Annotated in this window: 98 protein-coding genes, 1 pseudogene and 2 riboswitches (1 of these 101 cut by a window edge); of the genes and pseudogenes, 56 read left to right on the top strand and 43 right to left on the bottom strand. The window is 69.8% G+C overall.

The window, feature by feature from the left end; genetic code table 11:
• Positions 1-164: 164 nt before the first annotated feature.
• From AB0D12_RS01010 to AB0D12_RS00995, 4 genes are all read right to left on the bottom strand, one after another.
• Positions 165-788 (bottom strand): GntR family transcriptional regulator, encoded by a 624-nt coding sequence (locus AB0D12_RS01010; protein ID WP_327323118.1) that lies wholly within the window; start codon positions 786-788, stop codon positions 165-167.
• A gap of 169 nt (positions 789-957) precedes the next feature.
• Entirely contained in the window at positions 958-2730 is a 1773-nt protein-coding gene (sucB, locus tag AB0D12_RS01005) for a 2-oxoglutarate dehydrogenase, E2 component, dihydrolipoamide succinyltransferase (protein ID WP_362675602.1), read from the bottom strand.
• A gap of 53 nt (positions 2731-2783) precedes the next feature.
• Positions 2784-4172, bottom strand: a complete 1389-nt coding sequence (gene lpdA, locus AB0D12_RS01000) for a dihydrolipoyl dehydrogenase (RefSeq protein WP_362675599.1) — start codon at positions 4170-4172, stop codon at positions 2784-2786.
• A gap of 284 nt (positions 4173-4456) precedes the next feature.
• Positions 4457-5995, bottom strand: coding sequence for a leucyl aminopeptidase (locus tag AB0D12_RS00995; protein WP_362675596.1), 1539 nt, complete (start codon positions 5993-5995; stop codon positions 4457-4459).
• A gap of 277 nt (positions 5996-6272) precedes the next feature.
• On the opposite strand from AB0D12_RS00995, the gene AB0D12_RS00990 reads away from it, so the two are divergent.
• From AB0D12_RS00990 to AB0D12_RS00970, 5 genes are read left to right on the top strand one after another with little or no spacing between them, the layout of a single operon-like run.
• A complete protein-coding gene (locus tag AB0D12_RS00990; protein ID WP_362675593.1) occupies positions 6273-8333 on the top strand; it encodes a hypothetical protein in 2061 nt (686 codons plus the stop codon).
• 36 nt (positions 8334-8369) lie between these two features.
• Positions 8370-9845, top strand: coding sequence for a GT4 family glycosyltransferase PelF (gene pelF / locus AB0D12_RS00985; protein ID WP_362675590.1), 1476 nt, complete (start codon positions 8370-8372; stop codon positions 9843-9845).
• Complete coding sequence (locus AB0D12_RS00980) at positions 9842-11353, top strand: hypothetical protein (protein WP_362675587.1); 1512 nt, start codon at positions 9842-9844, stop codon at positions 11351-11353. Before pelF ends, AB0D12_RS00980 begins: the two co-directional genes overlap by 4 nt.
• Before the next feature lie 11 nt (positions 11354-11364).
• Positions 11365-11997 (top strand): spherulation-specific family 4 protein, encoded by a 633-nt coding sequence (locus tag AB0D12_RS00975; protein ID WP_362675584.1) that lies wholly within the window; start codon positions 11365-11367, stop codon positions 11995-11997.
• Positions 11994-12800: an endo alpha-1,4 polygalactosaminidase gene (locus AB0D12_RS00970; protein ID WP_362675581.1), complete on the top strand. Its 807-nt coding sequence runs from the start codon at positions 11994-11996 to the stop codon at positions 12798-12800. The genes AB0D12_RS00975 and AB0D12_RS00970 overlap by 4 nt, the downstream gene beginning before the upstream one ends.
• Here the strand turns inward: AB0D12_RS00970 and AB0D12_RS00965 are convergent.
• On the bottom strand, positions 12797-14008 hold the full coding sequence (locus tag AB0D12_RS00965; protein WP_362675578.1) for a hypothetical protein: 1212 nt from the start codon (positions 14006-14008) through the stop codon (positions 12797-12799). The genes AB0D12_RS00970 and AB0D12_RS00965 overlap by 4 nt on opposite strands.
• A gap of 61 nt (positions 14009-14069) precedes the next feature.
• Entirely contained in the window at positions 14070-14834 is a 765-nt protein-coding gene (locus tag AB0D12_RS00960; protein WP_362675576.1) for an adenosylcobinamide-GDP ribazoletransferase, read from the bottom strand.
• A gap of 118 nt (positions 14835-14952) precedes the next feature.
• On the opposite strand from AB0D12_RS00960, the gene AB0D12_RS00955 reads away from it, so the two are divergent.
• Complete coding sequence (locus AB0D12_RS00955) at positions 14953-15708, top strand: hypothetical protein (protein WP_362675573.1); 756 nt, start codon at positions 14953-14955, stop codon at positions 15706-15708.
• On the opposite strand, the gene AB0D12_RS00950 is transcribed toward AB0D12_RS00955, so the two are convergent.
• From AB0D12_RS00950 to AB0D12_RS00935, 4 genes are all read right to left on the bottom strand, one after another.
• A complete protein-coding gene (locus AB0D12_RS00950) occupies positions 15657-16358 on the bottom strand; it encodes a hypothetical protein (protein ID WP_362676357.1) in 702 nt (233 codons plus the stop codon). The two genes, AB0D12_RS00955 and AB0D12_RS00950, sit on opposite strands and share 52 nt — an antisense overlap.
• 5 nt (positions 16359-16363) lie before the next feature.
• Positions 16364-18139, bottom strand: coding sequence for a phosphatidylglycerol lysyltransferase domain-containing protein (locus AB0D12_RS00945; protein WP_362675570.1), 1776 nt, complete (start codon positions 18137-18139; stop codon positions 16364-16366).
• Positions 18140-18219: 80 nt separating this feature from the next.
• A complete protein-coding gene (cobT, locus tag AB0D12_RS00940) occupies positions 18220-19281 on the bottom strand; it encodes a nicotinate-nucleotide--dimethylbenzimidazole phosphoribosyltransferase (protein ID WP_362676355.1) in 1062 nt (353 codons plus the stop codon).
• A gap of 293 nt (positions 19282-19574) precedes the next feature.
• The gene (locus AB0D12_RS00935; protein ID WP_362675567.1) at positions 19575-20774 is read right to left on the bottom strand and encodes a bifunctional adenosylcobinamide kinase/adenosylcobinamide-phosphate guanylyltransferase; all 1200 of its coding nucleotides are present in this window, start codon (positions 20772-20774) and stop codon (positions 19575-19577) included.
• A 91-nt stretch (positions 20775-20865) separates the two neighbouring features.
• Here AB0D12_RS00935 and AB0D12_RS00930 point away from each other — a divergent pair, with 91 nt between their 5' ends.
• Entirely contained in the window at positions 20866-21075 is a 210-nt protein-coding gene (locus tag AB0D12_RS00930) for a hypothetical protein (protein WP_326649434.1), read from the top strand.
• 646 nt (positions 21076-21721) lie between these two features.
• On the opposite strand, the gene AB0D12_RS00925 is transcribed toward AB0D12_RS00930, so the two are convergent.
• Both AB0D12_RS00925 and AB0D12_RS00920 read right to left on the bottom strand, forming a co-directional pair.
• The gene (locus AB0D12_RS00925) at positions 21722-22405 is read right to left on the bottom strand and encodes a methyltransferase domain-containing protein (protein ID WP_362676353.1); all 684 of its coding nucleotides are present in this window, start codon (positions 22403-22405) and stop codon (positions 21722-21724) included.
• Between the two features lie 110 nt (positions 22406-22515).
• Positions 22516-23115, bottom strand: a complete 600-nt coding sequence (locus AB0D12_RS00920; RefSeq protein ID WP_362675564.1) for a DUF3043 domain-containing protein — start codon at positions 23113-23115, stop codon at positions 22516-22518.
• 305 nt (positions 23116-23420) lie between these two features.
• Here AB0D12_RS00920 and AB0D12_RS00915 point away from each other — a divergent pair, with 305 nt between their 5' ends.
• From AB0D12_RS00915 to AB0D12_RS00895, 5 genes are all read left to right on the top strand, one after another.
• Positions 23421-24206 carry a PspA/IM30 family protein gene (locus tag AB0D12_RS00915; protein ID WP_327323103.1) on the top strand — a complete coding sequence of 262 codons (786 nt, stop codon included), beginning with the start codon at positions 23421-23423 and terminating at the stop codon, positions 24204-24206.
• A gap of 9 nt (positions 24207-24215) precedes the next feature.
• Positions 24216-24494 carry a hypothetical protein gene (locus tag AB0D12_RS00910; RefSeq protein ID WP_362675561.1) on the top strand — a complete coding sequence of 93 codons (279 nt, stop codon included), beginning with the start codon at positions 24216-24218 and terminating at the stop codon, positions 24492-24494.
• A gap of 122 nt (positions 24495-24616) precedes the next feature.
• Positions 24617-25837 carry a sensor histidine kinase gene (locus AB0D12_RS00905; RefSeq protein WP_362675558.1) on the top strand — a complete coding sequence of 407 codons (1221 nt, stop codon included), beginning with the start codon at positions 24617-24619 and terminating at the stop codon, positions 25835-25837.
• On the top strand, positions 25834-26520 hold the full coding sequence (locus AB0D12_RS00900) for a response regulator transcription factor (RefSeq protein WP_362675555.1): 687 nt from the start codon (positions 25834-25836) through the stop codon (positions 26518-26520). Before AB0D12_RS00905 ends, AB0D12_RS00900 begins: the two co-directional genes overlap by 4 nt.
• A 157-nt stretch (positions 26521-26677) precedes the next feature.
• Positions 26678-29809, top strand: a complete 3132-nt coding sequence (locus AB0D12_RS00895) for an efflux RND transporter permease subunit (protein ID WP_362675552.1) — start codon at positions 26678-26680, stop codon at positions 29807-29809.
• Between the two features lie 74 nt (positions 29810-29883).
• On the opposite strand, the gene nadA is transcribed toward AB0D12_RS00895, so the two are convergent.
• Entirely contained in the window at positions 29884-31074 is a 1191-nt protein-coding gene (gene nadA / locus AB0D12_RS00890) for a quinolinate synthase NadA (RefSeq protein WP_362675549.1), read from the bottom strand.
• A gap of 245 nt (positions 31075-31319) precedes the next feature.
• Between nadA and AB0D12_RS00885 the strand changes: the two genes are divergently transcribed.
• Positions 31320-31676 carry an iron-sulfur cluster assembly accessory protein gene (locus tag AB0D12_RS00885; RefSeq protein WP_030933606.1) on the top strand — a complete coding sequence of 119 codons (357 nt, stop codon included), beginning with the start codon at positions 31320-31322 and terminating at the stop codon, positions 31674-31676.
• 129 nt (positions 31677-31805) lie between these two features.
• Here the strand turns inward: AB0D12_RS00885 and AB0D12_RS00880 are convergent, their stop codons facing one another.
• A complete protein-coding gene (locus tag AB0D12_RS00880; RefSeq protein ID WP_362675546.1) occupies positions 31806-33281 on the bottom strand; it encodes a hypothetical protein in 1476 nt (491 codons plus the stop codon).
• 128 nt (positions 33282-33409) lie between these two features.
• Entirely contained in the window at positions 33410-33616 is a 207-nt protein-coding gene (locus AB0D12_RS00875) for a hypothetical protein (protein WP_362675543.1), read from the bottom strand.
• 130 nt (positions 33617-33746) lie between these two features.
• On the opposite strand from AB0D12_RS00875, the gene AB0D12_RS00870 reads away from it, so the two are divergent.
• Positions 33747-34721, top strand: coding sequence for a carbohydrate kinase family protein (locus AB0D12_RS00870; protein ID WP_362675540.1), 975 nt, complete (start codon positions 33747-33749; stop codon positions 34719-34721).
• Between the two features lie 20 nt (positions 34722-34741).
• Here AB0D12_RS00870 and AB0D12_RS00865 read toward each other — a convergent pair whose 3' ends face one another.
• Complete coding sequence (locus AB0D12_RS00865) at positions 34742-36124, bottom strand: aminotransferase class V-fold PLP-dependent enzyme (protein ID WP_362675537.1); 1383 nt, start codon at positions 36122-36124, stop codon at positions 34742-34744.
• Between the two features lie 249 nt (positions 36125-36373).
• Between AB0D12_RS00865 and coxB the strand changes: the two genes are divergently transcribed.
• The 4 genes from coxB (at position 36374) to AB0D12_RS00845 (ending at position 40846) form a co-directional block, all read left to right on the top strand.
• The gene (gene coxB, locus AB0D12_RS00860) at positions 36374-37330 is read left to right on the top strand and encodes a cytochrome c oxidase subunit II (RefSeq protein ID WP_362675535.1); all 957 of its coding nucleotides are present in this window, start codon (positions 36374-36376) and stop codon (positions 37328-37330) included.
• Positions 37327-39078: a cytochrome c oxidase subunit I gene (gene ctaD / locus AB0D12_RS00855; protein WP_362675532.1), complete on the top strand. Its 1752-nt coding sequence runs from the start codon at positions 37327-37329 to the stop codon at positions 39076-39078. Before coxB ends, ctaD begins: the two co-directional genes overlap by 4 nt.
• Positions 39075-39473: a cytochrome c oxidase subunit 4 gene (locus AB0D12_RS00850; RefSeq protein ID WP_362675529.1), complete on the top strand. Its 399-nt coding sequence runs from the start codon at positions 39075-39077 to the stop codon at positions 39471-39473. The genes ctaD and AB0D12_RS00850 overlap by 4 nt, the downstream gene beginning before the upstream one ends.
• 119 nt (positions 39474-39592) lie before the next feature.
• Positions 39593-40846 (top strand): Ig-like domain-containing protein, encoded by a 1254-nt coding sequence (locus AB0D12_RS00845; RefSeq protein ID WP_362675526.1) that lies wholly within the window; start codon positions 39593-39595, stop codon positions 40844-40846.
• Between the two features lie 12 nt (positions 40847-40858).
• On the opposite strand, the gene AB0D12_RS00840 is transcribed toward AB0D12_RS00845, so the two are convergent.
• Positions 40859-41260: a hypothetical protein gene (locus tag AB0D12_RS00840; RefSeq protein WP_327323088.1), complete on the bottom strand. Its 402-nt coding sequence runs from the start codon at positions 41258-41260 to the stop codon at positions 40859-40861.
• 170 nt (positions 41261-41430) lie between these two features.
• Here AB0D12_RS00840 and AB0D12_RS00835 point away from each other — a divergent pair, with 170 nt between their 5' ends.
• From AB0D12_RS00835 to AB0D12_RS00810, 6 genes are all read left to right on the top strand, one after another.
• Entirely contained in the window at positions 41431-42051 is a 621-nt protein-coding gene (locus AB0D12_RS00835; protein WP_362675523.1) for a heme-copper oxidase subunit III, read from the top strand.
• 77 nt (positions 42052-42128) lie between these two features.
• On the top strand, positions 42129-42938 hold the full coding sequence (locus tag AB0D12_RS00830) for a c-type cytochrome (protein ID WP_362675520.1): 810 nt from the start codon (positions 42129-42131) through the stop codon (positions 42936-42938).
• Positions 42935-43987 (top strand): Rieske 2Fe-2S domain-containing protein, encoded by a 1053-nt coding sequence (locus AB0D12_RS00825; protein ID WP_362675517.1) that lies wholly within the window; start codon positions 42935-42937, stop codon positions 43985-43987. Before AB0D12_RS00830 ends, AB0D12_RS00825 begins: the two co-directional genes overlap by 4 nt.
• Entirely contained in the window at positions 43984-45612 is a 1629-nt protein-coding gene (locus AB0D12_RS00820) for a cytochrome bc complex cytochrome b subunit (RefSeq protein WP_362675514.1), read from the top strand. The genes AB0D12_RS00825 and AB0D12_RS00820 overlap by 4 nt, the downstream gene beginning before the upstream one ends.
• Positions 45613-45742: 130 nt before the next feature.
• Positions 45743-46807: an anthranilate phosphoribosyltransferase gene (gene trpD, locus AB0D12_RS00815; RefSeq protein ID WP_362675511.1), complete on the top strand. Its 1065-nt coding sequence runs from the start codon at positions 45743-45745 to the stop codon at positions 46805-46807.
• 108 nt (positions 46808-46915) lie between these two features.
• Positions 46916-47033, top strand: a riboswitch (SAM riboswitch).
• A 207-nt stretch (positions 47034-47240) separates the two neighbouring features.
• A complete protein-coding gene (locus tag AB0D12_RS00810; protein WP_362675508.1) occupies positions 47241-48656 on the top strand; it encodes an aminotransferase class V-fold PLP-dependent enzyme in 1416 nt (471 codons plus the stop codon).
• Between the two features lie 90 nt (positions 48657-48746).
• Here the strand turns inward: AB0D12_RS00810 and AB0D12_RS00805 are convergent, their stop codons facing one another.
• Together AB0D12_RS00805 and AB0D12_RS00800 are read right to left on the bottom strand one after the other, a co-directional pair.
• Positions 48747-49028 carry an Lrp/AsnC ligand binding domain-containing protein gene (locus AB0D12_RS00805; protein WP_327323081.1) on the bottom strand — a complete coding sequence of 94 codons (282 nt, stop codon included), beginning with the start codon at positions 49026-49028 and terminating at the stop codon, positions 48747-48749.
• Positions 49025-49750, bottom strand: a complete 726-nt coding sequence (locus AB0D12_RS00800; RefSeq protein WP_362675505.1) for a rhomboid family intramembrane serine protease — start codon at positions 49748-49750, stop codon at positions 49025-49027. Before AB0D12_RS00800 ends, AB0D12_RS00805 begins: the two co-directional genes overlap by 4 nt.
• 150 nt (positions 49751-49900) lie before the next feature.
• Between AB0D12_RS00800 and AB0D12_RS00795 the strand changes: the two genes are divergently transcribed.
• From AB0D12_RS00795 to AB0D12_RS00775, 5 genes are all read left to right on the top strand, one after another.
• Positions 49901-50143 (top strand): hypothetical protein, encoded by a 243-nt coding sequence (locus tag AB0D12_RS00795; protein WP_327323079.1) that lies wholly within the window; start codon positions 49901-49903, stop codon positions 50141-50143.
• A gap of 35 nt (positions 50144-50178) precedes the next feature.
• On the top strand, positions 50179-51540 hold the full coding sequence (locus tag AB0D12_RS00790) for an NYN domain-containing protein (RefSeq protein ID WP_362675502.1): 1362 nt from the start codon (positions 50179-50181) through the stop codon (positions 51538-51540).
• 323 nt (positions 51541-51863) lie between these two features.
• A complete protein-coding gene (locus AB0D12_RS00785) occupies positions 51864-52889 on the top strand; it encodes an NlpC/P60 family protein (RefSeq protein WP_362675499.1) in 1026 nt (341 codons plus the stop codon).
• Between the two features lie 210 nt (positions 52890-53099).
• Positions 53100-54128, top strand: coding sequence for an NlpC/P60 family protein (locus tag AB0D12_RS00780; RefSeq protein WP_362675497.1), 1029 nt, complete (start codon positions 53100-53102; stop codon positions 54126-54128).
• Between the two features lie 67 nt (positions 54129-54195).
• Positions 54196-55395 carry a hypothetical protein gene (locus AB0D12_RS00775; RefSeq protein WP_362675495.1) on the top strand — a complete coding sequence of 400 codons (1200 nt, stop codon included), beginning with the start codon at positions 54196-54198 and terminating at the stop codon, positions 55393-55395.
• On the opposite strand, the gene AB0D12_RS00770 is transcribed toward AB0D12_RS00775, so the two are convergent.
• Positions 55349-56611, bottom strand: coding sequence for a glycosyltransferase 87 family protein (locus AB0D12_RS00770; RefSeq protein ID WP_362675493.1), 1263 nt, complete (start codon positions 56609-56611; stop codon positions 55349-55351). The genes AB0D12_RS00775 and AB0D12_RS00770 overlap by 47 nt on opposite strands.
• 100 nt (positions 56612-56711) lie before the next feature.
• Between AB0D12_RS00770 and AB0D12_RS00765 the strand changes: the two genes are divergently transcribed.
• Positions 56712-57854, top strand: a complete 1143-nt coding sequence (locus tag AB0D12_RS00765) for a glycosyltransferase family 4 protein (RefSeq protein ID WP_362675491.1) — start codon at positions 56712-56714, stop codon at positions 57852-57854.
• A 272-nt stretch (positions 57855-58126) separates the two neighbouring features.
• Entirely contained in the window at positions 58127-59746 is a 1620-nt protein-coding gene (locus AB0D12_RS00760) for a GMC oxidoreductase (RefSeq protein ID WP_362675489.1), read from the top strand.
• Positions 59747-59788: 42 nt separating this feature from the next.
• On the opposite strand, the gene AB0D12_RS00755 is transcribed toward AB0D12_RS00760, so the two are convergent.
• Positions 59789-61585: an AMP-dependent synthetase/ligase gene (locus AB0D12_RS00755; RefSeq protein ID WP_362675487.1), complete on the bottom strand. Its 1797-nt coding sequence runs from the start codon at positions 61583-61585 to the stop codon at positions 59789-59791.
• A gap of 290 nt (positions 61586-61875) precedes the next feature.
• Here AB0D12_RS00755 and AB0D12_RS00750 point away from each other — a divergent pair, with 290 nt between their 5' ends.
• The 6 genes from AB0D12_RS00750 (at position 61876) to AB0D12_RS00725 (ending at position 66868) form a co-directional block, all read left to right on the top strand.
• Complete coding sequence (locus AB0D12_RS00750; RefSeq protein WP_362676351.1) at positions 61876-62643, top strand: metallophosphoesterase; 768 nt, start codon at positions 61876-61878, stop codon at positions 62641-62643.
• A 91-nt stretch (positions 62644-62734) separates the two neighbouring features.
• Positions 62735-63184, top strand: a complete 450-nt coding sequence (locus AB0D12_RS00745) for an SRPBCC family protein (protein ID WP_362675485.1) — start codon at positions 62735-62737, stop codon at positions 63182-63184.
• The gene (locus AB0D12_RS00740; RefSeq protein WP_362675483.1) at positions 63184-64449 is read left to right on the top strand and encodes an ArsA-related P-loop ATPase; all 1266 of its coding nucleotides are present in this window, start codon (positions 63184-63186) and stop codon (positions 64447-64449) included. Before AB0D12_RS00745 ends, AB0D12_RS00740 begins: the two co-directional genes overlap by 1 nt.
• 74 nt (positions 64450-64523) lie before the next feature.
• Positions 64524-64964, top strand: a complete 441-nt coding sequence (locus tag AB0D12_RS00735; RefSeq protein WP_362675481.1) for a DUF5304 domain-containing protein — start codon at positions 64524-64526, stop codon at positions 64962-64964.
• 66 nt (positions 64965-65030) lie between these two features.
• On the top strand, positions 65031-65972 hold the full coding sequence (locus AB0D12_RS00730; protein ID WP_362675479.1) for an ROK family glucokinase: 942 nt from the start codon (positions 65031-65033) through the stop codon (positions 65970-65972).
• Positions 65973-66100: 128 nt separating this feature from the next.
• A complete protein-coding gene (locus tag AB0D12_RS00725; RefSeq protein WP_362675477.1) occupies positions 66101-66868 on the top strand; it encodes an endonuclease/exonuclease/phosphatase family protein in 768 nt (255 codons plus the stop codon).
• Positions 66869-66939: 71 nt separating this feature from the next.
• Here the strand turns inward: AB0D12_RS00725 and AB0D12_RS00720 are convergent, their stop codons facing one another.
• Together AB0D12_RS00720 and AB0D12_RS00715 are read right to left on the bottom strand one after the other, a co-directional pair.
• On the bottom strand, positions 66940-67518 hold the full coding sequence (locus AB0D12_RS00720) for a hypothetical protein (RefSeq protein WP_362675475.1): 579 nt from the start codon (positions 67516-67518) through the stop codon (positions 66940-66942).
• Positions 67511-68290 carry an alpha/beta fold hydrolase gene (locus tag AB0D12_RS00715; RefSeq protein ID WP_362675473.1) on the bottom strand — a complete coding sequence of 260 codons (780 nt, stop codon included), beginning with the start codon at positions 68288-68290 and terminating at the stop codon, positions 67511-67513. The genes AB0D12_RS00720 and AB0D12_RS00715 overlap by 8 nt, the downstream gene beginning before the upstream one ends.
• A gap of 216 nt (positions 68291-68506) precedes the next feature.
• Between AB0D12_RS00715 and AB0D12_RS00710 the strand changes: the two genes are divergently transcribed.
• The 4 genes from AB0D12_RS00710 to AB0D12_RS00695 all read left to right on the top strand — a co-directional run bounded on the left by AB0D12_RS00710 (position 68507) and on the right by AB0D12_RS00695 (position 72390).
• The gene (locus tag AB0D12_RS00710) at positions 68507-69268 is read left to right on the top strand and encodes a lysophospholipid acyltransferase family protein (protein ID WP_362675471.1); all 762 of its coding nucleotides are present in this window, start codon (positions 68507-68509) and stop codon (positions 69266-69268) included.
• Positions 69269-69297: 29 nt separating this feature from the next.
• Complete coding sequence (locus tag AB0D12_RS00705; RefSeq protein WP_362675469.1) at positions 69298-70509, top strand: DUF5931 domain-containing protein; 1212 nt, start codon at positions 69298-69300, stop codon at positions 70507-70509.
• Positions 70506-71216: a response regulator transcription factor gene (locus AB0D12_RS00700; protein WP_362675467.1), complete on the top strand. Its 711-nt coding sequence runs from the start codon at positions 70506-70508 to the stop codon at positions 71214-71216. The genes AB0D12_RS00705 and AB0D12_RS00700 overlap by 4 nt, the downstream gene beginning before the upstream one ends.
• A gap of 145 nt (positions 71217-71361) precedes the next feature.
• Entirely contained in the window at positions 71362-72390 is a 1029-nt protein-coding gene (locus tag AB0D12_RS00695) for a 6-phosphofructokinase (protein ID WP_362675465.1), read from the top strand.
• Between the two features lie 174 nt (positions 72391-72564).
• On the opposite strand, the gene AB0D12_RS00690 is transcribed toward AB0D12_RS00695, so the two are convergent.
• Both AB0D12_RS00690 and AB0D12_RS00685 read right to left on the bottom strand, forming a co-directional pair.
• Complete coding sequence (locus AB0D12_RS00690; protein ID WP_362675463.1) at positions 72565-74505, bottom strand: anthranilate synthase family protein; 1941 nt, start codon at positions 74503-74505, stop codon at positions 72565-72567.
• A gap of 103 nt (positions 74506-74608) precedes the next feature.
• Entirely contained in the window at positions 74609-74665 is a 57-nt protein-coding gene (locus tag AB0D12_RS00685; RefSeq protein ID WP_362676349.1) for a trp operon leader peptide, read from the bottom strand.
• Positions 74666-74839: 174 nt separating this feature from the next.
• Here AB0D12_RS00685 and AB0D12_RS00680 point away from each other — a divergent pair, with 174 nt between their 5' ends.
• Complete coding sequence (locus AB0D12_RS00680) at positions 74840-76192, top strand: class II 3-deoxy-7-phosphoheptulonate synthase (protein ID WP_362675461.1); 1353 nt, start codon at positions 74840-74842, stop codon at positions 76190-76192.
• Between the two features lie 144 nt (positions 76193-76336).
• Positions 76337-76585, top strand: coding sequence for a (2Fe-2S)-binding protein (locus AB0D12_RS00675; RefSeq protein WP_362675459.1), 249 nt, complete (start codon positions 76337-76339; stop codon positions 76583-76585).
• Positions 76586-76599: 14 nt separating this feature from the next.
• Here AB0D12_RS00675 and bfr read toward each other — a convergent pair whose 3' ends face one another.
• A complete protein-coding gene (bfr, locus tag AB0D12_RS00670; protein ID WP_327323056.1) occupies positions 76600-77079 on the bottom strand; it encodes a bacterioferritin in 480 nt (159 codons plus the stop codon).
• Positions 77080-77238: 159 nt separating this feature from the next.
• Here bfr and AB0D12_RS00665 point away from each other — a divergent pair, with 159 nt between their 5' ends.
• Positions 77239-77871: a sulfite oxidase-like oxidoreductase gene (locus tag AB0D12_RS00665; protein WP_362675457.1), complete on the top strand. Its 633-nt coding sequence runs from the start codon at positions 77239-77241 to the stop codon at positions 77869-77871.
• A 13-nt stretch (positions 77872-77884) separates the two neighbouring features.
• Here the strand turns inward: AB0D12_RS00665 and AB0D12_RS00660 are convergent, their stop codons facing one another.
• The 6 genes from AB0D12_RS00660 to thiO form a co-directional block, all read right to left on the bottom strand.
• Positions 77885-78307, bottom strand: coding sequence for a DUF4396 domain-containing protein (locus AB0D12_RS00660; RefSeq protein ID WP_362676347.1), 423 nt, complete (start codon positions 78305-78307; stop codon positions 77885-77887).
• A 213-nt stretch (positions 78308-78520) separates the two neighbouring features.
• A complete protein-coding gene (locus AB0D12_RS00655) occupies positions 78521-79369 on the bottom strand; it encodes a deoxyribonuclease IV (RefSeq protein WP_362675455.1) in 849 nt (282 codons plus the stop codon).
• Positions 79370-79374: 5 nt separating this feature from the next.
• Positions 79375-81339 carry a Stk1 family PASTA domain-containing Ser/Thr kinase gene (pknB, locus tag AB0D12_RS00650; protein ID WP_362675453.1) on the bottom strand — a complete coding sequence of 655 codons (1965 nt, stop codon included), beginning with the start codon at positions 81337-81339 and terminating at the stop codon, positions 79375-79377.
• Between the two features lie 239 nt (positions 81340-81578).
• A complete protein-coding gene (locus tag AB0D12_RS00645) occupies positions 81579-82373 on the bottom strand; it encodes a thiazole synthase (protein WP_362675452.1) in 795 nt (264 codons plus the stop codon).
• A gap of 6 nt (positions 82374-82379) precedes the next feature.
• Positions 82380-82604: a sulfur carrier protein ThiS gene (thiS, locus tag AB0D12_RS00640; RefSeq protein WP_362675450.1), complete on the bottom strand. Its 225-nt coding sequence runs from the start codon at positions 82602-82604 to the stop codon at positions 82380-82382.
• Positions 82601-83758 (bottom strand): glycine oxidase ThiO, encoded by a 1158-nt coding sequence (thiO, locus tag AB0D12_RS00635; protein WP_362675448.1) that lies wholly within the window; start codon positions 83756-83758, stop codon positions 82601-82603. The genes thiS and thiO overlap by 4 nt, the downstream gene beginning before the upstream one ends.
• Positions 83756-83868, bottom strand: a riboswitch (TPP riboswitch). (Overlaps the previous gene by 3 nt.)
• Positions 83869-83919: 51 nt before the next feature.
• Between thiO and AB0D12_RS00630 the strand changes: the two genes are divergently transcribed.
• The 6 genes from AB0D12_RS00630 to AB0D12_RS00605 all read left to right on the top strand — a co-directional run bounded on the left by AB0D12_RS00630 (position 83920) and on the right by AB0D12_RS00605 (position 88599).
• Complete coding sequence (locus AB0D12_RS00630; RefSeq protein ID WP_362675446.1) at positions 83920-84261, top strand: hypothetical protein; 342 nt, start codon at positions 83920-83922, stop codon at positions 84259-84261.
• A gap of 28 nt (positions 84262-84289) precedes the next feature.
• The gene (locus AB0D12_RS00625; RefSeq protein ID WP_362675444.1) at positions 84290-85525 is read left to right on the top strand and encodes an FAD-dependent oxidoreductase; all 1236 of its coding nucleotides are present in this window, start codon (positions 84290-84292) and stop codon (positions 85523-85525) included.
• A 43-nt stretch (positions 85526-85568) separates the two neighbouring features.
• A complete protein-coding gene (locus AB0D12_RS00620) occupies positions 85569-85934 on the top strand; it encodes an Rv2175c family DNA-binding protein (protein ID WP_327323046.1) in 366 nt (121 codons plus the stop codon).
• An 86-nt stretch (positions 85935-86020) separates the two neighbouring features.
• The gene (thiE, locus tag AB0D12_RS00615) at positions 86021-86683 is read left to right on the top strand and encodes a thiamine phosphate synthase (protein ID WP_362675442.1); all 663 of its coding nucleotides are present in this window, start codon (positions 86021-86023) and stop codon (positions 86681-86683) included.
• Between the two features lie 89 nt (positions 86684-86772).
• Positions 86773-87690, top strand: coding sequence for a methylenetetrahydrofolate reductase [NAD(P)H] (metF, locus tag AB0D12_RS00610; protein ID WP_362675441.1), 918 nt, complete (start codon positions 86773-86775; stop codon positions 87688-87690).
• Between the two features lie 51 nt (positions 87691-87741).
• Positions 87742-88599, top strand: coding sequence for a hypothetical protein (locus AB0D12_RS00605; RefSeq protein ID WP_362675439.1), 858 nt, complete (start codon positions 87742-87744; stop codon positions 88597-88599).
• 15 nt (positions 88600-88614) lie between these two features.
• Here the strand turns inward: AB0D12_RS00605 and AB0D12_RS00600 are convergent, their stop codons facing one another.
• The 7 genes from AB0D12_RS00600 to AB0D12_RS00570 all read right to left on the bottom strand — a co-directional run bounded on the left by AB0D12_RS00600 (position 88615) and on the right by AB0D12_RS00570 (position 96631).
• Complete coding sequence (locus AB0D12_RS00600) at positions 88615-90102, bottom strand: NAD(P)/FAD-dependent oxidoreductase (RefSeq protein ID WP_362675437.1); 1488 nt, start codon at positions 90100-90102, stop codon at positions 88615-88617.
• 61 nt (positions 90103-90163) lie between these two features.
• Positions 90164-90781 (bottom strand): DUF4126 domain-containing protein, encoded by a 618-nt coding sequence (locus AB0D12_RS00595; protein WP_362675435.1) that lies wholly within the window; start codon positions 90779-90781, stop codon positions 90164-90166.
• A 364-nt stretch (positions 90782-91145) separates the two neighbouring features.
• On the bottom strand, positions 91146-91754 hold the full coding sequence (locus tag AB0D12_RS00590) for a TetR/AcrR family transcriptional regulator (protein ID WP_362675433.1): 609 nt from the start codon (positions 91752-91754) through the stop codon (positions 91146-91148).
• A gap of 29 nt (positions 91755-91783) precedes the next feature.
• Entirely contained in the window at positions 91784-93871 is a 2088-nt protein-coding gene (locus AB0D12_RS00585; RefSeq protein WP_362675431.1) for a YhgE/Pip domain-containing protein, read from the bottom strand.
• Positions 93843-94712: an ATP-binding cassette domain-containing protein gene (locus tag AB0D12_RS00580; RefSeq protein WP_362675429.1), complete on the bottom strand. Its 870-nt coding sequence runs from the start codon at positions 94710-94712 to the stop codon at positions 93843-93845. Before AB0D12_RS00580 ends, AB0D12_RS00585 begins: the two co-directional genes overlap by 29 nt.
• Positions 94713-94789: 77 nt before the next feature.
• The gene (locus AB0D12_RS00575) at positions 94790-95749 is read right to left on the bottom strand and encodes an MASE1 domain-containing protein (RefSeq protein ID WP_362675427.1); all 960 of its coding nucleotides are present in this window, start codon (positions 95747-95749) and stop codon (positions 94790-94792) included.
• A gap of 36 nt (positions 95750-95785) precedes the next feature.
• The gene (locus AB0D12_RS00570; RefSeq protein ID WP_362675425.1) at positions 95786-96631 is read right to left on the bottom strand and encodes a PP2C family protein-serine/threonine phosphatase; all 846 of its coding nucleotides are present in this window, start codon (positions 96629-96631) and stop codon (positions 95786-95788) included.
• 162 nt (positions 96632-96793) lie between these two features.
• Here AB0D12_RS00570 and AB0D12_RS00565 point away from each other — a divergent pair, with 162 nt between their 5' ends.
• The 3 genes from AB0D12_RS00565 (at position 96794) to AB0D12_RS00555 (ending at position 98890) form a co-directional block, all read left to right on the top strand.
• Positions 96794-97333 (top strand): SAV_6107 family HEPN domain-containing protein, encoded by a 540-nt coding sequence (locus AB0D12_RS00565; protein ID WP_362675423.1) that lies wholly within the window; start codon positions 96794-96796, stop codon positions 97331-97333.
• 146 nt (positions 97334-97479) lie between these two features.
• Positions 97480-98238 carry a methyltransferase gene (locus AB0D12_RS00560; protein WP_362675421.1) on the top strand — a complete coding sequence of 253 codons (759 nt, stop codon included), beginning with the start codon at positions 97480-97482 and terminating at the stop codon, positions 98236-98238.
• 250 nt (positions 98239-98488) lie between these two features.
• Complete coding sequence (locus AB0D12_RS00555) at positions 98489-98890, top strand: DUF3040 domain-containing protein (RefSeq protein ID WP_327323033.1); 402 nt, start codon at positions 98489-98491, stop codon at positions 98888-98890.
• Between the two features lie 150 nt (positions 98891-99040).
• Here the strand turns inward: AB0D12_RS00555 and AB0D12_RS00550 are convergent, their stop codons facing one another.
• From AB0D12_RS00550 to AB0D12_RS00535, 4 genes are all read right to left on the bottom strand, one after another.
• Positions 99041-101464, bottom strand: coding sequence for a DUF3488 and transglutaminase-like domain-containing protein (locus AB0D12_RS00550; protein WP_362675419.1), 2424 nt, complete (start codon positions 101462-101464; stop codon positions 99041-99043).
• A complete protein-coding gene (locus AB0D12_RS00545) occupies positions 101461-102816 on the bottom strand; it encodes a DUF58 domain-containing protein (protein WP_362675417.1) in 1356 nt (451 codons plus the stop codon). The genes AB0D12_RS00550 and AB0D12_RS00545 overlap by 4 nt, the downstream gene beginning before the upstream one ends.
• Positions 102816-103862 carry a MoxR family ATPase gene (locus AB0D12_RS00540; RefSeq protein ID WP_362675415.1) on the bottom strand — a complete coding sequence of 349 codons (1047 nt, stop codon included), beginning with the start codon at positions 103860-103862 and terminating at the stop codon, positions 102816-102818. Before AB0D12_RS00540 ends, AB0D12_RS00545 begins: the two co-directional genes overlap by 1 nt.
• Before the next feature lie 201 nt (positions 103863-104063).
• Complete coding sequence (locus tag AB0D12_RS00535; RefSeq protein WP_362675413.1) at positions 104064-104606, bottom strand: carbonic anhydrase; 543 nt, start codon at positions 104604-104606, stop codon at positions 104064-104066.
• A gap of 339 nt (positions 104607-104945) precedes the next feature.
• On the opposite strand from AB0D12_RS00535, the gene rsmH reads away from it, so the two are divergent.
• The 3 genes and pseudogenes from rsmH to AB0D12_RS00520 all read left to right on the top strand — a co-directional run.
• Positions 104946-105899 (top strand): 16S rRNA (cytosine(1402)-N(4))-methyltransferase RsmH, encoded by a 954-nt coding sequence (gene rsmH / locus AB0D12_RS00530; protein ID WP_362675411.1) that lies wholly within the window; start codon positions 104946-104948, stop codon positions 105897-105899.
• A gap of 50 nt (positions 105900-105949) precedes the next feature.
• Positions 105950-106243, top strand: a pseudogene (locus tag AB0D12_RS00525) (septum formation initiator family protein); the annotation flags it as partial.
• A gap of 469 nt (positions 106244-106712) precedes the next feature.
• Positions 106713-107853: the 5' portion of a penicillin-binding protein 2 gene (locus AB0D12_RS00520; protein ID WP_362675409.1), read on the top strand. It continues 794 nt past the right edge of the window; 1141 of the gene's 1935 nt are visible here — the first part of the coding sequence; it begins with the start codon at positions 106713-106715; its stop codon lies off the right edge, out of view.

Below are 107853 nucleotides of genomic sequence, written 5' to 3'. Positions count from 1 at the left end.
CGCGTCCCGGCTCGGCACGTGGGATGCCCGAGCCTCGGGTTGGGTGCACTCGAGTCCCGGCCGGCGCGAGTCGCAGCCCGGCCGCGGGTGAAGCCGAGTTCCGGGTCAGGTGCGGGAGCTGGAGCCGGGTCCCGTGGGGCGGGAGTTCGCAGCCGGGTCGCGGGTCAGGCGCGGGGGGCGCAGCCCAGGACGTGGGCCTTCACCAGCGGGCCGATCTCCGGGTCCTGGCGCCGGAACGCCTCGACCAGAGCCTGGTGCTCCTCGGCGTACGACTTCTGCACCGTGCCGAGCCAGCGGATCGAGAGCGCCGTGAACACCTCGATGCCGAGCCCCTCCCAGGTGTGCAGCAGCACGCTGTTCCCGGCGGCCCGCACCAGCTCCCGGTGGAAGCCGACCGTGTGCCGCACCTGTGCGGCCGAGTCTCCGGCCAGGTCCGCCTCGTACAGCGCCGCCACATGCGGCTCCAGCGCGGAACAGTCCTGGGCCAGCCGCGCGGCCGCCAGTTCGGCGGCGATCTGCTCGAGACCGGCCCGCACCGGATAGCTCTCCTCGAGATCGGCGGCGGTGAGATTCCGCACGCGTACGCCCTTGTTGGGCGCGGACTCGATCAGCCGCAGACTCTCCAGCTCGCGCAGAGCCTCGCGCACCGGCGTCTGGGAGACCTCCAGCTCGGTCGCGATCCGCCGCTCGACGATCCGCTCGCCGGGCTTCCAGCGGCCGCTGACGATCCCCTCCACGATGTGCTCGCGGATCTGTTCGCGCAGCGAGTGGATGACGGGCGGGGTCATGAGGGCTCCTCCGGGGCGACGGGCACCCCTGACAATACGGCGACCGGTCTCGGCAGGCTGCCCAAGGGTGCGCCGGAGCAGGCCTGATGAGTCCGGTGAGTCCTGGTGAGCACGGCAGTGCCCCGCCCGGAGTGTTCCGGGCGGGGCACTGTCGTACTGCTGGTGAGCCTTACAGGCCGAGCTCGACCTCGAACTCGCCCGCCTCCAGGATCGCCTTGACGGCCGTCAGGTAGCGGGCCGCGTCGGCACCGTCCACCAGACGGTGGTCGTAGGAGAGAGCCAGGTACGTCATGTCGCGGATGCCGATGACGGTGCCCTCGGCGGTCTCGATGACCGCCGGGCGCTTGACGGTGGCGCCGATGCCCAGGATGGCGACCTGGTTCGGCGGCACGATGACCGTGTCGAACAGCGCACCGCGCGAACCGGTGTTGCTGATGGTGAAGGTCGCACCGGAGAGCTCGTCCGGGGTGATCTTGTTGCTGCGGACCTTGCCCGCCAGCTCCGCGGTCTTCTTGGAGATACCGGCGAGGTTGAGGTCACCGGCACCCTTGATGACCGGCGTCATCAGACCCTTTTCGGAGTCCACCGCGATACCGATGTTCTCGGTGTCGAAGTAGGTGATGGTGCCCTCGTCCTCGTTGATCCGGGCGTTGACGACCGGGTAGGCCTTGAGCGCCTGGGCCGCGGCCTTCACGAAGAACGGCATCGGGGAGAGCTTGACGCCCTCGCGGGCGGCGAACGCGTCCTTTGCCTGGTTGCGCAGCTTCATCAGCTTGGTGATGTCGACCTCGACGACCGAGGTCAGCTGGGCCTGCGAGTGCAGCGCCTTCATCATGTTGTCGCCGATGACCTTGCGCATGCGGGTCATCTTGACCGTCTGACCGCGCAGCGGCGACGTCTCGAGGGCCGGGGCCTTCGAGACGGCGGCCGGAGCGGCGGCGGCCGGGGCCGGGGTGGCGGCCTTGGCGGCCTCCGCGGCGGCGATGACGTCCTGCTTGCGGATACGGCCACCGACGCCGGTGCCCTTGACCGCGGACAGGTCCACGCCGTTCTCGGCGGCGAGCTTACGGACCAGGGGGGTCACGTAGGCGCCGTCGTCACCGGCGGGGGCGGCCGGAGCCACCGGAGCCGGAGCGACGGGGGCCGGGGCGGGAGCGGCAGCCGGAGCCGGAGCCGGAGCGACCGGAGCGGGCGCCGGAGCAGCAGGCGCGGCCGGAGCCGGAGCCGGGGCCGCGGGAGCAGGCGCGGCCGGAGCCGGGGCCGGAGCGGCGGCGGGGGCCGGGGCAGCCGGAGCGGGCGCGGCGGCAGGCGCGGCACCCGGGGCGCCGATCACTGCCAGCTTGGCGCCGACCTCGGCGGTCTCGTCCTCGGCCACCACGATCTCCAGCAGCACACCGGAGGCCGGGGCCGGGATCTCGGTGTCGACCTTGTCCGTGGAGACCTCGAGCAGCGGTTCGTCGGCCTCGACGGACTCGCCGACCTCCTTGAGCCAGCGGGTGACGGTGCCCTCCGTGACGCTCTCGCCGAGCGCGGGAAGGACGACGTCGGTACCGGTGGCGCCGCCCGCGGGGGCGGAGGCCGGAGCGGGCTCGGCGGCCGGAGCCGGAGCCGCGGGGGCCTCCGCGACCGGGGCCGGAGCGGCGGGGGCCGGGGCCGCCACGGTCTCGGCAGCAGCCGGGGCCGGGGCGGCAGCGGGCGCGCCCGAGCCGTCGTCGATGATGGCCAGCTCGGCGCCGACCTCAACAGTCTCGTCCTCGGCGACCTTGATGGACGCGAGGATGCCGGCAGCCGGGGCGGGGATCTCGGTGTCGACCTTGTCGGTCGACACCTCGAGCAGCGGTTCGTCGGCCTCGACGCGCTCTCCCTCGGCCTTCAGCCAGCGGGTGACAGTGCCCTCGGTGACGCTCTCGCCGAGCGCCGGAAGGGTTACGGAAACCGCCATGGTTTCAGTTGCTCCTTACGAATGTGCGGAAGTGGTCGTCGCGCCCGGAACTACTAGTCGTGGGAGTGCAGGGGCTTGCCGGCCAGGGCCAGGTGGGCCTCGCCGAGCGCCTCGCTCTGCGTCGGGTGCGCGTGGATGAGCTGCGCGACCTCGGCCGGCAGAGCCTCCCAGTTGTAGATCAGCTGAGCCTCGCCGACCTGCTCGCCCATACGGTCACCGACCATGTGGACGCCTACCACGGCACCGTCCTTGACCTGGACGAGCTTGATCTCGCCCGCGGTCTTGAGGATCTTGCTCTTGCCGTTGCCCGCGAGGTTGTACTTCAGAGCGACGACCTTGTCGGCGCCGTAGATCTCCTTGGCCTTGGCCTCGGTGATACCGACGGAGGCGACCTCCGGGTGGCAATACGTCACCCGCGGCACACCGTCGTAGTCGATCGGAACGGTCTTCAGACCGGCGAGCCGCTCTGCGACCAGGATGCCCTCGGCGAAGCCGACGTGCGCGAGCTGGAGCGTCGGGACGAGGTCGCCGACCGCCGAGATCGTCGGCACGTTGGTCTGCATGTACTCGTCGACCAGGACATAGCCGCGGTCCATCGCGACGCCCTGCTCCTCGTAACCGAGACCGGCGGAGACCGGGCCGCGGCCGACGGCGACGAGCAGCAACTCGGCGTCGAAGGTCTTGCCGTCGGCGAGGGTGACGCGGATGCCGTCCTGGGTGTACTCGGCCTTCTCGAAGAAGGTGCCCAGGTTGAACTTGATGCCGCGCTTGCGGAACGCGCGCTCAAGAAGCTTGGAGCTGCTCTCGTCCTCGACCGGCACGAGGTGCTTCAGACCCTCGATGACGGTCACGTCGGTGCCGAAGGACTTCCACGCGGAGGCGAACTCGACGCCGATGACGCCGCCGCCCAGCACGATCGCGGACTGCGGGACGCGGTCCAGCACCAGCGCGTGGTCCGAGGAGATGATGCGGTTTCCGTCGATCTCCAGACCGGGCAGCGACTTCGGTACGGAGCCGGTGGCGAGGAGGACATGGCGGCCCTGCACACGCTGGCCGTTGACGTCGACGGAGGTGGGGGAGGACAGGCGGCCCTCGCCCTCGATGTAGGTGACCTTGCGGGAGGCGATCAGACCCTGGAGACCCTTGTACAGGCCCGAGATCACCTCGTCCTTGTACTTGTGGACGGCCTTGATGTCGATGCCCTCGAAGGTGGCCTTGACACCGAACTGGTCGGCCTCACGTGCCTGGTCGGCGATCTCGCCGGCGTGCAGCAGTGCCTTCGTCGGGATGCATCCGTTGTGCAGGCAGGTGCCGCCGACCTTGCCCTTCTCGATCAGGGCGACGTCCAGGCCCAGCTGAGCTCCACGCAGCGCCGCAGCGTAACCGCCGCTACCACCGCCGAGGATCACTAGGTCGAAAACGGTGCTGGCGTCGTTCGCCACGTCACGTCCTCCATGCATGTGCGCCGTTCGCCGGTCGTCGACGACCGGGCGGCGGCTGGTGTTCGGCCGCTGTTTTTTCGGCCCTGTGGTGGGGGCCCTGTCCTGCCGAGAACCCATCTTCGCACTTGTTGACGGAAGGCGGGACGCGGGGCCCGGGTCTGAGACGGACGAACGACCGCCCCAAAGGGTTACTGTCCCGTACGAATGTACGGATTTCGTTGAAAGCCAAGGGGACAAACAACGACGGCCCCGGGCGTATGCCCGGGGCCGTCAAAGGCCCGTCCTCAGCCCAGGTCGCCGGCGGCGGTGCGCTCGGCGAGCTTGACCAGGGTGCGGATGGCGGAGCCGGTGCCGCCCTTGGGGGTGTAGCCGTACGGCGCACCCTCGTGGAAGGCCGGGCCCGCGATGTCCAGGTGTGCCCAGGTGATGCCCTCGCCCACGAACTCCTGCAGGAACAGACCGGCCACCAGGCCGCCGCCCATCCGCTCGCCCATGTTGGCGATGTCGGCGGTCGGGGAGTCCATGCCCTTGCGCAGCTCGCTGGGGAGCGGCATCGGCCAGGACTGCTCGCCGACCTCCTCCGCGATCTCGTGGATCGAGGTACGGAACGCGTCGTCGTTCGACATGATGCCGAAGGTGCGGTTGCCCAGCGCCATCACCATCGCGCCGGTGAGCGTCGCCACATCGACGATCGCGTCCGGGTTCTCCTCGGACGCCTTGGTGAGCGCGTCGCCCAGCACCAGGCGGCCCTCGGCGTCGGTGTTGAGCACCTCGACCGTCTTGCCGCTGTACATGCGAAGTACGTCACCCGGGCGGGTGGCCGAACCGGACGGCATGTTCTCGGCGAGCGCCAGCCAGCCGGTGACATTGACCGCGAGGCCCAGCCGGGCGGCCGCGACGACGGCGGCGAAGACGGCGGCCGCGCCGCTCATGTCGCACTTCATCGTCTCGTTGTGGCCGGCCGGCTTCAGGGAGATGCCGCCCGAGTCGTAGGTGATGCCCTTGCCCACCAGCGCCAGGTTCTTGGCCGCCTTGGAGTGGGTGTAGGAGAGCTTCACCAGACGCGGCGGGTTCTGCGAACCCTGGCCGACGCCGAGGATGCCGCCGAAGCCGCCCTTGGCCAGCGCCTTCTCGTCGAAGACCTGCACCTTGATGCCGTGCTCCTTGCCGGCGGCGGTGGCCACGGCGGCGAAGGACTCGGGGTAGAGGTCGTTCGGCGGGGTGTTGACCAGGTCGCGGGCGCGGTTGATCTCTTCGGTCAGCGCGATCGCGCGCTCGGCCGCGGCCTTGTACGCCTTGTCGCGCGGCTTCGCGCCGAGCAGGGCGATCTCGGCGAGCGGCAGCTTCGCGCCATTGCCGTTCCTCGAGTTCTTCGCGTCCTTCTCGCCGCCCTGGTACGCGGTGAAGGCGTAGGCGCCGAGCAGAGCGCCCTCCGCGATGGCCTCCGCGTCCTCGGCCGCCTCGACCGGCAGGGCGAAGGCGGCCTTCTTCGAACCGGTCAGTGCACGGGCCGCGGCACCCGCGGCACGGCGCAGCGTCTCGGCGTCGTACGTCTCGTCCTTCTCCGGGACCGGGCCGAGCCCGACCGCGAGGACGACCGGGGTCTTCAGGCCGGACGGCGCGGGGACCTTGGTCACTTCGCCCTCGGCACCGGTGGCGCCGAGGGTCTCCAGGACGGAGGCGAGCTTTCCGTTGAACGCCTTGTCCACGGCCTCGGCGCCCGGCGCGACGACCGGCCCCTTGGCGCCCTTCGCGACGCCGACGACGAGGGCGTCCGCGCGCAGCGTCGCCGCTCCGGCAGTGCTGAGAGTGAGAGCAGTCACGGTGGTGAAATCTCGCTTCCGTTAAGTTCCAGGGCCGTAGAAGGGGATGGATCGACATCCCACGCCGGACAAGAGCCTACGCGCGGTCACATGTTTCGCTCACGGCGGCGGCAGTTCACTCGTACGTGGCGTCTCTTCCACGTTTTCCGCAAACTCTGGCGAGACCTCAGTCACACTCACGTCGTTCAGGCAAGGGAGCGAGGGGCTTCTTTGCATCATCTCCACAGGTCCTCCGCATTCTTTCTGTGTGCCGAGGGATCGTGCGAGGGGGGAAGTCATGGGGTTCCACAGACTGCGCGCGGGCAGATCGGCCGCGGTGGCGCTGGCCGCCGGAGTGCTGGCGACGGCCGTACCGTCGTCGGTCGCGGTCGCGGCCGCTGCCGCGGCGCCGGCGCCGCGCATCGATCTGACGGTACTTGTCGTGGACGACGGAGGCGGCGCGGTCGGGGCGATCGTCTCGGAGCTGAAGGACACCGGGGTGCCGTACCGGACGGTGCGCCTCGACGATCCGGGGCGTCCTGTCGTCAACGCCGCGTTCCTCAGCGACACCGTGAGCGGTCGGCCGCGCGCCAAGTACCAGGGCATCGTGGTCCCCGACGAGGACCCGTTCGGCGCGGACCAGGCCGCCGGAGCCGCCGAGAACGCCGCGCTCTTCGCGTACGAGCAGACCTTCGGCATCCGCCAGGTCGACGCCTACACCTGGTCCCATCCGGGCGTCGGCCTCGAGTACGTCGACAACGGCGGCTACGCGGGTGTGCTCGACGGCGCGCAGAGCGCGGTCACCGCCGCCGGGCGTACAGGTCCCTTCGGCTATCTCGACGGGCCGGTCCAGTTCGAGGACAACTCCGCGCTGGTCGCCGAGAGTTACGGCTTCGCGGGCAAGCCGAGAGCAGGTTTCACCAGCTATCTCGACACCCCGGTCGGCGACGCCGGCACCCGCGGCAGCCTGGTCGGCGAGTACACCCACGACGGACGCAGCGAGCTGGTCGTCACGTTCGCCTACAACCAGTACCAGCGGCAGTTCCGGGTACTGGCCCGCGGCATCGTCGAATGGCTCACCCAGGGCATCCACCTCGGCCAGAGCCGCAGTTACTTCGCCGTACACGTCGACGACGTTTTCGCGCCCGACGCCCGCTGGGACAAGGACCGCAACTGCACGCCCGGCGACATCGACTGCGGCGACGGGGGCGAGGAGACCACCACCGACATCCGGATGACCGCCGCCGACGCGCAGTACGCCAGGCAGTGGCAGCAGACCAGCGGCTTCACTCTCGACATGGTCTACAACGCGGGCGCCGGCGAGGAGTGGAAGACCGAGCACGGCGGCACCGACGCGCTCGCCGCACAGCTGCTGGCCGACCGCGCGCAGTACCGCTGGGTCAACCACACCTACACCCACCTCTTCCTCGGCTGTGTCCAGAACGTCTCGGTCGTGCCGTGGCAGTGCGCCAAGGACACCGCCGGCAACACCAGGTGGACGAGCCGCGCCGACATCTCCGGGCAGATCCGCGACAACTACAACTGGGCCGTCGGCAAGGGCGTCCCGACCGACCGCACCGAGCTGGTCACCGGCGAGCACTCCGGTCTGAAGACCCTGCCGCAGCAGCCCGAGGACAATCCGAACCTCGCCGGCGCGCTGGCCGACAACGGCGTGAAGTGGGTTGCCAGCGACAACTCCCGCGAGCCGCAGCAGCGGAAGGCCGGAGCGGCGCTGACCGTGCCGCGCCACCCGATGAACGTGTACTACAACGTCGGCACCGCCGCCGAGATGGCCGACGAGTACAACTGGCTCTACACCGCCGAGGACGACGGCGGCAGCGGCATCTGCGAGTCCAACCCCGCATCCACCTGCCTGGCCGAGCCGATCGACACCGCCACCGGCTACGGGTCGTACATCGTGCCGCAGGAGGCCCGCACCGCGCTCAGCCATGTCGTCGCCAACGACCCCCGCCCGCACTACGTCCACCAGTCCAACCTCGCCGAGGAGCGCATCCTCTACCCGGTGCTCGACAAGGTGCTGGCCGACTACCGCGCCCTGTTCGCCGACAGCACCCCGCTCGTCAACCCGCGCCAGCGCGACATCGGTACGGAACTTCAGCGCCGCGCTGCCTGGAACAAGGCGCTCGCTGACGGCAAGGTGACCGCGTACCGCATCGGCACCACCGTCACCGTCCAGGCGCCCTCGGGAGTGACCGCACCGGTCACCGCGCCCGAAGGCACCCGTAAGCAACTGTTCCTGGGCACCGCCGTGTTCGGGACTCCGTACGCGGGAGCCCGCTCGACCTGGACCTCGCCCGAGCTGCTCCAGTCGGCGGTCACGCTCAAGCTCCCGGCCTGAGCGCCGCCGACCGTCATCGCAGTCCAGGGGGACACCATGCTGAGCCGCGGGCGTCATGTCACCATGCTCACCGAGGGCACCTATCCACATGTCCACGGTGGTGTGTCGACCTGGTGCGACCAGCTCGTCCGCGGCATGCCGGAGGTCGACTTCAATGTGGTCGCCCTCACCGGCACCGGCCGTGAGCCGGTCACCTGGGAGCTGCCGTCCAACGTCTACCGGCACTCGGCCTTCCCGCTCTGGGGGCCGGTGCCGGGGCGGCGGCGGCCCCTCCTCGGGCGGAAGCGGCGCCGCTTCACCGACATCTACGAACGCTTTCTGCTGTCGGTACTCGACCCGTCGGCGGGCTGCGACTTCGGCGAGGGGCTCTACGAACTGGCGCTGATGGCCCGCGCGGGACAGCTGTCGGCGGCACTGCGCTCGGAGTCCGTACTGCGTTCGCTGATGTGGATCTGGACCATGCCGCATCTGGAGATATCCGCGTCCCGGCCGACCGTGCACGACGCGCTGGCCGCCACCGACCTGCTGGAGCACGCGCTGCGGCCGCTGGCGGTACGGATACCGGACGACTCGATCGCGCACGCCGTCAGTGCGGGGCTCGCCACGCTGCCCGCGCTGGCCGCCCAGCGCTTCGAGGGCGTGCCGTTCCTGCTCACCGAGCACGGCATCTATCTGCGCGAGCGCTACCTCGGCTACCGCGCCGAGGCGCAGCGCGCCCCGGTCAAGGCGCTGATGCTGGGCTTCTACCGGGAGCTCAACTCGCTGGGCTACCGGCGCGCCGATCTGATCACGCCCTGCAATCAGTACAACCGGCGGTGGGAGGAGCGGGGTGGGGCGCCCGCGGACCGTATCCGCACCGTCTACAACGGCGTCGACCCGCACGCCTTCCCGCAGGCAGGCCCGGAACCGGCCGTGCCGACGATCTCCTGGGCCGGACGGATCGACCCGATCAAGGACCTGGAGACGCTGATCCGCGCCTACGCCATGGTCCGTGCCGAACTGCCCGAGGTGCGGCTGCGGTTGTTCGGCGGGGTGCCCGCGGGCGGCGAGGCGTACCGGACGCGGCTGGAGAAACTCGCCGCGGAACGGGGCGTCGTGGACGGCATCAGCTGGGAGGGGCGAGTCAGCGATGTGTCGCGCGCCTATGCCTCGGGGAGTGTGGTGCTGCTCTCCAGTATCAGCGAAGGCTTCCCGTTCTCATTGATCGAGGCGATGTCGTGCGGCCGCGCCACGGTCTCCACGGACGTGGGCGGAGTACGGGAAGCGGTCGGCGACACAGGGCTTGTGGTGCCGCCGCGCGAGCCCGCTCTGATGGCGGAGGCGACGGTGGGGCTGCTGCGGGACCCGGAACGGCGGGCAGATCTGGGCGGGCGGGCGCGACAGCGGGTCGTGGACCAGTTCACGCTGCGCCGCTCCGTGGACGGTTTCCGGGGTATCTACCTCGAGCTGGCGGGCCGGCCCGAGGCTGAGGACACGGACGTCTGGCCGGCCACCGAGTGGGCGGCCGGGTGAGCGGGCCGCTCTGGCAGGGGCCCGGGCAGGAGGTCGACACGCTGCCGCTGCTGCCCCGGCAGCGGGGCGGCCGTGCCGCCGATCCGCTGGACGAACTCGCGGTCCGTCTCGAGGAAGTGGTCGCGGCGGCCGTCCATCCGGACGAGATCGCCGCGATCCTCGAGTCGGACGGTATGACGGACGACCACATCCGCCTCACGTACGGCCGCGAGGACTCCTTCACGCTCGCCGAAGAGCTGTACGCCCGGATCCCGCGCCGCCACCCCGAGCCGCCGGGCCCGCCCGCCGACCCCTGGCATGTGGGTCTGCTCGGCTGTCTGCTGCGCGGCCTCGTCTTCGCGCTGCCCGGCCTTGCCTATGTGCTGGGAGCGCCGCTGCTGCGGGGCGCGGGGCTGGCCCCGCTGCTCGCGGGCGCGCTGACGGGCTGGGTGTGGAACCAGGCGCTCTCGCACCGCGCCTATTCCTGGCTGGGCCTGGGCGACCGCGAGGCGGCCACCCGCGCACTGCTGAGGGGCGCTCCGGCGGGCGCGCTGCTGGGCTCGGCGACGGCGGCGGCCGCGGCGACGGTGTCATCAGGTCCCGGCCAGTGGCCCGCGGCGGCGTTCGCGTCGGCCCAGGCGCTCTATCTGTCGGCAGCGACGGTCCTGCTGGTCCTCGGCCGCGAACGGGCGCTGCTCTGCGCGCTGTTACCGATGACGGCGGGTGCGGTGCTGGCAATCCCGTACGACCTCGTGGTGCCGCTGCGGGCGGGCCTGCTGGTGGCTTCGCCGGCGGTGGCGGTGTGCCTGGCGGCGGGCACGCTGGTGCCGGGCATCCCGGGTCTGCGGAAGCGCCTTGTCGGGGCTCCGCCCCGAACCCCTCTCCTCAATCGCCGGAAGGGTTTGTTCTCCGGCCGCCCGAGCCGGGACACGCGGGCCGCTCCGCGCGTTGCCGCCTCCCTCCCGTACGGGCTCTTCGGGCTCGGAACCGGCGTCCTCGTCCTCTACACCGCCCTCGGTGACGTCCTCGCCGGCGGCCCCGGCGCGGTCGTCTCCGCGCCCTCCGCCGTCGCGCTGACGCTCAGCATGGGGCCCGCCGAATGGCTGCTGCACCGCTTCCGCAGCGGGAGCCTCGCCGGGCTGCGCGCGAGCACCACGTCACGCGCCTTCAGGCGCGCCGCCGCCGCCGTACTCGCCGAATGCCTCGCCGGATATCTCACGGTCCTGTTCGTCCTCGCCAACGCAGGGACGCTGCTGTGGCCCGACGCCCCCGCGCTCGGCGGCGTGCGCCTCGCCACCCTGCTGCTCATCGGCACCGTGTTGTGGACCGGATTGCTGCTTCAGTCGTTCGGCGCAGTGCTCAGCGCGGCCGCGGTGTGCGCGGCGGCGGCCCTCGCGCAGACCCTGGCTCTGCTCACCGGCACGGGCAGCCCGCGGCTCGTCGGTCTCGGTGCCGCGGCCGTGGCGGCCGGGCTGCTGGCCGGGCTGGTCTGTGTTCTGCTGGGCCGTGCGACCGCCCACCGCGTTTGAGGAACGGTTCCGTGAAGACACTGCTGGTGCCGTACTACGAGCATCCCGCCGAGCAGCCCGAAGCCTGGGACGCGCTCGTCGCCGCCGCGTCCCGGCTCCACGGTGTGGTGCTCAACCCCGCCAGCGGCCCCGGCCCGGCCCCCGACCCGGACTTCGCGGCGGTCGCGGAGCGGCTGCGCGGGGCCGGGGTCCGGGTCCTCGGCTACGTCGACACCGACTACGCACGCCGCCCGCACGCCGCCGTCGTACGGGATCTGCTGCGCCACCGCGACTGGTACGGCGCCGACGGTGCCTTCCTCGACCAGGTGTCCGCGGACCCCGACGCGCTGCCCCACTACCGCCGCCTCGCGGTCGTCGCCCGCGCGGCAGGCGCCCGCACGCTCGTCCTCAACCACGGTGTCCACCCCGACCCGGCCTACGCAGAACTCGCCGAGCTGCTGGTCACGTTCGAGGGGCCCTGGGACACCTATCGCAGCCTGGTCGTCCCGCTCTGGACGGCCGCCCACCCGCCGGAGCGGTTCTGCCATCTGGTGTACGCGGCCCCGCCCGAAGCCCGCGCCACTGCTGCCGTCCACTGCCTCGTCCCGGGAGCCGGGGCACACCCCTGGGGCACCCTCCCGTACGCCCTGGAACCGGCCCGATGAGACGGGCACCCCTGCTGCTCGCGCTGCTCCTGCTCGTACTGGCGGGCTGCACGACCCGGCCGGAACCGACCGATCCGAAGCCGACCGGTCCGAAGCCGACCGCCGGGCGCTGGCAGCCGCAGCCGGGACTGGCCTGGCAGTGGCAGCTCAGCGGCCGGCTCGACCCGACCGTGGACGTACCGGTGTACGACATCGACGGCTTCGAGAACCCGAAGTCCGCCGTCGCCGATCTGCACCACCGCGGCCGCAAGTTGATCTGCTATATCTCCACCGGCGCCTGGGAGGACTTCCGCCCGGACGCCGCGAAGTTCCCCAAGGGGGTCCTCGGCCGGGGCAACGGCTGGGACGGCGAGCGTTGGCTCGACATCCGGCGTACGGATGTCCTCGGACCGCTCATGGCGAAGCGCATGGACATGTGCCGGGACAAGGGCTTCCAAGCCGTCGAGCCCGACAACATGGACGGCTACGCCAACCGCACCGGCTTCCCTCTCACCGCCGCCGACCAGCTCCGCTACAACCGCCTGATCGCCCGCCTCGCCCACGACCGGGGCCTGGCCGTCGGACTCAAGAACGACCTCGACCAGATTCCGCAGCTGGTGGGGGACTTCGACTTCGCGGTCAACGAGCAGTGTGCGCAGTACGACGAGTGCGAGGCGCTGACGCCGTTCATCCACGCGGGCAAGGCGGTCTTTCATGTCGAGTACGAGCTGTTGACCAGCGACTTCTGTCCCCAGTCCCGGCGGCTGAAGCTCAGCTCGATGCTGAAGAAGTACGACCTGGGGGTGTGGCGCCGAGCCTGCTAGCGACGCGAGACCACGTAGCAGGTGGCCACAGGATCCTCATCGCTCGCCTCGACCGGCCAGATCCAGGTGTATTGGCCCGGGACCACCGCCTCGTCGGTCCAGCGCGAGGGAGCCCGGTCGTGAGCTCTGCGACATCCGTCCTCCGCCCGGCGCTCGGCCGCCGCTCTCCCCGGAAAGCCGCCGTCTGCGAGTCGGCTCTGGCCGAAGATCCGTCCGTCGTGCGGAGCGGTGCAGGCAACCCGTACCAGCAGTCCGATTCTGTGTGTGCCGGTGTTGAAGTCGATGCAGTCTCCGGGGTTCGTCTTGGTGCTGTCCAGTACGGACTTCGTCGCGTCCAGGACCGCATCGGAAGCAGCCGGCATGGCCGGCCGCGCCGACCCGTGCGCGGCGAGTGTGAGCTCGGAGCGGATGCCTGTCACCGTGGAGAGCGCCCTCTCCTTGTCCTTGTTCACGAGTGCTGAGAGGTCGGCCGCCGCCCGGGTGATCCGGCCACGGGAATCCACGGTCAGCGTCATCACCACCGGGGCTTTGGCCGCGTCTGCCCCCCTGGGGTGGGCAAGTTCTCCTCTGACGTCCAACGGGAAGAGGAGGCCCCAGGCCGCGTCGAGCCCGAACTCCGTGCGGTAACTCCGGCCGCCGCCGGGCGTGTTCTGCTGCGCCGTGGCCCGTGCGAGGATCGGGACCTCCAGCAGGGTGCCGCCCAGGGCGGCTTCCGAACCGCGCAGGCTCGTGATCGAGTCGAAGCCGATCGCGGAAGAGCCGACGGTCGGGTACCGCAGCCAGTACGTCGCTGATCCGGACCGGTAGCGGACGGCCTGCGGGTCGATGGCGACCTTCGCGCTCGAGTCGCCGAACCCCTGCCCCCCGACGGCTCCGAGCATCACCTCTTTGGTCTTGTCCGGGAACGCCTTGGGGACCAGCCAGGTGCGCGACCCCTCGCCCCGTTTGCCCGCGAAGTCGAGGCGGCCCGTGATGGTCAGGACCGCGTCTCCCTGCTTCGAGGTGAACGTCACCTTCTGGGTGAAACTCGCGCTGCCCGCCTTCTGGGTCTGCTGCAGCGCCGCGTGCGGCTGAGCGCCGAGCGGCTTCGAGAACACCGGGTGCGGGGGCGGCTCCGGCTTCTTGTCCGGGGTCCCGCCCGAGCAGGCGGTGAGGAGGAGCAGGGGCGCGGCAGTGGCTGCGACGATGGTGAGGCGGCGTCTTATCACGACGGTTCGACCGGTGAAGATCGCCTACGGTTGCCCACCCGGAGATCACGAAAAGGTGAATCTAGCCCAGGGCCAGCGCGATCAGCGCAGCCGTCGCCGCGGTCTCCGCCAGCGCGCCGAAGACATCCCCGGTCACCCCGCCGAAGCGGCGTACGCAGTGGCGCAGTAGGAGGTGCGCCACTGCGAGTCCGGCCGCCACCGCCAGTGCGTGATGCACTGCGCCGTACGCGCCGAAGAGCGCACCCGCCGCCGCGCAGACCGCGGTGACCACGGCGGCCACGGCCAGTCCGATGCGTACCGGAACGACTTCCGCGACCGCCGCGCCGAGGCCTTCCGGGCGGGCCGCCGGGACGCCCGTGCGGGATGCGAGGGTGAGGGCGAGGCGGGCGGCGACCCCGGAGACCACCGCCGCGACCGCGCCGTGCGCCCAGCCCTGCCCGTACAGCTCGGTCAGCGCCGCGACCTGGGCGAGCAGCACGAACAGCAGGGTGATGACCCCGAACGGCCCGATGTCCGACTGCTTCATGATCCGCAGTGCCTCATCGGCCGGCTTGCCGCTGCCGAGTCCGTCGGCGGTGTCCGCGAGACCGTCCAGATGGAGGCCGCGGGTGAGGGCGGCGGGGACGGCGGCCGTGGCCACCGCGGCGAGCAGCGGGCCCGAGCCCAGCAGCATCAGCACCCCGCCGAGTGCCGCTGCCAACAGGCCGACGACCAGTCCGGCCAGCGGCGCGCAGAGCATCCCGGCGCGTGCCGCCGCACGGTCCCAGCGGGTGACGCGGACCGGGAGCACGGTCAGCGTGCCGAAGGCGAAACGTATGCCGTCCATGGAGTCCTTGGGCCGGGGTCCGATGGTTGTCCACCGGGTGAGCGCAGTGTCGCGCGAAGGGTAGCCCGGCCGGACTGACGGTAAATTGCGCATTACGTGCGAATCGGGAGCGGGTGGCATGGGTCACTGGTTTTACCGGAACATCGTGGAGCCGGGGAAGCTCCCGATGCTGCTCGCGCTGGTCTCCTTCATGCTCACCTTTCTGGTGACGCGCACGGTCACCCGGCTGATCAGGGCGGGCCGGGGGCCGTTCAAGAACATCACGCCAGGCGGCATGCACATCCACCATGTGGTCCCCGGCGTCATCCTGATCGTCATCGGCGGCTTCGGGGCGGTCGGCAACGGCCGGGAGGGTCCCGCCGCTGCGGTCTGCGCGATCGTCTTCGGGATCGGCGCGGGCCTCGTACTCGACGAGTTCGCGCTCATCCTGCATCTCGACGACGTCTACTGGACCGAGCAGGGCCGGCAGAGCACGGAGGTCGTGGTGATCGCCTCGGCCCTGGCGCTTCTGGTACTCGGCGGCTTCTCGCCGCTCGGCGTGGACCAGCTCACCCCCGACGAACGCCAGGACCGCGCCTCGCTGATCCTGACGCTGGTGTTCAACTTCCTCTTCGTGCTCATCGCGCTTTTCAAGGGCAAGCTGCGGATGGCGCTCCTCGGCACGCTGATCCCGTTCGTGGCGCTCTTCGGTGCGGTACGGCTGGCCCGGCCCGGCTCGCCCTGGGCCCGCCGCTTCTACCGCAACCGGCCCAAGGCGCGCGCCAGGGCCGGGCTGCGCTCCTTCCACCACGACCGCCGCTGGGACCGGCCACGCCGCAAACTTCAGGATCTGATCGGCGGGGCGCCCGATCGGCTACCGGTACGCAAACGCTGACGCCTGAGCCGCCACCGGCGGCGCAGCGCCGAGAGCCCGCACACCGCCAGTACCGCCGCGATCGCCGCCAGATGCTCCTTGCCCGCGAGATTGTTCTTGAAGAGCACCTCGCCGACCATCAACACGGTCACCAGTGCCGCCGTGCACCAGGCCCGGTAGCGCCAGCAGACGAAGACCGCGAGGCCGACGACCGCCGCCGACGGGCCGGTGTCGACGACCACGGCGTCCGACGCGGGCAGCCCGAAGAGGCTCTCAGGGTCGAGTGAGACACCGATCCGTGCGTACGTCGTGCCGGCCAGCGTCGACACATACGCGATCACCAGCGTCCGCCACCGGCCCAGACAGATCTCCGCGATCCCGAAGACCAGCAGGACCTGCGCCAGCGCACCCCACACCGGCAGATCCAGCGCCGGGACGAACAGCGACAGCGGGGTACGCAGCAGCGCCACCCAGAGCGGGTCCTCGGCCTTCACGAAGCCCAGGTTGCGCACGAGGCCGAAGCCCCAGGACTGGTTCTGCACCAGCTGGAAGAGTGCCGTGAGGCAGACCGCTCCGAGCGTCATCGGGATCGCCCGCCACTTCTTGGTGACGAGTGCCCTCCGCAGGGTCGCGTACAGAGGCCCCCACTCACGGCGCGCGAACGCGATCACCGTCTTCAACGCTTGGACTCCAGGTGCCTGCGGTGCAGCCACTTGGGCAGGCCCGGCGCCTCGAGGAAGCCCTCGGCGCGGCCCGCCGCCAGGCCGATGCGCAGCAGGTCGGCGCTCTTTTCGAAGAGCATGAAACGTGGCTCCCAGATAGGTCGGTACTTGGCGTTGGCGCGGTACAGCGACTCGATCTGCCACCAGCGGGAGAAGAAGCTGAGGAGTGAGCGCCACAGTCTCAGCACCGGACCGGCGCCGAGCTTCGAGCCACGTTCGAAGACCGATCTGAACATCGCGAAGTTCAATGACACCTGCGTGATCCCGATCTCCTTCGCGCGCTGCAGGAGCTCGATGACCATGAATTCCATCAGGCCGTTCTCGGAGTCCCGGTCACGCCGCATCAGATCGAGCGAGAGCCCCTTGGGGCCCCACGGCGCAAAGCTCAGCACCGCCCGCAACTCGCCCTGGCCGTCCGTGCATTCGAGCATCACGCAGCGGCCGTCCCCGGGATCACCGAGCCGTCCCAGCGCCATCGAGAAGCCGCGTTCGGTGGCCCCGTCGCGCCAGTCGTCGGCGCGACCGACCAGTACGGCCATCTCCTCGGGCGGGATGTCCTCGTGGCGGCGGATCCGTACCTCGTAACCGGCGCGCCCGACCCGGTTGTAGGCCTGGCGCACGGTCCGCATCGCGCGGCCGTCGAGAGTGAAGTCGTCGGTCTCCACGATCGCCTCGTCGCCGAGCTCCAGGGCGTCCAGGCCGTGCCGCGCGTAGATCGTCCCGGCCTCCTCGCTCGCGCCCATCACCGCCGGGATCCAGCCGTGTTCACGCGCCTCGGCCAGCCAGGGGTCGATCGCGCCGGGCCAGGCCTCCGGGTCGCCGATCGGGTCGCCCGAGGCGAGCGAGACGCCGCCCACCACGCGGTAGACGACGGCGGCCTTCCCGGTCGGTGACCAGACGACGCTCTTCTCGCGGCGCAGTGAGAAGTAGCCGAGCGAGTCCCGGTCGCCGTGGCGCTGCAGCAGGACGCGCAGCCGCTCCTCGTCGTCCTCGGTGAGTGCGTCGACGGCCCGGCGGGAGCGGAAGGCCGCGTACAGCACTGCGAACAGCAGCAGTGTCGACAGCACGTTGATGGTGACATTGACCCAGCCGGGCGTGCTGATGCCGGCGAGGCGGGAGTCGTCCGGGGCGAGCGAGATAAGCCGCAGCAGGCCGTAGTACCAGCGCTGCAGAAAGGTGGACTGACCGGCCGCGGTATTGGTGACGGTGACGAGTGCCGCGGCGAGCAGCGAGGTGACCAGCAGCCCGCCGACCGCGACGGCCGCGGCCAGCCTGGGGTTGGAGCGGTCGCCCTTCGCGTAGAACTCCCGTCGGCCGAGCGCCAGCGCGAGTACGAAGGCGGCGGTCAGGACGAGCGAGATCCAGTTCTGCGCATGTTCGCGGACCTCGGGGTCGACGCCGATCGCGAGGACGAAGAGCAGCAGGAAGAGTCCGGCCAGTACGAAATTGAGGATCCAGGCGGCGCGCTTGCGGCGGCGCATGGTGATCGCCAGGAAGAGCGTGAAGGCTCCGGAGGCGAAGCCCGCGGTGAGCAGATACGGCGTGAAGTAGTCATCGACGTTGTGCCGCCGGAGGTCCTGGAGGAGGGAGACCCACACAGCACTCAGAAGGTTGATGAACGCCACGGCACGCAGATACCAGACGGCGAACGCCGCACTGCGCCGCGAACGGACGGCGCTTCGGCTCGTACTACGGCTCGCCTCTTCGCTGGACAAGCGGACCTCTCCCATGAAACGCGATGATATGGGGCATCGCGCATCAAGGTGGGCGAGAGTGCGGCCGCCCATCATGGCGCGGCCGCACCGACGCGTCAGTCCGTGTCGCTCTCCACCGACTCCGTACGCTCCGGCAGTTCGGCCGCGAGCACGGCCGAAGCCTGCACGAGGGGGAGTGCGAGCAATGCCCCGGTTGCTTCGCCCACAGTGACGCCATGGTCGAGCAGGGGGTTGAGCGCCATCCGGTCCAGCGCCTTCGTCTGTGCGGGTTCGCCGCTCACCTGACCCGCGAGCCACCAGTCCGGCGCCCGGAATGCCGCCCGCTGGCCGACCAGCGCACAGGCCGCCGAGACCACTCCATCGAGGATCACCGGCATGCGTCGTACGGCACTCTGCAGCAGGAATCCGGTTGTCGCGGCCAGATCCGCCCCGCCCACCGTCGCCAGCAGCTCCAGCTGATCGCCGAGCACCGGCCGGGCGCGCCGCAACGCGTCCCGGATCGCCGCGCACTTGCGCATCCAGGCCAGATCGTCGATGCCTGCGCCGCCGCGGCCGGTGACCACGGAGGCGTCCGTGCCGCACAGCGCGGCGATCAGCGTGGCGGCGGGCGTGGTGCCGCCGACACTCAGATCGCCGAGGACGACCAGATCGGTGCCGGAGTCGGCCTCCTCGTCGGCGATCGCCATACCGAGGCGTACGGCCTGCTCGGCCTCCTCGATCGTCATCGCGTCCTCGACGTCGATACGTCCGCTGCCGCGGCGCACCCGGTGACGTACGACCTCGTCCGGCAGCAGCTCCGGCTCGCAGTCCAGACCGGCGTCGACGATCCGTACCGGCACGCCCATCCGGCGGGCCAGTACGGCGACGGGGCTCGCGCCCTCCAGCGCGGCGCGCACCAGCTGGTGCGCGGAGCCGGACTCCCGGCCGGAGACGCCCAGTTCGGCGACCCCGTGATCACCGGCGAACAGCACGACGCGTGGCTGGTCGATGGCCTTGACCGGCACGGCGGCCTGCGCGGCCGAAAGCCACTCGCCCAGCTCGTCGAGACGGCCGAGGGAACCGGGCGGAACGATCAGCCGCTCCCGGCGCTCTTCGGCGTCACGCCGCATACCGTTGTCGGGGCGCTCGATCAGGTCGGAGAAGTCATCGAGATTCAGCCTGCTCATTCGCCGAACAGTACAGTCACCCGGTCATGTGGCTCAGGTGGGCCGGGGGCGTGGGTTGTTGCTGTCCGGTGGGTGGTTTCCTCAGTCATCCGGTCATGCGGTTCAGGTGGGCCGGGGGCGTTGGTCGTTGCTGTCCGGTGGGTGGTTTCCTCGTGGGCATCCGGGAGGCGCCTGGCACATGGTGGTGGGTTTCCTGGTGGGCACCCGGGGGGCGCTCCGAAGAACGGCGTGGGGGTTTCGTGGGGCTCCGAGGAACGGCGTGGGGGCTTGTTGAGTTGGGGTGGTCAGCCGCGGAGGACCAGGGCCTGGCCCGCGACGACCAGCAGGACGTGTTCGCACTCGGCGGCGAAGGCGGCGTTGAGACGGCCCAGTTCGTCGCGGAAGCGGCGGCCCGACGCGGTGGCCGGGACGACGCCGCTGCCGACCTCGTTCGTCACGGCGACGACCGTGCGCGGGGTCTGCCGTACCGCGGTGACCAGTTCGGCCACGCGCGCGTGCAGCGCGTGCTCACCGTCCGCCGCCCACTTCGCGTCGTCCCACGCGTCCACCCGGTCCATCGCGTCGGTGAGCCAGAGCGAGAGACAGTCGATCAGCATCGGCGGCCCGTCCTCGGCCAGCAGCGGTACGAGATCGCAGGTCTCGGCGGTGTCCCAGGCCCCGGGGCGGCGCTCGCGGTGCAGGGAGACCCGGGCCGCCCACTCGGGGTCGCCGTCCCTGCTGCCGCTTGTCGCGACGTACAGCACCTCGGCGAAGGTCTCGAGCCGGCGCTCGGCCTCCAGTGACTTGCCGGAGCGGGCGCCGCCGGTGACGAGGGTGCGGCGGGGCACATCCGGTACGGCGTGGTACTCGCCGATGGTCAGCGTCGTCCCGTCGGGCACGGCACGCGCGCCCGCGGCCGCGAGCCGCCGGGCCAGTTCGGGGCCGCCGGGTAGGTCGTGGTCGAGGTGGACGGCGATGACGTCAGTGGTCGACCCGATCGCCCCGGCGGCGCGCAGCCGGGCGATCGCGTCGGGCCGCCCCACCACGTCGGCGACGACCATGTCGTACGCGGCCAGCCCTTCGGCGAGACCGGCAGGCGCTCCGCCGGGCGGCAGATAGAGAAGCCGCTCACCCTCCGGAGAGGTCACCTCGTACCCCGTACCGGGGTTGTCCATCGAGACGGCACGCACCCGGTGCCCGCTGATCAGCGTCAACTCCTGTCCGTCCGGGACCCGCCCCGCCGTCGGCAGCCCGGCGGGCAGATCCACGGGGGGCCCGTCGTGCGGATGCGTCAGCAGCACCTGCCGTACGCCGACGAGCGAGTGCCCGGCCCGCGCGGCGGCCATGGCGGCGCCCGGGGTGAGGTCGAGCAGCAGCGCGCTGTCGACGAGCAGCGCGGTGGCGGCGCGGGCGAGCGGGCCGCGGGCGGTGGCGCAGACGGCGCACGGGCAGTCGGGCCGCGGGAGTCCGGCGGGGGCGCCGGTGCCGAGCAGAGTGAGTTCCACGCTCACGATCCTCCCGCGTCACCGCGGGGCGTGCGCGCCCGGCTACGCTGCGGGCAGCAACGAGATCACTGGTGGGCCCTGGGAGGCGGACATGGCATGGACGTGGCGTTTCGAGAAGTCCGACGGGACGGAGGTCCAGCCGGCGGTGCAGCCGGAGGAGTTCACGACGCAGGGGGACGCGGAGTCGTGGATCGGTGAGTTCTGGAAGGACCTTCTGGAGGGCGGGGCGGACCAGGTGATCCTTTCGGAGGACTCGACGAAGATCTACGGTCCGATGAGCCTGCACGCGAACGAGGCGTAGCCCGCGGGTCCCTTGGGGGGCGGGTCGGGTCCTGGCCCCGGGGTGCGGGTCCCTTGCGGGGGCGGGTCCCTTTACGGGGGTGCCGTGACCCGGGGCGCGGGTCCCTTGCGGGGGCGGGTCCCTTTACAGGGGTGCCGTGGTCCTGGGGTGCGGGTCCCTTGCGGGGTGCGGGGTGCGGGTTTTGGGTGCTTGGGCGTGCCCGGTCTTGGGCCGGTGGCCGTCCGGGGTCCGCTCCGGGGCTCGTGTCCGGGACTGCGCTGCATCCGATATGGGGCTCCGCCGCGTGGTCACTGCGCTTCGCGCGAGTTGCGACGCTTTACGTCCCGAACACGACCCCTGCGCGTCCGCCTGCCAGGGTCGGGCCCCGGGCCCCTCGGGTGCCCGGGGCCGGGAGCGTGAAGGGCTGTGACGCGGAGCCGGTGCTCCGGGGGCAGCCCGCAACGTTCTCGCCCGCCGCCTGGGGCTGGGCCCCAGCGCTTGTGGTTTGCGGTGCGGAGCTGCCGCCCGGGCGGGCCGCCTGCGCCTGTGGCGCGGAGCTGTCGGCTCGGGGCGTGGGCTCCGCGAGTGTTGTTTGCGGCGCGGAGCTGCTGCTCGGGTGGTGTGGGGGCGTCGGCCCCCACGTGCCCCAGGGGCCTGGGGCCGCGGCTCAGCCGCGTACGCCGCACAGATGCAGCAGCGCGGCCACACCGCGGTACGGCTCCGTACGTCCCGCGCGGTCCTCCGCCGCCAGCAGCCGCTCCAGCTCCTCGGCGGCCGGCAGCTCGGCCTCGTTGGGGACGTTGTCGGTGAAGACCCGCACCCCGTACCAGGCGTGCAGCGGCGCCGCGATCCCCGCCAGCGTCGCCGTCAGCGCCTCGAGCCGGTCCGCGCGCACCGGAAGCCCGAGCCGGTTGGTGTACGCATCGGTGTCGAACGCGGTCAGCGCGGCCGACCAGTCCCCGGCGAGCCCCGACCGCATGGCCAGTGCGTCCGCGTTCCGTACGAGCAGCGAGAGGAGACCGCCCGGCGCCAGCATCCTGGCCATGCCGGCCAGCATTGCGTCCGGCTCCGTGACGTACATCAGCACCCCGTGGCAGAGCACCACGTCGAAGCTGCCGGGCAGGAAATGCACCCCGGTGTCCCGGCCGTCGCCCTCGATCAGCCGGACCCGCTCACGGATTCCGGCCGGCTCGGTGGCCAGCGAGTTGTGTGCCGCCTTCAGCATCGCGGGATCGGACTCCAGACCGGTCACCGTGTGCCCGGCCCGGGCGAGACGCAGCGCCTGGGTGCCCTGCCCCATGCCCACATCGAGGATGCGCAGCCGCTGCCCGACCGGGTAGCGGGCGGCCATCTGTTCGTCGAGCTGAAGGGCGACAAGCTCCTGGCGGACGGTGTTGCGCAGTCCGCCGAGCCCGGCCAACCAGTCGACCGAAGCGCCTCCGAAGCCGGAGACCTCCGTGCTCAGGGCCGCTCTCCGCGCTTGACCTGCGGCTTCGGCAGACGCAGTCGGCGCATCTGGAGCGTACGCATCAGGCCATAGGCGATCGCGCCGCGCTTGGACTCGTTCGGGAAGCGCTCGTTCAGCTGCTTCTTCAGGCGGAACGCCAGACCGATCGAGTCGATGACGATCAGCACGATGACGCCGAGCCAGAGCAGCAGCGCGATGTTCTGCAGCGAGCCGATCCTGACCATGCTCAGCACCAGGATCACCACCGCGAGCGGCAGGAAGAACTCGGCGATGCAGAAGCGGGAGTCGACGAAGTCGCGCACGAAGCGGCGGACCGGTCCCTTGTCACGGGCCGGCAGATACCGCTCGTCGCCACTGGCCAGCGCCTCGCGCTGCTTGGCCATGTCCACGCGGCGGGCCTCGCGCTGGCGCTTCGCGGCCTCCTTGCGGTCGGTCGGCGCCGAGCTGGAGGCACGGCGGCGCTGGGTCTGGGCCTCACTCCGCTTGGGCGTGGGGCGGCCCTTCGGGGCCTCGGGGTCGCGGGGCTGCTTGGAGAGGTCTGCCTGCACCTTGCCGGTGGGGGACTTCTCTTCCTTGGAACGGCTACCAAACACAAAGCCCAAGGGTACGGGGTGAAAATGCGGGGACCGAACGCCGGCGGGGAACGATCCCGCAACACCGTGCGTCTGTAGGGGACAGAAGCCGGCCGTAAGCCGGACAGAGCGGACGTCGCCCGTGGTTTCCCTGACGGCCACCTACTCCTTGCGCCGGATCGAAGCCGTACGCAGTCGTCCTTGGGGAGGAGCGCATCCGCGCTGGAACAGTGCGGTAATGGATGCAGGGCCCGTAATGTGGGTTCTGTTGGAGTGCTGAAGCTGAGTCCGTCAGAAGGGGGCGCGCGAAGCCCATGAGCGGTGTCATGAAGCGTATGGGGATGATCTTCCGCGCGAAGGCAAACAAGGCCCTCGACAGGGCCGAGGATCCGCGCGAGACCCTCGATTACTCGTACCAGAAGCAGCTCGAACTGCTGCAGAAGGTGCGCCGCGGAGTCGCCGATGTGGCGACCTCCCGCAAGCGGCTCGAGCTGCAGCTGAACCAGTTGCAGGGACAGTCGTCCAAGCTGGAGGACCAGGGCCGCAAGGCGCTGGCGCTCGGCCGCGAGGACCTGGCACGCGAGGCGCTGTCCCGCCGCGCGTCCCTGCAGCAGCAGGTCAGCGACCTGGAGACACAGCACACCACGCTGCAGGGCGAGGAGGAGAAGCTCACTCTCGCCGCCCAGCGGCTGCAGGCCAAGGTCGACGCCTTCCGTACGAAGAAGGAGACCATCAAGGCCACCTACACCGCTGCCCAGGCGCAGACCAGGATCGGCGAGGCCTTCTCCGGCATCTCCGAGGAGATGGGCGACGTCGGCCTGGCGATCCAGCGGGCCGAGGACAAGACCGCGCAGTTGCAGGCACGGGCCGGCGCGATCGACGAGCTGCTCGCCTCCGGCGCCCTGGACGACCAGTCCGGGATGGCGAAGGACGACATCGCCGCCGAGCTGGACCGGATTTCCGGTGGTACAGATGTAGAGCTGGAACTGCAGCGGATGAAGGCCGAGCTCGCGGGCGGCTCGAGTTCGCAGCAGGCGATCGAAGGCGGTGCCGCGGGCCGGCAGGACGCCGCCCCGCAGCAGAACACTCCGAACAAGTTCGACAAGCAGTAGGGACTCGTCATGATCGTACGGATCATGGGGGAGGGCCAGGTGAAGCTGGCGGACAGCCACTTCACCGAGCTCAACAAGCTCGACAACGAGCTGCTGGCCGAGATGGAGAGCGGTGACGACGAGGGCTTCCGCAGGACTCTCAACGCGCTCCTGGACCGGGTCCGCGAGCTCGGCGAACCCCTGCCGGACGACGCGCTGGAGCCGTCCGAGCTGATCCTGCCGGCTTCGGACGCCACTCTTGAGGACGTACGGGAGATGCTCAGCGACGACGGTCTCATCCCCGGCTGACCGCTCGCACTCCAACAGCCGAACGCCCCGCCCCGGATCGATCCGGGGCGGGGCATTCTGCTCTCTTCTGCTGTGCTCGCGGGTGTTCGCGGCTGTCGCGGCACGCCGTACCGTTGCTGGATGTGACCTCACTCGCCACCGGGTTCGCCCGCACCCGGCGCTGGCTTCGCGCGCATCCGCTGGCGTTCGACGGAGCGCTCGCCCTGGCCGTACTGATCTGCATGGTCGTCGGCTCCTTCGCCGATCCGAACGGGCCGCACGGTCCGGCCTTCGGCAGCCGTACGCCCGAGCCGCGCAGCCTGGTGCTGATGGTCCTGGTCGCCGGGGCCCTCGTCTTCCGCCGGCGCAACCCGATGCCCGTGCTCGTGTTCACCACCGCGGTCTCGGTCGTCGAGCTCGTCGTGGGCGATCCGGCCGCACCGGTCGCGATGAGTGCCGTGATCGCCCTCTACACCGTCGCCTCCCGCACCGACCGCCCCACCACCTGGCGCGTCGGCCTGTTGACCATGGCCGTGCTGACCGGCGCAGCGATGTTCTTCGGCTCGACCCCCTGGTACACACAGGAGAACCTCGGCATCTTCGCCTGGACCGGGATGGCGGGAGCGGCGGGAGACGCCGTACGCAGCCGGCGGGCCTTCGTCGACGCGATACGTGAGCGGGCCGAGCGCGCCGAGCGCACCCGCGAGGAGGAGGCCCGCCGCCGGGTCGCGGAGGAGCGCCTGCGGATCGCCCGCGATCTCCACGATGTGGTCGCGCACCACATCGCCCTGGTCAACGTCCAGGCGGGCGTCGCCGCGCATGTCATGGACAGACGGCCCGACCAGGCCAAGGAGGCCCTCGCCCATGTGCGCGAGGCCAGCCGCTCCGCACTCAACGAACTGCGCGCCACAGTCGGTCTGCTCCGCCAGTCCGGCGACCCGGAGGCTCCCACCGAACCGGCTCCCGGCCTCGATGTCCTCGATGAGCTGGTCATCACCTTCCGGCAGGCCGGTCTGCCGGTCGAGGTGGCCCGTGCCGACGACGGGATCCGGCTGCCCGCGGCCGTCGATCTCGCGGTGTACCGGATCATCCAGGAGGCGCTGACCAATGTGCGGAAGCACGCGGGCACGGATGCGAAGGCCGAGGTGAGCGTGGTGCGGGTCGGCCACACCGTGGAGGTCACCGTGCTGGACAACGGCGCCGGGGCCGAAGGGCCGGTGGACGGCGGCGGCCACGGTCTGCTCGGTATGCGCGAGCGGGTCACCGCACTCGGGGGCACCCTCACTGCGGCCCCCCGCTACGGCGGCGGCTTCCGGGTGCAGGCGATACTGCCGGTCAAGACCGGCACGGGGGAGGACAGATGACGATCAGGGTGCTGCTCGCCGACGACCAGGCGCTGCTGCGCAGCGCGTTCCGGGTCCTGGTGGATTCCGAACCCGACATGCATGTCGTCGCGGAGGCGGCGGACGGCGCCGAGGCGGTGGCACTCGCCCGTTCCGCCAAGGCCGATGTCGTCCTGATGGACATCCGGATGCCCGGGACGGACGGGCTCGCCGCCACCCGAATGATCAGCGCCGACCCCGAACTCGCGAACGTACGCGTCGTCATGCTCACCACCTTCGAGGTGGACGAGTACGTCGTGCAGTCGCTGCGGGCAGGCGCATCGGGCTTCCTCGGCAAGGGAGCGGAACCGGACGAACTGCTCAATGCCATCCGTATCGCGGCTGCGGGGGAGGCGCTGCTCTCGCCGGTCGCCACCAAGGGCCTGATCGCCAAGTTCCTCGCACAGGGCGGCACTTCGGACGACGGGCAGGAGTCCCGGGCGCACTCCGAGCGGCTCTCGGCGCTCACCGTGCGCGAGCGTGAAGTCCTCGTCCTGGTCGCCGGCGGCCACTCCAACGACGAGATCGCCGAACGGCTCGAGGTCAGCCCGCTGACCGTCAAGACGCATGTGAACCGTGCGATGGCGAAACTCGGCGCCCGCGACCGCGCCCAATTGGTGGTAATCGCGTACGAATCGGGCCTGGTACGTCCAAGGGTGGAGTGAGCCGGAGCCTCGCGTACTCCAGCTGCGGTATGCGCGCGATAAGGAACTGGACCTGGGGTCGAGGGTTGGGCCTCCTCGAATGGCTGATCGTATAAACGGGCAGCCCGGCTGTGCCCTCTTGTCCTTCCTGCCGCGTAAGCCACAGAAGAGAGACACCATGTCCTGGCTGTCCAGATTCAGCCTGTCGCAACGAGCCCTGATCGGCCTGATGTCGATCGTCGCGATCGCCTTCGGAGCGATCGCCATCCCGCAGCTCAAGCAGCAGCTGCTGCCCTCCATCGAACTGCCGATGGTGTCGGTGCTGGCCCCGTACCAGGGCGCGTCCCCCGATGTGGTCGAGAAGCAGGTCGTCGAACCGCTCGAGAGCACCATCAAGGCCGTCGACGGAATCAAGGGCATCACCTCCACGGCGAGCGAGGGCAACGCCGTGATCATGGCCAGCTTCGACTACGGGGACGGCACCAAGCAGCTCGTCGCCGATGTGCAGCAGGCCGTGAACCGGGCCCGTACCCAGCTGCCCGACGACGTCGACCCGCAGGTCGTCGCCGGTTCGACGGACGACATCCCGACCGTCGTCCTCGCCATCACCTCCGACAAGGACCAGCAGGCGCTCAACGACCAGCTGGAGCGCACCGTCGTCCCGGCGATCGAGGACATCGACGGCGTCGGCCAGGTCTCCGTCGACGGCGTCCAGGACCTTCAGGTCTCCGTCACCCCCGACGACAAGAAGCTCGCCTCGGCCGGGCTGAACACCATGGCGCTCGCCGAGGCGCTCAAGGCGGGCGGCGCGACGCTGCCGGCCGGCTCCTTCTCCGAGGACGGCAAGAGTCGTACGGTCCAGGTCGGCGGCGGTTTCACCACGCTGAAGCAGATCGAGGACCTGCGCGTGTCCCCCGAGAAGGGCAAGCCGGTACGCCTCGGTGACGTCGCCACGGTGAAGCAGGAGGAGTCCCAGCGGGTCTCCATCACCCGTACGGACGGCAAGCCGAGCCTCGCCGTCCTCGCCACCATGGACAAGGACGGCAGTGCCGTCGCCATCTCCGACGCGGTCAAGGACAAGCTGCCCGAGCTCCGCAAGGACCTCGGCGCCGGCGCTCAGCTGACCGTCGTCTCCGACCAGGGCCCTGCCGTCTCCAAGTCGATCTCCGGTCTGACCACCGAGGGCGCGCTCGGACTGCTCTTCGCGGTCATCGTGATCCTGGTCTTCCTGGCCTCGCTCCGCTCCACGCTGGTCACGGCGGTCTCCATCCCGCTCTCGGTCGTCCTCGCGCTGATCGTGCTGTGGACGCGTGACCTGTCGCTCAACATGCTCACGCTGGGCGCGCTGACCATCGCGATCGGCCGGGTCGTCGACGACTCGATCGTGGTTCTGGAGAACATCAAGCGGCACCTCGGCTACGGCGAGGAGCGGCAGGCGGCCATCATCACCGCGGTGAAGGAAGTGGCGGGCGCCGTCACCTCCTCGACGCTGACGACCGTCGCCGTGTTCCTGCCCATCGGTCTGGTGGGCGGCATGGTCGGCGAGCTCTTCGGCTCGTTCTCGCTGACCATCACCGCGGCCCTGCTGGCCTCGCTGCTGGTCTCGCTGACCGTCGTCCCCGTCCTGTCGTACTGGTTCCTGCGGGCCCCGAAGGCCGTACAGGGCATCGACCCGGACGAGGCCCGGCGCAAGGCGGAGGAGAAGGAGGCGCGCAGCCCGCTGCAGCGGATGTACGTCCCGGTGCTGCGTTTCGCGACCCGCCGCCGCCTCACCAGCGTCGTCCTCGCGCTCGTCGTGCTCTTCGGCACCTTCGGCATGGCCGGGCTGCTGAAGACGAACTTCTTCGACCAGGGCGAGCAGGAGGTCATGTCCGTCAAGCAGGAGTTGGCCCCCGGTACCAGCCTGGAGGCGGCGGACGCCTCCGCGAAGAAGGTCGAGAAGGTCCTCGACAAAATCGACGAGATCAAGGACTACCAGGTCACGGTCGGCTCCTCCGGCTTCATGGCGGCCTTCGGCGGCGGTACGGGTGCCAACCAGGCTTCCTACCAGCTGACCCTGAAGGACGCGTCGTCGTACGAGAAGACCCGCGACCGTATCGACGAGGAGCTCGGCAAGCTCGACGGCATCGGCGACACGACGATCGCGGCGGGCGACGGCTTCGGCAACCAGAACCTGAGCGTCGTGGTGAAGGCGTCAGACGCGGACACGCTGAAGAAGGCGTCCGAGGCGGTACGGGCCGAGGTGGCGAAGCTCGACGACGTCACCGATGTACAGAGCGACCTGGCGCGGAGCATCCCCCGGATCTCGGTCAAGGCGAACGAGAAGGCGGCGGAAGCGGGCTTCAACGAGACCACGCTGGGTCTGGCCGTCGGCCAGGCGGTGCGCGGCACTCCGTCGGCCAAGGCGATCCTGAACGACACCGAGCGCGATGTCGTGATCACCTCGGCGAAGCCGGCGAAGACGCTGTCGGACCTTCGTAACCTCGCCCTCGGTCCGGTCAAGCTCGGTGACATCGCCGATGTGAAGCTGGTCCCGGGACCGGTCTCGATGACGCGGATCGACGGCTCGCGGGCCGCGACGATCACGGCGAAGCCGACCGGTGACAACACGGGCGCGGTGAGCGCGTCGCTCCAGAGCAAGCTCAAGTCGCTGGACCTCCCGGACGGTGCCACTGCCACCATCGGTGGTGTCTCCTCCGACCAGGACGATGCCTTCGCCTCGCTGGGCCTGGCGATGCTGGCGGCGATCGCGATCGTCTTCATGCTGCTGGTCGCGACGTTCCGCTCGCTGGTCCAGCCGCTGATCCTGCTCGTCTCGATCCCCTTCGCGGCGACGGGCGCGATCGGCATGCTGATCGTCACGGGTACACCGATGGGTGTCCCGGCGATGATCGGCATGCTGATGCTCATCGGCATCGTGGTCACCAACGCGATCGTGCTGATCGACCTGATCAACCAGTACCGGGCCCAGGGCCTGGGCGTGGTGGAAGCGGTCGTCGAGGGCGGCCGCCACCGGCTGCGCCCGATCCTGATGACTGCCCTGGCGACGATCTTCGCGCTGCTCCCGATGGCGCTGGGCGTCACGGGAGAGGGCGGCTTCATCGCCAAGCCGCTGGCGGTGGTGGTGATCGGCGGTCTGATCACCTCGACGCTGCTGACGCTGCTGCTGGTCCCGACGCTGTACGCGATGGTGGAACTCCGCAAGGAGCGCCGCGCCAAGAAGAAGGCAGCGAAGCGCGCGTCCAAGTCCCCCGCCCCGCAGAGCGAGGCGGACTCGGAGCGCGCGGTCCAGGAACCGGCCCAGGTCTGAGCTGTTCCGGACGCGACACAGGGGTGCCCCCGGCCCGAACGGCCGGGGGCACCCCTTGTGTTCCGAGCCCACCGCTACGTCAGCGCCAGCATCCTCTCCAGCGCCAGCTTCGCGAAGCTCTCCGTCTCCCTGTCGACCTGGATCCGGTTCACCAGATTCCCCTCCGCCAGCGACTCCAGCGCCCACACCAGGTGGGGCAGGTCGATGCGGTTCATCGTCGAGCAGAAGCACACCGTCTTGTCGAGGAAGACGATCTCCTTGTCGGGGTGCGCGTTCGCGACCCGGCGGACCAGGTTGAGCTCTGTGCCGATCGCCCACTTCGAGCCGGCCGGAGCCGCCTCCAGCGTCTTGATGATGTACTCCGTCGAGCCGACGTAGTCCGCGGCCGACACGACCTCGTGCTTGCACTCGGGGTGGACCAGGACATTCACGCCCGGGATCCGCTCCCGCACATCGTTGACCGAGTCCAGCGAGAAGCGACCGTGCACCGAGCAGTGCCCGCGCCACAGGATCATCTTCGCGTTGCGCAGCTGCTCGACCGTCAGCCCGCCGTTCGGCTTGTGCGGGTTGTAGAGGACGCAGTCGCCGAGCGACATCCCCATCTCCCGCACCGCGGTGTTGCGCCCCAGGTGCTGGTCGGGCAGGAACAGCACCTTCTCGCCCTGCTCGAAGGCCCAGTCCAGCGCACGCTTCGCGTTCGACGATGTGCAGATCGTCCCGCCGTGCTTGCCGGTGAAGGCCTTGATGTCGGCCGAGGAGTTCATGTACGACACGGGCACGACCTGCTCCGCGATGCCGGCCTCGGTCAGCACGTCCCAGCACTCGGCGACCTGCTCCGCGGTGGCCATGTCGGCCATCGAACAGCCGGCGGCCAGGTCGGGCAGTACGACCTTCTGGTCGTCCGAGGTCAGGATGTCCGCAGACTCGGCCATGAAGTGCACACCGCAGAAGACGATGTACTCGGCCTCCGGCCGCGCCGCGGCGTCCTTGGCCAGCTTGAAGGAGTCCCCGGTCACGTCCGCGAACTGGATGACTTCGTCGCGCTGGTAGTGGTGCCCCAGGACGAAGACCTTGTCCCCGAGCCTCTCCTTGGCTGCACGAGCGCGCTCCACCAGGTCCGGGTCGGACGGGGAGGGCAGGTCGCCGGGGCACTCCACACCGCGCTCGCTCCTGGGGTCGGCCTCGCGGCCGAGCAGCAGCAGGGCGAGCGGCGTCGGCTGGACGTCGAGCTCCGGGCGGGCTTGGGCGGTGGTCACGACACGCACCCTTTCTTTTCTGCAGACAGACCTTCTCGTCTATTTGACGCTATCTATCATAACCGCTTCACGTCACTTTGACGACGGCCATAGCGTCCATGTGACGCACCCCCCGTCCGCAGATCGGTGCCCCCCGTCGATCCGGTGTGCGAGCATGAAAGGGAACAACATGCCCTCGGCCCCGGAATGAATCCGCGGCCACGCCGGTTGCAAACGTCGGCAAGCAGTCTCCGTACAACCCGGGAGAGAAGCAGATGTCCGTATCGGACGAGACCACCACCGTGAGCGACGGCATCCTTCTGTCCGACGCCGCCGCAGCCAAGGTCAAGGGCCTGCTGGAGCAGGAAGGCCGGGACGACCTGGCGCTGCGCGTCGCCGTTCAGCCCGGTGGCTGCTCGGGTCTGCGCTACCAGCTGTTCTTCGACGAGCGTTCGCTCGACGGCGATGTCGTGAAGGACTTCGACGGCGTCAAGGTCGTCACCGACCGGATGAGCGCTCCGTACCTGGGCGGCGCCTCCATCGACTTCGTCGACACGATCGAGAAGCAGGGCTTCACGATCGACAACCCGAACGCCACCGGGTCCTGCGCCTGCGGCGACTCCTTCAGCTAAAGCTGAGCCCAGTCGGGCGAAAGGCGGCGGCCCCGATCTCCGGGGGTCGCCGCCTTCGTCTGTCCGGCGTCCGGTCCGTCCGGCGTCTGTCGGACGCCGCTCCAGAAAGCACCTGCTACTGCACACGAGCTACTTCAGCGGGACGGCCTTGCCCGTCTCCGCGTCCACGACCTTCCGGTCGCCCAGCGGCTTGTCCAGCGTCACCTTCTCCGTCAGCTCCTTCGCGATCATGACGCAGATCCGCTTCGGGTCGGGATTCGACTCGACGACCCGGACCTTCACCTGGCTGGCGCTCTCACTCGCCGTCGCCGCGTAGTCGCTGCACACGCCACCCCAGAAGGTCACGGACAGAACCCGCCCGTTCACGCTGTACGACGTGATGCCCCGCTCGGACCCCGCGACAGGATCCTTCGGCGGCTGGGTCGGCTTGATGTTCCGCTTCGGCGGTGCGGACTTCGACAGGAACTTCGGGTCCACCGCCGTCTGGGTGACCGTGAACGGCTGGGCGCCGCCATTCGGCTTTACCTCGAACAGCCACGACGGTACGAGCACCTGCTGTCCGTCCACGTACTGCGCTGCCAGCCCGAAAACGGCCTTGCCGACCGTCAGCCGCTCAGGACCGGCCGCCTTGCTCTTCGGCTTGCACGGCGCCGCGGGCTTCTGCTCGCCCTCCACCGGCACCGGGGTGGCGCAACCGCCGATCCCGATCGGGCCCGCGCCCTCACCGGCCTTGTTCAGCTGCTTCAGCGCCTCCTGGGCCGAGACCACCGGATACTCGTCGCTCTTCTCGGGCTTCTTCAACTGCCCGCTGCCGCCGACCACTTGACCGTCCGCACCGACCTGGATCCCGGTCGTCCAGCCGTACGTCGGCAGCCCGCCGACCGCCGGAGCGGCATTCACCACCCGTACCGCGCCCATCAGTTGGCGGGCATCCAGCTCGGCGTCGCTCTGGCCGGCCGCCTTCAACACGGGAGCGGCAGCCTTCTTCGCGGCCTCCTCGCTCACCGCGGGGCCCTCGGCAGCCTTCCCCGTCTTCCCCGGCTCGCCGCGCGAGGGACACGCCTTGCCCTTCAGGCAGTTGTCACCGCCCGGCGAAGCCGCGAACCGGGCGAACGTCCAGGTGCCCGGCGCCTGCTTGTTGACCTGGAGGAGCGGGCCCGCGCCATCCTTTTCGGCGCCGATCTTCCAGGCCGGGCCGACCGGTCGCGGTGTGCCCGGCAGCCCGAGCGCCTTCGCCAGCCGGGTCACCTCGGCCTCGGTGACAGCACCGTTCGTACGGTAGACAGGGGCCGAATCCGGACCGTCCGGCAGCTTGCCCTCGGTCCGGTAGACGATCCCGCCATTGGGGTCGGGCTCGCCGGGCGCGATGCCGGGGCCGCCGCTGCCCGCAGAGGTGTCCAGCGAGAGCAGTGGCGGTGCCATATCGCGTGGCGCACCGCTCTTGGCGTCCGCGCTGTCGCCGCCGCCGCCACCGAAGCCGGCCGTCGCGAAGTACGTACCACCTCCCGCGACCAGCACCGCCGCCGCCACCGAGGCGACGGCGAGCGGGGAACGCCGGCGGTGCGGGCTGTCCGCGCTGTTGGGGGGTCGCTCCGTACTGCTCACCGCATCGCTCCTTGTCTCATGCCCCCTTCTGCCGGGGGCACGGATGGGACGGAGCGGGGGAGCGCACGGTTCCCCTCCGTGCGCCTCTTGCGCGTCAGCCGCCGTATTGCGCCAGTCGACGCACCGCGTCAGTCGCCGTATTCGGACATTGCATCGATCAGGCGGGCGGAAGCGGCCGGAACTACGACACCATGGATACGGGACGGCGGCACGGGCGCGGCCACAGCGGCCGCCGGCACCACCCAGTGCGGAGCCATCCGTGCGCAGTCACCGCGCAGCTGGGCCAGGCTGATCTCGGACTCTCGCTGCTCGCGCGGGGCGATGTGCTTCGTCATATTCGCACCGTACGAGTCGGTAGCCCAGGAAAAAAGCCCTACTATCGGGTAGTTTCCGCACTTCAGGACAGGTGCTTCGACCCGGTAGCGTTAACTGTCAACGCCACCCCGCCACAGGAGCGTCCTCGCCGTGCGAATCGCAGTCACCGGCTCCATCGCCACCGACCACCTCATGACCTTCCCCGGCCGCTTCGCCGACCAGCTGGTCGGCGACCAGTTGCACACGGTCTCCCTCTCCTTCCTCGTCGACAACCTCGACGTGCGCAGGGGCGGTGTCGGCGCCAACATCTGCTTCGGTATGGGCCAGCTCGGCACCAGGCCCGTCCTGGTCGGCGCGGCCGGAGCCGACTTCGACGAGTACCGCGCCTGGCTCGACCGGCACGGCGTCGACACCGGCTCGGTCCGTATCTCCGAGGTCCTGCACACCGCCCGCTTCGTCTGCACGACGGACGCCGACCACAACCAGATCGGCTCCTTCTACACGGGCGCGATGAGCGAGGCCCGTCAGATCGAGCTCAAGAAGGTCGCCGACCGGGTCGGCGGCCTCGACCTCGTACTGATCGGCGCGGACGACCCCGAGGCGATGCTCCGCCACACCGAGGAGTGCAAGACCCGCTCCATCCCGTTCGCCGCGGACTTCTCCCAGCAGATCGCGCGGATGAGCGGCGACGACATCCGTACTCTCCTCGACGGCGCCACCTACCTCTTCTCCAACGAGTACGAGAAGGGGCTCATCGAGTCCAAGACCGGCTGGACCGACGAGGAGATCCTGGGCAAGGTCGGCCACCGCATCACCACGCTCGGCTCGCGCGGCGTCCGTATCGAGCAGGCCGGTCAGGACGCGATCGAGGTCGGCTGCGCGGAGGAGGAGGCCAAGGTCGACCCGACCGGCGTCGGCGACGCGTTCCGCGCGGGCTTCCTCTCGGGCCTGTCCTGGGGTGTGAGCCTGGAGCGCGCGGCCCAGATCGGCTGCATGCTGGCGACCCTGGTCATCGAGACCCTGGGCACCCAGGAGTACACCCTGCGCCGCGCCCACTTCATGGACCGCTTCACCAAGGCGTACGGCCACGAGGCCTCGGCCGAGGTCCGGACGTACATCGCCTGATCAGCAGTCCCGATCAGCAGTTACGAGCGCCGGCGGACCACATAGGCCACGCCCCGGTCCGCCGGCCGCTCACCCACGTACTCCTGGTCCCGCATCTCGCACCACGCCGGGATGTCCAGGCGCGCCGCCTCGTCGTCCGCGAGGACCGTCACCGTGCCACCGACCGGTACGTCCCCGATCACCTTCGCCAGCTCGATCACCGGGATCGGGCAGAGCTTGCCGAGCGCGTCCACGACAAGCGACGCCTCCTTGCCGGTCCCGGTGGCCGCGACGGGCGCTCCGAGCCGCTCGCGCACCCCGGCAACCACCCCCGGCAGCACCTCGAGAAAGCGGTCCACCTCCACCTCGGTCGTACCGAGAGGGAGCGAGACACGGACATTTCCCTCCGACAGCACACCCATCGCCCGCAGCACATGGCTCGGCGTCAACGTGCTGCTCGTGCAGGAGGACCCCGACGAGACCGAGAAACCCGCCCGGTCCAGCTCGTGCAGCAGAGTCTCTCCGTCGACATAGAGACAGGAGAAGGTGACGAGATGGGGGAGCCGGCGCACCGGATCACCGACCACCTCCACATCCGGGACCAGCTCCGGGACACGGGCCCGGATCCGGTTCACCAGGGCCCGCAGCCGTACCGCCTCGTCCGCCGCCTCCGCCCGCACCGCCCGCAGTGAGGCCGCGGCCGCCACGATCGCCGGGATGTTCTGGAAGCCGGCCGTCCGCCCCGACTCCCGCTCGTCGGCGGGCCCTTGAGGGGCGAACCGGACACCCTTGCGCACGGCGAGCAGTCCGACTCCCGCAGGACCACCCCATTTGTGGGCACTCGCCGCGAGCAGTGACCAGTCACCCTCCACCGGCCCCCAGCCGAGGGACTGCGCCGCGTCCACCAGCAGCGGCACCCCGGCCGCCCGGCACGCCTCGGCGACCAGGTCCACCGGCTGCTCGGAACCCACCTCATGGTTGGCCGACTGCAGACAGGCCAGCGCGGTGTCCTCACGCAGCGCGGCGGCGTACACGGCAGGAGAGACCGCTCCGGCCCGGTCCACCGGGACCTCGGTCACCGCGGTGCCGTCCGCCGCCTCGTGCGCGGCCGCCGAATGGAGCACCGAGGAGTGCTCGACCGCGGAAACGACCAGGTGGCGCCCGACACGCCGACGGCCCGCGAGAGCGCCGGAAATTCCCAGGTGAACCGCGTGCGTCCCCGAAGGGGTGAAGACCAGCTCGTCCGGACGGCAGCCCACCGCCTCCGCCGCCGCCTCCCGCGCGGCGTCCAACAGCAGCCGGGCGCGCCGCCCCTCACGGTAGAGCCGGGCCGGATCGGCCCAGCCCTCGTCGAGGGAGGCCTGCAGGGCCTGCCGGGCAACCGGGTGCAGGGGGGCGGAGGATGCGGTGTCGAAGTAGGGCACCCTGCCACGCTAACCCCCGTACACGGAGGGGCCGTCAGATGCCTGCCGGAGGCCGGGATTCCGGGGGGATTCCACCCCTTCGGGGAGTCGGGCGGCGCGTTGGGCACCCTCCCCGCGCGACCCCAAATAGCGTCCAGTAGGGTTTGGTCCGCATAAACATCCAAACCCCTGCCCGCGTCAGGGCCGGCGACCGACCAGCGAGACGGCCGCGGCATGCCGCGCGGGCCGAGACTCTCGGGAAGGCGCTACGTGAGTCCCAACGGCTCCGACCGCTCGTCGCGGCGCCCGATGCGGCGGAAGCTGCTCCAGGTGCTGACCGCGGGTGTTGTCCTGGCGACCGCCTCCGGTTGCACATACAAGGACTTCCCCCGCCTGGGTATGCCCACCCCGGTAACGGAAGAGGCCCCTCGGATCCTCTCCCTCTGGCAGGGCTCGTGGGCGGCAGCGCTCATCACGGGCGCGCTGGTGTGGGGTCTGATCATTTGGAGTGTCATCTTCCACCGGCGCAGCCGCACCAAGGTGGAGGTACCCCCGCAGACCCGGTACAACATGCCGATCGAGGCGTTGTACACGGTTGTTCCGCTCATCATCGTTTCGGTGCTCTTCTACTTCACCGCGCGTGACGAGTCGAAGCTCCTGACCCTCTCCAAGCCCGCCCACACGGTCAACGTGGTCGGCTACCAGTGGAGCTGGGGCTTCAACTACATCGAGAACGTCGAAGGCACCTCGGGTGACGCCAAGACCAACAAGGCCCTGGGCGCCATCCCCGACAGGTTCCGCGAGGACTTCCCGGCGGCCGCGGGCGGCGTCTACGACGCCGGCATCCCCGGCACCCGGAATCCGCAGACCGGAAACCCGGGCCCGACGCTCTGGCTGCCCAAGGGAGAGAAGGTCCGGTTCATCCTGACCTCTCGTGACGTCATCCACTCCTTCTGGGTGGTCCCCTTCCTGATGAAGCAGGACGTCATCCCGGGCCACACCAACTCCTTCGAGGTGACTCCGAACCATGAGGGCACCTTCTTGGGCAAGTGCGCCGAGCTCTGCGGCGTCGACCACTCCCGGATGCTCTTCAACGTCAAGGTCGTCTCCCCGGAGCGCTACCAGCAGCATCTGAAGGAGCTGGCGGAGAAGGGGCAGACCGGCTACATCCCGTCGGGCATTGAGCTGACGGACCCGGCCCGGAACTCGGAGACGAACAAACTGTGAGCATCCTCAACGAACCTCAGGGTGCCGCCGCAGCAGCTGACGACTCGTACGAGAACGAGCTGCCGGTACGGCGCAAGCAGCCGGGTACTGTGATCGTGAGTTGGCTGACCACCACCGATCACAAGACCATCGGCACGATGTACCTGGTCACGTCGTTCGCGTTCTTCTGCATCGGCGGCCTGATGGCGCTCTTCATGCGCGCCGAGCTGGCCCGTCCCGGCACGCAGATCATGTCGAACGAGCAGTTCAACCAGGCGTTCACGATGCACGGCACGATCATGCTGCTGATGTTCGCGACGCCGCTCTTCGCCGGATTCGCGAACTGGATCATGCCGCTGCAGATCGGCGCGCCCGATGTGGCGTTCCCGCGGCTGAACATGTTCGCGTACTGGCTGTACCTCTTCGGCTCGCTGATCGCGGTGGCCGGCTTCCTCACCCCGCAGGGTGCGGCCGACTTCGGCTGGTTCGCCTATTCCCCGCTGTCGGACGCGGTCCGTTCGCCGGGCGTCGGCGCCGACATGTGGATCATGGGTCTGGCCTTCTCCGGCTTCGGCACGATCCTCGGTTCGGTCAACTTCATCACCACGATCATCTGCATGCGAGCCCCCGGCATGACGATGTTCCGGATGCCGATCTTCGTCTGGAACGTGCTGCTGACCGGTGTGCTGGTCCTGCTCGCCTTCCCGGTGCTGGCCGCCGCGCTCTTCGCGCTGGAGGCGGACCGCAAATTCGGTGCGCATGTCTTCGACGCCTCCAACGGCGGGGCCTTGCTCTGGCAACACCTCTTCTGGTTCTTCGGCCATCCAGAGGTGTACATCATCGCCTTGCCCTTCTTCGGCATCGTCTCCGAGATCATTCCGGTCTTCAGCCGAAAGCCGATGTTCGGCTACATCGGTCTGGTGGCCGCGACGATCGCCATCGCGGGCCTGTCCGTGACGGTGTGGGCGCACCACATGTACGTCACAGGCGGCGTCCTGCTGCCGTTCTTCTCCTTCATGACCTTCCTGATCGCGGTACCGACCGGTGTGAAGTTCTTCAACTGGATCGGCACCATGTGGAAGGGCTCACTGTCCTTCGAGACACCGATGCTCTGGACGATCGGCTTCCTGGTCACCTTCACCTTCGGTGGACTGACCGGCGTCATCCTGGCCTCGCCGCCGATGGACTTCCACGTCTCCGACTCGTACTTTGTCGTCGCGCACTTCCACTACGTCGTCTTCGGCACCGTGGTCTTCGCGATGTTCGCCGGATTCCACTTCTGGTGGCCGAAGTTCACGGGCAAGATGCTGGACGAGCGGCTCGGCAAGATCACCTTCTGGACGCTGTTCATCGGCTTCCACGGCACGTTCCTGGTGCAGCACTGGCTGGGTGCCGAGGGCATGCCGCGTCGCTACGCGGACTACCTCGCCGCCGACGGCTTCACCACGCTGAACACCATCTCCACGATCAGCTCGTTCCTGCTCGGTCTGTCGATCCTGCCGTTCATGTACAACGTCTGGAAGACGGCCAAGTACGGCAAGAAGATCGAGGTCGACGACCCGTGGGGCTACGGCCGTTCGCTCGAATGGGCGACCTCCTGCCCGCCGCCGCGGCACAACTTCCTCACCCTGCCGCGGATCCGATCCGAATCCCCGGCGTTCGACCTGCACCACCCGGAGATCGCCGCTCTCGACCAGCTCGAGCACGGCGGTCACGGAGCCAGCGTCCTTACCGGTGGCAAGACCGGTGACAAGGAGGACGGCAAGTGAAGATCCAAGGCAAGATGTTCCTCTGGCTGAGCGTCTTCATCCTCGCCGTCGCCGTCCTGTACGGCGTGTGGTCGAAGGAGCCGGCCGGTACCACCGCGCTCTTCCTGGCCTTCGGCCTGAGCGTCATGATCGGCTACTACCTGGCCTTCACGGCCCGGCGAGTGGACGCCATGGCCCAGGACGACAAGGAGGCCGACGTAGCGGACGAGGCCGGCGAGGTGGGGTTCTTCGCCCCGCACAGCTGGCAGCCGCTCGCACTCGGCATCGGTGGTGCGCTCGCCTTCATGGGCGTCGTCTTCGGCTGGTGGCTGCTGTACTTCTCCGCCCCGGTCATCCTGGTCGGCCTGTTCGGCTGGGTGTTCGAGTTCTACCGCGGTGAGAACCAGAACCAGTAACACCGCGTCAGCAGCACACGGGCCGGGCCCGGATCCCACTCACTCCTGAGAGGGATCCGGGCCCCTCGTTTGCAGTCACCCGGCGCGCCGTTATTGACCGATCTTCATAACGTGTGCTTATGAACCACACCCCGCACATACGCACCGTCGTCAGCTGCACCCTGCTGGTCGTGTCCCTCGGGGCGGGCGCGGCCGCGTGCTTCGGGTCCGACGGCAACCCGCTCGCCGCGAAGCCGTACGACGCGGCGGAACAGATCTCCTTCAACGCGCCGTCCGACAGCGCCAAAGCGGACCCGGACAAGCCTCTCGAGATCACCGTCGACGGCAGTGACGGCCGGATCACCGATGTCATGGTGACCGACGAACGGGGCCACCACCTGGCCGGCGAACTCTCCGCGGACGGCGGCCGCTGGCGCTCCACGGCGCCCCTGTCGGCCGGCGCCAAGTACACCGTGAAGGTCTCCATGGAGGACGAGGACGGCTTCCCGGGCACCCGGACGATCACCTTTGAGACCGCGCCCTCCAAGAAGCTCCTGACCGTCCAATTCGGCCCGAAGGCGGGCACGTACGGCGTCGGCCAGCCCATCACCGCGGAGCTCACCGCCCCGGTCAGGGACAAGGCGGCCAGGGCGGTCGTCGAAAGCGCCCTGAAGGTCGAGTCCACGCCCGCAGTGGAGGGCACCTGGCACTGGGTGGACGACAAGAAGCTGCACTTCCGCCCGAAGGAGTACTGGCCCGCAGGCGCGACCGTCAGCGCGGTCAGCAACCTCCAGGGCGTCAAGGTCGCCGACAAGCTCTACGGCGGCGCCTCGCAGCCACTGAAACTCACCATCGGGGACCGAATAGAGGCCATAACCGACGCCGGCGCGCACCAGATGACGGTCAAGCGCAACGGAGAAGTGATCAACACCATTCCGGTGACCACCGGCAAGCCCGGCTTCTCCACCCGGAACGGAATCAAGGTCGTGCTCGGCAAGGAGTACTTCGTACGGATGCGCGGCACCAGCATCGGTATCTCCGCGGGCAGCTCGGAATCGTACGACCTGTCCGTCTACTACGCGACCCGCGTCACCTGGAGCGGTGAGTACGTCCACGCCGCGCCGTGGTCCGTCGGCTCACAGGGGTACGCGAACGTCAGCCACGGCTGCACCGGGATGTCCACGAGCAATGCCGCCTGGTTCTACAAGACCGTGCGCGAGGGCGACATAGTCAAGGTCATCAACAGCGCCGGCGCCGAGATGGACCCCTTCGGCAACGGCTTCGGCGACTGGAACCTGTCCTGGGACACATGGCGCAAGGGCAGTGCCCTGGTGGCCGGGACCAGGGACGGCAGCAGCCCCGACGACACGGCGCGACTGCGTCCCCAGGTCTGACCGGCCGGGGCCTCAGGCCTGAACGGCGAGCCTGCGGCGCAGCAGGGCGGCCAGGGAGTCCGCGAACTCCACCGGCTCGACCGGAAGGGTCACCGCGGCCTCCGCACGGCTCCAGGTGGCCAGCCAGGCGTCCTGCGGGCGGCCCATCAGCAGCAGTACGGGCGGGCAGTTGAAGATCTCGTCCTTGATCTGCCGACAGACGCCCATACCGCCCGCGGGAACCGACTCGCCGTCCAGTACGCAGACATCGACACCGCCCTCGTCCAGCGCTTTCAGGACGGCAGGGAGGGTCGCGCACTCCAGGAACTCCACCGGCGGCAGATCGGCGGCCGGCCTGCGTCCCGCTGCCAACCGCACCTGCTCGCGGGTGCCCGAGTCATCGCTGTAGACCAGCACCGTGGCAGTCGCCTGCATTGTTCCTCCGCCTCGTTGGATCAGGAACCGATGCGGCGGATGCTACTCCGTCCGACTGCCTGTCAACAGCGGTTCGGACACCGCTTCGATGGGCCGTTCGGGCAGGACACACCCCACTGACACACCGAACGGCACCCCCCGGGGTGAGGGCGGGATAAGCGACCGACATAATGTCGGTCGTGGCGACAGCAACGACAGTAGAAACCGGGCACGCGCACCCGTCGGTCAATCGGCCGAACCTCACCAGCGTCGGAACCATCATCTGGCTGAGTTCCGAGCTGATGTTCTTCGCGGCCCTCTTCGCGATGTACTTCACCCTGCGATCGGTGACGGGCGCCGAGCACTGGAAGGAAATGGCTTCGTCCCTGAACTTCCCGTTCTCGGCGACGAACACCACGATCCTGGTGCTCTCCTCCCTCACCTGCCAGCTCGGCGTCTTCGCCGCGGAGCGGGGCGATGTGAAGAAGCTCCGCACCTGGTTCACGATCACGTTCGTGATGGGTGCGATCTTCATCGGCGGTCAGGTCTTCGAGTACACCGAACTGGTCACGAAGGACGGCCTCTCGCTGTCCTCCGACCCGTACGGCTCGGTGTTCTACCTGACCACCGGCTTCCACGGCCTGCACGTGACGGGCGGCCTCATCGCATTCCTGCTGGTACTCGGCAGGACGTACGCGGCGAGGAGATTCACGCACGAGCAGGCAACCGCCGCCATCGTCGTGTCCTACTACTGGCACTTCGTCGATGTCGTCTGGATCGGCCTCTTTGCCACGATCTACATGATCAAGTAACGGCGCAGGCACTCGCTGCCTGAAGCAGACACAGTCCAGAAGCATCGACGCAGAAGATCCTGACACCGGGGTAATCCGTGAAAAAGCTCTCCGCACGACGACGCCATCCGCTGGCGGCGGTCGTCGTCCTACTCCTCGCGCTGGCGGCCACTGGGGGGCTGTACGCCGCGTTCGCACCCGCGGACAAGGCGCAGGCCGATGAAACCGCCCAGTCCCTCGCCATCGAGGAGGGCAAGAAGCTCTACACCGTCGGCTGCGCCAGCTGCCACGGGATCGGCGGTCAGGGGACCTCTGACGGCCCGAGCCTCGTCGGCGTGGGCTCCGCCGCTGTCGACTTCCAGGTCGGCACGGGCCGGATGCCCGCCCAGCAGCCCGGCGCCCAGGTGCCGGCGAAGAAGGTCATCTACTCGCAGAGCGAGATCGACCAGCTCGCGGCGTACGTGGCCTCCCTCGGCGCCGGCCCGATCACGCCGACCGAGAAGCAGTACAGCCCGGAAGGTGCGGACATCGCCAAGGGTGGCGACCTGTTCCGTACCAACTGCGCCCAGTGCCACAACTTCACGGGTGAGGGCGGTGCCCTGACGAACGGCAAGTACGCCCCGAACCTTGAGGGCGTGGACCCCAAGCACATCTACGAGGCCATGCAGACCGGCCCGCAGAACATGCCCTCCTTCCCCGACACCACGCTGCCGGAGAAGGAGAAGCAGGACATCATCGCGTACATCAAGACGGTGAACGGCGACGACTCCGAGAGCCCCGGCGGTCTCAAGCTCGGTGGCCTCGGCCCCGTCAGCGAGGGTCTGTTCGGCTGGATCTTCGGTCTGGGTGCGCTGATCGCAGTCGCCATCTGGGTCGCGGCCCACACCGCTAAGGCCAAGAAGTCATGAGCAGCCAAGAGAATCCAGAAGAGAACCTGCCGACAGAGCAGGACTCCGCGCACGGCGCGGTAAAGGTCGCGGACGATCCGTTCGCGGACCCGGGGCTGCCGGCCCACAAGCCGCGCATCCAGGACATCGACGAGCGGGCCGCCAGGCGCTCCGAGCGTGCTGTCGCCTTCATGTTCACGCTGTCGATGCTGGCCACGATCGCCTTCATCGCCTCGTACGTGATCTTCCCGGTCGACAAGATCGTCTTCATCTTCCCGTTCGGGCATGTGAGCGCGCTCAACTTCTCCCTGGGTATCACCCTCGGTGTGGCGCTCTTCAGCATCGGCGCGGGAGCGGTCCACTGGGCCCGCACCCTGATGTCCGATGTGGAGGTCGCCGACGAGCGTCACCCCATCGCGGCCGAGCCCGAGGTCAAGGCCAAGGTCATGGCCGACTTCGCCGCGGGCGCGGAGGAGTCCGGCTTCGGCCGGCGCAAGCTGATCCGCAACACCATGTTCGGCGCGCTGGCCCTGGTGCCGCTCTCCGGTCTGATGCTGCTGCGGGACCTCGGGCCGCTGCCCGAGCAGAAGCTCCGCAAGACGATGTGGGCCAAGGGCAAGCAGCTCATCAACGTGAACACCCATGAGCCGCTGCGTCCCGAGGACGTCGCCGTGGGTTCGCTCACCTTCGCCATGCCCGAGGGCCTGGAGGAGGACGCGGAGGACTTCCAGAAGCAGATCGCCAAGGCGGCCCTGATGATCGTCCGGATCCAGCCGGACGAGATCAAGGACAAGCGCGAGCTCGAGTGGTCACACGACGGCATCGTGGCATTCTCCAAGATCTGCACGCACGTCGGCTGCCCGATCAGCCTGTACGAGCAGCAGACGCACCATGTGCTCTGCCCGTGCCACCAGTCCACTTTTGACCTCTCCGACGGCGCCCGCGTCATCTTCGGCCCGGCCGGTCACGCCCTTCCGCAGCTGCGGATCGGTGTGAATGACGATGGAAACCTCGAGGCGCTCGGCGACTTCGACGAGCCCGTCGGTCCTTCCTTCTGGGAGCGCGGATGAGTACTGCGAGCGACGACAAGAACCGCAAGGCGCCCGCAGGTGAGCGGGTCGCCGACTGGGCGGACGGCCGGCTCGGGATCTACTCCCTGGCCAAGTCCAACATGCGGAAGATCTTCCCGGACCACTGGTCCTTCATGCTGGGTGAGATCTGCCTCTACAGCTTCATCATCATCATCCTCACGGGTGTGTATCTGACGCTGTTCTTCCACCCGAGCATGAACGAGGTGGAGTACCACGGCACGTATGTCCCGATGCAGGGCATCCGGATGTCCGAGGCGTATGCCTCGACCCTGGACATCAGCTTCGACGTCCGCGGTGGTCTGCTGATCCGGCAGATCCACCACTGGGCGGCGCTGATCTTCGTCGCGGGCATGCTCGTGCACATGATGCGCGTCTTCTTCACGGGCGCCTTCCGCAAGCCGCGCGAGATCAACTGGCTCTTCGGCTTCCTGCTGCTGGTGCTCGGCATGTTCACCGGCTTCACCGGCTACTCGCTCCCGGACGACCTGCTCTCCGGTACAGGTGTGCGCTTCATGGAGGGCGCGATCCTGTCGATGCCGATCGTCGGCACGTACATGTCGATGTTCCTGTTCGGCGGTGAGTTCCCGGGCGGTGACTTCGTCGCCCGGTTCTACTCGATCCACATCCTGCTGCTGCCGGGCATCATGATGGGCCTGCTGGTGGCGCACCTGATCCTGGTCTTCTACCACAAGCACACGCAGTTCGCGGGCCCCGGCCGGAACAACAAGAACGTCGTCGGCATGCCGCTGCTGCCGGTCTACATGGCCAAGGCCGGAGGCTTCTTCTTCCTGGTCTTCGGTGTCATCTCGGTCATCGCGGCCATCGCCTCGATCAACCCGATCTGGGCGCTCGGCCCGTACCGCCCGGACCAGGTCTCCACCGGCGCCCAGCCGGACTGGTACATGGGCTTCTCCGAGGGCCTGATCCGTGCGATGCCCGGCTGGGAGATCAATTTCGCGGGACACACGCTCGCTCTGGGTGTGTTCGTACCGCTGATGGTCTTCCCGCTGATCCTGGTCGCGATCGCGGTCTACCCGTTCATCGAGTCCTGGGTCACGGGGGACAAGCGCGAGCACCACATCCTGGACCGCCCGCGCAACGCCCCGACCCGTACGGCTTTCGGTGTGGCCTGGCTGACCTGGTACGTCATTCTGTTGATCGCCGGTGGCAACGACTTGTTCGCCGTCTTCTTCCACCTGTCGATCAACAGCATCACCTGGTTCGCCCGGATCGCCTTCTTCGTCGCCCCGGTCATCGCGTTCGTCATCACCAAGCGGATCTGCCTGGGTCTGCAGCGGCGTGACCACGACAAGGTGCTGCACGGGCGCGAGTCCGGCGTCATCAAGCGGCTGCCGCACGGTGAGTTCGTCGAGATCCACGAGCCGCTCTCGCAGGGGCAGCTGTACACGCTCACCGCGCACCACCAGTACACGCCCGCCGAGATCGGCCCGACGGTCGACGAGAACGGTGTCGAGCGCAAGGTGAGCCGCCTGCAGAAGCTCAGGGCCAAGCTCAGCAAGGGCTACTACGGCGAGGGGAACCAGCTCCCCAAGCCGACCGGCGAGGAGTACCAGGAGATCACCAGCGGCCACGGCCACCACTGATCGACCCTGACGATCCGAGCTGATCGCCGCAGCGGGAGCCCCGTCCATTCGATGGACGGGGCTCTTCGCCGTCTGCGGGGCTGGATAGGGTGGACCCATCCCTATTCGGCTGTGGACCCTGGAGTGGACCATGAACGTTGTGACCCCGGTTGGCGGCGACAGCGTGGCGGACCTCTCCTGGCCCCGCGTACTGGAAGCTCTCCTCAGCAACCGTGACCAGGGCGCCGACGCCACCGCCTGGGCGATGGACCGCATCCTCAGCGGCGAGGCGACCAACGCCCAGATCGCCGGTTTCGCGGTCGCCCTGCGGGCCAAGGGCGAGACGGTCGAGGAAATCTCCGGTCTTGTACGGACCATGTACGAGCACGCGAACCTGATCGAGGTGCCGGGCCCCAGCGTCGACATCGTCGGCACGGGCGGTGACGGCGCCAAGACCGTGAACATCTCCACGATGTCCGCGATCGTCGTCGCCGGAACGGGCGCGAAGGTCGTCAAGCACGGAAACCGCGCCGCGTCTTCGGCGAGCGGTGCCTCCGACGTACTGGAGAAGCTCGGCGTCAACCTCGAGCTCACCCCGCAGCGGGTCGCCGAGGTCGCGGAGGAGGCGGGGATCACCTTCTGCTTCGCGGTGAAGTTCCACCCGGCGCTGCGGCATGTGGCGGCCGCCCGCAAGGAGCTGGGTATCCGCACCACGTTCAACTTCCTCGGTCCACTCACCAACCCGGCGAGGGTGAAGGCCCAGGCCACCGGTGTCGCGGACGCCCGGATGGCGCCGATCCTGGCCGGGGTGCTCGCCGAGCGCGGCTCCTCGGCGCTGGTCTTCCGCGGCGACGACGGTATGGACGAGCTGACGACGACGGCCACCTCCCGGGTGTGGGTGGTACGGGACGGAACGGTGCGCGAGGAGGCCTTCGACCCGCGGGACGTCGGCATCGACATGGTGCCCGTGGAGGCCCTGCGGGGCGCGGATGCCTCGTTCAACGCCGATGTCGCGCGCCGGCTGCTGAGCGGCGAGGGCGGTCCCGTACGGGACGCGGTGCTGCTCAACGCGGCTGCGGCTCTGGTGGCGCTGGAGCCGACGGACCGCAGCCTGAACGAGCAGCTCGCGGCGGGCATCGCCAAGGCCGCCGCTTCGATCGACTCCGGCGCGGCCAAAGCGGCACTCGAGCGGTGGATCGCCGCCAGTAACGCCTGAGAATGCCTGAGCCCGCAGTGGCGCGACGCAAGGCGCGGTTCCTTCTCCTGTCTCAGGAACTGGACCGCGCCTTGCGCGTTGTGGGCCGTATGGCAGGATGCTCTTCAAGGTCATGAGTGACAGCGATTTAGGCCCCGGCTCGCTGTCCGGCAACCCTCCGTCCGTGGCGGGGTGCCCCGGGTGAAGACCAGGCCGTAGGCAGAGAGGTCTACGGCAAGCGCGGACCCCTGCACACCCTGGGGTCCTGGTCCTCAAGGGAGCAGTCTCGTGAGCAAGCGAATGCGATAGGGCTGATCAGCCCCTTCTTCAGCAGACCCTCACATCACGCGATCGCCGTGACATGCGAGGGCAAGCCCCGTACACAGAGCCTTCACCTGGCTGCCGTGCGGGTTCGTCGAAGCCATTCCGCCTTGTCCTGCCGGGAGATACCGCCATGTCCGCACGCCCGAACACCGTTGAGACCGCCACCGCCACCGCTGCTTCCTCCGAGTCCGCCGACCCCGTCTGCGCAGCGCCGCTTTTGGTCCTCGGCCGCGATGTGACCGTTCCGCTCGTCACCGGCGGCGAGGTGACGTACGCGGCCCTCGACTACGCGGCGAGCGCCCCGGCCCTGCAGCGGGTGTGGGACGACGTGGCCGCCTACGCCCCGTACTACGGCAGTGTGCACCGCGGCGCCGGGTACCTCTCGCAGCTCTCCACCGACCTCTTCGAGAACAGCCGCGCGACGGTCGCGGAGTTCCTCGACTGCCGCGCCGGCGACCAGGTCGTCTTCACCCGCTCCACCACCGACTCGCTGAACCTGCTGGCCGCCGCGCTCCCCGCCGACTGCCAGGTATTCGTCTTCGAGACCGAGCACCACGCCTCGCTGCTGCCGTGGCGCGACGCCCGGGTGACCTACCTGAACGCGCCGCGTACACCGGCCGAGGCCGTCGGGACGCTGGAGCGCGCGCTCGCCGACCGCACCGCATCTGCCGGCGAGGAGTACGGGCCCGCCCTGGTCTGTGTGACCGGAGCGTCGAATGTCACCGGTGAACTGTGGCCGGTCAAGGAGCTGGCGGCTGCTGCCCACGCCCATGGCGCGCGAATCGTGCTCGACGCCGCCCAGCTCGCGCCCCACCACCCGGTCTCCGTACAGGAGTTGGACGTCGACTGGGTCGCCTTCTCCGGGCACAAGCTGTACGCGCCGTTCGGCTCGGGTGTGCTCGCGGGCCGCGCGGACTGGCTGCAGGACGCGGAGCCGTACCTCGCGGGCGGCGGTGCGTCCCGCAAGGTCGCCCGGCGTACGGACGGCGGTGTGGACGTCGACTGGCACACCACGGCCGCCCGGCACGAGGCCGGTTCGCCGAACGTCATCGGCGTGTACTCCATCGCCTCCGCCTGCAAGGCGCTCACCGAGGCCGGCTTCGACAGCCTCGTCGCCCGTGAGCAGCAGCTGGTCGCCAAGGTCCGTACCGGTCTGGCGGAGGTGGAGCAGGTCAAGGTGCTCTCGCTCTTCGGGGACGACGCGCCGCGCGTCGGCGTCATCTCCTTCGTCGTCGAGGGCTGGAACAGCTCGCACTTCGCGGCGGCGCTCTCGGCGGAGTACGGCATCGGGGTACGGGACGGACTCTTCTGCGCCCACCCGCTGGTGCGGACCCTGCTGGGCAGCGACCCGCAGGACCCGGGCGAGTGCGGCGCGCCGGAGGCCGAGCCGGGCGAGCGTTCGCTCAACGCGATCCGGGTCAGCTTCGGCGCCGGTACGCCGGACGAGCATGTGGAGCGTTTCGTACGTGCGGTGCAGGAACTCGTCAGCGACGGTGCGCAGTGGAACTACCGTACGGAGGACGGCCGCTGCGTCCCGGCCGTCTGAGCCCGGCTGTCTGAGCCCGGCTGTCTGAGCCCGAACGGACGACGAAGCCCCCGGACCGGCCGGTCCGGGGGCTTCGTCGAGTCGCAGGCGTTACGCGTCGAGGCCGATCGCGAAGGCCGCCTCGAGGTCGTGCTGCGAGTAGGTACGGAAGGCGACATGTGTGTCGGTCCCCTCGACGCCCGGGATCCTGCTGATCCGGCCGGGGATGACATCCGCGAGATCGTCGTGCTTGGCCACCCGCACCATCGCGATGAGGTCGTACGTACCGGTGACGGAGAAGACTTCGCTGACGCTGTCCAGCGCGGCGATCGACTCGGCGATCTCGGGGATCCGGTCCACGCTGGTCTTGATGAGCACGATCGCGGTGATCACGGTTGGCTTTCTCCCTCGGTGGCCGCTGCTTGGGCCTTCACTCTAGTCCCATGCCGGAAACGTCCCCAGGCGTAGAGAAAGCCCGTCCCGAACCCCACCAGATGTGCGAGATACGCGACGCCCGGGCCGCTGCCCGCGCTCTGCGCCGCCAGCCATTGCAGGACGAACCAGAAGATCAGCACGATCCAGGCGGGGAAGCGCAGCGGCAGGAAGAAGAGGAAGGGGAAGAGACTGGTGACCCGGGCCTTCGGGAAGAGGTAGAGGAAGGCGCCGAGCACGCCCGAGATCGCCCCGGAGGCTCCCACCAGGGTCTGCTCGGAGCCGGCGTTGGCCGCCGCGTAGACGAGCAGCGCCAGATAGCCGCAGCCCAGATAGAAGAGAGCGAACTCCAGCTGCCCCATCCGTTCCTCGGCCATCGCCCCGAATACGTACAGGAAGAGCATGTTGCCCAGCAGGTGCAGCCAACTGCCGTGGACGAAGAGGGCGGTGAGGGGTGTGATCAGCGCCCGGGAGGAGGAACTGCTCATCAGGTCGACGGGGATCACGCCCCAGCGCTCGAAGTATGTGCTCTGCGCGGAGAGCAGCGCGTCACCGGTGCCGTACACCGGATCGAGGCCCGAGACGGGGCTGAGGACGAACACCGCGCAGCAGACGGCGATCGCGCCGTACGTCATCGCAGGTCCCGAGGCCGCGCCCCGGACCGCAGCCCACCAACCGATCATGGACAGAGCATGGCGTAGTGGGGCTGAACGGTACAGAGTGCCTCGCCGCGTCAACGGGGACCCGCGAGGCCGTAGGGTTACAGGCAGTACATCCGCAGTTCGACGGCGCACAGCGGCACCCGCACTCGCACCACGAAAAAGGACGGCACGATGACGACGGTTCCCCCGGCGACGGCCGAGACCCGCTGGCGCTGCACGCTCTGCGGCAACCTCACCCGCTTCGATGTCACCCGTTCCTCGAAGGTCGTCGAATACGTCCATCTGGACCTGGCCGGAGAGCCGACGGTCGAGGAGCGCGAGGTGGTCAGTGAGACCATCGAGTCGGTGCGCTGCCGGTGGTGCAATGCGGTGGACCAGATCGAGCTGGTGGACAGGCCGGGCGCTGCTTCCTGACGGAGCGGCCCGAACGGGTAGTGGGGTGACGGATTGTGGAGCAGCCTGCAAGCGGCGATGAGCCGGCCGGTGCGGCCGGTGACGCCGCCGAGGCGCTCGACCGCCCGCTGCCGGAAGGCGTACGGCGCAGGGTGATGGCGCTGGTCTCGGACGCCTTCGGCGGCCTGACCGTCGCCGAACTTCCGGCCCAGTTGAGACAGTACGCCCGTTTCACCCCGACCCGGCGTGCCAAGTACGCCGGCAATGCGATGGCCGCTGCGCTGGAGAGCGACCCGGTCTTCCGGCAGCGCATCGGCGAGCGGCTCAGCCAGGCCCAGCCCGAACTGTCCCGGGCGCTGGAGTCCGGATCGCCGCCCGCAGCCGCCGATCCTGTCGATGTGGCGGCCGCCGCCTATGTTCTGCGGCCCACCGGATGGGTGAAACTCGTCGCCGCCGCGGGCGAGGAGGCTCAGCGGGCGGACGCCGAGCGCGCCGACGAGGCGGGCAGGCGAGAGCTGGAGCGGCTGCGCGAGGAGCTCACCGAGGCACGCAGTCAGATCAAGAGCGAGACCGAGCGGCTGCGTACGGAGCTGGAGACGGCCCGCAAGGAAGCCGAGGCACTGCGCCGCAAGCTGCGCAGTGCCCAGAGCGATGTGAAACGCGGTGAGGCCGCGCTGCGCCGCAGGGACGCCGAGACCGAGACGATCAGGTCGGAGGCCGCCGCCCAGGTGTCGTCGGCCGAGAGCGAGAGCCGGCGGCTGAAGGCACGCCTCGCCGAGGCCGACGCGACCGTGGAGGCCGGCCGCCGGGCCGCCCGCGAGGGCCGTTCGATCGAGGACATGCGGCTGCGGCTGCTGCTGGACACGGTGCTCGACGCGGCCCAGGGGCTGCGCCGCGAGCTGGCTCTGCCGCCCGCCGGCATCCATCCCGCGGACACGGTCGACGCGGTCGAGCCGGGCCGGATGTCACCCAAGGACATCGCGGCCCGTGCGCTTTCCGAGACCGATCCCGCCCTGCTCGAGCAGCTGCTCGCGCTCCCGCAGGCGCATCTGGTGGTGGACGGCTACAACGTCACCAAGACCGGCTATCCGACGATGCCGTTGGAGAAGCAGCGGCTGCGGCTGCTCGGCGGGCTCTCGATGCTCGCGGCGCAGACCGGTGCCGAGATCACCTGTGTCTTCGACGGTGCGGAACTGGCGGCGCCGGTGCTGCTGGCGCCGCCGCGCGGGGTACGGGTGCTGTTCTCGAAGGCGGGCGTGACCGCGGACGAGCTGATCCGTCAGCTGGTACGGGCGGAGCCGCCGGGCCGGCCCGTGGTGGTGGTCTCCACCGACCGCGAAGTCGCCGACGGAGTGGCGAAGGCCGGCGCCAGGCCGGTCGCGTCCGCCTTGTTGCTGAAGCGGCTTTCGCGCGTCTAGTAACTACCGTGCCAAATGCCCGAATTAGCTATTTCTCTGACGGACGTAGTGTCAAGTGGCCGCTACTACGCGTGTGATGTATGTAAAGAATGTGCTCCGGGAAGCAGATTTTTCTCATCAGGATTTGAACTGATCACAAGAAGGTCACTAGGGTCGGGCCTCGAACCTTCGCGCGGTTGATTGCCCATCCGGGGCGACAGCGAAGGAACCGCCGAGTTCGTACAGTTCATCCCTTTTTCCCCCAGGGAAATGAAGTGCGGACGCCGGGGATTCAAACCCCCCACAGCCCGGTAGGCGGCTCGAGGAAGAAGGAGCTCGCCTTCGTGGCGTCCCACCGTCGACCCAAGCAGCCGAGCCGCACCCGTGTGACCGTGCTCACCGCGACCGCCGCCGCGGCCGTAGCCCTGACCTCCCAGGCCGCCCAGGCCGACCCGAAGCCGAGCAAGAGCGAGGTCAAGGAGAAGGTCGACAAGCTCTACGAAGAGGCGGAGAAGGCCACCGAGAACTACAACGGGGCCAAGGAGCAGCAGGCGAAGCTCGACAAGGAGATCGACGCGCTGCAGGACAAGGTCGCCCGCGGTCAGGACGAGCTCAACACCCTGCGCGACGGTCTCGGTTCGGTGGCCAGCGCCCAGTACCGCTCCGGTGGCATCGACCCCGCCGTGCAGCTCTTCCTCTCCGCCGACCCGGACAGCTACCTGGAGAAGGCCTCCGCGCTGGACCAGCTGGGCGCCAAGCAGACCGAGGCGCTCGCCGAGATCCAGGCGAAGCAGCGGACCCTTGCGCAGCAGCGCAAGGAGGCCCAGGACAAGCTCGGCGACCTGGCCGACACCCGCAAGCAGCTCGGCGAGAAGAAGAAGGAAGTCCAGACCAAGCTCGCCGCCGCGCAGAAGCTCCTCAACTCGCTCACCGCGCAGGAGCGCGCCGCGCTCTCGGCCGACGAGTCCCGCGCCAACCGCGACAACTCGCGTGCGGACCTCGGCAATGCGGTCCCGGCCTCGCAGCGGGCGTCCGCCGCGTTCTCCGCCGCCCAGAGCAAGATCGGTTCGCCGTACGTCTACGGCGCCTCCGGCCCCAGCTCCTTCGACTGCTCCGGGCTGACCTCCTGGGCGTACGCGCAGGCCGGTGTCTCCATACCGCGCACCTCCCAGTCGCAGGCCAACGCCGGCACCCGCATTTACTCGCAGGGTGCGCTCCAGCAGGGCGACCTGGTCATCTTCTACGGCGACATGCACCACGTCGGCTTCTACGCGGGCAACGGCCAGGTGCTGCACGCCCCCAAGCCCGGCGCGAGCGTGCGCTACGAGTCGATCGGCAACATGCCGTTCCAGTTCGGCGTACGCATCTGACGCCCCCCTGATCCGTCGCTGACCCGCCTTCACATCCGCCCAAACGGGCGAATTGGGTCAACTCACGCTGACGTTGCGCCCCGCCGATGACCTGTGGTCTCCGGCGGGGCGTCACTTTATGTGCCCGGCTGGGCCTTTTGGCCGCTCCGTGGTCGCCCGGTTACTCTCTGCCGCGCAACATCCTCGTTACAGCGGAAGGGAGCGCGGCCCGTGGCGTCCCATCGCCGACCCTCACAGTCCGGCCTCACTCAGAGCGCTCGGGTCACCGTCCTGTCCGCCGCGGCGGCAACGGCCGCGGCGGCCCTCGGCGCCGCACCGGCGAGCGCCGACCCGCACGACGCCACCGAAGCCGGCCGGACCAAGGTCGACCGGCTGTACGAGGAGGCCGAGCAGGCCACCGAGCACTTCAACAAGGCCGGTGAGCGGATGGCGCGGCTGCGTGAGCAGGTGGCGCAGGCGCAGGACAGCGTGGCCCGCGGCCAGGAGCGCATCAACCGGATGCGGGGAGCGCTCGGTTCGGTGGCGGGTGCGCAGTACCGCTCGGGCGGTATCGACCCCGCGCTCGCGTTACTGCTCTCCGCGGACCCGGAGACCTACCTCGACAAGGCCCAGACCTTGGATCGCATCAGCGAGCGCCAGACGACCGCCCTGCACGATCTCCAGCGGGCGCAGCGCAAACTCGGCCAGGAGCGCGCGGAGGTCACCCGCGACCTCACCGAGCTGGAGCGCAGCCGGACCGCCGCCGCCCACCACAAACGCACCGTCGAGCGCAAGCTCACCGAGGCGCGGCGGCTGCTGAACTCCCTGCCGTCCGCGGAACGTGCGGCCTTCGACCGGATCTCCCGCTCGGGCCGCGGCTCCATGCCCGAACTCTCCGGCCTCGCGCCCGCTTCGGCACGGGCGGCCGCGGCCGTGAGGGCGGCCCGCAGCGCCGTCGGACGGCCCTATGTGTGGGGCGCCAACGGGCCGTCCGGTTTCGACTGTTCGGGGCTGATGCAGTGGTCGTACGCCCAGGCGGGAGTCGGCCTGCCGCGCACCTCGCAGGCGCAGCGGTACGCCGGCCGGCAGGTCTCCCTGGAGGAGGCGCTCCCCGGTGACCTGGTGGCATACCGCAGCGATGCCAGCCATATCGCGATGTATATGGGCAACGGGCAGGTGGTGCATGCCCCGTACCCGGGCGCGCCGGTGCGCTACGACCCGGTCGCCATGATGCCGATCTCTTCGGTGACGCGCGTCTGACCGCTCCGCGTTCCGTACGATCGGCAGGGTGGCAGGTCAGGGGCGCACGAGGCGTCGGGTTCGGGCAGTGCGGCGTACGGCGGGGCTGGGCCTCGCCGCGGCGCTGCTGGCGTCCGGCTGCGCGGCCCCCGAGGCGTCCGACACCTCCGTGCGGGACATCCGGCGGACACTGGACGGACGCGCGGCCGCCGTCCTCGCCCACGACCGGGCTGCCTATCTGGACGCTTTCGCGCCCGATGCCACGCAGCTGCGGGCGACAGCGAGCCGGGAGTTCCAGAACCTCGCGGACGTACCGCTGCGCTCCTGGGAGTACCGGCTGGGGCAGGTGCGGCGCCAGGGCTCGCGAGCCGTCGCCGAAGCCCAACTGCGCTACCGGATAGACGGCTACGACACCGCTCCCGTCACCGCTTCCCGCCGGCTGGAGCTGGCCGAACGGGACGGCCACTGGTACGTGACGGCCGACCGCGCGGCCAAGGGCGCCGCCCAGCAGCTCTGGCAGCAGGGCGACGTCCAGGTCGTACGGGGCAGGCACAGCATCGTCCTCGCCGTCGGCCAGAAAGCTGAACGGTTGCGCGCGCTCGCGGCGACGGCCGACCGCGCCGTGCCCGCCGTCTCCGACGCCTGGCCATCGAAGTGGACGGGCCACGTGGTCGTGCTCGTCCCCGCCTCGCTGGATGCCATGGGCGCGCTGCTGGGCTCGCCGGCCGCCGGATACCGCGGGATAGCCGCGGTCACCACCGGCGAGACCCGAGCGGCCGGGACGGCGCCCGCGGACCGGGTGATCGTCAACCCGGCCGCGTACGGAGTGCTCGGCGACTTCGGTCAGGGCGTCGTGCTCACCCACGAGACCACGCATGTGGCCACCCGCGCGTATACCTCGGCGGCCACGCCGATGTGGCTCTCGGAGGGCTTCGCGGACTGGGTCGCGTACCGGGGCAGGGGTCGTACCACGGGCCAGACCGCCCCCGAACTCCAGCGCGCGGTCCAGCGCGGCGAGGTGCCCGCCGCGCTGCCGGACGACGCGGACTTCGCCTTCGGCGGCGACGCGGACGGGCTGGCGCAGGCGTACGAGGGCGGCTGGCTGGCCTGCGAGCTGATCGCCGCGCGGTGGGGCGAGGAGCGGCTGACCGCCTTCTACCGGGCCGTCGGGGACGGGAAGGACCGGGCGGGTGCGGTGGAGAAGGCGATGAACGACGTGCTCGGCACGACGCCTGCGGACTTCACGGTGCAATGGCGGGATTATCTGCGCGAGCGGCTGGAAGGCTGATCGGCGCTCGGGCTGTGCGGCGGCCCGACCCGCTCACCGTCTGGCGCCACAGCCGTCGGCAGGCGGTCAGCGCCGCGGCGACCAGCAGTCCGTTGCGTACGGCGAGGAGCAGCACGCCCAGCGGGTCGCTCGCCACCACATGCGAGAACCAGACCGGGAACTCCAGCAGCGTCATCCCCGTGGCGGCCAGCACCAGCCAGGCGGGCAGAGCCATCCGGCTCGCCCGGAAGGCGAGGCAGGCGGCGGCCGCACCAATCAGCCAGATCAGGTACTGGGGGCTGATCACCCGACTCGTGGTGGTGAACAGCAGCACCGCGGCGAAGGCCGCGTCGCACGGCGTGCTCGGCCCGAACTCCTTCGCCCGCAGCCGCCACAGCACCAGCCAGCCGAGGGCGAGGAGGCTGAGGGCGAGCGCAAGGGTGGAGACGAGAGGGACGTACGCGCCGACGAACTCCACCGAGCCGTAATGGAGCAGCGCGTCGCCCTGCCAGCCGAAGTGCCGCGCCACATGGAAGGCCAGCGCGCCCAGCGACTCGATCTCCGTGCCCCGGTCGCGCTGGAAGGCGAGAAACGCCAGTGCGCCCGGCAGTGCCGCGAAGAGCAGCAGCGTCAGCCCGGCCGCCGTGCCCGCCGCGGTGGTCCAGGAGCGGCGGGTGGCCCGGCCGCGCGGGGTGCCCGTGAGGAGCAGCAGCGGCCACATCTTCAGCAGCGCCCCGAAGCCCGCAAGCGCGCCCAGCGTCCGCGGATGACGCGCGCCGGCGAGCAGCGCGGCGACGGCGACGGCTGTGACCATCAGGTCGTAGCGGGCGTACGCGGTGGGGCCGAGCAGCGGCACGCCCCAGGTCCACACCCACAGGCCACGCCGCGATTTGCCGGGCCGCCCGGCCGCGTACAGCAGCAGGCCGAAGACGAGCGCGTCACTGAGCAGGGCGAGGACGAAGAAGGCGGAGGCGTAGCCGAGGAAGGGCAGCACGGCGGGGGAGAGGATCGCGAGTGCGGCTGCGGGCGGGTACTGCCAGGTGACGTCGTCCAGCGGAAATGTGCCGGTCTTCAGCACCTCGTACCAGCCCTGGTAGATCACCGAGACATCGCTGATGACATCGGGGCCGGGCAGTACGACGACCTTGAAGACGCAGAGCAGCAGCGCGGCCCGGCTGAGGATCCACACCGCGACGGAGAGCCGTGTGCCGCTCTTGCTGCCGCCTACGCCCGCCATGAGCACCTCGTCCCTTTCGTCCCGGATAAGGGGTGCCCATGATGCCGGGCAGGGCCGTGCGGGAGCGATCAGGCAGGGCCGTTCGGTACTGTCGGCGACGATGCACAAGACCTTGATCGTGACCAACGACTTTCCGCCCAGGCCCGGCGGCATCCAGGCGTTCCTGCACAACATGGCGCTGCGACTGGACCCCGAACAGCTCGTCGTCTACGCCTCCACCTGGAAGCGCGGCCGCGAGGGCATCGAGGCGACCGCCGCGTTCGACGCCGAGCAGCCCTTCATCGTCGTACGGGACCGTACGACGATGCTGCTGCCGACCCCGCGGGTCACCCGAAGGGCGACCCGGCTGCTGCGCGAGCACGGCTGCGAATCCGTGTGGTTCGGGGCGGCGGCCCCGCTCGGGCTGATGGCGCCCGCCCTGCGCAGGGCGGGCGCGGGGCGGCTGGTGGCAACCACCCACGGCCATGAGGCCGGCTGGGCGCAGCTTCCCGCGTCCCGCCAGCTGCTGCGCCGGATCGGCGAGGGCACGGACACGATCACCTATCTCGGTGAGTACACCCGCTCCCGCATAGCCGCCGCGCTGACGCCCGGGGCCGCCGGCCGGATGACCCAACTGCCGCCCGGTGTCGACGAGAAGACCTTCCACCCGGGCTCGGGCGGGGACGTGGTCCGCGAGCGGCTCGGTCTCGCCGACCGGCCGGTGGTCGTCTGTGTGTCCCGGCTGGTGCCGCGCAAGGGTCAGGACACGCTGATCCTCGCGATGCCCGCGATCCTGGCGAAGGTGCCTGACGCGGTGCTGCTGATCGTCGGCGGCGGTCCGTACGAGAAGGATCTGCGGAAGCTGGCGAGCGAGACCGGGGTCGCGAAGTCCGTGCGCTTCACCGGCTCCGTCCCCTGGGAGGAGCTGCCCGCCCACTACGGCGCGGGTGACGTCTTCGCCATGCCCTGCCGTACCCGGAGGGGCGGTCTCGACGTCGAGGGCCTCGGCATCGTGTATCTGGAGGCATCGGCGACCGGACTGCCGGTCGTCGCGGGTGACTCGGGCGGCGCCCCCGACGCCGTTCTCGACGGAGAGACGGGCTGGGTGGTCCGCGGTGGCTCCGCCGAGGAGTCGGCCGAGCGGATCGTGGCGTTGCTCGAGGACCCCGACCTGCGCCGGCGGATGGGCGAGCGCGGCCGCGAGTGGGTCGAGGAGAAGTGGCGCTGGGACCTGCTCGCGGAGAAGCTCAAGACGCTGCTCTGACGCTCTGTGGGGGCTCTCTGGCGACTCCATGGCCGCTCTCCGGCGCCCCCCGACGGTTCCTGTTGGCCACGTGGCTCCGACCGCGTGGCCGCGACGGCAGCCCGGCGACCCGTCGGCCGGGCTGCCGTCGCGGCATACGTCCGCCGGTCCGCCCCTCCGGCCGTGGCCGAGGCGTGCGGCCCTCGCGGCCGAAGACGTACTCTTGACGGTCTTTCAGATTTAGTTCTGCGCGACATATGGGCGGAGTCGGATATTCCGCTCATGATGCGCCCATGACATCACATCTGACGCGCCGTCAACTGCTGGGCATCGCTGCCCTGCAGGCCTCGGCCGCGTTCGGCTTCACCCGCATCGGTCTCTCCTCGGCAGCCGCCGTGGAGCCTTCCGCCGCCGACTACGCCCCCGCCGTCGTGATCGGCTCCGGCTACGGCGCGGCCGTCGCCGCCCTCCGCCTCGGCGAGGCGGGCGTCCGCACGGTCGTCCTGGAGATGGGCCGTCTCTGGGACACCCCGGGCCCGGACGGAAAGATCTTCTGCACCACCGGAGCGCCCGACCAGCGCTCCATGTGGTTCCGCACCCGCACCGAGGCGCCGCTGGCCACGTTCCTCTGGCTGGACGTCGTCAACAAGAACATCAGCCGCTACCCCGGCGTACTCGACCGCGTCCGCTACGCCGAGATGTCGGTCTTCGTCGGCCGCGGCGTCGGCGGCGGATCGCTGGTCAACGGCGGAATGGCGGTGACCCCGCTGCGCTCGTACTTCTCCGAGGTCCTGCCACAGGTCGACGCCGCGGAGATGTACGACACCTACTTCCCGCGGGCCCGCGGGATGCTCGGCGTCAACACAGTGGACCCGGCCTGGTTCGAGTCCACCGAGTGGTACCGCTTCTCGCGGATCTCCCGCAAGCACGCCCAGAACGCCGGACTGAAGACCGTCTTCGTCCCGAACGTCTACGACTTCGGCTACATGCAGCGCGAAGCCGCGGGCCAGGCCACCAGGTCGGCGCTCGCCGGCGAGGTCATCTACGGCAACAACCACGGCAAGCGCAGCGTCGACAAGACCTACCTCGCGGCCGCACTCGGCACCGGCAACGTCACCATCCAGACCATGAACCGGGCCCGAGCGATCCGGAGAGAGCCCGACGGCAGCTACGTCCTGACCGTCGATGTGACGGACAACGCGGGCCGGGTCGTCGAGACCAGAGAACTCGGCTGCAAACAGCTCTTCCTCGGCGCCGGCAGCCTCGGCACCACCGAACTCCTGCTGCGCGCCCGGGAGACCGGCACACTGCCCGCCCTCAGTACCGAGGTCGGCAGAGGCTGGGGCCACAACGGCAATGTGATGACCGGCCGCGCCAACCACATCTGGGACACCGTCGGAGCGAACCAGGCGACCATGCCCACCATGGGCATCGACGACTGGGCCAACCCCACGAACCCCGTCTTCGCGGAGATAGCGCCGCTGCCGATGGGATTCGAGCACTGGATCAGCCTCTATCTGGCGATCACCAAGAACCCCGAGCGCGGCACCTTCTCGTACGACGCCGCCACCGACTCCGCGAAACTCAACTGGACCCGGTCCCAGAACCAGCCCTCCGTCAACGCGGCCAAATCGCTCTTCGACCGCATCAACAAGGCCAACGTGACCATCTACCGGTACGACCTGTTCGGCGGCAACAAGACCTTCGCCGACGACTTCACGTACCACCCGCTCGGCGGCTGTGTACTGGGCCGAGCCACCGACAACTACGGCCGCGCCAAAGGATATTCGGGGCTGTACGTCACCGACGGCTCCCTGGTCCCCGGCTCGATCGGGGTCAATCCGTTCGTCACGATCACCGCACTCGCCGAACGGAACATGACCCGGATCCTCGCCGAGGACCCCAGGGGCTGAACAGGGAACAGGGCCTGAACAGAGGCTGACCGACCGAGGCGCTCAGCCCCGGTAGATCGCCTCGATCTCGTCGGCGAAGTCCTTCGCCACCACATTGCGCTTCAGCTTCAGCGACGGCGTGATGTGCCCCGCCTCTTCAGTGAACTGGGAGGAGAGAATGCGGAATTTCCGCACCGATTCCGCCTTGGACACGGCCGCATTGCCGTCGTCCACCGCCCGCTGGACCTCCGCAAGCAGATCCGCGTCGTCGCGCAGCTCGGCCGCCGTCGAACCGGCGGGCTTGCCGTTGTCCGCGGCCCACCGCCCGAGGAACTCCTCGTCGACGGTGACCAGCGCACCCACGAACGGGCGTCCGTCGCCCACCACCATGCACTCCGCGACCAGCGCATGCGCGCGGATGCGGTCCTCGATCACCGCGGGAGCGACGTTCTTGCCGCCCGCGGTGACGATGATCTCCTTCTTGCGGCCCGTGATCGCGAGGTAGCCGTCCTCGTCCAGGGTGCCGATGTCGCCCGTGTGGAACCAGCCGTCGGCCAGCGCGTCCGCGGTCGCGGCCTCGTTGTTCCAGTACCCCTGGAAGAGATGCTCGCCGTGCAGCAGCACCTCGCCGTCGTCCGCTATCCGCACCACCGAGCCCGGCAGCGGCTGACCGACCGTGCCGATCTTCTGCCGGTCCCACGGGTTGAACGCGGTCGCCGCGCACGACTCGGTGAGGCCGTAGCCCTCGAGCACCGTGAAGCCGATACCGCGGAAGAAGTGGCCGAGCCGCTCGCCCAGCGGAGCCCCGCCGGAGACCGCGTACTCACCGCGCCCGCCCAGCACCGCACGGAGCTTGCTGTAGACGAGCCTGTCGAAGACCTTGTGCTTGATCTTGAGACCCACCGAGGCGCCCTCGGGGGTGCCGAGCGCCTTGCTGTAGGCGATCGCCGTGTCCGTGGCCTTGTCGAAGATCTTGCCCTTGCCGTCCGCCTGGGCCTTCGCCCGCGCCGAGTTGTAGACCTTCTCGAAGACGCGCGGCACACCGAGGATCAGCGTCGGCCGGAAGGAGGCCAGCTCATCGGTGAGGTTCTTGATGTCCGGTACGCAGCCGAGCTTGATGGGCGCCATGACGGCGGCGAGCTCGACCATGCGGCCGAAGACATGCGCGGCCGGGAGGAAGAGCAGCACCGAGCTGTCGCCGGTACGGAACAGGGGCTTGAGGCGCTCGACCAGGTTGCCGATCTCCGCGAAGAAGCTGCGGTGAGTGAGCACACAGCCCTTGGGGCGGCCGGTGGTGCCCGAGGTGTAGACGATGGTCGCCGGGTCGTCCGCCTTGGCGGCGGCGCTGCGCGCGTTGACCGTCTCGTCGCTGACATCGGCGCCGGCCGCGACCAGTTCGTCGACCGCGCCCTTCTCGATCTGCCAGACATTCCGCAGACCGGGCAGCCGGTCCCGTACGGACTCCACGGCGGCGGTGTGCGTGTCGCTCTCGACGATCACCGCGACCGCGCCCGAGTCGCCGAGGATCCACTGGACCTGTTCGGCGGAGCTGGTCTCGTACACCGGGACGGTGACCGCGCCTGCGCTCCAGATCGCGAAGTCGAGTTGCACCCACTCGTACCGGGTGCGGGACATCAGGCCCACCCGGTCACCGGGCTGGACTCCCGCGGCGATCAGGCCCTTGGCTGCGGCCCGCACCTCCGCGAGGAACTGCTTGGCACTGACGTCCGTCCAGACGCCCGCCACTTTGCGGCCCATGACGGCAACATCGGGATGCTGAGTGGCATTGCGGCGGATGAGATCCGTCAGATTGCCGTCCGCAGGGACCTCGTACAGGGCCGGAAGGCTGAACTCGCGCAAGACTGCTGCTCCTCATCGGGCGCCGGCGCCACGGCTCTGTGTGATGCACCGGCAGCGGTCCAAGATCGGGCAGGTGCTCATGTGGGGTGAGCACGACTGGACTGCCCGGACGTTACCCACCAGTACTCGGTTCCGGATAGGGGGTTCAGGCCAGATGTTCGCTGCGTCACACGCTTATGGCAGTACTTCGCGCAGAGTAGTCCACACTCGAGAGGACTCGGTAGAACGGCTGGTCCGCCTCGCCCTACCCAGGCGCAACAGGGCGTCCTAGGGTGATCGTCATGCGAGGCATGCGAGTCAATGTGGTCAGTGACGTGCACGGCAACGCCAAAGATCTCGCCATGGCGGGCGACGGCGCCGACGCACTCATCTGTCTCGGTGACCTGGTGCTCTTCCTCGACTACGCCGACCACTCGCGCGGCATCTTCCCCGACCTCTTCGGCGTCGACAATGCCCACTTGATCGTGGAGCTGCGCACGGCCCGCCGCTTCGACGAGGCCCGTGAGCTGGGACGCAGACTCTGGTCCGAGCTCAAGATGGACCGGGAGAGCGCCATCGAGTCGGCCGTACGACGCCAGTACGCCGAGATGTTCGCGGCCTTCCCCACCCCGACGTACGCCACCTACGGCAATGTCGACATACCGTCTCTCTGGCCGGAGTACGCACGCCCCGGCACCACCGTCCTGGACGGCGAGCGCATCGAGATCGGCGGCCGCGTCTTCGGCTTCGTCGGCGGCGGACTGCGCACCGAGATGCGTACCCCGTACGAGATCTCCGACGAGGAGTACGCGGCCAAGATCGAGGCGCTCGGAGAGGTCGATGTGCTCTGCTCGCACATCCCGCCCGAGGTCCCCGAGTTGACCTACGACACCGTCGCGCGCCGCTTCGAGCGCGGCAGCCACGCACTGCTGGACGCGATCCGTCGCACCCGGCCCGCGTACGCGCTCTTCGGCCATGTCCACCAGCCGCTCGCCCGCCGGATGCGCATCGGCGCGACGGAGTGCGTCAACGTCGGACATTTCGCGTCGACCGGGCGACCTTGGGCCCTGGAATGGTGAGACCGGGCCGTGGAGTGGCGGCCGGTCAGGTCGCGATAGCCTGCACTCCACACCACCCCCGGTCCGTACCGCACTGTGAGGAGCCGCAGCGATGGCGGAACACACCAGCTCGAGCATCACGATCGAGGCGGCGCCGGCCGACGTGATGGGCGTGATCTCCGACTTCGCCCGCTACCCGGAGTGGACCGGCGAGGTGAAGGAGGCCGAGGTGCTCGCCACCGACGCCAAGGGCCGCGCCGAGCAGGTCCGGCTGGTCCTCGACGCCGGCGCGATCAAGGACGACCACACCCTCGCGTACACCTGGAACGGTGAGAACGAGGTCAGCTGGACATTGGTGAAGTCCCAGATGCTGCGCACCCTCGACGGCTCGTACACCCTCGCCGCGGTCGGCGGCGGTGACCGCACCGAGGTCACCTACCAGCTGACCGTCGACGTCAAGATCCCCATGCTCGGCATGATCAAGCGCAAGGCCGAGAAGGTCATTATCGACCGCGCCCTGGCCGGCCTGAAGAAGCGCGTCGAGAGCGGGCCCGCCGCCTGATGCGCAAGGTCCTCGTCACCGGCCTCGGCGGCGCGGGCCGTACCACCGTCGCCGCTGCCACCGCGCTCGCCGCGGCGCGGCGCGGCAAGCGCGCCCTGTTCCTCTCCGCCGAGCCCGGCGAGGTTCTCGGCGTGCCCGTCACCGGCCACCTCGGCGAACCGGCCGAGGTCACGGACGGGCTGTGGGCCGCGCGCATCGACTCCGGCGCCGACTTCCGCGCCGAGCTGCTCACCCTCCAGGAGCGCAGCACCGCCGCGCTCGATCTGCTGGGCGCGGCGCGGTTGGAGGACGAGGAGCTGACCGAGCTCCCGGGCAGCGACCAGTTCGCACTGCTGCGGGCGCTGAAGACCGCCGCCGACGGCGACTGGGACGTGGTCGTCGTCGACATGCCGCCGCTGCGCGAGACCATCGCGCTGCTCGCCCTGCCGGAACAGCTGCGCCGCTATCTGCGCCGGCTGCTGCCGGCCGAACGGCAGGTCGCCCGCGCGCTGCGCCCGATGCTCGCCCAGCTCGCCGGCGTACCGATGCCCGCGCAGTGGCTCTACGAGACGGCCGGGCGCTGGGACACCGAACTGGCCGCTGTCCAGACAGTGATCGAATCCTGCAACACGACCCTGCGGGTCGTCGCCGAGCCCGGACCCACGGCCGCCGACGCCCTGCACACGGCCCGCGCCGGTCTCGCGCTGCACGGACTGCGGCTCGACACCCTCGTACCGAACCGGATCCTGCCACTGGACTCGGCCGACACGTGGCTCGCCACCCTCTCCGCGCAGCAGGGCAAGTATCTGCGCCAGTGGTACGAGGAGTGGGTGCCCGAGGCCTCGCTGTGGGAGGTGCGGCACCTCGGCCGCGACCCGCGCGGCCTCGACGACCTCACGCTCCTCGACACACAGTCGTCCTGCACCACCTTCGAGGAGGCAGGCACCGGCGGCGGCCTTCTCCAGGGCGACGGACTCACCGCCGAACTCGACTGGGACTCCGAACAGCGCTACGACGACCCCTGGCGGGTCGAGTACCCGGGGACGCCGGACGACCAGGACGACCCGCGCTACGTATGGTCGCTCCGCGTGCCCGGCGCCGTGAAGGAGGACGTCTCGCTGGTGCGCCGCGGCGACGAACTGCTGGTCACTGTGGGCCCGTTCCGCAGGATCGTTCCGCTGCACTCCGTGCTCCGACGCTGCACCGTCTCGGGCGCGGGCCTCGCGGACGAGGTGCTGAAGGTCCGCTTCACGCCGGACCCCGAGCTGTGGCCGCGGACGCGCTGAACGCGCCCCCTCCATTCGGGTAACGTCGAGAGTACGAACCCTCCGTTCCGCCCGCCCTTCCGCAGGAGTACGCCATGAGCGATGCCACTGAGCGTCCCGCCGTCGACGACGACGCCTGGGCCAAGGCGTGCGCCGAGGATCTTGAGGCGGAGAAGGCCCGCCGTCGCGCGCAGCACGGGCCGCCGCCCGGCTCCGCGGGCGAGGAACTGCGCAAACTGCTCGACGCCGTCGCCGACAAGGTCTCCTCGTTCCAGACGTCGCTGCCCGGCATGGCCGCGCAGAACGCCGTACAGCAGCTGGTCAGCCAGGCGAAGGCCGCCGTCGAGCCGGTCATGGAGCGCAACCCGGAGATCTTCGACCACCTCGCGGCGGCGGGCGGCGAGCTGCTCGCCGCCTATCGATCCGCAGTCGAGGGGCACGAGCGACGCTGGACCCAGGGGCCGAAGCCCTCCGGAGATGCCAAGGACCCGCGGGACGAGGGCCCGGGGCCGAGCGAGCACATCGACCTGGACTGATCAGGACTGTGCCCGCCCTCGGGTACGGTTGGCCTTAGCGGGGCTCGACCGAAAACTGAGGGACACATGGGACTCACCATCGGCGTCGATATCGGCGGTACGAAGATCGCAGCGGGCGTCGTCGACGAAGCGGGCACCATTCTCGAGACGCACACGGTGCCCACGCCGTCGACCCCACAAGGCATCGTCGACGCCATCTCCTCTGCCGTCGCCGGGGCCGGCAAGGGGTACGACATCGAGGCCGTCGGCATCGGCGCCGCCGGATACGTGGACGACAAGCGCGCCACCGTCCTGTTCGCGCCGAACATCGACTGGCGCCACGAACCGCTGAAGGACGAGATCGAGCAGCGCGTCGGGCTGCCGGTGGTCGTGGAGAACGACGCCAACGCGGCCGCCTGGGGCGAGTACCGCTTCGGCGCCGGCCAGGGCCACGAAGACGTCATCTGCATCACGCTCGGCACCGGCCTCGGCGGTGGCATCATCATCGGCAACAAGCTGCGCCGCGGGCATTTCGGCGTGGCCGCGGAGTTCGGCCACATCCGGGTGGTCCCGGACGGTCTGCTGTGCGGCTGCGGCAGCCAGGGCTGCTGGGAGCAGTACGCCTCGGGGCGCGCTCTTGTCCGCTACGCCAAGCAGCGCGCCAACGCCACTCCGGAGAACGCCGTGGTCCTCCTCGGGCTCGGCGACGGCACGGTCGAAGGCATCGAGGGCAAGCACGTCAGCGCGGCCGCCCGGCAGGGCGATCCGGTCGCGATCGACTCCTTCCGCGAACTGGCGCGCTGGGCGGGCGCGGGCCTGGCCGATCTGGCCTCGCTCTTCGACCCGTCGGCGTTCATCGTGGGCGGCGGCGTCTCGGACGAGGGCGAGCTGGTCCTCGACCCGATCCGCAAGTCCTTCCGCCGCTGGCTGATCGGCGGCAAGTGGCGCCCGCACGCCCAGGTGCTTGCGGCCCAACTGGGCGGCAAGGCGGGCCTGGTGGGCGCGGCGGACCTGGCGCGCCAGGGCTAGCTGTCCTCAACCGCCGAGATTTCTGTCCTCAATCGCCGGGCGGGCCGAATTTCGGCCCGCCCGGCGATTGAGGTCTGTGGCCTGGGGCGAAGCCCCGGAAAAGGCCTGCACCGTCGTATCTTGCTCATATGGCGATCACCGCGCTTCCCGACTCCCGCACCGAGCCGGACGGTTCGGCCGTGATCCGGGTACTCAGCTACAACATCCGCTCGATGCGCGACGACGAGGACGCACTGGCCCGGGTGATCCGCGCCTGTCGGCCCGACCTTGTGTTCATCCAGGAGGCGCCGCGCTTCTTCCGCTGGCGCAAGCACGCCGCGCGGCTCGCGGCCAAGAGTGACCTTGTGATGCTGACCGGCGGAGCGACAGCGACCGGGCCGATGTTGCTCTGCTCGCTGCGCGCGACCGTGGAGCGTACGGAGGATGTGCTGCTGCCGTTCACTCCAGGCCTGCACCGGCGGGGCTTCGCCACGGCGGTGGTACGGATCGGGGCAGCCCGGATCGGGCTGCTCAGCTGTCATCTGAGCCTGCAGACGGACGAGCGCTACGCACAGTCCGGGATGCTGCTGGACCGGCTGACGGCGATGGACGTGCCGTACGCGATTGTGGCCGGCGACCTCAACGACCGGCCCACCGGGCGGAGCTTCCGCCGGCTGGCGGCGGAGCTGCAGGACTGCTGGGCGGTCGCGCCATGGGGCGGTGAGTACACCTCGACACCCGAGAATCCGCATCAGCGGATCGACGCGATCCTCGCGACCGAATGCGTCCAAGTGCTGGGCTGCGGAGTGCCGTTGGACCTCCCGGGCGTCACCGGGTCCGACTTGCGCGCGGCGACGGACCACCTGCCGGTGCTGGCGGCGCTGCGCGTCCCCGCGGTCGGAGCACATGCCGCCTGAACCGTGGCCGGCAGAAGCAATCAGCAGAAGCAATCGGCAGAAGGAAGCAGAAGGAATCAGCAGAAAGAAATTCAGACGACCGCGCCGCGGCCCGGGTCGTCGTCCTCGTCGTCGTCATGCGACATCCGCGCCACCAGAGTCGCGAAACCGCCCAGGAAGCCGCCGACGCACACCGTGGTCAGCCACCACGTCATGTCCCACTGCAGCAGCACGGCAACCAGCATCAGCACCGGGCCGCCGACGACCGCGAGCCAGGCGAACTTGGCCGTGACATCCGCATCCGGCAGCGGCGGCGGCTCCGGCGGTACGAAGTGGCCCTCGTCGCTCTCGTCGAGGTCGTCCTCCTTCGCCTCGGCCACGCCGTAGTCGCGCGGGCCGCCGACACCGGGCGCGAAGGTGATCGAGCTGCCCAGCGCGGGCCTGTCCGCATCGGAGTCGGGCCCGGCCTCGGACTCCGGGGACTCGTCCTCCGGATTGTCACGCGCCTCGTTCACCTCGGCCTCGAGCATGGCGAGGCCCTCCACCGACTTGAACGGCTTGGCGCCCGGCGGGTCTGCCGGCTCCTCGCCGTACCCGGCGACGATGGCCGCCCAGGCGGCCTCCTCGTCTATCGGCTGCGGCTCGCGGTCCGCATCGTGCTGCTCAGCCACCGGTCGTGCTCCCCTTCTTTCCGACACTCGGAGCGAGCCGGCCGATGAACGCGTAACTCTCGTCGAAAATCCGCTCCGCATCGTGGTCCAACGTCGCCACGTGGTAGCTCTGTTCCAACAGGATCTCGGAAACATCCGTGGACGAGACCCGGCTGAGGATCCGGGCCGAGTCGACGGGCGGCACCACATGGTCCTGCGGGCTGTGCAGCAGCACCATCGGCTGGGTGACCTGCGGCAGCTCGCCGTCGACCAGCCGGAAGAACTTCCGCAGGGAGTGCGCGGCATGCAGCGGCACCCGGTCGTACCCGACCTCCTCCGAGCCCGCCAAGGCGATATCGCTCGTCAGACCCTTTGTCGTAGGCACGAAGTGGCGGGCGACCGGCAGGGCGTACGCCGACAGGCCGTGCACCTTGTTCGCCGGGTTCACCACGACGATTCCACTGATCGCGTCACCGTGCTTCGCGGCGAGCCGCAGCGTGAGCGCCCCGCCCATCGAGAGCCCGAAGACGAAGACCTGGCTGCACCGCTCCTGCAGTACCCGCAGCTCGCGGTCCACCTCCGCGTACCAGTCCTGCCAGCCGGTGACCTGCATGTCCTGCCAGCGCGTGCCGTGCCCGGGCAGCAGCGGCAGGGACACCGTGAGGCCGCGCTCCGCCAGATACTCGGCCCAGGGACGCAGCGACTGCGGGGAACCCGTGAAGCCGTGACAGAGAAGGACGCCGACATCTCCGCCTTCGTGGCGGAACGGCTCGGCTCCAGGGAGGACCGGCACCGGGGTCTCCTTTCGGGGTTGGGGGCCCACGGCGAAGCCGCTGATGTGACAGCCCCGGTAGGTCACAGCGTGAGTGTCTGAAGGTGTACTTCACCGTACGCGACCGGACTGACACCGACCAGATCCGTAGGCCCCCCAGAGCGGGGCCCCCAGGGCGGGGAGCACGAGCCCACCACGGGATAAGGTCTGTTCGACAGCACACAGGAGGCATACGAGTTGATCTACGGCGCAATGAAGCTCTCCCTCGGGGGGTCGCTGAAGCTTGCCTTCAGGCCTTGGGTGGAGGGCCTCGAGAACATTCCCGCAGAGGGACCGGCGATCCTCGCGAGCAACCACCTGTCCTTCTCGGACTCGTTCTTCCTGCCCGCGGTCCTGGACCGCAAGGTCACCTTCATCGCCAAGGCCGAGTACTTCACCTCGCCGGGCGTGAAGGGCAAGCTCACCGCCGCCTTCTTCAAGGGCGTCGGACAGCTCCCGGTGGACCGATCGGGTGCCCGCGGCGCGGGTGAGGCGGCGATCAAGGCCGGTATAGAGGTCATCGAGGGCGGCGGTCTGTTCGGTATTTACCCGGAGGGCACCCGCTCGCCGGACGGCCGCCTGTACCGCGGCAAGCCGGGCGGCCTCGCGCGCGTGGCGCTCGCCACCGGCGCTCCTGTCATCCCGGTCGCCATGATCGACACCGAGAAGATCCAGCCGCCCGGCAAGGTGATACCCAAGCTGATGCGCCCGGGGATCAGGATCGGCAAACCGCTCGACTTCAGCCGCTACCACGGCATGGAGAGCGACCGCTTCATCCTCCGCTCGGTGACCGATGAGGTCATGTACGAGATCATGAAGCTTTCCGGCCAGGAGTACGTCGACATCTACGCGACCGCCGCGAAGCGGCAGCTCGCGGAGGAGAAGGCGGTGGCGGAGAAGGCCGAGAAGGCGGCGGCGAAGGCGAACAAGGCAGGGAAGACGGAACGCCCGGCCGCGTAGCCGCGTCGTCCGTCCCGGGGTGGGGGGAAATGGCCAAGCGCGAGCGTGTCGTGCGGATGTCGGTCGAGCTGCCGCTGTGGCGTGCACTCGCCGCCTACCGCGTACTCACGATGATCTATGCGGTGCTCCTCTTCGTCTTCACCCGCAGTAAGTTCGAGCACCCCTGGGTCGCGGTCGCCGTCCTCGCGGTGATGGCCGTCTGGACGCTGGTCACGCTCCCCAAGGTCACCAACGCCACCCGCTGCACCAAACGCTTCCTCGTCGCCGACCTCACCATCGCGCTGACCGGCATCATGCTCACGCCGCTCGCCGACGCCCAGGCACAGACCGTCGACGGCCCCACCCTGCCGACGATATGGACCGCGGGATCCGTCCTCGCCTTCGCCATCAAGGGCGGTTGGCGCTGGGCGGGCTTCGCGTCCTCGTTCGTCGCCGTCGCCAATATCGTCGAGCGCGGCCACCCCAGCCGGGACACCTTTCACAACGTCCTGTTGGTCTGGGTCGCCTCCATCGCCATCGGTTACGTCGTCGAGGTCGCCCGCGCCTCCGAGCTCACCCTCGCCCGCGCCCTGGAGATCGAGGCCGCGACCCGTGAGCGGGAACGGCTGGCCCGCGACATCCACGACAGCGTGCTCCAGGTGTTGGCGATGGTGCAGCGGCGCGGCACGGCACTGGGCGGCGAGGCCGCAGAGCTGGGCAGAATGGCCGGGGAGCAGGAGGTCGCCCTGCGCACCCTGGTCTCCAGCGGTCTGGTGCCCGCCAGGCGCGCCTCCGAGGACTTCTCGCTCGGCGCCCTGGTCCGTACCGTCGACGTCGACGACGATCCGCCCGGCGGGCCCGAACTGCGCGATCTGCGCTCGCTGCTCGCCCGGCACGCCGGGTCGAAGGTGACCTTCTCGGAACCGGGCGCCCCGGTGCTGCTGCCGGCCGGCGCGGCGGCGGAGCTCGCGGCCGCTGTCAGTGCCGCCCTGGACAATGTCCGCAGACATGCGGGCGAGGAAGCCCGGGCCTGGATCCTGGTCGAGGACTGGCCGGAAGAAGTGATCGTGACGGTACGGGACGACGGCCCGGGCATTCCGGAGGGCAGGCTCGCGCAGGCCGAGGGGGAGGGGCGGCTCGGAGTCGCGCTCTCGATCCGCGGGCGGCTGCGGGATCTGGGCGGCAGGGCCGAGCTGATCTCGGTGCCGGGCCAGGGCACAGAAGTCGAATTGAAGGTTCCACGGGGGAAGGCAGGGAAATGACGAACCAGCAGGTGGGCGGTAGGACGGACCCGCAGACGGACCGGCAGACGATCAAGGTGATGGTCGTCGACGACCACCCGATGTGGCGGGACGCGGTTGCCCGCGACCTGGCCGCGGCCGGGTTCGACGTGGTGGCGACGGCGGGCGACGGGCCGCAGGCGGTGCGCCGGGCCAAGGCCGTCGCGCCCGATGTTCTCGTCCTCGACCTCAATCTGCCCGGGATGCCGGGCGTCCAGGTCTGCAAGGAGCTCGTCGGCTCCCACCCAGCCCTGCGGGTCCTGGTCCTCTCCGCGAGCGGTGAGCACGGCGACGTACTGGAAGCGGTGAAGTCCGGCGCCACCGGATATCTGCTCAAGTCGGCCAGCACGGACGAGCTGACGGACGCAGTGCGGCGCACCGCCGTCGGGGATCCGGTCTTCACCCCGGGCCTCGCGGGCCTCGTGCTCGGTGAGTACCGCAGGCTCGCCTCCGAGCCCGTACCCGCGTCCGGCGCTGACGAGCCGAAGGCCCCGCAGCTGACCGAGCGCGAGACCGAGGTGCTGCGGCTGGTCGCCAAGGGGCTCTCGTACAAGCAGATCGCCGAGCGTCTGGTCATCTCGCACCGCACCGTCCAGAACCACGTCCAGAACACCCTCGGCAAGCTCCAGCTGCACAACCGCGTGGAGCTCGTGCGATACGCCATCGAGCGGGGCCTCGACGACGCGTAACCCCCCGCCCCCTACTCGTACGAGTGAAAGCCGGACTTCAACCTCCTCGTGGCGCACAGGAATTGACCCTTCGTCCCATCCCGTGGTGACCTGCATCACCATTAGCGTGGCGGTCATAAGGCTCACCAGGCGAAGGGAAGTTTCCATGCGCGTCGGAGTACTGACCGGGGGCGGCGACTGCCCCGGGCTCAACGCGGTCATCCGTGGCGCCGTCCGCAAGGGCGTGCAGGAGTACGCGTACGAATTCGTCGGCTATCGCGACGGCTGGCGCGGGCCCCTCGAAGGCGACACGGTTCCACTCGACATCCCGGCCGTACGCGGCATTCTGCCCCGCGGCGGCACCATCCTCGGCTCTTCGCGCACCAACCCCCTCAAGTCGGAGAACGGCATCCGCCGGATCAAGGACAACCTCGCCAAGAGTGAGGTGGACGCGCTGATCGCGATCGGCGGCGAGGACACCCTCGGCGTCGCCGCGCGGCTCCACGACGAGTACGGCATCAACTGCGTCGGCGTGCCCAAGACCATCGACAACGACCTGTCCGCCACCGACTACACTTTTGGCTTCGACACGGCGGTCGGCATCGCGACCGAGGCGATCGACCGGCTCCACACCACCGCCGAATCACATATGCGCGTCCTGGTCGTCGAGGTGATGGGGCGGCACGCGGGCTGGATCGCGCTCCACTCCGGTCTGGCCGGCGGCGCCAATGTCATCCTCATTCCGGAGCAGCGCTTCGACGTCGACCAGGTCTGCGCCTGGGTGACCTCGCGTTTCAAGGCCAGTTACGCCCCGATCGTCGTGGTCGCCGAAGGCGCCATGCCCAAGGACGGCGACGCGGTCCTCAAGGACGGCTCGCTCGACTCCTTCGGCCATGTCCGGCTCTCCGGCGTCGGCGAGTGGCTGGCCAAGGAGATCGAGCGGCGTACCGGCAAGGAGGCCCGCACCACCGTCCTCGGCCATGTCCAGCGCGGCGGCACCCCGAGCGCCTTCGACCGCTGGCTGGCCACCCGCTTCGGTCTGCACGCGATCGACGCGGTGCGGGACGGGGACTTCGGCAAGATGGTCGCGCTGCAGGGCACGGACATCGTGCGGGTACCGATCGCGGAGGCCACGGCCAAGCTGAAGACGGTCGACCCGAAGCTGTACGAGGAGGTCGGGGTCTTCTTCGGCTGACGCTTGCTGTTCCCCTACCCGCCTCTTCCCAACTGGGGGCGAGCCCCCGGGCCCCATACGCTCTTCGGGCGTGTCCTCAATCGCCGGACGGGCTGATTTTGTCAGCCTCGCCGGCGATTGAGGCGCGGGGTCCGGGGCGGAGCCCCTGTTACGGGAAGGGGCGGGGTGGGGAAATCAGGGGCCGACTCGCGAGGTTGAGGCGAGGAGGCCGTGGATCACCTCCGGGCCCCGCATCGTCAGTACGGACTCCGGGTGGAACTGGATACCCGCGAAGCCTGTGCCCCGCAGGGCGTGTACCTCCGCCGAGAGGGGATCGCGGGCCACCTCGACCCCGTGCGCCTCCAGCTCCGCCGCCGCCGCGTCGTCGCAGCGCGCCGTGAAGCTGTTGTAGAACCCCACCGTCTCCGCACGCCCGAAGAAATCGATCCGCTCCTGCGCCCCCTGGTACGGCGCGTCCTTGCGTACGATCTCCAGGCCGAGCTCGGCGGCCATCAGCTCATGGCCCAGGCAGACGCCCAGCAGACCGTGGCGGTGATCGCGCAGCAGATCCGCTGCGAGCGAGCGCAGGAAGCGCATCTTCGGATCGCCCGCGTCGGCCGGATTGCCCGGTCCCGGACCCAGCACCACCGGTCCCGTATGCGACAGAGCCGATTCCCGCAGGCCCGGCTCGTCGTACCGACGCACCGTCACCTCCAGGCCGGTGGAGCGCAGCAGATGCGCCAGCATCGCCGTGAAGGTGTCCTCACCGTCGACGACCAGGGCGTGGCCGGTCAGCTGGGCGCTGCGCTCCTGCATCCGCAGCCAGAAGGGCGCGAGGTCGGCGCGGCGGGCGTCCAGGGCGGCCCGTACCCGCGGGTCGTCGGCGAGCTTCGGGCGCTCGCCGTGCTCCTTGGGCCGCCCGGGACGCACCCCCAGCGCTGCCAGTACACCGGCCGCCTTGGCATGCGTCTCGGCGACTTCGCCCGCCGGGTCGGAGTGCCGGACCAGGGTCGCCCCGACCGGTACCCGCAGGAATCCTTCGGCGTCGATGTCGGCGGTACGGATCAGAATGGGCGAGTCGAGGGTCTGCGCGCCGACCTGTCCTTCTCCGCCACCCGCGTTCTTGCCGATCAGCGCCAGCGCGCCCGCGTAGTAGCCGCGCCCGCCCACCTCGTGCCGCTCGATGACCCGGCAGGCGTTCTGCACCGGCGATCCTGTCACCGTCGCCGCGAACATGGTCTCCCGCAGAACGTCCCGTACATCCAGGGAGCTCTTGCCTCTCAACTCGTATTCGGTGTGCGCGAGATGAGCCATCTCCTTGAGCCGGGGCCCGACGACGACACCGCCCATGTCGCCGACGGTGCACATCATCTTCAGCTCCTCGTCGACGACCATGGAGAGCTCCTCGCGCTCCTTGCGGTCGTCCAGGAAGCCGAGCAGCGTCTCGGGGGTCGGGCCCTCGGGCGGATAGCGGTACGTCCCGCTGATCGGATTCATCACGACGGTGCCGCCGCTCATCCGGACATGAACCTCGGGGGAGGCGCCGACCAGGGTGCGCCCACCCGTCTCCCGCGGCCGCCCTTCCGAGGAAGGCCCTGCGGGCCCCCTGTTTCCCGTGTGCACGACAAAGGTCCAGTACGCACCGCGCTCGCCGGCCAGCAGCCGCCGGAACAGGGCCAGCGCGTCGGCCCGGCCGAAGTCCGGGATCCTGCCGGTGTACGTACGGCGGATGACGAAGTTCGCGCCCTCGCCCTGTCCGATCTCGTCCTCGATGACCCGCCGGACGATGCCCGCGTACTCCTCGTCGTCGACGTCGAAGGCCCCGCCCTCGACCCGTACGTCGTGCGCGGGCAGCCTCTCCAGGGCTTCGGCGAGCGGGAGCTCATGGCTCTCGTCGGCGACGAGCACGGTCAGTGGCGTTCCGTCGTCGCGTACGTCGAAGCCGCGTTCCCTGATCTGGCGGAACGGGATCAGGGCGAGCGAGGGGCGGTCGCCGACCGGGATGTCGGCGAGCCGCTCGGCCTCGTGGACGGTGCCGATCAGAACCTCGACGGTGTCGTGGTCGTGGCCGGGGGTGCGTCTGCGCAGCAGGGCGAAGGGCGGGCAGTCGTCGTCCAGCAGTCGGCTGATGAGCATGCGTCGTGTTCCTTCCGGGTGGGAGGAACGGCCGCTGTCCCGGGACCCGGGAAACACTGAAGGCCGCCCCTCGGGCGGCCTTCGCGATTGGGTGTACGCGCAGTCAGTGGGCCGCCGGATGAGCGGTCCACCACCAGTTCTGAGTCGATTGCGCGAACATGACGCCGACCATAACGCATCGCGCCGCGCCGAACCGCGGCGAGGTGACGGATCCGGTCGGATTCGGTACGGACAGCAGTTTCGGTACGGACAGGGGTGCGCTTCCGAGTCCACTCCTGTCTCATTTGGTGGGCGGTCGGAGGTACGTCCGCAGAGACCCCGTAATGTTGACGGCGTGACCGTGAACGCTAAGACCACCACTGCCGGTGGCAACACCTGGCGAGACCTGCCCGCGGCGCAGCAGCCCGAGTACCCCGATGCCGAGGCTCTGCGCGATGTGATCGCGGAACTCGAGGCGTATCCGCCGCTCGTCTTCGCGGGCGAGTGCGACCAGCTGCGCGCCCGACTGGGAGCCGTTGCCAAGGGCGAGGCGTTCCTGCTGCAGGGCGGCGACTGCGCCGAGGCCTTTGACGCGGTCTCCGCCGACCAGATCCGCAACAAGCTCAAGACGCTCCTCCAGATGGGCGCGGTGCTCACCTACGCCGCCTCCGTCCCGGTGGTGAAGGTCGGCCGGATCGCCGGCCAGTACTCCAAGCCGCGCTCCAAGCCGACCGAGACCCGCGACGGCGTGACGCTCCCGACGTACCGGGGCGACTCCGTCAACGGCTTCGAGTTCACCGAGGCGGCCCGCATCCCGGACCCCGAGCGGCTCAAGCGGATGTACAACGCCTCCTCCGCGACGCTCAACCTGGTGCGCGCCTTCACCACCGGCGGTTACGCCGACCTGCGGCAGGTGCACGCCTGGAACCAGGACTTCGTGAAGTCGTCCCCCTCCGGGCAGCGCTACGAGCAGCTCGCGCGGGAGATCGACAACGCGCTCAACTTCATGAAGGCATGCGGCACGGACCCGGCGGAGTTCCGTACGGTCGAGTTCTACGCCTCCCACGAGGCGCTGCTGCTCGACTACGAGGGCGCGCTGACCCGCACCGACTCGCGGACCGGCCAGCTGTACAACACCTCCGGCCATATGGTCTGGATCGGCGAGCGCACCCGGCAGCTGGACGGGGCGCACATCGAGTTCGCCTCGCAGATCCGCAACCCGATCGGTGTGAAGCTCGGCCCGACGACCACGGTCGACGAGGCGCTGCAGTACATCGACAAGCTCGACCCCGAGCGCGAGCCGGGCCGGCTGACCTTTGTCGTCCGTATGGGCGCCGACAAGGTCCGCGACAAGCTCCCCGAGCTGGTCGAGAAGGTCACGGCCTCCGGCGCCACCGTGGCGTGGGTGACCGACCCGATGCACGGCAACACCTTCGAGGCGGCCTCGGGCCACAAGACCCGCCGCTTCGACGATGTGCTCGACGAGGTCAAGGGCTTCTTCGAGGTCCACAAGGCGCTCGGCACGCACCCGGGCGGCATCCATGTCGAGCTCACCGGTGACGATGTCACCGAGTGCGTGGGCGGCGGCGACGAGATCTTCGTCGACGATCTCCACCAGCGCTACGAGACGGCCTGCGACCCGCGGCTGAACCGCAGCCAGTCCCTGGACCTGGCCTTCCTGGTCGCCGAGATGTACCGGGACCAGTAGTCCGATGTACGAGTGTGGGGCGCGGATCGATGTGATCCGCGCCCCACACTCGTATTCGGGACTTTTGCGCAGCGGGCCGGGCGGGTAAGGTTAGGTTAGCCTCACCGATCATCGGGAAAGGCGCCAGCGATCCCGACCGGGGAGGTGAACCGCGTGTACGTCTGCTCATGCTTCGGCATCACCGAGAAGCAGGTCAAGGAGCACGCGGAAGGCGGTGCCTGCACGCCTCGTCAGATAGCGTCGGTCTCCAAGGCCGGCACCGACTGTGGATCGTGTGTGCGCCGGATCCAGGGGATTCTCGGCCGGGGCGCATGCCCCCGCCGTGAGCTGCTCGAACAGGGCGACTCCGCCGCCGTACTCGCTGTGGACCCAGGGCTCAGCGAGGCTGCCTAGCCCTACGGGGCGACTCAGCTCTCCGGCTGCTCGATCAGCTGGGCGATGTAGAGCGCTTCACCGAGCTTCTCGACCAGCTCCAGCTGGGTGTCGAGATAGTCGATGTGATGCTCCTCGTCCGCCAGGATCGACTCGAAGATGTTCGCCGACGTGATGTCACCCTTGCCGCGCATGACCTCGATGCCGCGTTTGAGGCGGTCGATCGCCTCCACCTCGACCTGCCGGTCGGCCTGGAACATCTCGGTGACCGTCTGGCCGACGCGCACATGGAAGAGGCGCTGGTAGTTCGGCAGGCCGTCGAGGAAGAGGATCCGGTCGGTCAGTACTTCCGCGTGCCGCATCTCGTCGAACGACTCTGACCGGGTGTACTTCGCGAGCTTCGTCCAGCCAAAGTTCTCCTGCATCTTCGCATGCAGGAAGTACTGATTGATTGCGGTCAATTCGGCGGTCAGCTGCTCATTGAGGAACTCGATGACCTCGTGGTCGCCCTGCATGGCAGAGGCTCCTTCCGCGCGTAATGACTACTGGGGCAGGTGCGCGAATCTTCGCACCGCGGTCGAGGAGCGTCCAGTAAGTACACGCTTAGTGTGAGTTGCCCGATTCGGTCCGGACCTGGTCATGACCACCCTTCCCGGTCTGTCACCATTGAAGGCATGGGTCAGCCGGAGAGCCGGGAATACCGCGCATCAGAGGAGTCCGAGCTTCCGCCGGGGCAGCGACTGCAGCGTGGCTGGCCGGTCACTCACTATGGCCCCGTACCCAAGTTCAAGCCGGACCGCTGGGAGTTCAGGGTCTTCGGCGCCACGGCGGACGGCGACAAACACTGCTGGAACCACGAGGAGTTCTCGGCGCTGCCCTTCTCCACCGTCGTCGCCGATCTGCACTGCGTGACAAAGTTCAGCATGCTGGGGGCCGAATGGGGCGGGGTGTCCGCCCGTACGCTCATGGACTTCGCGCCGCCGGCGCCGAACGCCACCCATGTCATGGTCTGGGCCGAGTACGGATACAGCGCCAATCTGCGGCTCTCCGACTTCGTCTCGGAGCGCGCGATCTTCGCGACCCACAAGGACGGTGAGCTGCTCACCGCCGAGCACGGCTTTCCGCTGCGGCTGGTCGTCCCGCATCTCTATGCCTGGAAAGGGCCCAAGTGGGTCCGGGGCGTGGAGTACATGACCGCCGATCGCCGTGGTTTCTGGGAGGAGCGCGGCTATCACAATCTCGGCGACCCGTGGCGCGAGCAGCGCTACTCGTACCAGGAAGAGCCCGGGCACGGCCCCGAGCTCTGAGTCCTGGTGCTGGTCAGTGGTGGTACTGGTGAACCACCGCGTGGCCCTTGCCGCGTCCGATCATCCACTTGTTGACGGGTGTGGTGACCACGAAGGCGAGGACGAGCGAGGCGGCGAGGGCGCCCCAGAACAGCGTGTCCGAGAGTTGTGCGTCCATGGCGTCCGGCCAGAGCGCGATCACGCCGTTGTCGATCAGCTCCATCACGGCGATGGACAGGGTGTCGGCGGCCAGTGCGACCCGGACCGCAGTGCTGAAGCCGACGCCGGCCTTGAGGACGCCGCGCAGCGTGAGTGAGTAGCCGAAGAAGAACGCCAGCACGATCGCCAGGATCATCGTCGGCACATTGCCCCAGCCGAACGCGGTGCCCAGCACCATACCCAGGACCTCGCCGATGGCGCAGCCGGTGAGGCAGTGGAGAGTCGCCTGAGCTGCCATGGACCAGCTGACCGTGCCGATGCCGTGGGCGTGCTCTTCATGGGTGTGGTGGGCGTGCTCGGTGTGGAGGGCGTGTCCGGTGGGGTGAGCGTGCCCGGTGTGGGTGTCGTGCTGCATGAGAAGCCCCCAAAGCCAGATAGCGGTTCCTGTCGACAGCGACAACCGCATACCCCCAGGGGGTATTCCTGGATGGAGATCTCCCAGCGGAGTTTCTCAGCGCAGTTTCTTCAGCCGCACCACGTCCGCCGCATGCCCCTCCTTGCCCCCGGGCGTCTCGATGATCAGCGGTATGCCCTCGGTCGACGGGTGCAGCATCAGCTCCCGGAACGGCTCCTCGCCGATATGGCCCGAGCCAATGTTCTCGTGGCGGTCCTTGTGGGCGCCGGCCACATCTTTGGAGTCATTGGCGTGGATCAGCTTCAGTCGCCCCTCGCCGACGGTCTCCACCAGCAGATCCAGAGTCTGCGCCATCCCGTGCGGGCCGGTCAGATCGTGTCCCGCCGCGAAGATGTGGCAGGTGTCCAGGCAGACGCCCAGTTTGGGATGAGAGTCCAGCGCCTCGAAGTACGGGCCGAAGTCCCAGGTTCTCGAGCAGAGCGAGGAACCCTGTCCTGCCGTTGATTCCAGCAGCAGGAACGGGTCGTCGTCGTGTGTCAGCTCATCGAGCAGCGGCAGCATCCGCTCCCGTACCTGCGCCAGCGCCACCTCGCGGGAGCGGCCGCCGGTCGCCGAGCCGGTGTGCACCACCACACCCAGCGCGCCGATCTCCCGGCCCCGGCGCAGCGAGTGCCGCAGGGAGTCCACGGACTTCTCGACGGTCGCCTCGGTGTGCGAGCCGAAGTTGATCAGATACGGCGCATGGACGTACGCCGAGATCCCCTCGGCCGCGCACTCGGCACGGAACTGCTCGTCCTGCGCCGGGTTCCCGGTGGGTGTCGCCCAGCCGCGCGGATTGGCGACGAAGACCTGGACGGTCTCCGCCTCCAGCTCACGGGCGTAACTGAGACCGATCGTGGCGAGGCCGCCGGCCACGGGGACATGGCCGCCGACGGGGTTGCGCATCAGAACTACAGTCCCTTGGTCTTGATAGTGATCGTGCTGCCTTCGGGGGCCTGGCTGCCGCCCGCGACGGACTGGCTCTCGACCGTGTCGCCGAGGAACGGGAAGCTCTTCTCGACCTTGACCTCGAAGCCCGCCGACTCCAGCCTGCTCGTGGCCTCGTCGGTCTTCTTGCCGACCACATCGGGCACGTCGATCATCCGCGGGCCCTTGGAGACCGTCAGAGTGATCGTGTCACCGCGGGCCAGCTGAGTGCCCTCGGCCGCGGACTGCTTGGCGACGGAGCCCGCATCCTCCGGGGAGTTGATCTGTGCGGAGGCGACCTTGACCTTGAACCCGGCGCCTTCGAGCTCGCTGGTGGCGGCATCCAGGGAATCGCCGGTCACGCCGGGGACCTCGATCGGAGCGCCCTTGCTGACGGTGAGGGCGACCGCGGAATCGGGGCTGCGCCCGGCCCCGGCCTCCGGGTCCGTGCTGATCACCGAGCCCTGCGCGATCTCCTCGCTGAACTCCTTGGTCACCACTCCCGGCGCGAGACCGAGCTTCTTCAGCTCGCGCTCGGCCTTGGCGAGCGGCTTGCCCTTGAGCTGGGGGACCTTGACGATCTCCGGGCCGCGCGAGACGACGATCGTCACCGAGCCGTTGCCACGGATGCGCTCGTTGGTCGCGGGGTCGCTGTTGATGACCATGCCACGCTTGACCGTCTCGCTGAAGTCGAAGCGGACCTTCTTCACATCCAGTCCGGCGTTCTTCAGCTCCTGCCTGGCGTCCTTCTCGGTCTTGCCGATCAGGGCGGGGACACGGGTGAACTGCCCGGAGTTGATGTACCAGACGCCGGCGCCCACGCCGAGGATCAGGAACAGCGCGACCACCAGCGCGAGGACGCCGCGGTTGGGGACGGCGCGCCGACGGGACTGCTGCGGGGGCTGCGGCGGCGCCGAGGGCGGCATCGCCAGCCGGGTGGTGCGGTTGACCTCCGGCTCCTCCGGCTCCTCGCGGGGGAGCACACGCGGGATCACGCTCGTACGGTCCTCGGAGGCGGGGACCCCGTCCGAGCGCTGCTCCCCGGACTGGTCCTGCGCCTGCTCATCGGTGTGCGCCTGCGGCGGCACCAGGTCCAGCTGCTCGTCACTGAGCGGCGCACGGGCCTCGCGGACCTGCGCGAGCAGCGCCACCGCGTCGTGCGGGCGGACCTCGGGGTTACGGGCGGTGGCGCTCGCCACCAGCTCGTCGAGCTCGACAGCGAGCCCGGGGACGAGGGCGGAGGGCGCCGGAACGTCCTCGTTCAGATGCTGGAAGAGGACCTGGGCGGGGGTGTCGCCGGAGTGCGGCTTGGCGCCGGTGAGCATCTCGTAGAGGACGACCCCGCAGGCGTACACATCGGCGCGGGTGTCGGCGGTGCCGTACTCGATCTGCTCGGGAGCGAGATAGGAGACCGTGCCGAGCACCGTGCCGGTGGTGCTGGTGACGGAGCCCACGGCCCGTACCAGACCGAAGTCGGCGACCTTGACCCGGCCGTCGTCCCCTATCAGCACGTTCTCCGGCTTCATGTCCCGGTGCACGAAACCGGCCCGGTGCGCGGCCCCGAGCGCGGCCAGCACGGGCTCAAGGATGTCGAGCGCGGCCCGCGGCTGGAGCGCCCCGCGCTCGCGCAGGACGTCGCGCAGCGTGCAGCCCGCGACGTACTCCATCGCGAGATAGACATACGCACCCTCGGCGCCCTGGTCGAAGACCCCCACCACATTGGGGTGGGCGAGGTGCGCCACGGACTTGGCCTCGCGGATGAAGCGCTCCACGAAAGAGGCGTCGGTGGCGAGGGCGGGGTGCATCACCTTGAGCGCGAGCACACGGTCGAGCCGGGTGTCGACGGCCCGGTAGACCGTGGCCATCCCGCCGACGGCGATGCGCGCGTCGACGCGGTAGCGGCCGTCGAGCACATGCCCGACGAGGGGGTCCTTGAGGGTCGTATCCACGCGGGAGATTCTACGAGTCACCACGGACAGCCCCGACGCCCCGGGGCGGGACCGGGTCCGTACTGCAGCCGAGCTGTGACAGCGCGGGCTTCCCGGGGCTCCGCCCCGGACCCCGGTGCGCCCTTCGGTACGCCCTTGGGGCCTGTCCATTCCAGCCCCTCCGGCGTTTGAGGAGCGGGCTTCCCGGGCGGAGCCCTGGTTACGGGAAGCGGTGGGGGGGAAACGACCCCGCGCAGCGGTCAGAACGCGGGTCGCTCCGGGTCGAGGGTCGCGCGCCCCTCCCTCGGCGAGGATGCCTCCGCGAAGTGGCGGCGCGGGATGCGGCCCGCCCGGTGCGCGAGGCGGCCCCCCTCGACCGCATGGCGCATCGCCTCCGCCATCAGCACCGGCTCCTGTGCCCGGGTCACCGCCGAGGCCAGCATCACCGCCGCGCAGCCCAGCTCCATCGCCAGCGCCGCGTCGGAGGCCGTGCCCGCGCCCGCGTCCAGAATCACCGGCACGCGCGCGTGCTCGACGATCAGCTGGAAGTTGTGCGGATTACGGATACCGAGGCCGGAGCCGATCGGCGAGCCCAGCGGCATGATCGCCGCGCAGCCCACATCCTCCAGCTTCCGGGCCAGCACCGGGTCGTCGTTGGTGTACGGCAGCACCGTGAAGCCGTCGTCGACCAGGGTCTCGGCCGCGTCCAGCAGCTCGATCGGGTCGGGCAGCAGTGTGCGCTCGTCCGCGACGACCTCGAGCTTGATCCACTCCGTGCCGAGCGCCTCCCGGGCGAGCCGCGCGGTCAGGACGGCCTCGCCCGCCGTGAAGCAGCCCGCCGTATTGGGCAGCACACGGATGTTCAGCTTCTCCAGTACGGACAGCACGGAGCCCTGGACGGTCGGGTCGAGGCGGCGCATCGCGACAGTGGTCAGCTCCGTGCCGCTCGCGACGAGGGACCGTTCGAGTACGTCGAGGCTAGGCGCCCCGCCCGTACCCATGATCAGCCGGGAGTTGAAGGCGGTGCCGCCGATGGTGAGACGGTCGTCGGCCATGGCTGATCAGCCTCCCTGCACTGCGGTGAGGACTTCGACACGGTCGCCGTCGCCGAGCCGGGTGCCGGCCCATCGGCTGCGCGGGACGACCGTCTCGTTGACGGCGGCGGCGACTCCGGACGGGGCGGCGGTGAGGGACGTGACCAGGGCGTCCAGCGTGGTGCCTGTGGCGAGCTCGCGCGCCTCGCCGTTGACGGAGACGGTGATGGTGACGGACACGGGGACGTTCATGCGGGCTGCTCCTGAGGTACGGGGGAGAAGCGGCGAGGAGTGAAGAGGCGAGCCTCGTCCGGCAGTGCGCCGGTGACCAGCACCGTGGCAATCACATCGCCGGTGACGGGTGTGAGCAGCACCCCGTTGCGGTGGTGGCCGGTGGCCAGATGCAGGCCCGGCAGAGCGGTCGGGCCCAGCAGCGGCGCATTGTCGGGAGAGCCGGGGCGCAGCCCGGCGCGGGTCTCGGTGAGCGGCAGCTCGGTGATGCCGGGCACCAGCTCGTGCGCGTCGCGCAGCAGCTCGTACACCCCGCCCGCCGTCACCGTGGTGTCCCAGCCGAGCTCCTCGCTGGTTGCCCCGATGACCAGCTCGCCGTTCTCGCGCGGCACCAGATAGACGTCACTGCCGCGCACCACCGCCCGCACGGTCCGGGAGAGGAACGGCGCGTACGCACGCGGCACGGTCAGCCGCAGGACCTGGCCCTTCACCGGCCGTACCGGCGGCAGTACATCCTCCGGTACGCCGCCGAGCCTGCCGCTCAGACTGCCGCACGCCAGCACCACCTGGTCCGCGGATAGCTCACTGCCGTCCGTCAGTACAGCTCCGGCCGCCCGGTCCCGTACCACCGACAGCCGCTCCGCCCAGCCGCGGTGGAAGACCACCCCTACCCGCTCGCAGGCCGCCACCAGCGCCGCGGCCAGCCGCCGTGGATCGACCTGGTGGTCGCCGTCCACCCGAAGGCCCCCGCGCACGCCGGGCGCGAGCATCGGCTCCAGGCGGCGGCATTCGCGCCCCGTCAGCCACTCCGACTCCAGGCCGGACTGACGCTGCAGGGCGTGCAGTTCACGCAGATGCGCGCGGTCGTCGGCGTCGAGCGCGACCGCGAGCGTGCCACAGGCGCGATAGCCGACGGACTGTCCGCTCGTCTCCTCCAGCTCGGCGACAAAGGCGGGATAGCGCCGCGCGGATTCCAGGTTGAGGCCGAGCAGCGTCTGCTCGCCGTAGTGCAGTTCGGTGACGGCGGCGAGCATGCCGGCCGCGACCTGCGCAGCGCCGCCGCCGGGCTCCGGATCGGCGACGGCGACCCGCAGCCCTCGCTGCGCCGCACGCCAGGCCGTGACCAGGCCGATGATTCCGCCCCCGACAACGAGGACGTCTGAGGTACGCGACATGGGCGTCCAGCCCCTCCCTTCGCCGGCATGACCCGGATCAGGTTCGTACGGTCGGAGGCCGTCCAGCCTCCCTCTCAGCCCGGTGCGTCCGGGCTCCCGCGAGTGCCTTACGGTGGCCACCCTAACCCCAGGCCCCAACTCGCAGTAAGGGAGCAGCCACTGTGGCAAGGTCGCTCGACGGACTCGTGCTCTCCCCGGTCGCAGACCAGGCTCCGGGCCAGGTGGGGACCCGGACCCGGTTCACGTACCACGAGCAGGAAGGCCGGATCTGGGCCGAGTACGAGGGCGGCGATGTGCTCCGTGGCCACCTTGTGGGCACCAGGGAGGGCGACCGGCTCGACTTCCGTTATGTGCAGCTGAAGGCGGACGGCGGGACGTCCTCGGGGCGCTGCCTCTCCACCGTCGTCGAGCTCGAGGACGGGCGGCTGCGGCTGGAGGAGAGCTGGGAATGGGAGTCCCAGGAGGGCAGCGGGACGAGCGTCGTCGAACAGCTGCCTTCCTGACGGTCCGTCAGATGCGTAAGGTTGTCGGGTGAGCGAGCAGCAGACAGCACAGACGCAGCGGCGCGTGGTCGTCGTCGGCGCGGGAATGGCCGGAGTGCAGACCGCGGTGGCACTGCGCGAGCAGGGTTTCACCGGCCCGGTCACCCTGATCGGCGCCGAGCCCCATCAGCCGTACGACAGACCCCCGCTCTCCAAGGCGATCCTGCTCGGCAAGGCGGAGGGCTCGGCCTTCGATGTCGACTTCGAGGCACTCGGCATCGAACTGCGGCTGGGCTGCGAGGTGACCGGAGTGCGCGCCGGGGCCCATGAGCTGGACACCGCGGCAGGTCCGGTCCCGTACGACGTCCTGGTCATCGCCAGCGGTGCGGAACCGATCACCCTGCCCGGCGCCGTGGGCGTACCCGGCGTCCATCTGCTGCGTACCCTCGACGACGCCGCGCGGCTGCGCCCCGTTCTCACGCAGCAGCACGACATGGTGGTCGTCGGCGCGGGCTGGATCGGCGCGGAGTTCGCGACGGCCGCCCGTGAGGCGGGCTGCACGGTCACCGTCGTCGAGGCCGCCGGGCGCCCGCTGGCCGGAGCCCTGCCCGCCGAGGTCGCCGGCCCGATGACCGATTGGTACGCGGAGTACGGCGTCGAACTGCTCACCCACGCGCGCGTGGCGGACATCGAGCCCGGCGCGGTGATCCTGGCCGACGGCCGGCAGCTTCCGGCGGGCGCCGTGGTCGTCGGCATCGGCGCCCGGCCCGCCACCGCCTGGCTCGCCGGCTCCGGCATCGCACTCGGCCCGGACGGCGCAATCACCGCGGACGCGTATCTGCGCACTTCGCTGCCCGATGTGTACGCCGTCGGGGACTGCGCCTCCTTCCCGTCCGGCCGATACGGCGAGCGGCTGCTCGTGCACCACTGGGACAACGCTCTGCAGGGGCCGCGTACGGTCGCCGCCAATGTCATCGGCGGCGCGCCCGGACAGGAGCCACCGGAGGTCTATGACCCGGTGCCGTACTTCTGGTCCGAGCAGTTCGGGCGCTTTGTGCAGTACGCGGGCCATCATGAGGCCGCCGACACGATGGTGTGGCGCGGTGATCCGGCAGGCGCGGCCTGGTCGGTGCTCTGGCTGCGGGACGGCTCTCTGGTCGCGCTTCTCGCCGTCGGCAGAGCCCGTGATCTGGCGCAAGGGCGCAAGCTCATCCTGTCCGGAATCCGGCTGGATCCGGCGCGCGCCGCCGACCCGTCCGTCCCTTTGAAGGCGGCGGCCGACTAGGGTCCGGCTACCGACTGTCAGTCCGGGATGGCACGCTTGTCCTGTGACCGAGATTGACGCAAAGATCGATGCTCTCGTCCCCGCCTGGCTCCACCTTCCTGACATCGCGGAAATGCTCGATGTCGAGGTGACACGCGTACGGCAGCTGGTCAAGGAAGGCCAGCTGATCGCCGTACGCCGTGGTGAGAACCGGGCGCTTCAGGTGCCTGCCGCCTTCATCGACGGCGACAAGGTGGTCAAGGGGCTCGCAGGGACCCTGACGCTCCTGAGGGACGACGGCTTCACCGACGAAGAGATGCTGGAATGGCTTTTCACCGCCGACCCGAGCCTGCCGGGCACGCCCGCGCAGGCGCTCAGCGAGAATCGCGGCACGGAGGTGAAGCGCCGGGCCCAGGCGCTCGCCGTCTGACGTCCTGACGACAACAACACGCGGTGTGCGGGCCGGGGGCTGTGCCGCCCTGCCCGTACACCGCCGACCCACCGGGGGGAACCATCATGTCCACGGCTCGTGCGCTGCTGTCCGACGCCCGGCTCTATCTGTGCACGGACGCCCGGAAGGAGCAGGGCGACCTCGCGGAGTTCCTCGACGCCGTGCTCGCCTCCGGGGTCGACATCGTGCAGCTGCGGGACAAGGGCATGGAGGCCGGTGAGGAACTGGATCACCTCCAGATCTTCGCCGACGCCTGCCGCAGACACGGCAGGCTGCTCGCCGTGAACGACCGGGCGGATGTGGCGCACGCCATCGGCTCCGACGTGCTGCATCTGGGACAGGGCGATCTGCCGGTCCCGGCCGCCCGCGCGATCCTCGGTGACGAGGTGCTCATAGGCCGCTCGACGCACGCCGAGTCCGAGGTGGACAAGGCCACCGCCGAGCCCGGCGTGGACTACTTCTGCACGGGCCCCTGCTGGCCCACCCCGACCAAGCCCGGACGGTATGCCCCGGGACTGGGCCTGGTGCGGTACACAGCCGCGCTGGAGACCGGCCGGCCCTGGTTCGCGATCGGCGGGATCGACGCCGGCAATCTGGACGAGGTGCTGGACGCGGGCGCGCGCAGGGTCGTCGTCGTACGGGCCATCACCGAGGCCGGCGACCCGGCCGCGGCGACAGCGGCGCTGGCGAAGCGTGTGCGGGAGCGCGTGGGGGAGCGGATCGGGTAACTGTCCGAGGGGTGGACAGCAGGCCGACAAATCCGGCATATTTCCCTCATTCGGTTGGGTGACCGGCGAGGCGTGGTTAACCTGCGGGTATGGCCCTCGGTACAGCTTCGACCAGGACGGATCGCGCACGAACCGTGCGCGAGCTGCTTGCAACCGGCAAAACTTCGTACTCCTTCGAGTTCTGGGCGCCCAAGACCGAGAAGGGCGAGCGGAACCTCTGGAACGCGCTGCGCAGGGTCGAAGCGGTGGCCCCGAACTTCGTCTCGGTGACCTACGGCGCCGGCGGCTCCACGCGCGCAGGCACGGTCAAGGCCACCCAGCAGATCGCCGCCGACACTACGCTCACCCCGGTCGCGCACCTCACCGCGGTGAACCACTCCGTGGCCGAGCTGCGCAACATGATCGGGCAGTACGCCGATGCCGGGATCCGCAACATCCTCGCCGTCCGTGGCGACCCGCCCGGCGACCCCATGGGCGAGTGGGTCAAGCACCCCGACGGTGTGCGGTACGCCGCCGAGCTCGTACAGCTGATCAAGGAGTCCGGGGACTTCTGCGTCGGCGTCGCGGCCTTCCCCGAGATGCACCCGCGCTCGGAGGGCTGGGACACCGACATCCAGCACTTCGTCGACAAGTGCCGGGCCGGCGCCGACTACGCGATCACGCAGATGTTCTTCCAGCCCGAGGACTATCTGCGGCTGCGTGAGCGGGTCGAGGCCGCGGGCTGCGCGACCCCGATCATCCCGGAGATCATGCCGGTCACCAGCGTCAAGCAGCTCGAACGGTTCGCGCAGCTCAGCAACGCCGCGTTCCCGCCCGAGCTCAAAGAGAGGGTCCTCTCCGTCAAGGACGATCCTGCCGCTGTACGCTCCATTGGCATCGAGTTCGCGACGGAGTTCTGCGCCGGGTTGCTCTCCGAGGGTGTCCCCGGTCTGCACTTCATTACACTCAACAACTCCACGGCGACGCTCGAGATCTACGAGAATCTCGGACTGCACGAGCAGTCGTGATCGGTCGTACCCACTCCGACCCGGAGCGGCGGCCGCAGGAGAGGGGCGGGCATGGGCTGGACGGTCCTCTATATCGCGTTCGGCATCGTCGCGCTGTGGCTGCTCGGTGAGGTGCTGCTGCAGTACAAGGCGCGGCTGCGCTGGCGGCTGCTCGCCTTCGCCGGCTTCCTGTGCGTGGTCCTCGGCGTACTGATGCCCTCCGTCGTGGTGATCGCGCTCGGCGCGATCGCCTTCGCCGTCGGCCAGACGTATGTCACGCTCTCCTTCCGCAAGGGCTTCTCCACCGGCTGGGCGCTCGGCGGCAGCCCGGGAGCGAGCCGTCGGCGCAGGTCCGGCGGCAATCAGGACACGGCTGCCTCGCGAGAGCCGACGCTGGAGGTCTCCGACCTCGCCTATGAGCCTGTTCCCGCGGAACCTGAGCCCGAGGCGGTCTACGAGCCGCAGCCGCTGCCGGACGACACCGGCCAGTACGGCGTGTACAGCGAGGCCGCCTATGCGGCGGAGCAGCAGGACCAGGGCCAGAACTACACCACGTACGGCACGGGTTACGACACCTACTCCGGCTACGGTCAGCAGCCGACCGGCTCCGGTTACGATCAGCAGCCGACGGGCCAGGACATATACGCCGGGCAGTACGACTACGGGACGGGGCAGCAGGCGTACGCCGCGTACTCCGACCCCTATGTCGGCGGCCAGCAGTACAACGCGTACGAGAGCTACGACAGTTACGGCGACCAGCAGCAGTACGCCGACCCGTACGCCCAGCAGCCGTACAGCGAGACGCCGCCCGGCGGGGTGTGGGTCCCGCAGCAGCGGGAGGGCGAGCAGCAGGCGCCGCCGATGCCGCAGGAGCAGCCTTCTCCGTACGGCTACGACCCCGGGTACAACGAGCAGCAGTACCGCTACTGAGGCACCGGCGCCGGCTCACTGAGAGCCGCGGAAGTCCGCCCCCTCCACGATCAGGCCGGCCACCAGCGCCCCCGACATCCCGGCATGCGCCAGTCCGCCGCCCGGGTGCGACCGGCCGCCCGCCAGATACAGACCGGGCAGCCGGGTGCTGTTCGCCGGGTGCAGATACCGCCCGCCGTCCCCGGCGAGCGCGGGCGCGGACAGCGCACCCGTCTCCGCGGGCGTACGGATCTCGTGCCACAGCAGGCGCTCGCGTATCTCCGGCACGGCCGCGCCCGCGGCGTCGATGAGCACCTCGGCGTACCGTTCGCGCAGCGTCGCGTCCGTCCAGTCGACCGGGCCGCCCTTCGCCGCGACGGTCGCGGCGAGAGTCACCGCCTCGTGCTCCTCGTCCGGGCGGGTACGCGGATCGTCCGGTCGCAGCACGGTGACGGTGGGCCGCTCGGCCGTCCGGCCGCCGAAGACGGCCGCAGCCTCCGCGCCGGTGTCGGGCGCGTGGACCACACTCCGGTGGACGGCCGACGCGGGCCGCGCCCCGCGCAGCGCCAGCAGCACGGTGAACCTGCCCGGCAACTGTGAACCGCCGGCGCCCCCTTGGGGCCGTACGTCTCCGTCCTGCCAGAGCTCATGCCCCACCAGATCAGCGGCCTCGATGCCCGCCACCACATGGTCGGCCCCCTCGACCGTGCCGCCGACGAGCTCGACTCCCGCCGCTCGCCCGTCCTTCTCGACGATGCGGGCCACCTCGGTCCCGAAGGCGAACTCCACCTTCCGGGCCAGACACCGCTCGTAGACCGCGCGGGCCAGCTCCCGCATCCCGCCCTCGACATACCAACTGCCGAAGGTCTGTTCCATGTATGGCAGCAGGGCGGCACCCGCCGGGGCATGCCGGGGATCCAGGCCGTACGAGAGGGCGTATCCCTCGAGCAGCGCGGCCAGCCGCAGGTCTGCCAGCTCCCAGGCGCCGACCTCGGAGACCGTGGACGCCTGTCGGCTGCGCAGCAACTTGCGCTGCCGCGGCGCCGGATACGGATCGCGGCCGAGCACCTGCCAGTCGGCCCACAGGGGCTCTTCGAGCAGCGGCCGCCGGGAACGGTCCCAGGCGTCCCGGGCCCGGCCCAGGAACGTGCCCCACCGCTCGCCCGCTCCCGCGCCCAGCGCGGCTTCGAGCGCGGAGACGACTCCGGCCCGCGAGGCGTTCGGCAGGGACACCTCGGTGCCGTCGGCGAAGAGATGCCGGCTCGCCGGGTCCACCTGGACGAGCCCGACGCACTGCTCCAGCGGTTCCTTGCCGGTCTTGACGAACAAGTCCCGCCAGACGGCAGGCAGATGCAGCAGACCGGGCCCGGTGTCGAAGGCGAAGCCCTCGCGCTCGAACCGGCCCACCGCGCCGCCGTAGGTCGCCGAGCGCTCGTACACCGTCACCCGGTGGCCTGCCACGGCCAGCCGGGCGGCAGCCGCCATGGCGCCCATCCCGGCGCCGATCACCGCAATCCGTGCCATGTCCGCGACTTTATCGGCCACCACTGACAGTCCGCCCCGGCGGCCCGTCCGGGCGGTCCGGTCACCAGGGAGCTCTGGACGCTTCCGCGCCCGCCGGCCGTTTCTCCTGGCGGCGCTGTGCTCTGCGCCGCAGGAAACGGCGGATCTTCGTGGCGAGGAAGGCCAGTACCACGATGCCCAGCAGGAGCAGTGTCCCGGCGATGAGCGCAGCCGCCAGCGGATGGAAGAGCGCGAAGGTGATGATCCCGGCGACGCCCAGATCCTCCGCCATGCTCACCGCGATATTGCTGAACGGCTCGGGCGAGGTGTTGACCGCCATCCGGGTGCCGGCCTTGACCAGATGGCTCATCAGCGCGGTCGAGCCACCGATGGCGGCCGCCGCGAGCTCCGGCAGCGAGCCGCTCTCCCCGGCCAGCAGTGCGGCCACGACCGCGCCCGCCACCGGCCGGAGCACGGTGTGCACGGTGTCCCATATGGAGTCGACGTACGGGATTTTGTCCGCCACCGCCTCACAGAGGAACAGCACGCCCGCAATGATCAGGACATCGGTGCGCTGCAGAGATGTGGGCACCTCGTCGGTGAGCCCGGTCGCGCCGAAGATGCCGAACAACAGGACCACCGCGTAGGCGTTGATCCCGCTGGCCCAGCCGCTGGTGAAGACGAGAGGGAGTACGGACACGGACGCGATCGTAACCACACGCCGACCCGCGCGGGTGGGGATGAGCACGGATGACTGAGTACCCGTACCTAGTGGGGGAGATGAGTACGCGCGCGGATGGGGTTCTACCTGTGCAGAAGGAAGAGTGGAGACCACGGAAGGGGCGCAGCGCCGGCACCGCCGACACGGGGCGGCGGAACGGCGCGGCTCCCCGGACGGAACGGGGGAGTACGACGGAGAACCCAGTGACCACGGGGGAAAAACGGGGGTAAACGGGTTCTCCGGCACGGGGGAAAACGGGGACACGGGGGAAACGCCGGTCCGGCGGGGCTCGGGGGGATCGAGCCTCGCCGGACCGGCACTTTTCTGCCGTCGTACGGAGGACCTAACGGCCGCTCACACGGCCGTGCAGCAGCCGCGACAGCGCCGAGTGCACATCCCCGAGCGAGCGTTCCGGCTGGAACGCCTGCCAGTCCAGCGCCGCCACCAGCACCATTCCGACCAACGCGGCGGCTGTCAGCGGCACATCGATCTCCTCGCTCAGCTCGCCGCTCTCGACGGCTTCCCGCAGGACCGTCTCGACCACGGCAACCGCCTGCTGCCGTACGACGAGAAGCGTCGACTGCCAGGCCCGGTTGGTGCGCCACAGCTCGGCGACGTACAGCTGGGTGAAGGCCGGATAGCGCTCGATGAAGCCCAGACCGGCCTTGATCATCGCGTCCAGCGCCTCGACCTTGGTGCCGCCGCGCTCCGCCGTCTCGTCGGCGGCGGACTGCAGCGAGGCGGTCAGGAGCCCGACGCCGTACCGCAGCAGTTCCTCGAAGAGCTCGGTCTTGCTCTTGAAGTTGTAGTAGACCGTGCCCTTGGCGACCCCGGCGCGTTCGGCGATCTCGTCCACCGTGGTGGCGGAGAAGCCCTGCTCGGCGATGAGCGTCACCGCGGCCTCGTAGAGCTTTGCCCGGGTCGCCCGGCGTCTGGTGCTGGTGCTGTCCATGGCGTCGATTCTCACAGGTCCGGCCGCTCTCACAGACTCAGCTCGGGGTGCAGACGGTCCAGTGTCCACACCTGCTTGCGCCGTGCGGACACGGCGGTCAGCGCGATCGCGCCCGCGGTGAAGGCGGCCAGTACCGCGCACGCCTGCCACACCGGGCCGAGGCCGCCGCCCGTGATGAGCCTGCGCAGCGCGTCGATGACGTAGCTCATCGGGAGGTAGGGATGGATCGCGTTGAAGAACGCCGGACTGGTCTCCACCGGGTAGGTGCCGCCGGCCGAGGTCAGCTGGAGCATCAGCAACGCCAGTACGAGGATCCGGCCCGCGGCTCCGAAGCGCGCGTTCAGCCACTGGATGATCGCGGCGAAGCAGCAGGTCACCAGGGCGAGGAAGCCGATCGTGCCGGCCGCGTACGCCATCTGCAGGCCGAGGCCCCAGTGCAGTACGGACATGAGCGCGCCGACCTGCACCAGGCCGATCGCGGCGACGGGCAGCCAGCCGGCCAGCGCGATCCGCCAGGCGGAGGTGCCCGCGGAGAGGGCACGCCGGTTGAGCGGCTGGATGATCATGTACGCCACCATCGAGCCCACCCAGAGGGAGAGCGGGATGAAGTACGGCGCGAAGCCGGTGCCGTAGTTGGGCGCCTTGTGCAGGGACTGGCCGGCCAGCTTCACGGGGTCGGCCATTACCTCGGTGCGTTGGTCGCGGTCCTTCTTGTCGTAGTCGGGGATCTTGTCCACGCCGCTGTTCAGTCCACCGGCCAGCTCGGTCGAACCGTCGGCGAGCTTGAAGAGCCCGCCGTCCAGTTTGCCGGCGCCCTTCTTGAGCTTGCCGACGCCGGTGTCGAGATCGGTGGAGCCCGTCTTGGCGCCGCTCAGCCCGGTGTGCAGCTTGTCCGCTCCCTGAGCGACCTTCTTCGCGCCCGAGTTGAGCTCATTGATCTGGCCGACGGCCGACTCCAGGTCCTCGTCGAGACGCGGTGAGCGCTTGGCGAGGTCCGTCGCCTTCTTCTGCAGATCGGCGAGGTGGCCGTCCAGCTTCTTCAGATCGCCCTTGTTGTCCTTCACCAGAGCGTTGACGTCGTCGGCGATCTTGGCGACATCGGCCGCCGTGATCTTGGCGCGCTTCAGCGCGGGGCAGACGGTCGGGTCGGGCAGCAGCGCGTCCTCGCAGTGCGTCTTGTAGATCGCGTTCAGCTCGTCGGCCGACTTGTGGGCGAGGACGGCCGAGCCGGGGGCCGTCTTCACGAGGATGTCGAGATTGTGGCGGACCGCCTGGGAGGAGTCGGCGACCAGCCGGGCCGTGTCACCGATCGTCCTGCCGTTGTCCTTGAGGTACGGACGGACGTCGGCGGCTATCCCGTTGACCTTGTCGGCAAGCGACTGGGTGCCCTCGGAGACCTGCTTGGATCCGGTCTCGAGATCGCTCGCGCCCTTGTTGAGCTTGGAGAGGCCGCCGGCCAGTTTGCCGCTGCCGTTCTTGGCGTCCTTCAGCCCGTCCGCGAGGTCCTTGGAGCCCTTCTTCGCCTTGCCGACCCCGTCCTTGAGCTGGTCGGCGCCCTTCGCGGCCTTCTCTGTCTGGTCATGGATGTCGGAGAAGGAGATGAAGATCCGGTCGAGGAAGGATCGGGAGGCGTTGGTCGAGGCGGCGGTGCGGACCTGGGAGAAGACCGTCCGCGAGATCTGCCCGACGATGTAGTTGTTGGCGTCGTTCGTACGCACCTGAAGGGCGCCGGTCTCGGGAGACTCGCCGGAGCTGGACGCGATGCGCTTGCTGAAGTCCTGCGGCATGGTCAGCGAGAGGTAGTACGTGCCGTCCTCGACGCCCTTGCGGGCCTCGGCCGCGCTCACCTCGTGCCATTCGAAGACCTTGCTCTCGAGCAGGCCCTTGGTGATCTCGTCGCCGGCCGCGACCTTCTTGCCGGCAGCGGTGGCTCCCTTGTCGTCGTTGACGAGCGCGACGGGTATACGTTCGAGCTGACCGTACGGATCCCAGAAGGACCACAGGTACAGGGCGCCGTACAGCAGCGGCAGCAGCAGGATCGCGACGAGCGCGGCGCGCGGCAGCTTCCCCCTGCCGAACCGCTTCAGCTCAAGCGCGGCCAGTTTCGGCGAGCGCATCGGCCGTCCCCTCCTCGGTGGTGCCCTCGGTTGCGTCTTCGGGCGTCGGTTCTTGCTTGTCTTCGGGTGCCGGGTCGGTCGTGCTTTCGGGCGTCAGCTCGGCGGTGTCTTCGCTCCTCGGAGCGGTGTCCGCGACCGTGCGGATCACCGTCGTGCCCTCGGGGGCCTGGCTGCAGACGGCGAGCACGGTCGTACCGCCCTCGGCGACGGAGTGCAGCAGCTTCCAGGCCTCGGCCCGGTCGTCGTCGGAGAGCTTGAGATCGGTGTCGTCGACCGCGAGCAGGCGTGGACGGCCGACCAGCGCGAGGGCGACGGACAGGCGCAGCGCTTCTAGACGCTCCAGGTCGCGTACGGCCGTGCGGTCCTTCTTGGGGAGCGTGGCCAAGTCCAGCCCCGCCGCCTCCAGTGCCTCGTCGATACGGCTCCTGGCCGCGGCGGCACGCTCGGCGCGGGGCCGCAGCAGGGTGCGCAGTGAGCCGTCGAAGCGGCGCTGCAGCAGAGCGCGTTCGCGCAGATGCTCGGCGACGGTCAGTGCCGGGTCGAGCTCGCTGACGCCCGGTACCGGGCCTAGTGCGCTGATCCGGCGTACGGCGGCCATCTTCCGCGGCAGCTGCAGGCCGCCGACCTCGCCGCGGCCCTCGGTGGGGCGCATGCGGCCGGTGAGCGCGAGCAGCAGACAGGTGCGGCCGGAGCCGGACGGGCCTTCGATCGCGATGAGCGAGCCGGGTCCCGCCTCGATGCTCACCGAGCGGAACGCCCAGCCGCGCGGGCCCTTGAGTCCGAAGTCCTCGGCCGTGACGGCTGCCCCGTGACTGCCGTCGGGGCTGACAGGGCTGTCCATGTTCCCCCCAAGTTTTTGAACTGACTGGTCAGTGCAAAAACTATCCCGAACTCTGGACCGGAGCAAAACCCGGCCGGTCAGCCGTCGTTCGAATCCGAGCGCGGCTCGATAAAGGCCACCATCTCGGCGAGCCGCGTGCAGACCCGTGCGAGCTCCTCATGGGTCTTGTTCCGCTCGGTGATGACCGCCGCGAGCAGCAGGGCCATCAGTGCCGTGGTGCCGTTGAAGGCCTGCAGCGTGGCCATGCTGGCGAACAGATCCTGACCGGCGAACGGGCCGGCCTCCCGGGCCGCGGCCAGGATCGCCAGGGTCGACACCCCCAGCGCACACGGCGCGGCGCCGGCCAGCTGGAAGCGGAAGGCGGCCCAGATCAGGAACGGAAAAACCAGGAAGAGCAGGGCCGAACTGGTGGTACTCGTCGCCAGAATCGTCGCGAAGAGAGTGCCCAGCGCCAGCGTCACCGCCTCGATCCAGCGGCTGAGCCCGGCATTCCGCGGCCACCGGGCCCTGCGGAGGACAAGCAGAAACGGAGTGACGACAAGGACCCCCATCGCGTCACCGGTCCACCACACCGACCACGTCGGCCAGAAGTCGCTCGCCTGCAGCGCCCCGGCCAGCACGAGCACACCGCTCCCCATGGTCGAGCTGATCAACATCCCGGCCAGCGCGCCGAGGAAGATCAGTGCCAGTACGTCCCGCAGCCGGTCCAGTTCGTCGCGGAACTTCGCCCGGCGCAGCAGCAGGTACGCGCAGACCGGGGCCAGGGTGTTGCCGGCGACGATGGCCAGTACGGCGAGGGGCGAAGGGCCGATGGAGGCATTGACCAGGAAGGCGCCGAGCGCGATGCCCGGCCAGATCCGCAGACCGAGGACGAGCAGGCCGGCCAGGGCTACCCCGGTCGGCGGCCACAGCGGCGTGACCTGACCGCGTACCAGCTGCTGTAGAAGCCCCAGCCGGGCGGATCCGTAGTAGGCGGCGGCGACGGCGAGGATCCACAGAGCAGCGGACCCGTAACGGCCGATCTCCGCTTTGCGCACCACAGCAGTCTGCGCTCCCGGTGGGCCTGCGGCGACTCAGGCGGGGCGGAATGGTGGGCCGGGCCCCGGCGGGCCGTCGTAGCGGACGACGAGGACGGCGGCATCGTCACGGTGACCGGTCCGCTCGGCCACCTTGACGACGGCGGAGGCCAGCACGTCGGGGTCGGCGTCGAATCCCGCGCGCACCAGCCGATGGACCTCGGCCAGACCTGCCTCCATCGGATAGTGCGGCCCCTCCACGACCCCGTCGGTGAGCAGGACGAGGACCCCTGCCTCAAGCAGCCGCCGGTGGGTCACCGGATAGACCTCGCCCCGCACGACGCCCAGGGGCGGGCCGCCGCGGTCGAGGGCGACGCCGGAGCGGCCGCCGGCGGTGGCCCAGACCATCGGGACATGCCCGGCCCGGGACACGGTGAGATCGCGGCTGACCGGGTCGAAGCGCAGGAAGCAGCAGGTCGCGAAGAGGCCGAAGCCCATGGAGATCAGCAGGTCGTTGGTGCGGCTCAGCACTTCTCTCGGATTGCTCGTCGCCTCGGCGAGGGCCCGCAGGCTGGTGCGGACCTGGCCCATGAACGCGACGGCCTCCACATCGTGGCCCTGCGCATCGCCTATCGAGAGCCCGAGTGAGCCGTCCATCATCAGGAAGGCGTCGTACCAGTCGCCGCCCACGGCAAGCCCGTCCCGTGCGGGCGCGTACCGGGCCGCGATATGCAGGCCGGGCAGCTCCGGCAGCTCGGCCGGGAGCATGTGGCGCTGCAGGGCCATGGCCAGCTCGACCCGGGCCTGCTGGAGCTTCATCCGTTCCAGGGCCTGGTCGACGAGACGCCCGAGGGTGATCAGGAGTTGTGCATTGTCGGACGGGTCGCTGTGATGTCCGCGCATGAGCGCTCCGGGGTTCCCACATGCTCCTCACCACACTCTAGACGTCACCGCCCACGTACCACCTCCAGAGCGAAAGCGGCAGGTCAGAACAATTGTCAGTGGTGCCCGTCACGATGGACACATACGGCCACAGCGCCGTCACACGACGACAGGAGGTTCGTCATGGCCAGCTCCCACGCAGCAGCCGCACACCGGCGCCGCGCCACCGGCCCTGCCCCCTCACTGACCGGACCGGCGAACGACGTGCACCCCGTCCTGCGGCGGGCCTCGGCACCGCCCGCCGCCCTCGACCTGCTCGCCCAGGCCCGTACGGGCCTTGACGAGGCCGCCACTCTCGAAACGCCGAACGAGCGTTACGCCACCGCCCATCTGGCCGCCCTGCGCACCGCCGCCGCGGTCCTCGCTGCCCGCGGCCGCCCGGAGACCAGCGAACGCCGCAGGCAGCGGATCCGCAGCGCCTGGGAAGTCCTGCCCGAGATAGCGCCTGAACTGTCCGAGTGGAGTGTTCTGTTCGCGTCGGGGGCAAGTCGCAGGGCGCGCGCCGAGGCCGGCATACAGGGCGCGGCGAGCAACCGCGAAGCCGACGACCTACTGCGCGACGCGGCCATGTTCCTGCGCCTGGTCGAGCGGATGCTCGTGCTGCAGCCGGTGTTGCCCCAGCCCAGGACGGAGCGACCGGAGAGGGGTGGCGCCGTGGGGTGACGCCGTGGGGCGAGACGGAGGGCCGGGACGCCCGACGGAGGCAATAGGGTGGACTGCGTCTTCAACCCGTTCACCGCTTCACCGTGTTCGTCCGCCCTCTCACGCCCCGCAGCCCGGGGCGGCACCCGTCCGAGGAGTCAACTGCCGTGTCGGACCCGATGCGACCCCGCGCCTCTCTCCGTACCGCCGTGGTCTGGGAGGTCCTCAAGGAGGCCCTCGACCGTCGGGTCAAGGCGGCGGGGACGGACGCCCTGGACGTCCTCGACACCGGCGGCGGCAGCGGCAACTTCGCCGTGCCCGCGGCCAAGCTCGGGCACCGCGTCACCGTTGTCGACCCCAGCCCCAACGCGCTCTTCGCGCTGGAGCGCCGGGCCGCCGAGGCCGGCGTGGCCGACCGGGTCCGCGGGGTCCAGGGCGACATTCACGGTCTCTTCGAGGTCGTCGAGCGCGGTGGCTACGACGCGGTGCTCTGCCATGGAGTCCTGGAGTACGTGGACGACCCCGCCGAGGGCGTACGGAACGCTGTGGACGCGCTCCGGCCCTCCGGCGCGCTCAGCCTGCTTGCCGCCGGGCTCGGCGGGGCTGTCCTGGCCAGGGCGCTGGCCGGGCACTTCACCGAGGCCCGCACCGCGCTCACCGACCCCGCGGGCCGCTGGGGCGCCGGCGACCCGGTGCCCCGGCGCTTCACCGCCGAGCAGCTCACCGAGCTCGTCAGTGCGGCCGGTGCCGAGGTCGGTGCCGTGCACGGCGTACGGGTCTTCGCCGACCTGGTCCCGGGCGTCCTGGTGGACACCGAGCCCGGCGCGCTGGACGCGCTGCTCAAACTGGAGGCGGCGGCCGCCGAGCTGCCGGCCTTTCACGCGGTCGCGACCCAGCTCCACGTACTGGGCGAGAAGCGGGGCTGATCTGCGGCGCAGCCGCACATGGAGTACGCCACAGACCCCCCGATCGTGGCCCGAGCCCCGTATGATCGGGGGACACCATCCGGCATGACGGATCGGAGGTTGGGGAATCTACGCCTCGACACCCGAGTCGGCATGGCGGCCCGGACTGGCGAATTGGCGTAGAGGGCGGGTTTCACGGGGGCGATTCCCTGCCTATCCTGAAAGGGCCGCATACCGGTCGCCCCCCGCGACCGACGACTAGGAGGACTCCGTGCCGCTCTCGGAGCACGAGCAGCGAATGCTCGAGCAGATGGAGCGAGCGCTGTACGCCGAAGATCCCAAGTTCGCTACAGCGCTTGAGGGAAGCGGGCTGCGTACGTACACCCGGCGACGGGTTTACCAGGCAGTTGCAGGCTTCCTGGTGGGTATCGCGCTCCTCATGGCCGGAATGGTCGCGCAGCAGATCTGGATCAGCGTGGTGGGGTTCCTCGTCATGCTCGGCTGTGCGGTTCTCGCGGTCACCGGTTGGCGCAAAGCGCCCAAACCGGGTGAGCAACAGACCCTGGGGGACACGGCGGCAACAGCTCGCCGCCAGCCCCGCCAGCGCAGGTCGATGATGGACCGGATCGAGCAGCGGTGGCAGCGTCGCCGCGACGAACAGGGCGGCCACTGAGCACCGCGGCTTCTTCGACGTGAAAAATTCGAATGAGGAATTCGAAGTGAAGTAGCAGAGCCGCGGTTTTGGTTCATAAAAGCTTGCTGTACGGGTGAGGGGCGACGCTCTTGAGCGTCGCCCCTCACCCGTACTCGTATCCGCCTGGTGTCAGCCCCGCTGCCGGGACAGGCGGCGCAGGAGTCCCGCCCACCGGTCCAGGCGCCAGCGGCGCACGCCCCACCGGTCGGTGAGCGTCGCCCAGCGGGCCGAGACAGCCCACATCACCCGAATGGCGGAACGGGGCGCGAGCAGCGCCCGCAGCCGCGTCCCCCGGCTCGCCGCGTCGGCCAGCCCGGCCCGGATCAGCTCGGCGTCATCGGCCAGCCCCGTACCGGGCCGGGGCTCAGGGGCGTACAGCACTTGCTCCACCGCGCCGGCCACCCGGTGCACCGCGTCCGCCGCTTCGTCCTCCAGCCGTCCCAGCCGGACGATGCGCGCAGCCGCCTTGCGCTGTGTCTGCGAGTCGTCGGGCGGAATGCCGTGGTCCCAGGCCGTATCGGTGATCTCATGCCAGGCCGCCAGCGTCCGGGCCGCGGCATCCGCGGGCGTGCGCCCACCGGAGCCGAGCCGTCGCGCACGCACCCGCAGCCGCCAGAGCATCGGCAGCATCGGCAGCACCACCACCGCCAGTACGGCAAGACTCACGCCCAGCACTGTCCCCAGCGGGATCCCGGGGTCGGCGGGCGGCAGGATGTCCTGCGGCGCGGCCGCTCCGCACTCGCCGAGCCGCTTCGCCTGCGCCGTGCAGTTGTCCGAGGCGGAAGGCGCCGCGGAGGGCGTCGGCGAGCTGCTGGCGCCGGGCTGCGTCGGGTTGGACGGCTTACCGGACGGCGACTGCGCCCGCGTGTACTCGGGCGCGGAGCCCCGGCTCGGGGTCGGCTCGAACCGCGTCCACCCGACACCCTCGAAGTACAGCTCGGGCCAGGCATGCGCCTCTTTCAGACCGACCGACATGGTGCCGTCCGACCGCGGGGAGCCCGGAGTGAAGCCCACCGCGACCCGTGCCGGTATGCCCAGCGTCCTGGCCATCGCGGCCATCGAGAACGAGAAGTGGACGCAGAACCCCTTCTTCTGCCTCAGGAAGCGAGTGATCGCGGAGACACCCGTACCCGACTGGACCTGGGTGTCGTAGGTGAAGCCGCCGTCCACGGCGAACCAGTCCTGCAGCTTGACGGCCCGCTCGTAGTCGTTCGTGGCACCCTTCGTCACCTTCCGCGCCGTGCTCCCGACCTCGGGGGGCAGCACATCGGGCACCTTGGTGTACTCGCGCAGCAGCGCCGCCGGCGACGCGGGCGCCTTGGCCAGCTGATCCGGTCTCGGGTTCACCAGAAGGCTGGTGACCTGGTACTGCGCACCGCGGGTGTTCTGACCACGGTCGCCGACCAGGGTCCGCCCGGTGGGCTCGTACCGCCAGCGGCCGTTGATCCGCACCTTCGTCGCCGGGTACGGGAGCGGCAGCCAGCTCTGCTTGTACGAGCCGGCGGCCGATATGTTCGTCTTGATCTCGGTGGCGCTGACCGACGGACTCAGCCCGTCCGGCCGGGGCAGCTCGTCCGGTACGTCCTTGACCTTGCGCTCGGAGGACTTCCACGCCGTGCCGTCGAACTGGTCCAGCGCGACGATCCGCAGATACAGGTCCTGCGTGTTCGTCGCGTTGGTGCGGTACCGGATGACCTCGCGGTCCTCGGGCTGGTTGAGGCTGTTCTGCAGCGAGACCAGCGGGTTCACCGCGGAGATGGTGCCGCCGCCCGCGCCTGCTCCGTCCCCGCTGTCAGCGCTGCCCAACAGCCCGCCGTCCAGCGCCGGCAGCGCCGCCGGGACCACCAGCGCCACGCCCAGCGCGAGCGCGCCGATACGCCGACCGGTACGGACCGGTGCCAGCGGATTGCCTCCCGCCGAGTCGAATCCGACCGCGGTACGCCCCTGTGCCGAAGCGGCGCCGCCGAAGACTCGGCCCCACTGGGAGAGTCGGTCCCGGCCCTCGGCCAGCAGTAGCACCAGATATCCGGTGGCCGCGAGCAGGAACCAGAGCCAGTTCGCGCCGCCGCCGGAGAGCCCCGCGGCCACCGAGTAGAGCGCCAGCAGCGGCAGCCCGGCCGGGGCCGCACTGCGGAACGTCACCGCGAGGGCATCCACCGCGAGGCCGATCACCAGCACGCCGCCGATCACCATCAGCCTGATGCCGTCGGTCGCCGGCGCCGGGATCGCGTACCGCCCGACATCCTCGGCGCCCGCGTTCAGCAACTGGCCGAACTGCTCGATCGCATCGGGCCCCGGCAACAGCCCAAGGATCGCCTGGCCCCGGGCGAAGACCACGGTGAGCAGCAGCAGCGTGACGAGCGCCTGCACCGCCACCGTCAGCGGCCTGGCCAGCGGCACCCGCCGGGCGAGCGCGCCCACCCCGCTCTGGATCGCCAGCAGGAACGCCGCCTGCAGCATCCAGGAGGCCGGTTCGACCAGCGGCAGCATCGCGCCCGCCGCCATCAGCGTGGCGGCGAAGGCGCAGAGTGCCAGCCGTCCGCGACCGCTCATGACCAACCCCCAGAGAAACCGTCCGTACTGCCACCGGGAGACGCGATGCGCTGCCGGCCCGCCTGCTGCCACAGCTCGGACAGCGTCATCCCGGGCGACACAGCGAGCGCCGTCCAGCCCGCCTCGCGCAGCTGCGTCAGCCGCTCGTCGACCGCCCCGGCGACCGCGCCGCTCGTCACCCAGGTCCCGCTGTCCAGGACGAACGCGACGGCCGCGCCGCTGCGCTGCCGCATCCTGGCTGCGACCGCCGCCTGCTCCTCGTCCAGGTCGCCGAAGAAGGCGACCAGCAGCCCTTCGTTCCCGCCGCGCAGGACGTCGTACGAGCGCGAGAGCCCCGCCCCGTCGGAGTGGTCGACGACCGCGAGCGTGTCCATCATCAGACCCGCGGAGTCCGCGGACTCCTGGGTCGATCCGGCGAAGCCGTCGGCACCCTCACCGGGCACCGAGTTCCCCGTGTCCGTCAACAGCCGGACCGCGAAGCCCCGTTCCAGCATGTGCACCAGCGCGGATGCCGCGCCCGAGACCGCCCACTCGAAGGCGGAGTCGGGACCGGCACCCTGGTAGGCGAGCCGCCGGGTGTCGAGCAGCACCGTGCATCTGGCGCGCTGCGGCTGCTCCTCGCGGCGCACCATCAGCTCGCCGTAGCGCGCGGTGGAGCGCCAGTGCACCCGGCGAAGATCGTCGCCGTAGCGGTAGTTGCGCGGAATGATGTCGTCGTCGCCCGCCAGCGCCAGCGAGCGCTGCCGCCCGTCGCCGTACCCCGAGGCCTCGCCCGCCAGCTTCACCGGAGGCAGCGTCTCGGTGTGCGGAATGACGGTGAGGGTGTCGTACGAGCTGAACGAGCGGGTCAGCTCGCACATCCCGAACGGGTCGCTCAGCCGCAGCTGCAGCGGCCCGAGCGGATAGCGCCCGCGCAGATCCGAGCGCACCCGGTACGACACCTCGCGCCGACCGCCCGCCTCCACCCGGTCCAGGACGAACCGGGGCCGTGGCCCCAGCACGTAGGGCACATGGTCCTGGAGCATCAGCAGCCCGGTGGGCAACCGCGAGACATTGTCCATCCGCAGATGCACCCGTGCCTCGGAACCGGCAGGCACCCGCAGGGGCGAAAGACGCCGGCTGCCCGCGACCCGGTAGCGCGTGCGGTACAGCACGGCCACACAGACCAGCGGCAGCACGGCGAGCAGCAGTCCGACCCGCAACAGGTCGCCCTGCCCCAGGACGTACGCGCACACCGCTGCCGCCACTCCCGCCGCGAGGAAGGAACGACCGCGTGTGGTCAGCCCGCCCAGGGCCGCCCGCACCCCGCCCGTGTCCTTGCCTTCCACGGCGGCGGGCGCCCCGGCCGACATCACAACCGCCGGGCGCCGGGCTGCTGGCCGTAGAGCGGCGACTGAACCGGTCGGCCCGGCACATAGGTGCTCTCCGAGCCCCCGGCCGTGGGCACGGGAATGCGCTGCATGATCTCCAGCACGACCTGCTCGGCCGTACGGCGGTTCAACTGTGCCTGCGCGGTGGGCAGCAGCCGGTGCGCCAGCACCTGCACCGCCAGCGACTGGACGTCGTCCGGCAGGGCGTAGTCACGGCCGCTGAGCGCGGCCGTGGCCTTCGCGGCGCGCAGCAGATGCAGTGTGGCGCGCGGCGACGCTCCGAGTCTGAGATCCGGGTGGTTACGGGTGGCCGCCACCAGCTCCACGGCGTACCGCCGCACGGAATCGGCGACATGGACCGTACGCACCGCGTCGATGAGCTTCACGATGTCGTGGGCGTGCGCCACCGGCTGCAGATCGTCCAGCGGCGAGGTGCCGCCGTGCACATCGAGCATCTGCAGCTCGGCGTCCGCGCTGGGATAGCCGATCGACACTCGCGCCATGAAGCGGTCGCGCTGCGCCTCCGGCAGCGGGTAGGTGCCCTCCATCTCCACCGGGTTCTGGGTGGCCACCACCATGAAGGGGCTGGGCAGTTCGTACGTGTGCCCGTCGATGGTGACCTGGCGCTCCTCCATCGACTCCAGCAGCGCCGACTGGGTCTTCGGCGAAGCGCGGTTGATCTCGTCGCCGATCACGATCTGGGCGAAAATCGCGCCCGGCTTGAACTCGAAGTCCCGCCGCTGCTGGTCGAAGATCGACACACCGGTGATGTCCGACGGCAGCAGATCCGGTGTGAACTGGATACGCCGCACCGAACAGTCGATGGATTTCGCCAGCGCCTTGGCCAGCATTGTCTTGCCCACGCCCGGCACATCTTCGATGAGCAGATGCCCCTCGGCGAGCAGCACGGTCAGCGAAAGCCGTACGACCTCAGGCTTGCCCTCGATCACACCCTCCACCGACCTGCGGACACGCTCCGCTGTGGTGGTCAGATCTGTGAGGCTCGCTCGATCGTCATAGGTCGTCACCCGGCCCTCCTCGGCCCGTTCTACGGGCCGGTTGCTCTTCGGACGGCCCGGCCCACCCCAAAACACGGACACCTTCTCCGGATGGTTCCGGAAGGGTGCCACACACGCATTCTTGTTGCCGTTACCGCGTCGTGTCACTCGCCTGTGGATAAGTGGGTGGGATATGCCGAGTTTGCTGTGGTTTCTCCGGTGTCCTGCTGGTCACACTGCGGGGTCGATCTCCCGCAACAGACCCTCCGTCACATCGAAGACGAAGCCGCGCACGTCGTCGGTGTGCGGCAGGAACGGCGAGGTGCGCACCTGCTGCATCGACTGCCGTACGTCCTGATCGACGTCCCGGAACGCCTCGACCGCCCAGGCCGGCCGCTGCCCGACCTCGTCCTCCAGCTCGTGCCGGAAGTCCTCGGTGATCGTCTCCAGACCACAGTTGGTGTGGTGGATGAGTATGACGCTGCGCGTGCCGAGCGCCCGCTGGCTGATGGTCAGCGACCGGATCACATCGTCCGTGACCACGCCGCCCGCATTGCGGATCGTGTGGCAGTCGCCCAGCTCCAGACCGAGGGCGTCGTGCAGGTCGAGCCGGGCGTCCATGCAGGCGACCACGGCCACTCGCAGCACGGGACGGGCGTCCATCCCGGGGTCCTGGAAGCCGGCGGCGTAGCGCAGGTTCGCCTCGACAAGACGATCGGTGACCGTGCCGCTGGAACGCGCTGCATCGGCGGAGTGGTGCGCGGAAGTCGACATGAGGACGACGGTAATGCGCACAGGCAGTCGAAGCCTGCTGTGAGAGGGGACAAAGAACAACAATGAGGCTTGTTGTGAGGTAACCCACAGATGTGATGCGGCCGCGTCCGTACGGGTGAAGTGTCCGCGTCCGTGAACCTGTCCTCACCCGCCCGCGCCACGCGCCCGCCGGTTGATTGACCGGAAAGATGTGTGGACTAAAGTGACGCGAAGTTCACCGGCACATCCTGCACATCCTGCAAGTTTGACGTTTTCCCCGCGTGTGCGGCGTATGTACGACCCTTCTGAGCGGGCGGGGACCCGGCAGTACGCACGCCCGCGCAGGACCTGAGAGGGCGCATGAGCCAGACCCGACACGTCCCGGTAATGCTCCAGCGGTGCTTGGACCTGTTGGCCCCGGCGCTGGACGGGCCGGGCGCGGTCGTCGTCGACTGCACCCTCGGCCTCGGCGGACACAGCGAGGCCCTGCTCACGCAGTTCCCCGAGGTGCGCCTGGTCGCGCTCGACCGCGACAAGGAGGCGCTGCGGCTGTCGGGCGAGCGGCTCGCGCCGTTCGGTGACCGGGCCACCCTGGTGCACGCCGTCTACGACGAGCTGCCGGAGGTCCTTGAGCGCCTGAAGATCCCGAAGGTACAGGGCATCCTCTTCGATCTCGGCGTCTCCTCGATGCAGCTCGACGAGGCGGACCGCGGATTCGCCTATGCCCAGGACGCCCCCCTCGACATGCGCATGGACCAGACGACCGGGATGAGCGCCGCCGAGGTCCTCAACACCTACCCGCCGGGCGAGCTGGTGCGGATCCTGCGCTCGTACGGCGAGGAGAAGCAGGCCAAGCGGATCGTCTCGGCGGTCGTACGGGAACGGGAGAAGGAGCCTTTCTCGAACAGCGCACGGCTCGTCGAACTGATCCGCGACGCGCTGCCGCAGGCCGCCAAGCGCACCGGAGGCAACCCCGCCAAGCGCACCTTCCAGGCTCTGCGTATCGAGGTCAACGGCGAACTGACTGTTCTGGAGCGCGCCATCCCCGCCGCGGTGCAAGCGCTCGCGGTCGGCGGCCGGATCGCCGTGCTCTCGTACCACTCGCTGGAGGACCGGCTGGTCAAGCAGGTCTTCGCGGCTGGTGCGGCCAACACGGCACCGCCCGGACTGCCCGTCGTACCCGAGCAGTACCAGCCGCGGCTCAAGCTGCTGACCCGCGGCGCGGAACTCCCGACGGAGGCAGAGGTCGCCGAGAACCGCCGCGCGGCACCCGCGCGGTTCAGGGGAGCGCAGCGCATCCGGGAGGACGTGTGAGCTCAGCGGCCAAGCAGCTGAAGGGGCGGGCCGCGCGGCTCGCACGGCTGATGCCGTCGGGGCCGAGCACCGCCGCCCGTACCCCCTTCGTCCTGCTGGTCGTGTTCCTCCTCGGCGGCGGGCTGATCACGCTGCTCCTGCTGAACTCCGCCCTCAACGAGGGCTCGTTCAAGCTGAGCGAGCTCAAGAGGCAGACCACCGAGCTCACCGACGAGGAGCAGGCGCTGCAGCGGGACGTGGACAACCACTCCGCCCCGGACGCGCTCGAGCGGCGGGCCCGCGAGCTCGGCATGGTGCCCGGCGGCAGTCCCGCCTTCCTGGACCCGGACGGCACGGTCCGGGGGGTGCCCCGAGTGGCCTCGGGGCAGCCCCGACCGGACCCGACTCCGATGGAGATCCAGGAACCGGCGCCGCCGCCCCCGGCCCCTCCAGCGCCGTCCGTCTCCGCCTCGCGCTCGGCCCAGGCTCCCGCCACGCACCCCTCCGCGTCGGCCCCGCCGGCCAGGCAGGCGCAGCAGTCCGCGCCCGCCGCGCCCGCGCCCCCCGAGCCGGCCGCCAAGCCCGCGCCCGCGCCCCCCGAACCGGCCGCCAAGCCCGCGCCAGTGCCCCCCGCGCCCGCGCCTGCCACGCCAGCGCCCGCCGCGCCCCCCAAACCGGCCGCCAAGCCCGCGCCAGTGCCCCCCGCGCCCGCGCCTGCCACGCCAGCGCCCGCCGCGCCCCCCAAACCGGCCGCCAAGCCCGCGCCCGCCAACGCGGCCAAGCCGTCGCAGGAACCCGCGAAGCCGCCCCCGACGACCCCCGGCAGGTGACGCAGTGCCCCTCAAGGAACCACCGCGCCGCCGAGTCCCGGGCCCCGCCCGGCGGCCGTCCGTCCGTCCTGCGGCCCGCCGGCGGCCGCGCCCGGCGCCCCGCCCGATCCGGCTCGGCAGCCCCCGCCCCCGGCTGCGGCTGGTCAGCCTCGGCCTGACGCTCGTCATGCTGGCCTTCGTCGTCCGGCTGCTCCAGGTGCAGGCCGTCGACGCAGGCGCGTACGCCGCCAAGGCGGAGAAGAATCGCTACCTCAGCCATGAGCTCACCGCGGAGCGCGGCGAGATCACCGACCGGGCCGGCATCGCCCTGGCCACCAGCGTCGACGCGTATGACATCACCGCCGACCCGAAGCTGTTCACTCCCGAGGAGAGCAAGGCTCCCAACGCTCCGGAACAGGCGGCCGCACTGCTCGCCCCGATCCTCGGCAAGGACGTCGCCGAGCTGGCGAAGAAGCTCAGGACGCCCAAATCCCGGTACACCGTGCTGGCCCGCCGCCAGACCCCCCAGGTCTGGAACCAGATCAAGGACCTCAAGGGCGTCTTCGCCGAGAAGGCCAGGGCCGACAAGTCCAAGGGAGGCCCGGGTGCCAATGTGCTGAGCGGCGTCTTCCAGGAGCCGAGCAGCAAACGCGTCTACCCGAACGGCGATCTCGCCGCCGGGATACTGGGCTACGTCACCGGTGACGGCAAGGGAGGCGGCGGCGTCGAGTCGATGCTGGAGAAGGTCCTCGCCGGCCAGGACGGACAGATCACCTACGCCCAGTCCGGCGGCCGACGGGTGCCCACCGCGGGCTCCCGCGAGGTCCCCGCGGTCCCCGGCTCCGACATCGAGCTGACCATCGACCGCGACATCCAGTGGGCCGCCCAGCAGGCCATCGCCGACCAGGTGAAGAAGTCCAAGGCCGACCGCGGCTACGTGATAGTGCAGAACACCCAGACCGGCGAGGTCCTCGCCATGGCCAACGCGCCGGGCTTCGACCCCAACGACCTCACCCAGGCCAATTCGGCGGCCATGGGCAACGCCGCGCTCCAGGACGCGTACGAACCCGGCTCCACCGCCAAGGTGATGTCGATGGCCGCCGTCCTCGAGGAGAAGGCCGCCACGCCCGGCACCCATGTCGTCGTCCCCAACCGGCTGCACCGCG

Origin of the sequence: Streptomyces sp. NPDC048479, from assembly GCF_040651435.1 — a bacterium.
Taxonomy (GTDB): Bacteria; Actinomycetota; Actinomycetes; order Streptomycetales; family Streptomycetaceae; genus Streptomyces.
The sequence above is the reverse complement of the archived record's forward strand: the minus strand, read 5'-3'. Positions and strand labels throughout refer to the sequence as shown.

Coding starts and splice junctions, on each gene's coding strand:
- AB0D12_RS01010 (WP_327323118.1), bottom strand. CDS start 788: ATGACCCCGCCCGTCATCCACTCGCTGCGCGAACAGATCCGCGAGCAC.
- sucB (WP_362675602.1), bottom strand. CDS start 2,730: ATGGCGGTTTCCGTAACCCTTCCGGCGCTCGGCGAGAGCGTCACCGAG.
- AB0D12_RS00990 (WP_362675593.1), top strand. CDS start 6,273: ATGGGGTTCCACAGACTGCGCGCGGGCAGATCGGCCGCGGTGGCGCTG.
- pelF (WP_362675590.1), top strand. CDS start 8,370: ATGCTGAGCCGCGGGCGTCATGTCACCATGCTCACCGAGGGCACCTAT.
- AB0D12_RS00970 (WP_362675581.1), top strand. CDS start 11,994: ATGAGACGGGCACCCCTGCTGCTCGCGCTGCTCCTGCTCGTACTGGCG.
- AB0D12_RS00960 (WP_362675576.1), bottom strand. CDS start 14,834: ATGGACGGCATACGTTTCGCCTTCGGCACGCTGACCGTGCTCCCGGTC.
- AB0D12_RS00955 (WP_362675573.1), top strand. CDS start 14,953: ATGGGTCACTGGTTTTACCGGAACATCGTGGAGCCGGGGAAGCTCCCG.
- AB0D12_RS00945 (WP_362675570.1), bottom strand. CDS start 18,139: ATGGGAGAGGTCCGCTTGTCCAGCGAAGAGGCGAGCCGTAGTACGAGC.
- AB0D12_RS00930 (WP_326649434.1), top strand. CDS start 20,866: ATGGCATGGACGTGGCGTTTCGAGAAGTCCGACGGGACGGAGGTCCAG.
- AB0D12_RS00925 (WP_362676353.1), bottom strand. CDS start 22,405: ATGGCCGCCCGCTACCCGGTCGGGCAGCGGCTGCGCATCCTCGATGTG.
- AB0D12_RS00915 (WP_327323103.1), top strand. CDS start 23,421: ATGAAGCGTATGGGGATGATCTTCCGCGCGAAGGCAAACAAGGCCCTC.
- AB0D12_RS00910 (WP_362675561.1), top strand. CDS start 24,216: ATGATCGTACGGATCATGGGGGAGGGCCAGGTGAAGCTGGCGGACAGC.
- AB0D12_RS00900 (WP_362675555.1), top strand. CDS start 25,834: ATGACGATCAGGGTGCTGCTCGCCGACGACCAGGCGCTGCTGCGCAGC.
- AB0D12_RS00895 (WP_362675552.1), top strand. CDS start 26,678: ATGTCCTGGCTGTCCAGATTCAGCCTGTCGCAACGAGCCCTGATCGGC.
- AB0D12_RS00885 (WP_030933606.1), top strand. CDS start 31,320: ATGTCCGTATCGGACGAGACCACCACCGTGAGCGACGGCATCCTTCTG.
- AB0D12_RS00875 (WP_362675543.1), bottom strand. CDS start 33,616: ATGACGAAGCACATCGCCCCGCGCGAGCAGCGAGAGTCCGAGATCAGC.
- AB0D12_RS00845 (WP_362675526.1), top strand. CDS start 39,593: ATGAACCACACCCCGCACATACGCACCGTCGTCAGCTGCACCCTGCTG.
- AB0D12_RS00840 (WP_327323088.1), bottom strand. CDS start 41,260: ATGCAGGCGACTGCCACGGTGCTGGTCTACAGCGATGACTCGGGCACC.
- AB0D12_RS00835 (WP_362675523.1), top strand. CDS start 41,431: ATGTCGGTCGTGGCGACAGCAACGACAGTAGAAACCGGGCACGCGCAC.
- AB0D12_RS00825 (WP_362675517.1), top strand. CDS start 42,935: ATGAGCAGCCAAGAGAATCCAGAAGAGAACCTGCCGACAGAGCAGGAC.
- AB0D12_RS00820 (WP_362675514.1), top strand. CDS start 43,984: ATGAGTACTGCGAGCGACGACAAGAACCGCAAGGCGCCCGCAGGTGAG.
- trpD (WP_362675511.1), top strand. CDS start 45,743: ATGAACGTTGTGACCCCGGTTGGCGGCGACAGCGTGGCGGACCTCTCC.
- AB0D12_RS00810 (WP_362675508.1), top strand. CDS start 47,241: ATGTCCGCACGCCCGAACACCGTTGAGACCGCCACCGCCACCGCTGCT.
- AB0D12_RS00800 (WP_362675505.1), bottom strand. CDS start 49,750: ATGATCGGTTGGTGGGCTGCGGTCCGGGGCGCGGCCTCGGGACCTGCG.
- AB0D12_RS00795 (WP_327323079.1), top strand. CDS start 49,901: ATGACGACGGTTCCCCCGGCGACGGCCGAGACCCGCTGGCGCTGCACG.
- AB0D12_RS00770 (WP_362675493.1), bottom strand. CDS start 56,611: ATGGCGGGCGTAGGCGGCAGCAAGAGCGGCACACGGCTCTCCGTCGCG.
- AB0D12_RS00765 (WP_362675491.1), top strand. CDS start 56,712: ATGCACAAGACCTTGATCGTGACCAACGACTTTCCGCCCAGGCCCGGC.
- AB0D12_RS00760 (WP_362675489.1), top strand. CDS start 58,127: ATGACATCACATCTGACGCGCCGTCAACTGCTGGGCATCGCTGCCCTG.
- AB0D12_RS00750 (WP_362676351.1), top strand. CDS start 61,876: ATGCGAGTCAATGTGGTCAGTGACGTGCACGGCAACGCCAAAGATCTC.
- AB0D12_RS00745 (WP_362675485.1), top strand. CDS start 62,735: ATGGCGGAACACACCAGCTCGAGCATCACGATCGAGGCGGCGCCGGCC.
- AB0D12_RS00740 (WP_362675483.1), top strand. CDS start 63,184: ATGCGCAAGGTCCTCGTCACCGGCCTCGGCGGCGCGGGCCGTACCACC.
- AB0D12_RS00735 (WP_362675481.1), top strand. CDS start 64,524: ATGAGCGATGCCACTGAGCGTCCCGCCGTCGACGACGACGCCTGGGCC.
- AB0D12_RS00730 (WP_362675479.1), top strand. CDS start 65,031: ATGGGACTCACCATCGGCGTCGATATCGGCGGTACGAAGATCGCAGCG.
- AB0D12_RS00725 (WP_362675477.1), top strand. CDS start 66,101: ATGGCGATCACCGCGCTTCCCGACTCCCGCACCGAGCCGGACGGTTCG.
- AB0D12_RS00705 (WP_362675469.1), top strand. CDS start 69,298: ATGGCCAAGCGCGAGCGTGTCGTGCGGATGTCGGTCGAGCTGCCGCTG.
- AB0D12_RS00700 (WP_362675467.1), top strand. CDS start 70,506: ATGACGAACCAGCAGGTGGGCGGTAGGACGGACCCGCAGACGGACCGG.
- AB0D12_RS00695 (WP_362675465.1), top strand. CDS start 71,362: ATGCGCGTCGGAGTACTGACCGGGGGCGGCGACTGCCCCGGGCTCAAC.
- AB0D12_RS00690 (WP_362675463.1), bottom strand. CDS start 74,505: ATGCTCATCAGCCGACTGCTGGACGACGACTGCCCGCCCTTCGCCCTG.
- bfr (WP_327323056.1), bottom strand. CDS start 77,079: ATGCAGGGCGACCACGAGGTCATCGAGTTCCTCAATGAGCAGCTGACC.
- AB0D12_RS00665 (WP_362675457.1), top strand. CDS start 77,239: ATGGGTCAGCCGGAGAGCCGGGAATACCGCGCATCAGAGGAGTCCGAG.
- AB0D12_RS00660 (WP_362676347.1), bottom strand. CDS start 78,307: ATGGCAGCTCAGGCGACTCTCCACTGCCTCACCGGCTGCGCCATCGGC.
- AB0D12_RS00655 (WP_362675455.1), bottom strand. CDS start 79,369: ATGCGCAACCCCGTCGGCGGCCATGTCCCCGTGGCCGGCGGCCTCGCC.
- AB0D12_RS00645 (WP_362675452.1), bottom strand. CDS start 82,373: ATGGCCGACGACCGTCTCACCATCGGCGGCACCGCCTTCAACTCCCGG.
- thiS (WP_362675450.1), bottom strand. CDS start 82,604: ATGAACGTCCCCGTGTCCGTCACCATCACCGTCTCCGTCAACGGCGAG.
- thiO (WP_362675448.1), bottom strand. CDS start 83,758: ATGTCGCGTACCTCAGACGTCCTCGTTGTCGGGGGCGGAATCATCGGC.
- thiE (WP_362675442.1), top strand. CDS start 86,021: ATGTCCACGGCTCGTGCGCTGCTGTCCGACGCCCGGCTCTATCTGTGC.
- metF (WP_362675441.1), top strand. CDS start 86,773: ATGGCCCTCGGTACAGCTTCGACCAGGACGGATCGCGCACGAACCGTG.
- AB0D12_RS00605 (WP_362675439.1), top strand. CDS start 87,742: ATGGGCTGGACGGTCCTCTATATCGCGTTCGGCATCGTCGCGCTGTGG.
- AB0D12_RS00600 (WP_362675437.1), bottom strand. CDS start 90,102: ATGGCACGGATTGCGGTGATCGGCGCCGGGATGGGCGCCATGGCGGCT.
- AB0D12_RS00590 (WP_362675433.1), bottom strand. CDS start 91,754: ATGGACAGCACCAGCACCAGACGCCGGGCGACCCGGGCAAAGCTCTAC.
- AB0D12_RS00585 (WP_362675431.1), bottom strand. CDS start 93,871: ATGCGCTCGCCGAAACTGGCCGCGCTTGAGCTGAAGCGGTTCGGCAGG.
- AB0D12_RS00580 (WP_362675429.1), bottom strand. CDS start 94,712: ATGGACAGCCCTGTCAGCCCCGACGGCAGTCACGGGGCAGCCGTCACG.
- AB0D12_RS00570 (WP_362675425.1), bottom strand. CDS start 96,631: ATGCGCGGACATCACAGCGACCCGTCCGACAATGCACAACTCCTGATC.
- AB0D12_RS00565 (WP_362675423.1), top strand. CDS start 96,794: ATGGCCAGCTCCCACGCAGCAGCCGCACACCGGCGCCGCGCCACCGGC.
- AB0D12_RS00550 (WP_362675419.1), bottom strand. CDS start 101,464: ATGAGCGGTCGCGGACGGCTGGCACTCTGCGCCTTCGCCGCCACGCTG.
- AB0D12_RS00545 (WP_362675417.1), bottom strand. CDS start 102,816: ATGTCGGCCGGGGCGCCCGCCGCCGTGGAAGGCAAGGACACGGGCGGG.
- AB0D12_RS00535 (WP_362675413.1), bottom strand. CDS start 104,606: ATGTCGACTTCCGCGCACCACTCCGCCGATGCAGCGCGTTCCAGCGGC.
- rsmH (WP_362675411.1), top strand. CDS start 104,946: ATGAGCCAGACCCGACACGTCCCGGTAATGCTCCAGCGGTGCTTGGAC.